The 86,119-nt window shown below is 44.0% G+C and carries 76 protein-coding genes and 1 other RNA gene; 8 read left to right on the top strand and 69 right to left on the bottom strand.

What is annotated here, in order from left to right; all coding sequences use genetic code 11:
- From G5B11_RS07265 to pckA, 15 genes are all read right to left on the bottom strand, one after another.
- On the bottom strand, positions 1 to 133 hold a 133-nt coding region (locus tag G5B11_RS07265; protein ID WP_173727392.1), incomplete at its 3' end, for a formate--tetrahydrofolate ligase.
- Between the two features lie 89 nt (positions 134 to 222).
- A complete protein-coding gene (locus G5B11_RS07260; RefSeq protein ID WP_173727391.1) occupies positions 223 to 885 on the bottom strand; it encodes a DUF3786 domain-containing protein in 663 nt (220 codons plus the stop codon).
- A gap of 19 nt (positions 886 to 904) precedes the next feature.
- Positions 905 to 2,848: a corrinoid activation/regeneration protein AcsV gene (gene acsV / locus G5B11_RS07255; RefSeq protein ID WP_173727390.1), complete on the bottom strand. Its 1,944-nt coding sequence runs from the start codon at positions 2,846 to 2,848 to the stop codon at positions 905 to 907.
- Between the two features lie 84 nt (positions 2,849 to 2,932).
- A complete protein-coding gene (gene acsE / locus G5B11_RS07250) occupies positions 2,933 to 3,718 on the bottom strand; it encodes a carbon monoxide dehydrogenase/acetyl-CoA synthase methytransferase subunit (RefSeq protein WP_158420439.1) in 786 nt (261 codons plus the stop codon).
- A gap of 44 nt (positions 3,719 to 3,762) precedes the next feature.
- The gene (gene acsC / locus G5B11_RS07245; protein WP_173727389.1) at positions 3,763 to 5,109 is read right to left on the bottom strand and encodes an acetyl-CoA decarbonylase/synthase complex subunit gamma; all 1,347 of its coding nucleotides are present in this window, start codon (positions 5,107 to 5,109) and stop codon (positions 3,763 to 3,765) included.
- A gap of 21 nt (positions 5,110 to 5,130) precedes the next feature.
- Positions 5,131 to 6,072, bottom strand: a complete 942-nt coding sequence (gene acsD / locus G5B11_RS07240; RefSeq protein WP_173727388.1) for an acetyl-CoA decarbonylase/synthase complex subunit delta — start codon at positions 6,070 to 6,072, stop codon at positions 5,131 to 5,133.
- 39 nt (positions 6,073 to 6,111) lie between these two features.
- Positions 6,112 to 8,238: an acetyl-CoA decarbonylase/synthase complex subunit alpha/beta gene (gene acsB / locus G5B11_RS07235; RefSeq protein WP_173727387.1), complete on the bottom strand. Its 2,127-nt coding sequence runs from the start codon at positions 8,236 to 8,238 to the stop codon at positions 6,112 to 6,114.
- A gap of 258 nt (positions 8,239 to 8,496) precedes the next feature.
- On the bottom strand, positions 8,497 to 10,626 hold the full coding sequence (acsB, locus tag G5B11_RS07230) for an acetyl-CoA decarbonylase/synthase complex subunit alpha/beta (RefSeq protein ID WP_173727386.1): 2,130 nt from the start codon (positions 10,624 to 10,626) through the stop codon (positions 8,497 to 8,499).
- Between the two features lie 70 nt (positions 10,627 to 10,696).
- A complete protein-coding gene (locus tag G5B11_RS07225; RefSeq protein WP_158420445.1) occupies positions 10,697 to 11,464 on the bottom strand; it encodes an ATP-binding protein in 768 nt (255 codons plus the stop codon).
- Between the two features lie 24 nt (positions 11,465 to 11,488).
- Positions 11,489 to 13,381 (bottom strand): anaerobic carbon-monoxide dehydrogenase catalytic subunit, encoded by a 1,893-nt coding sequence (cooS, locus tag G5B11_RS07220; RefSeq protein ID WP_158420446.1) that lies wholly within the window; start codon positions 13,379 to 13,381, stop codon positions 11,489 to 11,491.
- Positions 13,382 to 13,519: 138 nt separating this feature from the next.
- The gene (locus G5B11_RS07215; RefSeq protein ID WP_173727385.1) at positions 13,520 to 14,290 is read right to left on the bottom strand and encodes an ATP-binding protein; all 771 of its coding nucleotides are present in this window, start codon (positions 14,288 to 14,290) and stop codon (positions 13,520 to 13,522) included.
- Positions 14,291 to 14,331: 41 nt separating this feature from the next.
- Positions 14,332 to 15,264, bottom strand: coding sequence for a methylenetetrahydrofolate reductase (locus tag G5B11_RS07210; protein ID WP_158420448.1), 933 nt, complete (start codon positions 15,262 to 15,264; stop codon positions 14,332 to 14,334).
- A 122-nt stretch (positions 15,265 to 15,386) separates the two neighbouring features.
- Positions 15,387 to 15,569, bottom strand: coding sequence for a CooT family nickel-binding protein (locus G5B11_RS07205; RefSeq protein WP_158420449.1), 183 nt, complete (start codon positions 15,567 to 15,569; stop codon positions 15,387 to 15,389).
- Positions 15,570 to 15,651: 82 nt separating this feature from the next.
- Complete coding sequence (locus tag G5B11_RS07200) at positions 15,652 to 16,050, bottom strand: cobalt transporter (protein WP_158420450.1); 399 nt, start codon at positions 16,048 to 16,050, stop codon at positions 15,652 to 15,654.
- Positions 16,051 to 16,391: 341 nt separating this feature from the next.
- Positions 16,392 to 17,996 carry a phosphoenolpyruvate carboxykinase (ATP) gene (gene pckA, locus G5B11_RS07195; RefSeq protein ID WP_173727384.1) on the bottom strand — a complete coding sequence of 535 codons (1,605 nt, stop codon included), beginning with the start codon at positions 17,994 to 17,996 and terminating at the stop codon, positions 16,392 to 16,394.
- 284 nt (positions 17,997 to 18,280) lie between these two features.
- Here pckA and G5B11_RS07190 point away from each other — a divergent pair, with 284 nt between their 5' ends.
- Positions 18,281 to 19,105, top strand: coding sequence for an aldo/keto reductase (locus G5B11_RS07190; protein ID WP_274603239.1), 825 nt, complete (start codon positions 18,281 to 18,283; stop codon positions 19,103 to 19,105).
- Positions 19,106 to 19,241: 136 nt separating this feature from the next.
- Here G5B11_RS07190 and G5B11_RS07185 read toward each other — a convergent pair whose 3' ends face one another.
- The 11 genes from G5B11_RS07185 to G5B11_RS07135 all read right to left on the bottom strand — a co-directional run bounded on the left by G5B11_RS07185 (position 19,242) and on the right by G5B11_RS07135 (position 42,720).
- Positions 19,242 to 20,255, bottom strand: coding sequence for an NAD(P)H-dependent glycerol-3-phosphate dehydrogenase (locus G5B11_RS07185; protein WP_173727383.1), 1,014 nt, complete (start codon positions 20,253 to 20,255; stop codon positions 19,242 to 19,244).
- Positions 20,256 to 20,314: 59 nt separating this feature from the next.
- Positions 20,315 to 20,965 (bottom strand): glycerol-3-phosphate 1-O-acyltransferase PlsY, encoded by a 651-nt coding sequence (plsY, locus tag G5B11_RS07180; RefSeq protein WP_173727382.1) that lies wholly within the window; start codon positions 20,963 to 20,965, stop codon positions 20,315 to 20,317.
- A 5-nt stretch (positions 20,966 to 20,970) separates the two neighbouring features.
- Positions 20,971 to 22,296: a ribosome biogenesis GTPase Der gene (der, locus tag G5B11_RS07175; protein WP_173727381.1), complete on the bottom strand. Its 1,326-nt coding sequence runs from the start codon at positions 22,294 to 22,296 to the stop codon at positions 20,971 to 20,973.
- The gene (locus G5B11_RS07170; RefSeq protein ID WP_173727380.1) at positions 22,259 to 23,644 is read right to left on the bottom strand and encodes a DUF512 domain-containing protein; all 1,386 of its coding nucleotides are present in this window, start codon (positions 23,642 to 23,644) and stop codon (positions 22,259 to 22,261) included. Before G5B11_RS07170 ends, der begins: the two co-directional genes overlap by 38 nt.
- A 246-nt stretch (positions 23,645 to 23,890) precedes the next feature.
- Positions 23,891 to 37,954 carry an InlB B-repeat-containing protein gene (locus G5B11_RS07165; RefSeq protein WP_173727379.1) on the bottom strand — a complete coding sequence of 4,688 codons (14,064 nt, stop codon included), beginning with the start codon at positions 37,952 to 37,954 and terminating at the stop codon, positions 23,891 to 23,893.
- 18 nt (positions 37,955 to 37,972) lie between these two features.
- Entirely contained in the window at positions 37,973 to 38,764 is a 792-nt protein-coding gene (locus tag G5B11_RS07160) for a hypothetical protein (protein WP_173727378.1), read from the bottom strand.
- Positions 38,765 to 38,786: 22 nt separating this feature from the next.
- Entirely contained in the window at positions 38,787 to 39,365 is a 579-nt protein-coding gene (locus G5B11_RS07155) for a hypothetical protein (RefSeq protein WP_173727377.1), read from the bottom strand.
- Positions 39,340 to 39,984, bottom strand: coding sequence for a signal peptidase I (locus G5B11_RS07150; protein ID WP_173727376.1), 645 nt, complete (start codon positions 39,982 to 39,984; stop codon positions 39,340 to 39,342). Before G5B11_RS07150 ends, G5B11_RS07155 begins: the two co-directional genes overlap by 26 nt.
- Positions 39,981 to 40,988 (bottom strand): hypothetical protein, encoded by a 1,008-nt coding sequence (locus tag G5B11_RS07145; RefSeq protein ID WP_173727375.1) that lies wholly within the window; start codon positions 40,986 to 40,988, stop codon positions 39,981 to 39,983. Before G5B11_RS07145 ends, G5B11_RS07150 begins: the two co-directional genes overlap by 4 nt.
- Positions 40,989 to 41,252: 264 nt before the next feature.
- Entirely contained in the window at positions 41,253 to 41,897 is a 645-nt protein-coding gene (locus tag G5B11_RS07140) for a hypothetical protein (RefSeq protein WP_173727374.1), read from the bottom strand.
- A 169-nt stretch (positions 41,898 to 42,066) separates the two neighbouring features.
- A complete protein-coding gene (locus G5B11_RS07135; protein ID WP_173727373.1) occupies positions 42,067 to 42,720 on the bottom strand; it encodes a signal peptidase I in 654 nt (217 codons plus the stop codon).
- Between the two features lie 384 nt (positions 42,721 to 43,104).
- Between G5B11_RS07135 and G5B11_RS07130 the strand changes: the two genes are divergently transcribed.
- Entirely contained in the window at positions 43,105 to 44,274 is a 1,170-nt protein-coding gene (locus G5B11_RS07130; protein WP_158420457.1) for a ribose-phosphate pyrophosphokinase, read from the top strand.
- Between the two features lie 140 nt (positions 44,275 to 44,414).
- Here G5B11_RS07130 and G5B11_RS07125 read toward each other — a convergent pair whose 3' ends face one another.
- The 8 genes from G5B11_RS07125 to G5B11_RS07090 all read right to left on the bottom strand — a co-directional run bounded on the left by G5B11_RS07125 (position 44,415) and on the right by G5B11_RS07090 (position 50,990).
- Positions 44,415 to 45,836: an alanine/glycine:cation symporter family protein gene (locus G5B11_RS07125; protein ID WP_173727372.1), complete on the bottom strand. Its 1,422-nt coding sequence runs from the start codon at positions 45,834 to 45,836 to the stop codon at positions 44,415 to 44,417.
- Between the two features lie 14 nt (positions 45,837 to 45,850).
- Complete coding sequence (pgeF, locus tag G5B11_RS07120; RefSeq protein WP_173727371.1) at positions 45,851 to 46,708, bottom strand: peptidoglycan editing factor PgeF; 858 nt, start codon at positions 46,706 to 46,708, stop codon at positions 45,851 to 45,853.
- Positions 46,709 to 46,738: 30 nt separating this feature from the next.
- Complete coding sequence (locus G5B11_RS07115; protein ID WP_158420460.1) at positions 46,739 to 47,098, bottom strand: YraN family protein; 360 nt, start codon at positions 47,096 to 47,098, stop codon at positions 46,739 to 46,741.
- A 103-nt stretch (positions 47,099 to 47,201) separates the two neighbouring features.
- Entirely contained in the window at positions 47,202 to 47,957 is a 756-nt protein-coding gene (locus tag G5B11_RS07110) for a ribonuclease HII (protein WP_158420461.1), read from the bottom strand.
- The gene (gene ylqF / locus G5B11_RS07105; protein ID WP_173727395.1) at positions 47,954 to 48,814 is read right to left on the bottom strand and encodes a ribosome biogenesis GTPase YlqF; all 861 of its coding nucleotides are present in this window, start codon (positions 48,812 to 48,814) and stop codon (positions 47,954 to 47,956) included. The genes G5B11_RS07110 and ylqF overlap by 4 nt, the downstream gene beginning before the upstream one ends.
- Before the next feature lie 120 nt (positions 48,815 to 48,934).
- The gene (gene lepB, locus G5B11_RS07100) at positions 48,935 to 49,570 is read right to left on the bottom strand and encodes a signal peptidase I (RefSeq protein ID WP_158420462.1); all 636 of its coding nucleotides are present in this window, start codon (positions 49,568 to 49,570) and stop codon (positions 48,935 to 48,937) included.
- Between the two features lie 182 nt (positions 49,571 to 49,752).
- Positions 49,753 to 50,100: a 50S ribosomal protein L19 gene (gene rplS / locus G5B11_RS07095; RefSeq protein WP_158420463.1), complete on the bottom strand. Its 348-nt coding sequence runs from the start codon at positions 50,098 to 50,100 to the stop codon at positions 49,753 to 49,755.
- A gap of 203 nt (positions 50,101 to 50,303) precedes the next feature.
- The gene (locus G5B11_RS07090; RefSeq protein ID WP_173727369.1) at positions 50,304 to 50,990 is read right to left on the bottom strand and encodes an energy-coupled thiamine transporter ThiT; all 687 of its coding nucleotides are present in this window, start codon (positions 50,988 to 50,990) and stop codon (positions 50,304 to 50,306) included.
- Positions 50,991 to 51,490: 500 nt separating this feature from the next.
- On the opposite strand from G5B11_RS07090, the gene G5B11_RS07085 reads away from it, so the two are divergent.
- Together G5B11_RS07085 and G5B11_RS07080 are read left to right on the top strand one after the other, a co-directional pair.
- Positions 51,491 to 52,366: a methionyl aminopeptidase gene (locus tag G5B11_RS07085; RefSeq protein ID WP_173727368.1), complete on the top strand. Its 876-nt coding sequence runs from the start codon at positions 51,491 to 51,493 to the stop codon at positions 52,364 to 52,366.
- Complete coding sequence (locus G5B11_RS07080; protein ID WP_173727367.1) at positions 52,366 to 53,082, top strand: 4'-phosphopantetheinyl transferase family protein; 717 nt, start codon at positions 52,366 to 52,368, stop codon at positions 53,080 to 53,082. Before G5B11_RS07085 ends, G5B11_RS07080 begins: the two co-directional genes overlap by 1 nt.
- Here G5B11_RS07080 and G5B11_RS07075 read toward each other — a convergent pair.
- The 13 genes from G5B11_RS07075 to G5B11_RS07015 all read right to left on the bottom strand — a co-directional run bounded on the left by G5B11_RS07075 (position 53,062) and on the right by G5B11_RS07015 (position 70,803).
- Positions 53,062 to 54,009 (bottom strand): OmpA family protein, encoded by a 948-nt coding sequence (locus G5B11_RS07075; protein ID WP_158420467.1) that lies wholly within the window; start codon positions 54,007 to 54,009, stop codon positions 53,062 to 53,064. The two genes, G5B11_RS07080 and G5B11_RS07075, sit on opposite strands and share 21 nt — an antisense overlap.
- Before the next feature lie 11 nt (positions 54,010 to 54,020).
- On the bottom strand, positions 54,021 to 55,646 hold the full coding sequence (locus G5B11_RS07070; RefSeq protein WP_173727366.1) for a MotA/TolQ/ExbB proton channel family protein: 1,626 nt from the start codon (positions 55,644 to 55,646) through the stop codon (positions 54,021 to 54,023).
- Between the two features lie 189 nt (positions 55,647 to 55,835).
- Complete coding sequence (locus G5B11_RS07065; protein WP_173727365.1) at positions 55,836 to 56,444, bottom strand: histidine phosphatase family protein; 609 nt, start codon at positions 56,442 to 56,444, stop codon at positions 55,836 to 55,838.
- Positions 56,444 to 58,861 carry a phenylalanine--tRNA ligase subunit beta gene (gene pheT / locus G5B11_RS07060; protein ID WP_173727364.1) on the bottom strand — a complete coding sequence of 806 codons (2,418 nt, stop codon included), beginning with the start codon at positions 58,859 to 58,861 and terminating at the stop codon, positions 56,444 to 56,446. Before pheT ends, G5B11_RS07065 begins: the two co-directional genes overlap by 1 nt.
- Positions 58,862 to 58,897: 36 nt before the next feature.
- Complete coding sequence (gene pheS, locus G5B11_RS07055; protein ID WP_173727394.1) at positions 58,898 to 59,917, bottom strand: phenylalanine--tRNA ligase subunit alpha; 1,020 nt, start codon at positions 59,915 to 59,917, stop codon at positions 58,898 to 58,900.
- Positions 59,918 to 60,355: 438 nt separating this feature from the next.
- A complete protein-coding gene (locus G5B11_RS07050) occupies positions 60,356 to 61,318 on the bottom strand; it encodes a YihY/virulence factor BrkB family protein (protein ID WP_173727363.1) in 963 nt (320 codons plus the stop codon).
- 64 nt (positions 61,319 to 61,382) lie between these two features.
- Positions 61,383 to 62,663 carry a SpoIID/LytB domain-containing protein gene (locus G5B11_RS07045; protein ID WP_244092940.1) on the bottom strand — a complete coding sequence of 427 codons (1,281 nt, stop codon included), beginning with the start codon at positions 62,661 to 62,663 and terminating at the stop codon, positions 61,383 to 61,385.
- A 70-nt stretch (positions 62,664 to 62,733) separates the two neighbouring features.
- A complete protein-coding gene (locus tag G5B11_RS07040; protein WP_173727362.1) occupies positions 62,734 to 63,792 on the bottom strand; it encodes an aldose epimerase family protein in 1,059 nt (352 codons plus the stop codon).
- Positions 63,793 to 63,887: 95 nt separating this feature from the next.
- A non-coding RNA gene (ssrS, locus tag G5B11_RS07035) (6S RNA) lies at positions 63,888 to 64,065 on the bottom strand.
- A 107-nt stretch (positions 64,066 to 64,172) separates the two neighbouring features.
- A complete protein-coding gene (locus G5B11_RS07030; RefSeq protein WP_173727361.1) occupies positions 64,173 to 65,615 on the bottom strand; it encodes a deoxyguanosinetriphosphate triphosphohydrolase in 1,443 nt (480 codons plus the stop codon).
- A gap of 1 nt (position 65,616) precedes the next feature.
- Positions 65,617 to 67,107: a threonine synthase gene (thrC, locus tag G5B11_RS07025; RefSeq protein ID WP_158420474.1), complete on the bottom strand. Its 1,491-nt coding sequence runs from the start codon at positions 67,105 to 67,107 to the stop codon at positions 65,617 to 65,619.
- A gap of 173 nt (positions 67,108 to 67,280) precedes the next feature.
- Positions 67,281 to 68,255, bottom strand: a complete 975-nt coding sequence (locus tag G5B11_RS07020; RefSeq protein WP_244092939.1) for a cell wall hydrolase — start codon at positions 68,253 to 68,255, stop codon at positions 67,281 to 67,283.
- 460 nt (positions 68,256 to 68,715) lie between these two features.
- Positions 68,716 to 70,803, bottom strand: a complete 2,088-nt coding sequence (locus G5B11_RS07015; RefSeq protein ID WP_173727359.1) for an elongation factor G — start codon at positions 70,801 to 70,803, stop codon at positions 68,716 to 68,718.
- Positions 70,804 to 71,010: 207 nt separating this feature from the next.
- Between G5B11_RS07015 and G5B11_RS07010 the strand changes: the two genes are divergently transcribed.
- The 3 genes from G5B11_RS07010 to G5B11_RS07000 all read left to right on the top strand — a co-directional run bounded on the left by G5B11_RS07010 (position 71,011) and on the right by G5B11_RS07000 (position 74,769).
- A complete protein-coding gene (locus G5B11_RS07010; protein WP_173727358.1) occupies positions 71,011 to 72,102 on the top strand; it encodes a prephenate dehydrogenase in 1,092 nt (363 codons plus the stop codon).
- 15 nt (positions 72,103 to 72,117) lie between these two features.
- Positions 72,118 to 73,389, top strand: a complete 1,272-nt coding sequence (gene aroA / locus G5B11_RS07005) for a 3-phosphoshikimate 1-carboxyvinyltransferase (protein WP_173727357.1) — start codon at positions 72,118 to 72,120, stop codon at positions 73,387 to 73,389.
- A 390-nt stretch (positions 73,390 to 73,779) separates the two neighbouring features.
- On the top strand, positions 73,780 to 74,769 hold the full coding sequence (locus tag G5B11_RS07000; protein ID WP_158420479.1) for a 2-hydroxyacid dehydrogenase: 990 nt from the start codon (positions 73,780 to 73,782) through the stop codon (positions 74,767 to 74,769).
- Between the two features lie 210 nt (positions 74,770 to 74,979).
- On the opposite strand, the gene G5B11_RS06995 is transcribed toward G5B11_RS07000, so the two are convergent.
- On the bottom strand, positions 74,980 to 75,318 hold the full coding sequence (locus tag G5B11_RS06995) for a hypothetical protein (RefSeq protein ID WP_173727356.1): 339 nt from the start codon (positions 75,316 to 75,318) through the stop codon (positions 74,980 to 74,982).
- A 105-nt stretch (positions 75,319 to 75,423) separates the two neighbouring features.
- A complete protein-coding gene (locus tag G5B11_RS06990; RefSeq protein WP_173727355.1) occupies positions 75,424 to 76,269 on the bottom strand; it encodes a deoxyribonuclease IV in 846 nt (281 codons plus the stop codon).
- Positions 76,270 to 76,501: 232 nt separating this feature from the next.
- On the opposite strand from G5B11_RS06990, the gene G5B11_RS06985 reads away from it, so the two are divergent.
- Positions 76,502 to 77,746, top strand: a complete 1,245-nt coding sequence (locus G5B11_RS06985) for a CapA family protein (protein ID WP_173727354.1) — start codon at positions 76,502 to 76,504, stop codon at positions 77,744 to 77,746.
- 258 nt (positions 77,747 to 78,004) lie between these two features.
- Here G5B11_RS06985 and G5B11_RS06980 read toward each other — a convergent pair whose 3' ends face one another.
- The 20 genes from G5B11_RS06980 to G5B11_RS06885 all read right to left on the bottom strand — a co-directional run bounded on the left by G5B11_RS06980 (position 78,005) and on the right by G5B11_RS06885 (position 86,019).
- The gene (locus G5B11_RS06980) at positions 78,005 to 78,178 is read right to left on the bottom strand and encodes a hypothetical protein (protein WP_173727353.1); all 174 of its coding nucleotides are present in this window, start codon (positions 78,176 to 78,178) and stop codon (positions 78,005 to 78,007) included.
- Positions 78,179 to 78,193: 15 nt separating this feature from the next.
- Positions 78,194 to 78,637 (bottom strand): single-stranded DNA-binding protein, encoded by a 444-nt coding sequence (locus G5B11_RS06975; protein WP_173727352.1) that lies wholly within the window; start codon positions 78,635 to 78,637, stop codon positions 78,194 to 78,196.
- Between the two features lie 18 nt (positions 78,638 to 78,655).
- Positions 78,656 to 79,492, bottom strand: a complete 837-nt coding sequence (locus G5B11_RS06970; RefSeq protein WP_173727351.1) for a DNA-methyltransferase — start codon at positions 79,490 to 79,492, stop codon at positions 78,656 to 78,658.
- Positions 79,471 to 79,887, bottom strand: a complete 417-nt coding sequence (locus tag G5B11_RS06965) for a hypothetical protein (RefSeq protein ID WP_173727350.1) — start codon at positions 79,885 to 79,887, stop codon at positions 79,471 to 79,473. The genes G5B11_RS06970 and G5B11_RS06965 overlap by 22 nt, the downstream gene beginning before the upstream one ends.
- Positions 79,884 to 80,219: a hypothetical protein gene (locus G5B11_RS06960; RefSeq protein WP_173727349.1), complete on the bottom strand. Its 336-nt coding sequence runs from the start codon at positions 80,217 to 80,219 to the stop codon at positions 79,884 to 79,886. The genes G5B11_RS06965 and G5B11_RS06960 overlap by 4 nt, the downstream gene beginning before the upstream one ends.
- Positions 80,220 to 80,309: 90 nt before the next feature.
- Positions 80,310 to 80,591 carry a hypothetical protein gene (locus tag G5B11_RS06955; protein WP_173727348.1) on the bottom strand — a complete coding sequence of 94 codons (282 nt, stop codon included), beginning with the start codon at positions 80,589 to 80,591 and terminating at the stop codon, positions 80,310 to 80,312.
- A gap of 426 nt (positions 80,592 to 81,017) precedes the next feature.
- The gene (locus tag G5B11_RS06950; protein ID WP_173727347.1) at positions 81,018 to 81,617 is read right to left on the bottom strand and encodes a hypothetical protein; all 600 of its coding nucleotides are present in this window, start codon (positions 81,615 to 81,617) and stop codon (positions 81,018 to 81,020) included.
- Complete coding sequence (locus G5B11_RS06945) at positions 81,577 to 81,885, bottom strand: hypothetical protein (protein ID WP_173727346.1); 309 nt, start codon at positions 81,883 to 81,885, stop codon at positions 81,577 to 81,579. The genes G5B11_RS06950 and G5B11_RS06945 overlap by 41 nt, the downstream gene beginning before the upstream one ends.
- Positions 81,886 to 81,887: 2 nt before the next feature.
- Positions 81,888 to 82,091, bottom strand: a complete 204-nt coding sequence (locus tag G5B11_RS06940) for a hypothetical protein (protein WP_173727345.1) — start codon at positions 82,089 to 82,091, stop codon at positions 81,888 to 81,890.
- Positions 82,088 to 82,279, bottom strand: a complete 192-nt coding sequence (locus G5B11_RS06935; protein ID WP_173727344.1) for a hypothetical protein — start codon at positions 82,277 to 82,279, stop codon at positions 82,088 to 82,090. Before G5B11_RS06935 ends, G5B11_RS06940 begins: the two co-directional genes overlap by 4 nt.
- Complete coding sequence (locus G5B11_RS06930) at positions 82,276 to 83,190, bottom strand: hypothetical protein (RefSeq protein ID WP_173727343.1); 915 nt, start codon at positions 83,188 to 83,190, stop codon at positions 82,276 to 82,278. The genes G5B11_RS06935 and G5B11_RS06930 overlap by 4 nt, the downstream gene beginning before the upstream one ends.
- A gap of 16 nt (positions 83,191 to 83,206) precedes the next feature.
- Positions 83,207 to 83,434 (bottom strand): hypothetical protein, encoded by a 228-nt coding sequence (locus tag G5B11_RS06925; protein WP_173727342.1) that lies wholly within the window; start codon positions 83,432 to 83,434, stop codon positions 83,207 to 83,209.
- 132 nt (positions 83,435 to 83,566) lie between these two features.
- Positions 83,567 to 83,722: a hypothetical protein gene (locus G5B11_RS06920; protein ID WP_022389492.1), complete on the bottom strand. Its 156-nt coding sequence runs from the start codon at positions 83,720 to 83,722 to the stop codon at positions 83,567 to 83,569.
- Between the two features lie 67 nt (positions 83,723 to 83,789).
- Positions 83,790 to 84,173: a helix-turn-helix domain-containing protein gene (locus G5B11_RS06915; RefSeq protein WP_173727341.1), complete on the bottom strand. Its 384-nt coding sequence runs from the start codon at positions 84,171 to 84,173 to the stop codon at positions 83,790 to 83,792.
- Positions 84,174 to 84,184: 11 nt separating this feature from the next.
- Complete coding sequence (locus G5B11_RS06910) at positions 84,185 to 84,463, bottom strand: hypothetical protein (protein ID WP_173727340.1); 279 nt, start codon at positions 84,461 to 84,463, stop codon at positions 84,185 to 84,187.
- A 20-nt stretch (positions 84,464 to 84,483) separates the two neighbouring features.
- Positions 84,484 to 84,645: a hypothetical protein gene (locus tag G5B11_RS06905; RefSeq protein ID WP_173727339.1), complete on the bottom strand. Its 162-nt coding sequence runs from the start codon at positions 84,643 to 84,645 to the stop codon at positions 84,484 to 84,486.
- Positions 84,638 to 85,081, bottom strand: a complete 444-nt coding sequence (locus tag G5B11_RS18950; RefSeq protein WP_202188985.1) for a hypothetical protein — start codon at positions 85,079 to 85,081, stop codon at positions 84,638 to 84,640. Before G5B11_RS18950 ends, G5B11_RS06905 begins: the two co-directional genes overlap by 8 nt.
- 59 nt (positions 85,082 to 85,140) lie before the next feature.
- Complete coding sequence (locus G5B11_RS06895; protein ID WP_173727338.1) at positions 85,141 to 85,641, bottom strand: hypothetical protein; 501 nt, start codon at positions 85,639 to 85,641, stop codon at positions 85,141 to 85,143.
- Positions 85,642 to 85,660: 19 nt separating this feature from the next.
- Positions 85,661 to 85,801 (bottom strand): hypothetical protein, encoded by a 141-nt coding sequence (locus tag G5B11_RS06890; protein WP_173727337.1) that lies wholly within the window; start codon positions 85,799 to 85,801, stop codon positions 85,661 to 85,663.
- 11 nt (positions 85,802 to 85,812) lie between these two features.
- The gene (locus G5B11_RS06885) at positions 85,813 to 86,019 is read right to left on the bottom strand and encodes a hypothetical protein (RefSeq protein ID WP_173727336.1); all 207 of its coding nucleotides are present in this window, start codon (positions 86,017 to 86,019) and stop codon (positions 85,813 to 85,815) included.
- Positions 86,020 to 86,119: the final 100 nt, after the last annotated feature.

The raw sequence follows: 86,119 nt of genomic DNA, 5'->3' as shown, positions 1-86,119 counted from the left end.
TGTAATCGATTTTTGCTTTGTACTTTCCGTACTGCTCCAGGTATTTGTCATCAATCCCTGCTTTTTCTGCGATCTCAGTGATCGGCTTCATTTCGCATTCCTGTGCGATTTCAATGTCAGTTTTGAACCCCATTGAATTACCTCCTTTTTATACGCTCCGCTTTTCATCGGAACGCCTCCGCATAAATATCTAATTTATTAAAACAGGATTTCCCGTCTTAATCAAGCAACTTTCAAAAACGCTTTCAGAGAACCAATGATCACATCACCCATCACTGCCATATCCTCTGCTGCAAAAGAAACTGGGAAATTATCTGAAAACAGGATCTGTGAAGAAGGCGGAAACTCCTCATCCCCTTCCCACAGGATCATACGGATCTGATAGCCTGGGTAAATAGCCACTTCATAGGCAATATCCCCATATTTCACAGGTTCTGCATGGATATGCTCCATGATTTTCTTAAAATCACCGATTCTGTTCCCGTAAGTAAAAGCAAGCCTTTTGATACATCTGCCGTCAAACTGGCGGAGATATACCTCCCCCCAGGGCATTTCCCTGTAGGTTTTGAAATTACCGGATCCACAGGACTTCATACCGTTCAAAAGGAAACGGATGGTAAGGATCTTGGCATAGATCATCTCCTCCAGCGGATAAAAGCCTTTGTCATCCTCCTCGTGGCTTACCTGAAAATCCGGATAAGTAATATGATAGACAGTGCCAAGGAATGTAAGTGTAAAGCATCTGTTCTCCTGATCATAAAGAATCCCCAGATTCTCCCCTAGTACCTGAGGATCTGCCTGTCCATACTGTTCCAGATAGTGCTCCCAGGGCATCCGCTCCTTGCTGTCCTTTTCGTAATTTAAATCTTCAATGGTAAATGGCATTTTGTCCTCCATCTAACTCTTACTTTCTGTTCTGCTGATCCTTCATAACGTCCGGAAACATTCCTGTATCTGTATGAGGGATAAAGCAGGCTCCTACAAATTCATCCATATAAGTGGGAACTGTAGAAAGCTCCATATATGTCATGTTGGAAGCCAGTTCATATGTCTTTTTCTCAGCTGCAGTGGAAAGCAACATCAAATAAGCACCTGTCAGTGAAGAGTTACCGATGTAATGGAATTTATCCAGTGGAATATCCGGGAACATACCAATATTTACTGCATTTCGCATATTGATCCCGCTTCCGATGCCACCGGCAACATATACATCATCAATCATGGATACATCAAAATCAAGGGAACTGAGCATGGTGCGGATAGCTGAGAAAATAGCACCTTTGGCACGGATAAAGTTGTCAATATCCACCTCTGTGATCTCCACATCCTTAACAGATCCGGCCTCTTCTTCAAAGGCGATCACATAGCTGCCCATTCCATATTTGTCATGTCTGATCCTCTTACCTTCACGGACAAACTTGCCCTTAGGATTGATGATCCCGCACATAAACAGTTCACTGATCACATCAATAATACCAGAACCGCAAAGTCCTACAGGTTTTGTGCCCGGTTCTCCTACCACACTGTAAGAAGGCTCCATGGTCTCCTTGTCAATGGTGCAGGCTTCAATAGCCCCGTCAGTGGCACGCATACCGCAGCTGATATCACCGCCCTCAAAGGCAGGTCCTGCAGAACAAGCACAGCTCATCATAAAGTCAGAGTTTCCAAATACTAGCTCTCCATTAGTACCCAAGTCAATAAACAGGGAAAATTCCGGTCTGTTCCAGATCATGCTTACCAATGTACCGGCTGTAATATCTCCTCCAACATAGCTTCCGATATTTGGCGCAATAATAATATGTGCGTCTTTATTAACTGCAATCCCCAGATCAGAAGCAAACAGGGAATTGGTTTTGTAAAATGCAGGAATATAAGGCTCCATACGGACAGGATCTGCATTCACTCCTGCAAAAAGATGATTCATAGTTGTATTGGATGCTACGCACATCCGATAGATCTGACTTGCACGAAGCCCGGAACTTTTACACATCTGGGCAATCATTGGATTAATGGTTTCCTTGATGATGGCATCCTGAAGCTTCTTCTTTCCACCCGGCTTCTGCTGCTCAATAATACGGTTGATCACATCCGCTCCAAAACGGATCTGTCCATTACCTGAGGATGCCTTTGCAAGGATCTCTCCTGTTTCCATATTGATCAGTACACCGGATACTGTGGTTGTACCTATATCAATGGCAAGTCCGCCGATGGTCACTTTTTCATCCATGCCATAAATATCATATACAAACAGATCACTTGGTGTTGTACGGACTACACATTTCACTTTGAAATGATTCTCTCTTAATACATCCGGAAGCTTTTTCAGCACCATATAAGGGATCCGTACCTGTTTCAGATTCATATATTTTTTTAATGCCCTGGTAAGTCTTTCATTGTCTGGCATGGTATCCTCAAGACTGGGCTCATCCATGGACACTTCGATCACATCCAGACTATTTCTCAATTCAATTCCTGTAAGTTCAACATCTTCTTTCGCTCTTTCAAAAATAGCGATTTCTTCCTTTGAGCTTAGGTCAGCAACCTTCATCCTGCTTTTATATGCAGATGCAATATCAGGCACCAGAACAGTTACATCCCCAATGATCTTACTAACGCAGGCAAGCCTCCATCCAAGATCATACTCTTCATCACTGATATGTAATGTCTTTTTACTGTCAAGCTCTCCCTCTTTTAACTGTACCCGGCATTTGCCGCAGGAGGCGTTTCCGGAACATGGTGCATCGATGGCCACATTGGAATCTCTTGCAATCTCAAGTAAATTATCCCCCGCATTGGCATACGTCTCTACCACACTGCCATCTTCAAATGCAAATGTTATCTTAAACATCAGCAACCACCTTTCTCGAAAAAAAGGGCTGAGGCCGAAGCCCCAGCCCATGTTATTTCTGTATATAGATCTTCGAACTGTAAATTACAGCTCAAGGTAAGAATCTGCATACAGGGTGTTGCCCTTGAATACGTCACAGGATTTAATTGTCTCCATCAGACGAAGGTCATTCGGGTTTACGATAGCGGAAGTTAATCCCTGCATCATAGCCATGGCTACCAGTGCAGAATCCATGATCGGACGGATGTTCTTCGGCATACCGTTACTGTTGTTGGACAGACCGCCTGTAGAATTCAATCCCATATCAGAGAACATCTTAATAGCTTCCAGAACTTCCATCTGTTTGTCCTGCATACCTTTTACTACCAGGAACAAAGGATCGAACCACAGATCTGTAGGCTCCATACCATGCTCCATACCTCTTTCAAGAAGCATCTGGCAATACATCATACGCTCATCATTGTCTTTTGCGATACCCTCGCCATTGCAAAGAGCGATAACGATAGCATCGTTAGCTGCTGCAAGGTCGATGTTCTCAATTCTTCCTGCTGCATCAGCAGAGTTTACGATCGGTTTTCCTTTACTTCTGTTGTATACGGAAATACCAGCCTCGATAGCCTTCTTATTGGAAGTATCAAGAGCAAGCGGAACATTGTCGAAATTCTCCTGAAGAAGCTTTACAGCCCATTTCATCAGGTCTTCGCCATCATTCTCAGCAGGTCCGATGTTTACATCAAGATATACAGCACCTGCATCCAGCTGCTGTTTTGCTCTTTTTAAGATCGGCTCAGGATCTCTTTCTGTAAATGCTTTATTTACGATGGGAGCTGTGGTGGAAAGTCTCTCACCAATAGTAACAAATTTTGCCATTGTATTGTTCTCCTTTACATTATTAATTTCTACAGTACACAGCCTTAAGCTTCAAGGTCTTTTAAGAACTTAACAAGCTGAACAGCTTCTCTTGGTCCTACAATGATCTCCCATCCAGGAAGTTTGGACTCAAGATCTCCCTTAAGGACAGCTACCTTACCAGGGATAACAAGTTTTCTGCATTTAACCTTTGGCTCAACATTCTCTTTGATAAACTGAGAAATGCTGTTACCGGAGAATTTACCGGCTGCCCAGGATGTAAGTACAGATAATCCACCTGCATCATTGATCACAAGGTTAAGGGGAACGCCTGAACGCTCCAACTCTCCGGATACAAGGAAGTATGTAAGAGCGAAGTCTACTGTTGTAACAACAATAGAATTCTCATCTCCGCCATTCATCGGATAAATGCCTGGCTCAACTTTCATTGGCTTCTGCGGGTCAGTGAATACGTTCTGACGCAGACCATACAGAGGAAGTGCTTCTGCATAAGTCATACGCTCCATAACGATGATGGAACCGTATTTCATAGTGAATACAGCTGCCAGCGCTGCCTGCAGATGGAAATCTCCGCTTGCGATCTTTGCAAGATTAACGATAGACGGATAGCCAAAGGTTCTGTCCTGGTCTTTCAGTGCTGCACGACGAACCTGTACAGCGTTTCCGAAAGTCTCTTTTAAATCAGCACCTGTTACGTCCAGTACAAGATTCTTGTTGCCAAGCTTCTCGATAGCTGCTGTTGTATCATATAACTCATTAAGGTCTTTGCCTGAAACTCCAAGTACAACGCCAGCAGCTGTTGCAACTGCATTCATTGCCTCGTAGTTGGAAGCATTTGCACCGTTTAATACCGGTTTGCTGTCCTTGCATACTTCAAGGGCTGCTTTAGCGATCTCAGGATCTGTACATCCCAGAACCAGAGTTCTTCCAAGACCTGCTGCTTTCTGAACCAGTGCAGTATAGGCTGCTGCATCTGCGCCTTCGTGGCAGTTCACATATACAACCTCAGCATACATTCTCTCACCGATACGGTCATAATCAACCTTCGGGATCTCAGCCAGTTTGGCTTCTACAGTGGCATCATCCATGCCTGTGCAAAGCTCAACAGCATATCTGGTCTTGTTAACAAATGTTTTCTCATGTCTGAATAAAACAGTCTCACCGCCAAGGGTAAGCTCTTCTGCGCCTGTACCGATCTTAATGGTTTTCATTGGCGGAGCGGTAGCCTCAGACAGAGATGCCAGTGCTTCCTCAGACATATGAGGACACTGCTCTATTTTCATTGCGCCCTGTGCAACTTTCATGGAGAAAGCCATACATGTCGGGCATCCACATTCCTTACAGTTTTTCTTTGGTGTTAATTTAAAGATCTGAATACCATTCAGTGCCATATCTTTTCTTCCTCCTAACTATTACACAAGTGCTTTGATCATTTTGGCGATGGTAGCCACAGACTGAGGATGTCTCAGTATTACTGCATCAGAACCTGCTGCCAGGTCTGCTGCTGCTGTCATAACTTCCATATCAATTCCACGCTCGTCCTCAGATCCCCACTCAGGCATATCTGCCTCGGAAGCAACGGATTCTTTTACGCCCCATGTCTCAGAAGCTACCGGTGTAATAATCGGCATCTGCAGCATATTATCATTCTGGGAAAGTGCTGCACCTTTGATACGATCCATAGTGGAAACAACATACTCATAACCATATCCTACAGTAGCTGTTCCAACATTCATAACGATCTTCTTTGCATCAACACCTAACTGTGTTGTTACAACGTTCAGCTGTTTAGCAAGGTTGATATCATCAGCAGACTCTGCGCCAACGATCTGGCCGTAAGCAAGACCTGCTGCTGCACCGATTGCCTTGTAGTTCTCTTCCTTCTCAGACAGAACAATGATGTTCCGGCCCTGAAGAGCCTCTGCAACCTTAGGAAGAAGTTCCGCATCCTTCTCCACATTCTTGCAGCCCTCTACAACCAGTGGACAGTCAATAGCCTCTGCAACATCTTTTACAACTGCGATCAGTTCCTCTGTAGATTTGTTAGCTCCGTTAGGATCTCCGCCATCCAGATTGAGCACAACAAAATCTCCACCTTCCATAGCAGCTGCCTTCTTGGCAATCTCAGCCATGGTGGTGCAGCCTTCATAATATGCCCTGATTCCAGGAGCAAAATCATCAAGGCCCATATCGGTGATCTCAACACCGATCTTCGGAGCGTTCTCGGTCGGATTATCAAATGTATAGAAAGGGAATGTGGAATTGCCTCCTATAACAACTGCTTTATCGCCAGTTCCAACCGTAACCGCATTGATCTTTGCATTAAATTTTTGTGGTTTCTGATTAAATGGCATTTCTAATAAGCCTCCTTAGATTATTCAAAAATAATTATACTACATCATCGGGTCCATTGACAATGCCGGATGATTATGTTCTGTTAAAAATGCAACAAGCACTTCCGGATCTGTTGCAACGGTTTCATCCCCGATCATATCCGTAAAATTGTCAATCCCATAAAGCTCTTTTGCAGTCTTATTCAAGCGTTCTGCAACTGTGTCCTTTAATTCCTTGGGCATCCATACAATACGTTCAATACCGCCTTCTGCCTTCATGAATTTCTTAGATGAAATAAAATGTTTTCCATGTCCCATAAATCCAGGTGTCTGAACACCGCCGCCAGTCATGGATGCCATCTCGGAGAACGTCATTCCAAGAGGAGTCATACCGGCATACTCACGGTTTGCGATCACCACGCCATTGGAAAATGGCTCAATACCGCAGATACATTCAAAGCATCCGCAGGAAGTCATAGGATCCTGCATAATGGAATACAAGGTAACATGCTCAAGAGCTCCCTGTGAGAACTTCTGAACTGCCTCATCCACATCTTCATAAGACCCCAGGTTCTCATCAATAGGACGTTCCTTTGTGATCACCTGACATGGTCCGTTTGGATCAAGCTCATTCGTAGCTTTTGCATCAAGCCAGGAAACAGCACCGCAAAGCCCCAGTCTTTCAGGTGTGACTACACACACATGGGACGGAGAAAATGCCTGACACAGGATACAGCTGTAATACACATCTACTGACTCATCTGTAAGAGTCTCCAGACGGGCATCACGTTTGTCAAAGGTAGGAATACCTACTTCATGACGCATCCTGGTACATTCTGCCGGATCTGTAAAGATCGTTACCTGACATTTGTCTACAACTGCTTCAAATTCATTCTTCACCTGGGTATACAGCACTTCTCCGAAATGTTTCGCACGGAAGCCTGCTTCATAAGCTTCATTACTGATACGGATACGGAACATATCCCTCTGGCCTGTATGATAAACACCCTCGATGCAGTTTATATAATTGTGGAATTTACGCTCGATAACCGGTTCAAAATCCGGCTGCATCTTCTTTCCTGCTACTTCTACCAGGTAGGCAAGACTATGTTTGCTGCCAGGTTCGAAGGTATCGATTTCCGGGCCTACGACCGTGATCTTGTGATCCTCAACCTCGTCCATGGCCTTGGTCTGTACAAGCTCTACGCAGTCCACACGGGAACCGTCAAATTCCACACGCATATCCTTACGACGGATGATCTCCCCCTCAAATGCAGAGGCAAATGCAACCGGGATATCTACTTTTGTGATCTTGATCTTAATATTTCTGGCTTCCAAAGAAACCTTATTGAAATCTGCTACATTGGGGCATGCGATCAGTGCGCCTGGTACTTCTTCAATATTCTCAGTCTCATTGGAGATTACCGGGAATCCAAGCTTGATCGCACCGGCTCCTGCAGCCAGTACAACGTCATCTACCGGCTTAAAGGCATTTACAAATGCAGGTACCCTCTCAGCGGTATAAGAAATCAGTGATGCTGCATCCCCTGGTGTTACATTACCAAAGATCAGTGCTGCACGAAGTGCAACAGATACCACATGGATCACAGAGGTAACGTCCTTACCAAGAGGAACGATACGGAGATTGTATCCCATCTTAAGCCCCAGTTCCTGTGCCTGGTCAATAATACCGCCTACCAAAGTTACAAGAATACCCTGTGCCTGGTAGCTTTTGATCAGATCTACGCCTTCCTGGGCTGTAGGTGCTGATCCAAGGATCACGGCTACGCCTGGAATGTCGCCGGTAACAAGGGGTACACCAAGCTCACGGATGATTGAATCCGCAAGATGGCCATAGCATGGCTCCTGATAAGGTTCTGCACCATCCAGGTATTTCAGTGCTTCAATAAACTCTGCGCACAGAGCTGTAGCAACACCGGACATCAGAGCATTGTCAAGGGTCTCTTCCCTGTTCATCAGGGATTTTACTACACCAAGAGCTTCCTTAAGCTCTCCCAGTGTTTTGATCTTAACACCGGTAACAGCATAGTAACACGGCAGACAGTATGCTGTATGTGGAAATCCTACAGCCTTGTCTGCGCCATTGGCTTGTACGGCATCGTTTACAGCCTTCTCTGTAAGGCCGTAAACAGCGTCATTTCCGCTGAAAATTCTGTTGATTAACATTGTTTCCATCTCCTTTTTGTATGTTAATCCAAACCTGAATCAAGAATGCCTCGGCATTCTTGCTGCGAGGTGCGCGTCATGCAATTGCATGACATACTTCTCCTGCGCACCTCTGCAATCCTGCCGGAGGCTATATCGTAAACCGGGGCAGGGGAAAATATCCCCTGTCCCGGATTGCCGATCACAAGACCAAAACTTTACCCTCCGCTGCAAAGCTTTACGTCATGTCCTGTTAAAACAGGTAAGACAAATCCGCAATTACATCATTGGATCCAGTGCAAGTGCAGGATGACCTTTCTCTGTAAGGAAGCCTACCAGAGTCTCCGGATCAGTTGCTACTGTCTCATCACCGATCATATCAGTGAAGTTGTCGATTCCGTAAAGGTCTTTTGCAGTTGCATTTAATTTGTCTGCGATAAACTCTTTTAATTCTTTTGGCATCCAGACGATACGCTCGATACCGCCCTCAGCTTTCATAAATTTCTTGGAAGCAATAAAATGCTTACCATGTCCCATGAAACCAGGTGTCTGAACACCGCCGCCTGTCATGGATGCCATCTCTGAGAAGGTCATTCCAAGAGGTGTCATGCCTGCATACTCACGGTTTGCGATAACAACACCGTTGGAGAATGGCTCGATACCACAGATACACTCGAAGCATCCGCAGGAAGTCATAGGATCCTGCATAATGGAGTACAGTGTAACATGCTCCAGAGCACCCTGGGATAATTTCTGAACTGCTTCATCAACATCCTCATAAGCACCAAGTTCTTCGTTGATCGGACGCTCTTTTGTAATTACCTGGCAAGGTCCATTCGGATCCAGCTCGTAGGTAGCCTTAGCATCCAGCCATGAAACTGCACCGCAAAGTCCAAGTCTCTCTGGTGTTACCACACATACATGGGACGGGGAGAATGCCTGGCAGAGGATACAGCTGTAATATACGTCAACAGACTCATCTGTAAGATTTGCAAGACGGTCATCACGTTTCTCAAAGATCGGGATAGCAACTTCATGACGAACTCTTGTACACTCAGCAGGATCTGTATAGATCACAACCTCACACTTATCTACAACAGCATCAAACTCATTCTTAACCTGTGTATACAGAACCTCACCAATATGTTTGATACGGAATCCTGCATCAAATGCTGCATGGCTGATACGGATACGCTGCATGTCTCTCTGGCCTGTATGGTATACACCCTCGATACAGTTGATGTAGTTGTGGAATTTACGCTCGATAACCGGCTCAAAGTCTGGCTGCATGTTCTTACCGGAAACTTTAACAACATAAGCAATGCTGTTCTTGCTTCCATCTTCCATCTCGTCTACTTCCGGTCCAACAACTGTGATCTTGTGGTCCTCAACCTCTGAAGCGTCACAGGTATGTACAAGCTCTGCACAGTCTACACGGGAACCGTCAAACTCAACACGCATGTCTTTACGACGGATGATCTCACCCTCGAATGCAGATGCAAATGCAACCGGGATATCAATATTTGTGATCTTGATCTTAATGTCACGTGCCTCAAGGGAAGTAGCATTAAATTTGCTAACATCCTCCTGAACGATCAGGCTCTTAGGTACACGGAAAATGTTCTCTGTTTCGTTTGTGATAACAGGGAAACCAAGTGCGATGGCACCAGCACCACATGCAACAACAACATCATCCAGAGGTCCGAAAGCATTAACAAATGCCGGAACACGATCCATGGTATATTTCATAAGAGTGCCTGCATCACCAGGTGTTACATTACCGAAGATCAGGGCTGCACGAAGTGCTACAGATACTACATGGATCACTGCTGTAACATCCTTGCCAAGCGGGATAACACGTACATTTGCGCCAGTATTCATACCAGCTTCTTTTACCTGGTCAATGATGCCGCCAACCAGTGTTACAAGGATACCCTGTGACTGATAGCTCTTTACAAGAGCAACACCCTCTTCTACAGAAGGAGCTGTGCCAAGGATAACTGCAACGCCTGGGATATCTCCTGTTACAAGGGGAACACCCAGCTCACGGATCACTGCATCAGCAAGATGGCCATAACATGGCTCTTCGTATGGTACAGCACCGTCAATATATTTCAGGACTTCGATGAACTCAGCGCAAAGTGCGGTAGCAACACCGGACATAAATGCATCATTCAGTCTTTTTTCTCTTGTCATCAGTGTTTTTACAACACCAAGGGCTTCTTTTAATTCTTTTAAGGTAGTAACCTTAGAACCGGTTACTGAATAGTAGCATGGAAGGCTGTAAGCTGTGTCAGGGAAGCTTACTGCTTTGTCTTCGCCATACTGAGCAATTGCAGCATCAATCGCACCTTCTGTTAAACCATATACAGCGTCATTTCCGCTGAATACTCTATCAAATAATGTCACTGTCATACCTCCTATTATTTACAGACTTGAATCATTATTTACAGGAAACCCTCCGATCGCTCATCTGTTATCAGATGGTCCCATCTATTTTATTCTTGATCTTTCTGATCTCATCCGTCACAGACTGGCTGAAATCATAGGGGGATTTCCCCTGGCGGTCTGCGTCCATTACTTCAGTATTGTAATGGATCATCCCAAGGAGATCTTCTGCCGGGATCCTGGAGCGGATAAACTCCTCATCCTCAGAGTTTCTCACTTTGTTAGCCACCACTTTCACCTGGGATACACCCAGATCTTTTGCAAGACGCTTAACATTCTTGTAAGTCTGTACGCTTCTTGCACCCGGCTCGATCACCACGATAAACTCATCCATGCTTTCTGTGGTACCCCGGCCCAGATGCTCCAGGCCGGCTTCCATGTCCATGATCACCACATCATCTCTGTGAACCACAAGATTGCTGATGATCCTTTTAAGCATTACATGCTCAGGGCAGACACATCCGCCTCCCCCTGTCTCCACAGTACCAAGGACAAGCAGTTTTACTCCGTTACAGGTCTTTCCGTAGGTATCCGGAATATCATCCACTTTAGGATTCAATGTATAGAACTGATTCCGGCTGTTTGCTCCTGTACGTTCCTCCACAAGCTTACGCATCTTTGATATCGGTACAATGGAATCCAGTGTATCCTCATCAAAACCAAGGGCAAGGCCAAGATTGGCATCCGGATCCACATCCGCTGCAAGAACCTTCTTCCCCTCATCTGCGTATAATCTGGCAAGTGTTGCCGCAAAAGTTGTCTTTCCTACTCCGCCTTTACCGGTTACTGCTATCTTCATAAGTTAATCGCGCCTTTCCTGCTATCAGATTCCGAGAGCGTCACGTTTTGCTTCGATTCTCTCGATCATCAGATCGCCTAATTTATCAATGTCTTTTTCAACGGTATAAGCAGCCTCTACCCAGTCACGAACGCCGCTGGTAAGAAGCTCTGCCACCTCTGTAGATCCGGAAACATAAGGATCTACACCAAGGAAGGTATCAAGACCTGTAGCTACTACATAGTTACCGATAGATACAGCCTTCTCAGACATCCACTCCGGAGCACATCCTACAACAGGAAGCTGGGAAATGTTAAGTCCGGAATCCTTTGCAAGCTCAGCTGCAAGGATCATCATACGGCTGATATCAACACAGGAGCCCATATGTAATACTGGTGGGATATCTGCAAGCTCGCAAACACGTTTCAGACCTGCACCGCAAAGATCCTTTGCAGCTTTGTCCATAAGGCCTGCACGGGCTGCAGCCTGTGCGGAACATCCGGAAGCGATGATCACGATATCATTTGCGATCAGCTTCTTCATCAGTTCAATATGTGCTGTGTCCGGTCTTACTTTCGGGTTGTTGCAGCCAACCATAGCAACTGCTCCACGGATAACACCAGAAGTAATGCACTCAATAAGAGGTTTGGTTGTACCAGTCTCATCAACCTGAGAGTTGGTAACACCGTCAAGTGTCTTAACGATAGCTTCTACAGAATATCCAACTGTTGCTTTATGCTTCAGCTGAGGAATATGTACAAGCTCCGGTCTTCTGTTCTTGAAGTTCTCACATGCAAGCTTTACGATATTCTTAGCTGTCTCTCCTGCGTTGTCAGAATGGAACTCAATGAAATCAGAGTCTGGCATCTGGCAGATCGGAGAAGTTGTGATGAACTTGGTATGGAAGCATTTGGAAAGAGGCCCAAGAGCCGGGAAGATACACTGAACGTCAACAACGATAGCCTCACATGCACCTGTAAGCACTACGTTCTCCTGCTGCAGGAAGTTACCTGCCATCGGAATACCACGGCGCATAGCAACCTCATTGGAAGTACAGCATACACCGGATACAGTGATTCCCTTAGCGCCCATGGATTTTGCATAATCGATCATTTCCTTGCTGTCTGCATACTCACAGATCATCTCAGAAAGGCTTGGATCATGACCATGAACAACGATATTTACATTCTCTTCAACCATAACACCAAGATTTGCTTCTGTGTCAATTGGCTTTGGTGTTCCGAACAGAACGTCAGAGAACTCAGTTCCGCACATGGAACCGCCCCATCCATCAGAAAGTCCGTTACGAAGGGACTGACGGATCAGAGCCTCCGGCTTGCTGGTGTTACCCATATGGGTCATATGAAGAGCACAGGAAACCTCACGGTCGATCGCTCTTGGCTCAATGCCTGCTGCATGCCACAGATCCTGTGTATGCTGAGGAGCTCTTTTAAGCCATCTGGAATATCCTTTGATCTTTCCATATTCTTCCTGAGCAAGTTCAGACATCTCGTGAGCAAGATCGTAAATATCTCTTCCCTCTGTCTCAACGCCCCACTCTTTTGCAATACGGATCAGCTTCTCAGGATCCTTTACCTGATAATCGCCGCCCTCTTTTGCATGGCTCAGTGTGATACAGATCTCACGGCCGTGATCAGAATGGGTAGCAGCACCGCCAGCTACGAAACGAAGGAAGTTTCTTCCTACGATACCGTGTACGTCACATCCGCAGATACCTCTGGATGCCTTTGGTGTAATACGGCATGGTCCCATGGAACAGATACGGCAGCAAACACCCTGCTCACCAAATTTACAGTGAGGAGTCTGATTCTTTACACGCATCTGCCATGCATCAGCGCCTACCTTTGCCCCTGTCTCAAGAAGACGGGCTGTGGCAGCTTCAAACTCTTCCACTGTAGTCAATTTAAATTCGCTCATTATTAACCTCCTTAATGATCATACATCCATGCATGAACAATTTTCAAAAGAGAACCATGGATGTACTTCTTGGGTATATTAGATGATCCCAGGGCAGACATCCCATCCCCACCCATGGGATATTTTATTTAAAAAAAATCAAAGATTTAATTTGCCGGCAATTTCACGAAGTGCTTTCTTTACAGGATTATCCTCTGGAAGCTCTACCGTGGGACGTCCCTCACAGTCAAACTCATAAACAGACTCATCCTGCGGAACCACTCCCAGAAGTGTAAGACCCTGATTCCGGATCTCTTCCTGGATCCCCTCATTCAGCTTGCCCTGTGGCGCACGGTTCACGATCAGTCCTACTGTATCAGGATGCATGTTGCACTCCTGGATCAGCTTTGCAATACGTCCTACTGCCTGGATGCCCCTCCTGGAGCAGTCGCTCACCAGAATAGCCGTCTGCATGCTGGGCAGTACGCCTCTGCTGATATGTTCCATACCAGCTTCATTATCTACTACAAAGTAAGGATAATTGTTCTGGTATTTTGCCAGCTGTGTCTGCAGGAGGCCATTTACATAGCAATAGCAGCCTTTGCCCTGAGTCCTGCCCATAACCAGAAGGTCAAAATCATCATCCTCCACAAGTGCATCCTCAAAACGCATTTCAGCATAGTCAGCCTTGGACATACCGGTTGGAATCGGGCTAACCTTCGCCAGTTCTGCCTGTGCGATCTCTTCCCTTACATCGCCCAGTGTTGTCTCCACCTTTACGCCAAGAACCTCATTCAGATTGGAATTGGCATCTGCATCTACTGCCAGCACAGGACCTTTGCCCTGTTCGCAGAGATACTGGATCAGCATTCCGCATAATGTGGTCTTTCCAACGCCGCCTTTACCTGCAACTGCAATAACATGTGCCATAACTTTAAATGCCTCCTGTCAATTATCATAATGCTGCAATCTTATACAAGTGTGCGAAGTCCGGATCTGTCAATGATCTCAGAAACATCTTTCCATTTGTTAAGTGCATACAGATGGATACCGTCAACACCAAGTGCACGATACTCATCGATCTGTTTGATAGTATACTCAATACCCTCTTCTTTGAATGCTTTGATCTTATCATCATAGAACATATCAAATGGCTTGCCGTCTGCATCTTTTGCTGCAAATGGATTCGGGAACAGCCAATGTCTGGAGATCAGTCTGCAAAGCTCACGATCCATTACACAGCCGTTACGTGAAAGAGCCATATTAATGGTAGCAGACATATCAAGGATCGGCATTACTCCAACATCTACAGGCATTGTAACACCGGCTTTACGGATAGCATCCAGCCAGTATTTGAACTGCTCCATATCCCAGCAAAGCTGAGTCATGATATAATCAGCACCATTGTCCTGTTTCTGTCTGAGGACTGCAATGTCACTCTCAAGGCTGCGACATGCAATGTGTCCTTCCGGAGATCCTGCTACAGCGATCTCAAATTTATCGCCGTACTGGTCACGAACAAACTTAACAAGGTCTGTTGCATAATCAAAATCACCGCAGGTAGTAGTCTCGCCAAGTGGAATATCTCCACGAAGTGCAAGCATATGATCAACGCCCTCTTCCAGATACTGATCCAGCTGAGCTTTGATACCGTCTTTTGTATTCTTAATAACTGTAAAATGTGTTACAGGGATAGTACCTGCATTCTTGATCATCTGGCACACTTCTCTGTTGGCGCCTACATTTCCGCCGCCTGCACCATATGTACAGGAAATGTACTCCGGATGATATTTCATCAGGTGCTCAATCGTTCCAGGAAGATTTGCCATTCCTTTTTCCGTCTTCGGTGGGAAAAGTTCGAAGGACAGCAGCATCTTTTCTTTCATTGCTTCTGATAATTTCATTTTACATACCTCCACGTATATTATTTGCTTTATATAACTAAAGGCCAAAAAGCCCTTATTACCTGTTATTATGATTCGCATTCGTCCCAGCGATCCTGTAGGAATGCGGAAGCCATGACTGGCTAATCACATTTTACCTTAACAATACTGTTGGCAAGATCTACCATAAGGATACTGCCTTCTACAATACGCTCATCCCCCATGATATCACGAAGAACAAGCTTATCGCCATCTACATCAATACGGCTTACATTTTTGAAGATCACTGAATCATCACTCTGTTTGTAAACGGTTGCAAGACACATAGTCAAACGCCTCCTTAATATTCACAGCTGTAAAAACAGCCGCTTTGCAACAACCGTGCTTATGCACCCACTGTCATAATTGTTATTTGCTGATCTCTTCTTTTACAAGAGTAAGGGCAAGTCCAAGACGCATATTCCCTTTCTGAAAATCAGAAACTCCCTCGCGGATGGTCTTTGCAGCTGCAGCCATGCCCATCTTCTCTAAATTGTCTGCCATCTGATCCAGCTCTGCTGCATGGTGTTCATTATGCTGCAGCATATAAGTAAGAAGTGCTACTGTTTCATTCTTACAGTCGCCTCCCTGGCAGGATGTACAATGGTCACCGCACTGCTGACCCTCCCCGTGTGTATGGTCATGCTCTTCTCCGTGCTCATGTGTATGTGTATGGGAATGGCTCACTCCGTCCGCATGTGTATGCTCATGTGTATGTTCATGTCCATGCTGTACAAGATTGCCATTTTCGTCTTTAATCAAGTGCATGTGTATGCTCCTTTCTCTTTGCCCCACAAAAGGGCAGACTTATGACATAATTTTATCAATTATCATCATTATACAACCTTTTCAACCCGTTATCAAGGAATATTCACTGAATTTTAAACAAATATTGCATTTTTTAATGTGCATTTCTATTCTTTTTTACTTAATCACTTTACCTTGCTGATGTGTTCGTTTTCTTTTTAACAATCTTTTTCAAAAAAATATTCAAGAATGATTCGGCAGCATCATAAAAAAGCCTTCCCCCACTGGTATCCCGGATAAATATCCAGGACAGCCAGAGGAAGGAAGGCCTTTATCAATTCTGTGTCAATTCAGAAATCACATTATTTCTCAGGACCTGCAGATACAAGTGCTTTACCAGCTGCATTTCCTTCATATTTAGCAAAGTTCTTAACAAATCTGTCAGCCAGATCTTTTGCCTTTGTCTCCCACTCAGAAGCATCTGCATAGGTATCTCTTGGATCAAGGATAGCCGGATCAACTCCCGGAAGCTCTGTAGGAACCTCAAAGTTGAAGTATGGGATCTTCTTAGTAGGCGCATTCAGGATGTCACCGTTCAGGATCGCATCAATGATACCACGGGTATCTTTAATAGAGATACGTTTACCTGTTCCGTTCCAGCCTGTGTTAACAAGGTATGCTTTAGCGCCGCTCTTCTCCATCTTCTTAACAAGCTCTTCTGCATATTTGGTAGGATGCAGCTCCAGGAATGCCTGGCCGAAGCATGCGGAGAATGTAGGTGTAGGCTCTGTGATACCACGCTCTGTACCAGCAAGCTTAGCAGTAAATCCGGAAAGGAAGTAATACTGTGTCTGCTCTGGTGTAAGAACAGATACTGGCGGCAGTACACCAAATGCATCAGCAGAAAGGAAGATCACATTCTTAGCAGCCGGTGCAGAAGAAATCGGGCGAACAATATTCTTAATGTGGTTGATCGGATAAGATACACGGGTATTCTCTGTAACGCTCTTATCAGCAAAATCAATCTTTCCATCTTTATCAAGTGTTACGTTCTCAAGAAGAGCGTTACGTTTGATCGCATTGTAGATATCCGGCTCAGACTCTTTGTCAAGGTTGATAACCTTTGCATAGCAGCCACCCTCGAAGTTGAATACTCCGTTGTCATCCCAGCCATGCTCATCATCACCGATCAGAAGACGCTTAGGATCTGTGGAAAGTGTAGTCTTACCTGTTCCGGAAAGTCCGAAGAAGATAGCTGTATTCTCACCGTCCATATCTGTGTTTGCGGAGCAGTGCATGGAAGCAATGCCCTTCAGCGGCAGATAATAGTTCATCATGGAGAACATACCTTTCTTCATCTCTCCGCCGTACCATGTATTAACGATTACCTGCTCACGGCTTGTGATGTTGAACATAACAGCTGTCTCAGAGTTAAGACCCAGCTCTTTAAAGTTCTCAACCTTTGCCTTGGAAGCATTGTAAACAACAAAATCAGGCTCGAAATCTTTCAGTTCTTCTTCTGTTGGCTGAATGAACATATTTGTTACAAAGTGAGCCTGCCAAGCAACCTCAACGATAAAACGGATAGCCATACGTGTGTCTTTGTTTGCGCCGCAGAATGCATCTACAACATACAGTTTCTTATTGGAAAGCTCCTTCTTAGCGATCTCTTTAACTGCCTGCCATGCTTCCTGTGTTGCAGGATGGTTATCATTCTTATACTCGTCGGATGTCCACCATACAGTGTCCTTGGAATTCTCATCCATAACGATATACTTATCTTTAGGAGAACGTCCTGTATAAATACCGGTCATTACGTCCACTGCCCCAAGCTCGCTGACCTGACCTTTTTCAAAGCCTTCAAGTTCCGGCTTTGTTTCCTCTTCAAACAACATCTCATAAGAAGGGTTGTACACAATCTCAGTAGTTCCTGTAATGCCGTATTTTGTTAAATCGATTCCAGCCATCTTACATTTACCTCTTTCTTCAAATATTGTTTATTTACCTGTTGCGCAGGTATATGATATCTTTTTAACGATATCATTGCAAAGAAGTACCTTGTTCCTTCTTTGGTTATTATTATACATAATAAAAGAATAAAATCAACCAAAAAATACATTTTTTTCTTTCAACTATATTTGACTGTAGTAGTTTTTTAATAGAATTGAGTTAACTCTTTCACATTTCTATGTTATACTAGGACATGAATTTAGTGCAGCTTCCGCACATGTATTGAGGAGGATTGATTGATTTGAGAACAACTGTTTTTCTTAACAACGACAGAGAAATGCCCCTTCTTGGGCTTGGTGTTTATAAAACAGAAGATTCAGAAGCAGAAACTGCCATTAATGCTGCCGTAAAGGCAGGCTACCGGCTGATCGATACTGCTTCTGTATACAAGAATGAAGAAAGTGTTGGCAAGGCCATTGCCAAATGCGGCATCCCAAGAAAAGACCTTTTTATCACCAGCAAAGTCTGGAATACTGCCCAGCGCCTAGGTGATATTGACGGTGCCTTTTACAGAAGCCTGGAACGGCTGAAGCTGGATTATGTGGATCTTTATCTGATCCACTGGCCGGTACCCGGCTGCTATCTTGGCACCTGGCAGGCTTTGGAGAAGATCCTGGATTCCGGACGTGCCCTTTCTATTGGAGTAAGCAATTTCCAGATCCACCATCTGGAAGAGCTTAAGAAGGTTTCCGGCATCATCCCGGCAGTGAATCAGATCGAATGCCATCCATTATGTTATCCCAGGGAGCTGATCGAATACTGCGAATCCGAAGGCATACAGGTACAGGCCTATGCCCCGCTGGCCAGAGGAGCTTATTTTGACAATGATGTGATGTGTGTTCTTGCCACTAAATATGCCCGTACCCCAGCGCAGATCGGTCTTCGGTGGGCCATCCAGAAAGGCATCAGCGTGATTCCCAAGTCTGTTCATCCGGATCGGATTGCTTCCAATGGCAATATTTTTGATTTTACCATTGAAGATGAAGATATGGCTATCATTGACACATTAGACGAAGACTTCCACAGCTCCCACGTGCCGGAAGACCTGCGGGATGTGATCTTCTAAAACAAAAGAACCTAAAACAAAAGAACTGCTGTTTCCAGTAGCTGGTATAAGGCCTTTTATCCAGTACCTTATACTGTCGCAGGAAACAGCAGTTTTTATAATGATCAAACATTAAATATCACTTCTGGTTCAGTCTTTATTCATCCCAGGGCAGAGAGGAAATCTCTACCTTTTTATCACGGAGCATCAGATCGATCACTGCATCTGCTGCCGGCTTATCTTCAAAAAGGATCTTATTCACCTCATCTACAATAGGCATTTCCACTTCATACTTTTCTGCAAGTTCTTTGGCTGCCTTGGCAGAATACACACCCTCTACCACCATCTTCACTTCGTCCATAGCCTGTTTCATAGTGTAGCCCTTGCCCATCAGATAACCGGCTTTACGGTTACGGCTGTGCACACTGGCACAGGTAACGATCAGATCGCCGATCCCGGAAAGGCCGGCAAAGGTTTCTGCCTTTGCACCCATCCTTACGCCCAGACGTCCGATCTCAGCAATCCCTCTTGTAATGAGAGCAGCCTTTGTATTGTCACCATAACCAAGGCCATCTGCAGTACCTGCTGCAAGAGCGATCACATTTTTCAAAGCGCCGCCAAGCTCTACACCCAGAATATCCGGTGTGGTATACACACGGAACACAGGGCTCATAAAGATCTCCTGCAGATACTCTGCCGTCGCCCTTTTATGGGAGCTGACCACACAGGTGGTGGGAAGACCGCGGCTCACCTCTTCTGCATGGCTAGGCCCTGACAGCACACATACATCTGCACATGGGATCTCCTGCTCAATGATTTCACTTAAAGTCATAAGTGTTTTCTCTTCCACCCCTTTGGCAACATTCACAATGATCTGTCCCTGACGCACATAGGGAGCCAGACGTTTGGATGTGCTTCTTGTAAACGGTGAAGGAACTGCAAGGATCACCACATCCGGCTGATCCATTGCCAGTTTTTCATCCTTTGTGATCAGTATTCCTTCCGGGATCTTCACACCGGGAAGCTTTGCAGGATTTTCTCTTTTTTCGCAAAGAAGGGCAACCTCATCCCCAAGCGCAGACCACAGGATCACCTGATGTCCGTTATTGTTCAGAAGGATTGCGAGAGCAGTTCCCCAGCTGCCTGCGCCCATTACACTGATTTTTGCCATAGCATTCACCTCATTTATTTTCTAACCAAATTTTAATCAAAATAAACATTGTTTATTCTTTATTCTCTCTTACCGGCTTTTCCAAGATAAACCTTGCTTTCTTTGCCGGAAAGAAGTCTGGATATGTTGGATCTGTGTCGGTATACAGCCAGCACGGTCATCAGTCCCATTACCACATCCATCTCCACAGTATGGGGTAAATCCATGCCATAACATCCCATTGCTCCAAATACCACAAAACAGATCAATGCAGTTACATAGGCACTGATAGAGCCTACAGAGACATAATGAATCGTAAAGAACAAGATAAGAAAAACGCCAGCTGCGATCAGGAATACCTTCCAGTCAAGGGCAAGAAGCATCCCTGCAGAAGCAGCTACTCCCTTCCCTCCTTTAAAATGAAGATAAAATGGAAAATTGTGGCCAAGCACACAGCCTGCTGCTGTGTACATTCCCAACAGAGGAAGTATATCCTGATAATTGTTCTTAAACAGATGATCTACCAGAAGGATAGCCAGCACACACTTAAACATATCTCCCAGCAAAGTGATGGCTCCAGCCTTTTTGCCCAGTGTACGCAGGGCATTGGTGGTGCCAGCATTGCCGCTGCCGCACTGGCGAATATCAATATGATGGGATTTTCCTACCAGGTAGCCGGTCTGAAACATGCCGAATATATAGCCGATCCCCAGACAAATTAATCGTTCCATAATCTTTATTCCTTTTCTCCCCGTTCCCGTACAATAAATTTCAGCGGAGTCCCGCCAAAATCAAATGCATCCCGGATTTTATTTTCAATGTACCTGGTGTATGAAAAATGCATCAGTTCTTTGTCGTTTACAAAAATCACAAATGTAGGCGGTTTTACTGCCACCTGAGTCATGTAAAAGATCTTCAGCCTGCGGCCCCTGTCCGAAGGCGGCTGCTGCATAGCCACTGCCTCTGACAGGATCTCATTAAGCACACCTGTCTGGATACGCATATTCTGATTCTCGATCACTGCATCCAGTGTTTCAAACAGTCTGGAAATACGAAGTCCTGTCTTTGCAGAAATAAAAACGATCTCTGCATAAGGCATAAAGGAAAGCACCTCACGGATCTTGTTGGTATGCTTGTAAATAGTCTTGTCATCCTTTACAATAGCATCCCATTTATTCACTGCAATGATCACGCCTTTGCCGTTTTCATGGGCAACACCTGCGATCTTGGCATCCTGCTCTGTCACCCCTTCGGAAGCATCGATCATCACAACTACCACATCTGCCCGCTCTACAGCTGTAACTGTACGGATCACGCTGTAGCGCTCGATCTCCTCTTTGATATTCTTCTTTCGCCGAAGGCCTGCCGTATCAATAAATACATAATCCCTGCCTTCCCAGGTAACTTTTGTATCCACTGCATCCCTGGTGGTACCTGCAATATCCGATACGATCACACGGTCTTCTCCAAGAAGCTTGTTCACTAAAGAAGATTTGCCTACATTAGGCTTGCCTACAATGGCGATCTTGGGGATATCATCATCCTCACCATCTGTGCTGTCTTCTGGGAAATGCTTCACCACCTCATCCAGCATATCTCCCAGCCCCTGGCGGTTAGCTGCTGAAATGGCAAATGGCTCTCCGATACCCAGATTGTAAAACTCGTAAACATCCATCATGTACTTCTGGAAGCTGTCTACCTTATTTACCACAAGGACTACCGGCTTGTGACTCCGGCGCAGCATATCTGCCACCTTTGCATCCGCATCCACCAGTCCCTGACGTACATCTGTTATAAAAATGATCACATCTGCCGTATCAATGGCGATCTGAGCCTGCTCACGCATCTGTGCAAGGATCAGGTCACTGCTGTCAGGCTCTATACCACCTGTATCGATCATGGTAAATGTCCTGTCCAGCCAGGTAACATCTGCGTAGATCCTGTCTCGTGTTACACCGGGGGTATCCTGTACAATGGAAATCCTGCCCCCGGCAAGTACATTAAAAAGTGTGGATTTGCCTACATTAGGCCTTCCCACTATTGCAACTACCGGTTTGCTCATACATCTGTCTCCTTCTACGTTTTTTATGGTCAGGGGGTTGGATCATTGCAGATACAAGTTCTGCCCCTCCTTCATCAACAATTACGATCTCTACCTGTAAGCTTTGGGACAACTGCTCCACAGTCATATCATCCAGAAAAACGTCTGTCTCACTTCTAAGCATACTGCATGGAAGCAATAGCTTTTCTCCAAGCTCCACATCCTTAAGCTGCTTAAGCAGATCCTGTCCGGTGATCAAACCGGATACGGTGATCTTCTCCCCGAAAAATTCATTGGTGATCTTTCGTACCTGGATCTGTACTCCCGGATATTGCTGCCGTACAAGGTCTGCATATCCGGCAATAAAAGGCGCTGCAAGAGCACCGGTTGCAACTGTACCCGTAACCTTCCGGTCATCACCGGAAAGCTGGCCTAATGCCTGACGTACTTCCGTATCCAGAAGTCGTATCATGCCTACACCGTTCTCCAGCTGAAGGTATCCATCATAGGAATCCTCATTTGGAAGCTCTCTTTCTGCCAGGATGTACCATTCGTCAGAAGCATGGACAAAATGAATGTCATACTGTTCTTTCATCTTCTTCTGCCATTTTTCAATGATCGTAAGGGTTTCCAGCGCTTCCTTTTTGCCGAACAGTTCCAGGGGATAAAGTCCTTCCCTGTATTTGGTAAGTCCTACCGGTACAACAGAAACGCTTTGCAGTATCGGGGCATATTCTGCCAGCCTGGCTAAGCTATATTCCAATTCTGCACCGTCATTAAGGCCTTTGCAAAGTACGATCTGGCCGTTCATGGTGATCCCTGCCTCATACAGCCGCTTTACTTTCTTTAGTGCGTCTCCTGCAAAACGGTTATGGAGCATCTTGCAGCGAAGCTCTGGGTTCATGGTTTGAAAGGATATATTGATAGGCTCCAGATGATACTGGATGATCCTGTCAATGTCATGGTCGCTCATATTGGTAAGGGTCACATAGTTTCCCTGGAGAAAAGACAATCTGGAGTCATCATCTTTAAAATACAGTGTTTCCCTCATGCCTGGGGGCATCTGATCAATAAAACAGAAGACGCAGTGATTGGAACAGGATCTGTAATCATCCATCAGACCGTTTTCAAATTCCACTCCCAGATCTTCTTCATATTCTTTCTCTACTTCTAGTTCCCAGATCTCTCCGTCTGCTTTTTCTACCTGAAGGACTACGTATTCTTCATTCATCAGATATCGATAATCAAATACGTCTTCTACCTGCTGTCCATTAACCGATAACAGGATGTCTCCCGGAGCCAGCTCCAATTCCTGGGCAATGCTGCCGGGAAGTATACGGGAGATCACATGTCTTTTCTTTTTTTTCATTATTAACTCCGTTTATACCAGTTCCGGAATCAATTGCCGTCACTGATAATGATTTGTTGCCCACCACTTGCAGGTGGGTGGCATGTTACATCTGATATATCATACCAATTTTGGGGGCAAAAAACAACCTGAAATTTTCCTGGGTGGGTGTGGCATTCGGATTGCAGTAAAAAGGGGACGAAAACGCCGCACAGCTGTATACGTCTAGCTGTGCGGCATTTCGTTTGGTGTTTTAACATCAAAATCTTATTTTACAATAAATGTAAAGTATACATTGTCTTCTGTTGAGTCAGGATCCATGGAGAAGCAGATCCTGTAGGTTCCTGCTGCAACAGCTGATGTGAATGTAACAGCATCCTCTCTTATAGATGTAGTTGCCTGATGGGTAAGTGTACCTTCCCATACCACAAAGTCAGTGCTGTCTTTATCAACAGGTGTAAAGTTACACAGTGTACCCTGCTTTTCAATAGTGATTGAAACTACTTTGTCTGTCTCACTTTGATTGCAGGATGTTTCCAGGTGGAACTGAAGCTTCGTCTGGGTGCCTTGTGGGATCACGTAGGAGTCAACTTTAGGATTCAGTACTACATCCAGCAGTGGCCGGTCTGCGAGAACGGTGTTGGTGTATGTAATGCTTGCTGTGTTGCTGACTTTGTTTCCTGCGATGTTTCCTCTTGGGTCCTTGCCGTATACAAGACACCATTTTATGGTGTAGGTTCCGCCAGGCAGGTCTGTAAAGGTCACTGTCTGACTACTTGTGGCTTCTGATACAGGGAACAGCACTTTGTCTTTGCTGATCCATATGCCTTCCAGTTGGTTCCATTTGGCTTTTGTCCTGTAGGATACGGATACATCTCCTCCGCTTTCTGTTTTCAGTTCTGCCATCAGGTACAGGTTCTGTCCTGTCAGGTTTGCCGAATCAGCGGGCAACACACTAACACTTGCCTTAATCGTTGTCCGGCCGCCAGCACTGTCCACCCTAGCTGTTACAGTGCCTTGTGTTACAGAGGTGTAGCTGTAGCTTACCTTTGTTCCCATGTTGATGGATGATGTTCCTTCAGAGTCTGGAAGCAGGGTGAATGTTACGTTTCTGCTGCTGTTTTGCGTAATCTTTGTTCCGGCAAAGTCTGCGGACAGAAGGAATACTTCCTGTTCAGGTGCATTGTCAGTGTAAACCTTGGTCTGGAATTTTGTGGTTCCGCCCATCACAGTAAACTGTGAGAACTTTACGCTGGATATGCCGCCATCAGGAACTGTGTAGTAGTAATACTGTCCTGCACTGTCCGCTGTCTTTGGAACAGTGAGTGTCAGCTTTGTTCCTGCCGGAAGAGCCGAACTGAATGATGCCATGTAATCTCGTCCCTGGATGGATGTGCCTGTGCTTGTAAGACGCGTAGTCCAAGCCTGATTGGTCTGGATGTTTACAAATGCTTTCCCATCTGTAAAGTCTGCAAATACACGGCCTTCTTTTATGGATGTGGTTCCTGTTGCCAGTAGCCATACATGTACAGTCAGTGTTTTTGTGCCATCTGCATTATCAGAAACATCCTTTGTGTCCGCTTTGTTAATGGTTGTTCCTAAAAGAGTTGTGCTGTCAGTAAGTCCTGCCGGAAGTGGTTCCCCTTCTTTTACAAGGGCAGTACGCTTTCCATTCTGGTTGATATACCAGCCGGCAAAAATATTTGACTTATCATTTTCCGGTTTTCCAGGTACACCATCAACTGGTGTGATGGTGATTGCGCCTACAGCGCCACCTTCCGTATAATTCTGTTCCGTGCGGAGTACTTTTTCAAGTTTGTCTGTATTAAATCCTGTCCCCTTTACATCATAGGTGATCCTGTAATGATCCTGTACAAGAGTGCCGGACAAGCTGCTGTTTGTCTCTGTCACTTTAGTGAAGGTATCTCCATAAGCTCCAAGTGCACCGATCTTTGATGCGGTGACTGTAGTACCTGTCAGGGTTACTGTAGTCACCTGGCCGTGTGCTGGCTTGCTTCCAATACTGCCTGTGGAAGCTGCCACGCTGCCGCCCTGAATGGTCAGGTCATTTGCATACAGGTTCGTTACGGTTGTGGTTACACCTTTCAGGGTGATATCCATAGTTCCGTCACCAAAGTCTCCTGTTGCAGCAGGTGCACCACTTGCTTTTAATACACCGCCTTCCTGTGTATAAGAAGAACCATCTGCATTTGCAAATATGGTGTTCCCACCTGTAAAGGTGATGCCTGCATCAGCATCAGCGGTTGCTGTGATTGCAGTATTAGCTGACACTGTTGCTGTTTTGCTTACAGTGAGCATGCCTTTTAGCTGAAGCTGTGTATCTGTGTTAATTGCAAGATCCCCAACATCCACAGATGTGTTTGCTGTATTTTTCGGTGTCCGCACTTCCAGGGTACTGGTGATCTGCGAAACAGTAAGATCAGGTGCAGCAGTCTTTGTGCCTTCCTGGATCAGCAGATAATCTTTTCTTGCATTGTCGGCAGCATGAGAATTTTCTGCCTGAGTGTAGCTGTTTCCGTCTATCGTGACGGATCCGTTGGTCATTTCCAGGATCTGGGTACCATCCACATTTACGTCTGACACTGCATCCTTTATGTACAGGATGCCGGTATACAGATCAGAAATACCATTAATACCATGACCGGTGCAGATTGCTTTTACTTTTGAATCGGTCACTGTTACGCTGCCAGTACTGCTGCTTCCCACAGGTGCAGATATTTCTTTTCCTGAAATATTATCCTGAAGGTTCAGGTAGATCTCAGAATTTGTGATCGTCAGTATATCTTCTCCGTAAACCGGATCTGTCAGACTGCTGTCTGCGCTTCCAAGCTTACAGGAATCAATGGTAACATGCTTTCCTTTTGTAATGGATGGGCCTGCCATATGAGTGGTTTCAATCTTTGACAGTGTAACATTTTTCAGATCCACCATATGTACATCCTTGCCGCCGATCCATGCGCCGGAGTAAACATCCGTATCAGAGCCTTCCTTTACTTTCATGGTACAGTCAGTAATACTGATGTTTCCTGCACCTGTTCCATCAGAGGCTGCACCGATGCCGGAGGCAGAAGAGCCTGCTGGCATATTTAAGGATATATCCAGATCGGTCAAGGCAATCCTTCCGTTTGCCGGCTGTGCTGCTGTGCCTCCAATGGCCGCATCACCAACCCCTGGTGTTAATGTAATGGTTCCGTGAGCTGTACTACTTCCTTTCAGCTGTACAACAGAGCCACCAGGTACCAGAATATTCTTTCCTGTAAGGGCAGATGCCTGTCCATCATAGTCCAGTGTAAGGGCTGCTTTTGTATTTGTTTTCAGTTCCACAGAATTATTGGAGCTGATATTCAGGTTTCCAAGAGCAATCTCCCTGCCCTCCAGATTTCCATCAATGATCAGACGGTTTGCTGTTGCATTTGCTCCGCTGTTCTGCCTGTTCTGGAGAACCACATAAGTGCCCGGCCAGGTCTTTGTCACTGTGCCCTCGGCTCTTTCCTGGGTATATTTATCCGGTGCAAGGGTAATGGTTCCTTCTTCCAAATACATGGTCATCACGGTTACATAAGTGGCATCAAGGGCTGCTGCATTCATCTGCACCCCATAGCTGCTTCCATCTGCTGCTTTCTGTGCATAATCAGGAAGCTTATACTGCAAGCTGCCCTGGCCATCCGGTGTACGGGTAATCGTTACAAATTCCGGTGCGAAATCATAGCCAGTGCCCTTTGGTGTAAAGTGAATATCAGAGTGATATTTCACATCAGCGCCTGCACTGGTAAGTTCTGTCATAGCGTTGCTTCCTACACCGTCACCGTATGTAATGGTCCAGTATTTTAAGGTATCTGCATCTGCTGTCAAGCGCCAGGTCTTTGCCTGATAAGAAAGCGCTACATCGATCTGGCCGTTATTTGCTGCAGACACCTGCATATCTGCTTTTTTGTAAGCAGTCGTACCATTCCCATAGATCCACAGATCAGATGCAGGCTTATAGCCTTCGATCTGGATCAGATTGCTGATCAGGTCGCTTCCGTATGCCTGTTTCACCTGTCTGGTCACTTCCACTGCATCTGTATCATCCGGCTGTGTAAAGTCTCCCCAGCTTCCTATCGTAAGCAGTCCTGCTTTTTCCGGAAGCTGTACAGAATAATTCACCGTATAAATAGTTGGCTGAAGCCGTACAGATACATGGTTATTGATGAACTGATCCTTCAGCGTGTTTTCGCCGGATCCGCTGCTTGCAAAGTTCATCTTAAGATCAAAGATGTAGGTATGATCTGCAGATATCACCTTTGAGTGATATAGGGTCAGAGTAACCTGCCATCCTGCTTCGATTTCTTTTTCAAAGTCCAGGGTGCCATTTACTGCTTTTGACAGATCCAGAGTCTTTGTGTCTGTACCTTTACTAAGGGTCACAAGCAGTGCCGCTGTATTCTCTGCGCTGTACTGCTTGCCATCGGTTGTCCAGGTGCGGTCATAAGCATGGGCTTCCATCACTTCTTTGGATACCAGCTGAAGTGCAGCCGATCCCATGGTCAGGCTCATGGTAACTCTGCCATTTTGCATACTTGCAGGCAGTGTATAGGAATCCACTGTCAGATCTGAAGTAACCGGATCTGTTTTAGAATTCATGGTCACATTCCTGTTTACCTGTGCTGCATAGACAGTGTAAACCATAATGTCGTAGGTTCCAAGCTGCTTAGCTACTTGTTTAAAGGACTCACTTTTAGCATCGTACTCTTCTTTTGTGGAAGGATATATTTCTGCAGTTGTAGTAGGACCGTTTACATACCAACCAACAAGGGAGTATCCCTGTTTTGTCACTTGTGAATTTCCTGCAGTACCGTACTTTGTAGGATAATCAGACCATACATTCCAGGGACCGCTGTATTTGATGGTCTGCTGTTCCTGGCCGGCAGGATCAATATATCGTTCCACGAATACAAGGGATCTTTCCCTGTAAACTGCGTACATGGAAATAGTGGATCCGTCCGGATAATCCGGCACAGAATAACTGCTTCCATAATTTGCGGCAATGTCTTTGGAATAAGCATCATCCTCAGGCAGGAAGAACAAAGAACTTCCTGCCTGGTACAGGGTTCCGCTATTGGATATTGCAGTTACAGCCTCTGCATAATTCTGATAGGTTTTATACCCTGCAGCAATTGCCTGGTCTGTAGTTCCAGGATCCAGTGCGGCAAAGGTTCCTCCCAGGAAAAATCTTTTGGCGTTTTCCTCCGGTGTTCCTGTTGTGCTGCTGTTATATGCATACCAGTTTCCGTCCCTGCTGGGCCAGATACTAGAATCTATGGTCTGGCCAACGGTTACGGATATCCTTGTTACAGGATTCACCCGATTAAAGTAGGTGTAATGATAGGTTTTGCTGGTATCCTTGCTGTACAGATCCACCTGATAGGTATTGGCTTTCCATGCAGCATACAGATTCACATCTGTAAACCTTGGCGTTGTTCCTACAGAAGATACTTTGGAAGGGTTTGCCTCTGCTTTTGCAGCATCTTCCAGGCTGGTGTACCATCCAAGGAAGGTATAGCCCTTTCTGGAAAGCAGTGTTCTGTAGTCTGCAGCTGCATACTGCTTGTTAGTATTGTAATATGCTGCTGTAGTTCCAAGTACACGATAAGTAATCCCATTCTCACCGGTAGTACTTTCCAGCACCTGTGTAGTGTTATCTGCTGCTTCTGTATGATAACCGGCAAGAGGAGCTCCGTATGCCGGATTCTGGGTACTTGCCTGTGTATTGTCTGTCCAGTGTCCGCCATTCAGGTCATAGGTTACATTTACCGGCGTATATTCCGCTGTAACGCTTAGCGCTATCTGATCCGGGGTTCCGTCCGGAGAACCAAGAGTTACATCCAGAGTGCGGATCAGCAGTGCACTTAAGGCCTGGGCAGAAGAAATCTTTTCTTTTACAGTTGTTCCATTCTCTTTATACGAATAAAACCATCCGTTTTCATTATCAAAGGTGCTTCCTTCTTTCCATGCATAAGGAAGTTCTGTCATGTAACGATTTCCCTGTGCATCTTGATACCAGAAGCTGTTTGCCTCTGTTACCGGCGTATCATATACCCAGTAGCATTCCAGCGAAGTGATTGGTGGCTGACCTGCAGATGGTGCCTGCTGACCTGCAGTAACCCAGCTGCCCTCTCCTGCTAAAAACTGTACCTTATAGGTATTCACCTGCCAGATGGCATAGATGGTAGTATTGGCAGTGAAAATGCTGTCTTTATTTACCCATCCCTCAGCGCTGTCCTTTGTAGCATCTTTATCTGTATTCCAGCCAAAGAAGGTATAGCCTTTGGATGCTGCCTGTACCAGACCTTCACTGTTTCCTTGTGTTACACTTGCATCTGTAAACGCCGGAATTGTTCCAAGTGTTTTATCTACTCCAACATTTTCCCGGATAGCAGAAACCCCTGTAGTAAATGATGCATCCACAGGTCTGCCGTTTTTCTGATTCAGATCGAAGATCACCGTTGCATATCTCTTCTGTACCAAATGTACATGAAGAATGATCACTGCCGTGCCATCCCCGTTTGTATCCTTTGTTTTGTAATATTCTGCCAGTGCCTTTGTCACAGTGCTGATGGCACTAATGGACTTATCTCCTGTGTAGCCGTCCTCCTGGATCTTCACCTCCGTCACGCCAAGGGTATTGGTGGAATAATTAATCAGGTTTACACCGGAGGCGGTAAGGATCCTGTCCCCATATGTAACATAAGCCATTTCAGAAGACACATAGGAATTGCCGTCCTCTGCCTTTTGCCAATGACTGTTGCCTGCAAATTCTGCTTCATTATAATACCCGGCAGCACTGCTCTCATCCATCCTCAGCTGGAATTTCACCTTGACCTTTTCCCACTTTGCATACAGGGTAAAGTCATTTGCAACTGTAGTATTAACCTGGGTGGAAGGACTTCCTGTACACTCCGGATTGTTGTACCAGCCTCTGAAATAATAGCCTTCACAGAACCCGTCCTTAAGAGGAAGCTGCTGATCTGTTGCAGTGGATGTATAGTTCTCAGGATTTTCATTATTCACAAGCTTTTCATCAGCATCCAGAAGGATTCCCTGTGGATTCAGCACATATGTAATAGATACAAGATGGGTGCCAAATACGGTCTGATCCTTAGCACCGGATCTGTCATTGTACTGCTTGTCATCCTCAGCTCTAGAAATACCTTTTTCCCCATAAGCTGCAGAATAAAGGCCTGCCTCCTGAACCCTCAGCCGTCCCTGTCCATCTGTAATCTGAGCATAAGCATTTGGTGCATAGACCTGGGCTCCCTCTGTAATAGTCAGGTTCTGGGCTGACAGAGAATCTGTTACCCACACACCAATATAACTGCTTTTGTATCTACTTGGCTCATTGCCCTGATATGGATTATCAAATGCATTCTTAGCTTCTTTAATCTCAACAGTCCCATAGTCTGCACTGATCTTAGCGGTTTTAATGCTGGTGTCATTGCCTGAAATCTGGATCTGACCATAGGGCGCACATATACTGCCTGTGGCAGCAGCATCTGCCATAGCTACGCTGCCTCCTGCGATCTGGAGTTTGCTTGCAGGTACGTGATTTCTAATACTATCCCCTTTTGCTGAGTAATAATCGGAAAGAGCCTTTGTCTGCGACTGGTTCATACCAAGCACAGCATTTTCTCCCAGATTCACCTGTCCGCCAGAAAACTGAACCGTGGTATTGGCGCCGCCCAAATAGCCTCCATCTTCAATATTCACAGTGCCACCATTTATGGTTACTGCAGAAGACTGTTGATAATTGCTGTAATCATAGATGGGATACTTATATACGTAGTCCAGCTTGTTTGCAGGAAGCTGCTGTATAAAGCCGTACAAATAACCGGATGTACCTACTGCTGCCGTATTTAACGTTCCACCGGATACTGTAACCTTTCCGTTCCAGTCACCACCTGCAAATTTCCTGGCATTTACAGTACCAGACTTGATCACAAGGCCAGGGAAATCATTTCCATTGATTACGTTGGTCTGCTTACTGATTCTTTGATCCAGTACAGCCTTTGTGGAAGCACAGTAAGAAGAGCCGCTGCTTTGAGGCGAATAGAATCCACTGACAACTACATAATCTGCTTTAACGGTACCGCCATCCACCAGAATATCCTTGGAAAAGAAATAGCTTTCTTCACTTCCGAAAGACTTTACTGTTAAAACAGCATTCGTAAGAACCTGTACCTTGGTAAACCAAAGGCGACTGTCTGCCGTATACTTAGCGCCGTTTTTAAGAATCACTTCTTTGGCCTTACTTGTTTCGTAATCATTGATGGTATGGGTTCTTGTGTCAGCTGATGGCTCAAAATTCGTAACAATTTCCGAATCGTCAACCGTTAAGGTGCCGCTAATTCCATAATCAAAAGGATAACCTCCAGTACTTTCACTTCCAATGGATTTCCACTGAATCTTACTATTATCACTGACTGTCACATTCCCACAACCGGAAAACAATTCAGTGGTATAGGAATATCCGGTGGTAATATCAATGTTACTTCCCTGGATCTTTATGTCTTCAACCTTCCTTGCAAACCCGGTGCTGTCTCCCCATGCTTTACTGTAGAACGTACAGTCTTTTGTGGTAAGGGAACCGCCTTTTTGTGTTCCATACAGCAGATATCCACCATAACCGGATTTATAATTAAGCTTAAGATCCTCAAGTGTCAGATTTCCAGGTTTTCCTGCGATCGTCCCGGCATTGATCAAATAATCAGAAGGCGAATTGGTCTGTGCACGGTTAAAATACAGCACATCTTTACCTGTGCCATTCATCCCGGCAAGCGTAAGGGAAGAAGGATCTTTCAGCTTGAAACGGAAAAGAGCAATTTTCCCATCCAACTGAAGCTTTACATTTCCACCCTGGCTTCCATCTGATGAGCCTTCCACCAAAACTCCAAACTGATCGTCCTGACATTTTTGATAGATCCTGGACAATATGATCTGATTATCGGAAATGGTCTGATTATTAAAATCTGATGCAAAACGGATCCGATTGCCTGTCATATCTGCTGCATTTACACCCGTAAGAGCTGCCTTATCAGGATCTTTTATCTGGTCATTTTTCAGATTAGACTGCACGATCCTATAATTTCCGGAATAAGTAAATCTTTTATCCGCATCCGTGGCAGTCAGTTTTCCGGAACTGTCTACATCCACAAGCTGAGTTACAAATCCATTGCTGTCAAAGCTGTAGCTGCTGACCCATAGATCCAATGGTAGGGCATGTACATCATCCACCACATAGATATAGGTATTTCCCTTTGGCATATCAAAGGTGATACTGTTCCCCTGCCAGTTTTTTCCTGCAAGTGCATTGTGATACTGGCCATTTCCATCAATATACCACACCACAGTCCGTGTACGATATAGCTCAGACTGTACCGTAAGGGTGATCTCAGTGCCTCCGGATACTGATGCCGTCTTTACTTCAATCTGCTGCAGATTTGAAATATCCGTCATGGTATTAGATGTAAATACAGCATCATCACCTTTCGCCGTCAAAGTATACAGATCTGTACCATAAACCTTAGTCAGATTATACTTATCTTTTGCAGCATATAACAGAAGCTGATCTTTCTGACTAACATTAATATTAGTGCTTTCAGGAAGTAAAAATCCATCTGCATCAATGCCTGTTGTCTCTGGTCCGGAAAGAGAACCAAATTGCCAGGATCCTGTAGTTCCATCGGCTGCAACTGGCGGTTTAAAGCTGATCGGATCTGTGAGCCAGCTTTTTGTAGTTCCATCCGTATCCTGTGCAGCTAAACGAACATTATCCGGCATGGATGCAAATCTATTGGAAGCCTCTGGAAAATCTGTATTATCATAAATATAATTAATATATTCATCACTTTGAACAGTTGTTGTGCCCTGGGTTGTTTTACCCTGGATCGTGCCACCGGTGATTTCTACCAGGCTTCGCTGAATGCTTCCTTTCGTTCCATGGCTGGCTCTTGCTCCGATCTCATCTGCATTCACGGTACCGCCGGTAATAAGTGTTTTTTTCCAGCGCCTGGTGCCGTCTGCATAAACCGTATTCAGATGATACACATTTCCTACGGTTTTTGCCGTTACCTGTCCGCCTGAAACTGTAAGATCACTTTTTGTACCAAAGCTTCCGTCGCACCAGATCAAGCCATCAGATACTGTGGTTTCATTAAAGAATGTAAGATTGCCGGCTGCATAAACCTGTGCCCCGGAAAAAGCAACAAACCTTGGTGTGTTTGTGCCTGGTATATAAGTACTGTTTCCAAGCATCACACATTCATTGTTTGCATAACCGGAAGCTGCTTTTACCCCATTTTGCAAAGCCGTATCATCAAGTGAAACCTGAGATCTCAAATCCCCATTGTCATCCAGGCACTGAAGCACATACTCCCGAACCGGGTTCTCCTGATCCATAGATGTAATAGAGAGATTGTAATAATCCACTCCGCCTACAGCTGTGGTTTTATAATAACCGAACAGATAAATCCTGGTAGAGGCTCCTCCAAAACTATAGGTTCTTGTGGTAGCAACACTGGAAGAGAATACCCTGAAGGGATAATCATCCTCGTTCTGATTTGCCTGTGCAATAGAATAAATACGACTATCACTACTGTTTAGAGATGGATAATACCTGCTTGTCTCTTTATCATATCGGATGTTTGAATAGGTATTGGTGGTGATCAGGTTGGTGACCAGCCGTGCAGATCCATTTGTGGTAATATAAGAACCAACGATCAGTGTATTACAAATTACTGTTCCATTGGTGAATCTGGTATTGGATGCATCATACACGGTACCCTTTACGATCACATATCCACTGGTATTAATATCACCGGAAGCATACTGATCCTGATTTGTGGTCAATACGTTTCCATCAATAACCACAGAAGAAGAACCCTTAACAGACATGGAGTGACGGTTGGACAAAACATCCCCATAAATGTGAGCATAGCTGGCACCGCTTATGTTTATGCCATAATAATATCCACGTGCTTCTCTTACATATAACTGACTGTCTGCCACGTTCATATACATGCTGTAGGTGAATATAGTCCTGTCTTTTGCCTGAATACTGGATTGGTTGAAATTCACCGATCCAACCCGTGAGGTATAGGTAAGATAACGAAATGGATTTTCCTTCTCATAAGCAGTTACGTCCAGCTTCTGAATCGTGCAGCTAAAATCGCCGAAAATCGTTCCCAGTACAGCTTTACTGTTTCCAGTATCAATTCCCTGTACATAGACGGTTCCTCCGAATTTTGCCTCCGCATGAAATCCTGAAGTGGAAATATCAGCGATCACATTGTTATCGCCTTTCAGATTCAAATAAACCGTATACTGATTGGTTTTATCTGTATCCAGAACCACATTGGCATACTGGGTAAGATCTGTATTTGCAAGAGTCTGACTCATACTTTTTCCCTGATCGTCAGACAGATTCTCCAGTTCGATCCCGCCCAGCTTTGTTCCTGCTGCCTGATCCCTGTAAGCATCTGTGGCAATCATCTTACAGTCTTTCAGGGTAATGGTCATGGCTGATACAAGAGTCAGCTGATTCTGAGTTTCCTTATTTTTACTTGTAATACAGAATGAATCTGTATAATCCCAGACATAGAAATACTCGTCCTGATGGCCTGCATAAGAAGCGTCTGCCTGAAATGCAGGGCTTAAGGCATTTACTTTCATGCCATCATATTCAGAAGGGGTCATCACCTGCGTATACCAGAAGCCATCCACTGTACGGCCATTAGGCATCGTCACCTTCTCTTCAAAAGTGATCTTGCTTACAGACAGATCCACATATAAAGAGGAAAGATCAGACGTATAGCTTGCCTTAATATTTCTGTAAGGCATCACAGCCTTCCATGTGAGATAACTGGCACCTGAATCATAGGTGGTTTCCTCTGGCAAAAAGCCTTCCGTAAATGTCCACCTGCAGAAATTCAGCGGATTTGTCGCGCTGCATCTCCAAACCAGTTCACTGCCGGTTGTAACAGAAATGGTCATGGTCTTTTCAGAGCCATTAGGTGTCTGAACCTGACCATTCACCAGAAGCTCCCATCCATCAACCACATCCACAGTCAGCTTATACTGGCCGGTTCCCCATAAGCTTGTAAGCAGTATCGGGGTACTTATGATCTTGGCTTCATAGTGAGCAAGGGACTCCCCTTCTCCTTTATTATCCAGGATGCTTCCCGCAGAGAAGGTCATGTCTTCTAAAAGCATTGCTCCTGAAGGTGTAGACCAGCCTGCAAACTCCTGTTTCTCTGCTCCTTCCCTCTGATCCAATAATATCGGCAGCTGTGAAAGACCGATTCCCGCAAGATAATCGGACAGCTTTTCCCCATATACAAAATCGTCAAATTGCAGCAGATGATTGGCCTCATCCCAAATCACATATGAATTGGATTGTGCAAAAGCAGAAACCGAATCATAAATTGTAGTATCATCTGTCTGAACCTTCAGTTTGGTCAGATCTACATTACTGGAGATCAGGAATCTTATAGGAAAGTGATCTGCTGTCCATACGGCCGTAAGCGCTATAGAAAAAGTACCATCTTCCGATTCTGTAGCATCCTCCAAAGATACTGTATAACTGTCCTTAATAAGTGCACTGTTTTCATCACCAGGCAGGATCTTCCATCCCTGGAACTTGTATCCAAACCGATAAGGTGCAGGTAGTGCTAACACATCTCCCCAGACACGATTCTCATATGTAGTCACTTGATTCAGGGTCTGGTAGTCATCATTGCTGTTTTCATCCGGAATATAGCCCAGGTCTACACTTACTGTTACCGATGCTGGTTCCATCTTTGCATTTAAGGTAAGGTTGCTGGCATATCCGGCAGGTAGCACCGTATTAACTGTACTATCCTCTCCGCAGGTCCAGCCTTTGCAGGTATAGCCTTTCTGTACATATACAGGCAGCTGGATCTGATCTGCTGTCCCAACATAAGTACCGGATGCCTGGTGAAATCCGATCATCTCTCCTGTGCCGCTGATGGTTCCGGTATACTTTACACGATAGGTATCCGGCCATGTGTCTTCCTTTGTAAGCTCAGCCTTATCATGTAAATAAGTAATTCCATAATCACAGATAAAATTAGTATCAGAAGCATTGGAAATTGTCTCTGCACCTGTGATGGACACATTGGCTGTTCCATTTTCAGTAGTTCCAACAGCTCCTATATTATGAAGTGCATTTCCGCTTCCTGTAAAGGACACAGTCTTTGCACCGGTTACATCTTCTTCAAATCCAAGAAGAGAGGCGTTCTGCACTGTACTGCTATTTACAATCAGATGGTCTGTTGCTGCCACTTTGCAGTCTGAGGCATCCATTACTGCATTATCCAGTGTAATGGAGCCGGCATCCAGATCATGAAATACCAGGCTGCTTCCAAAAAGGGCAATGGATCCGCTGCCTGTGGTACTTCCTGTTACAGTAAATGAATAGCTGCCAGCCTGGATAGTCAGACTGCTGCCTGCTGCCAGTTCCATATTCCCGATCTCCAAAACATCAGAAAGGGTCAACACAGCCTGTGCATTTTCCATCAGTTTTAAAGTGCCGATCCTGGAGCTTTTACTTACTGAAAGCCTGACGGAGCCAAATCCCCCATCTCCTTTTGCAATGGGATTGATCTGCAAAACAGACAGTTCACTTCCTGTACCAGCAAGGTCCACGGAAATATCCTGCTGTCCGGAATAAGGATTTCCATTGTATGTGTTGTCACCCACATAAACGGTTCTTGTACCTGCATCCTGTCCGCTTCCGGTAAGGCGGTATCCGTTTCCAGTGCCTGTCAAAATGTCGCCTGCAGAAGTAGAAACAAACTGTGCATTGGTGAGAAGATAAACCTGTTCCACAGATACTGTACTTAAATTAATTTCTGTAAGTCCTTCCTCTGCAGCAGGCATCGGATCAGCCATTGGATGATCTGTAAAAATCTCCTCTGTCTGGCCTTCTTCTGCTATCTGTGTTTCCTGGGAAATCGGTGTTTTTCCAGATATTTCGGTTTCTCCAGATATCTCTGTTTCCCCGGATGCAGAAGCATCTGTCTCTTCTTTTGCAGACGCATCCTGCCCCTCAGTTTCCTGGGGCTGTTCTTCCTGAGGCAGCTGTACCTCCTCCGGTTCTTCTGTATCTTCCACATCCATGACCTGAGTACTTTCCAGGACTTCCGGCTGGGTATCATCAGCCAGTACAACCGTTCCTGAAACACTCTGCATGATCATTGCAAATGCGAGGAGGATACTTATTAATTTGTTCATTTTTCTGTCTTTTCTGTTCAAGCCTTTTCCCTCCTCGTTTTATTTTGTCAGATTGATCTCAGTCCCCATGCCGGATCGTTCTGTAAAGTTATCTGTAATATTCTTGAAAAACAGCAATTGATATGTAGTATTATCTTCTGCTTTAAGAATCCCCTGTCCGGATGCATCTGACCAATTTGCCATATCTTGGTTGGTGCTGTCAGGATCCAGCTGCCCGGTCTGCCATTTGACTGTAATATTTCCACTGTAGTCATTGGTCAAGATGGTAAGAAGTACAGATCCATCTGACTGATCCTTTACTGTATAAGATGGGATGCCCTCCGATACGACCTTAAAAGTAGCTGAAAGTGTTTTCTTATAAGGTGCTGTAACATTTACAGTAATGGTTACTTTATCACCCTTCTTTACATCTGTACCAGGAGTAAGATGAATGGTCTGGGATGTGCGGTCTTTACTCTTTTTGAAAACGCCTTTATTAGGATCACTACATACCCATTTTCCATCCACGTTTACTGTATAGCTGATGTCGTCCCCTGCAATAAGGGCAACATTCTCTTTTTCGTAATTATATAGAAGAATGTCAATTCCGGATCTCCAGTCTGTTACATCATAGAAGGCTCCTTCTTCTTCCAAAAGATCGGAGGTTATATGAAAATCGGATGACTTCATTTCTTCCTGTTTCTGATTATCTGCTCGGTATCTGGCCAGAACCCCTCCTGCCAGAATACCCACAAGAACCAATAGAAGGAACAGCCACAGCCATTTCTTCCCGAATCTGTTTCTTTTCTTATGATTGCCTGTCCGGCTTGTATTGATCTCTCTTTTCATCATTTTGAATCTTCACCGCTCTCTTCTAGTCTGTCTGCTTTGCATTCACATTTAATACAAGCAAGGATGTACCGCTTGTATTTGCGTATTTTGCATCTGCTTCTTTACTGGGCCAGCTTACACTTAACACATAATTCTTTTCCAACGCTTCTGCCGGTGCAAAGGTAACTGCAGCTGATTCCTGAACCAGAACTGCATGGTCCCCAAAACTTTTTACCTTGCACATTTCTTTGCTGATCCCGGATTCTTCAGGATCCACTTCTGTTACTTTGCATTCAAGGGGCATGCTGCCTGTCAGCTCCAGCCCGATGGTATATTCCGTAGTGACCTCATTCACTTTGCTGTCTTTCTCGTTACTTACTGTAAAATGGTATTCACAGGTATCTCCTGGCTTTTGCACTTTTTTCAGATCGATCATCTGGCTCCCATTGCCATCTGCAAGCTGAAACACAAAAGCCGCCACCCTGGCGGTATCGCCTCCGGAACTTTCCGTTGTATACCTGGCATATACATTTCCCAGCATCCAGAGAGAAAGCATGACCAGACACAAAAGTACTGCCACAGCCTGATAGATCCGGCTACTGATTCTGTTTTCCTTCTCCATCTTCTCTCTCCTTTCTGTTCTTGGATTCCTGTGTGTTCTCTGTCTTTATTGTTTCGCCCTGGTTCATCTCTTCTTTCAGCCTGCGGATCTCTTCCTTGATTCCTTCCAGCTGTCGGTCATCTGATACCTTCTGCTTTCTGAAAGAGCCTTCCATCAAGAGCACTGCACATATCAGCAGCAAAATGATCCCCACCGGTGTTTTCAAAAAACTGACCAAGCTTCCAAGAAAGGGGATCCAGCCCACCACCACTCCTTTGATCTGGCTTGCATCAAAAACCGGATCTGCAGCTTCATTGGCATCGCCCTTTGTAGTCACCAGATTTCCCTCGATCCGGATCACACGATGGACGATCAGCTCCTGACCTGACTGATATACAACGATCTGTCCTGGTTCTGTCTGTTTTTCTTCTTTTACTAAAAGCAAGGCTCCTTTGGAAAACGTAGGTTCCATACTGCCAGAAAGCACATTGGCGATCCCATAGCCAAAGGGCATTGGCAGATGATTGCCTCCGATCCCGGATGCATTTGCAAAATACACATTCACTCCCAGGATCAGACCAATCACCGCAAGCAGGATCCTTCTCAGAACCGGACTTGTCTTTCTTTTTGCATTTTTCATGATCTGTCCTGTTCTTTCTTCCTTTTATATATAAAGTACAATCCCATGCCAAACACTGCTGCAGCTGCCGTCAGGATCAGGATCCACCTTATAACCGGTGTATAGTCGCCTGTCTTAACTGAGTTTATGGCTGTGCCCTGGCTTCTGTCTGCTGCGCCGCTGTCTGTATCCATAGAAACCTGTGTGTGGATGGTAACTGTATAGGTAAGTTTCTGTCCATCATTAAGATTTCCAAGAGCTGTATCCCTTTCATCTTCCTCCTGCTCAAACGGCCACTGCCAGTAAATGGTGTAATCCTGGCTTTTCCCAGCTTCCATCTGTCCCTGGGCAGATACACCGTTCAGGTCTTCTGCATTTTCCCATGTATCATCACTTCCAAGAAGCCATCCGTCTGTATTCTTCATTTTTGTAAGCACCGGAAAATCTATATCTCCTGAGCTTGTACCTGCCTCTATCCAGACCTTATAGTCAGCTTCTTTGCTCCCTGTGTTTTTCAGGGAAAAGGTATATTGTCCATCTGTACCAGGTGCTACGATCTTATCACCGTTTTCCCCTTGCACAGAAATCTCTCCGTATCCATTGGTATATCGGATATGAAAAAGATCAATGGAGGTATCCGTGCTCCAGATCTGTTGGTCATCTGAAACCTGAAGACCAGCATTTGCATTGCCTGCTGTGCTGCCGGTAGAGTTATTGCCTGCAGATGTGCTCCCTGTAGTGGTATTTCCCACAGTCGTTCCTGCACCGCTGCCGGTCATACTGCCAGATGAAGTTCCGGTACTGCTGCCTGTGGTTGCTTTATTCTTTGACAGCTGCTGCTTTTCAGAATAAGTCTGTCCTTGGTACAGGCTGATCTCACAATCGCTCTTTCTGATAAAAGGAAATAGATAGGTGCCAACCAGAGCTGCTGTGGCGATCACCATCACTGCCAGTAAAATAACTGCAGGCCAGAGGATTCGCTCCTGATTATGTAATTTTATTCTCTGTAATTGTCTCTCCGGCATATTGTCCCTTCCTCCTGTTCCCGGATCATTCTATGTGGTTTCTGTTATTATTTCAGATTTATTGCTGCTTCTGTATGGTATCTGTTATTATCTGTTATGTGTTATCTGCTATGTTATCTATTCTCTTTCCTGTAGCTTTTGGCTTTTCAAAAAAGCAGATGTCTCTCCTTCTTTGAAAAACCAGAAGCCCCTCTTCCCTGCCACTGGGAAGAGGATTCTCTGGTAGGAATCACTTTCGCATTGTTACTAATGCAGGCAGATGGATTAGTCGATCTGGGTTGCAGTAACGGTGATCTTCAGGGTAACTTCATCAAGTTTAACCTTGTTGCCCATAGCGGTATCTTTTACATCCTGAGCATTCATGCCAGTTCCTTCTGTCTCAAACTTCCAATTCCATGTAATTGTATGTACATCATCAGCAGCTGTAAAACCAGTTGGCAGCTGTCCAGGCTGATATGTCTTTTCTCCAGTAGCATCACCTGACAAATTCTTAATATTGGCAAGCAATGTATCCCAATCTCCCTCTGGTCCATTGTCTAATTGCCATACAATATTGGGATTGTTCTTAATATCTTCAGCAATTGTACTTCCAGTGGTGTCTACTTTAAAAGTGTATGCAACTTCTGGAGCTGTTTCCTGTCCATCATATTTAAATGTAAATGTTGCTGAATTTGTTGTACCTGGTGCAATCACGTCAGCAGTACCCAGCACATTTTTATCATATGTTGTCTTGAACAAATCTGTAAGGCTAATGGACGTCTGAGTAAAGCCCCAAGTTGCAACCCTTGCTTTGTCACTACTGCTTACAGAAGTAGTATACTTCGCAAAAGTACCGGAGATTGCACATGTGCTCAGAAGAACTGCAACCAGAAGACCGGATGCAGCACGCATCATTTTGTTTTTTCTCATAGTTCTTTTTTCTCCCTTCTTTCTCGCGTTCCCGGTTGTCAGGAATGCTCCTCGCCGTTCCACAGAACAGGCGGTTCGCCATTCCGATAATGCCGGAACGGTCAAGACCATTCCTCACCTTCCGGAACAGGATTTAATTTATATCTAATTCCGATGTGGCATCCCGGAATCAAATATCCTTTGAATTGTTTTTCTCTTTTTCCGCACGAAGTGCTTCCAACTCAGCAAGAAGTGCGTCTGTATCCTTCTTCTTGGACTTTTCATATGCCCGGCGACGAATCACATCATAAGCCACCAGAAAGATGATCGGGCAGATCACACAAATGATCAGGCCCTGGGTAGTCTGCATGAACACGGCCACATTGCCAAGTCCTTTCAAGCGGGTCTTATATACACCGATCAGATTTTTTGCTGGAACGGTAGGCAGATCCTCTGTATTATTGGCATCACCCTTGGTGATCCATGCCAGATTGCCTTCATCATCTGTAACAACTTCCTGAACACGATGGGTAACTGTGGCAGTGCCATTTCCTGCCGGATCATAAAAACAGATCACATCACCGACCTTAATTTCCTCCGGCTCAGCTGTATTGCAAATGATCAGATCGACGGATTCAAACTCCGGATACATACTGTCAGTAAGTATTATCATAGGAAAAATCCCGCTGATACTGGGAACCTGATCTTTATTCGTATAACTTTTGATGATCAGTGTACAGTTGATCACCAATATAGGAATCAAGATCACGCATAATATAATGCCAATGCCTGTAAGTATCTTATGTCCAAGAGAATTTTTCTCTTTTTCCTGTGTCTGCTTCATTTCATTCCTCCCTGTTATGTGGCTCTGTAGCAAGCAGATCCATTTCTAAAAAAGCATAAACTGACCCACTTTTATTTGTATTTTACAATATAATGTGCCATTTTTTTATAATTATAACGCATATATTTATAAAATCATTGAATATAATCAATTATCTTTAATTCTTCGTCACAGCAAATGCAAAAAACATCATTTATTTACAGATTTGATTATTCTATTCGCATTTATTATATGTCTTTCGTTTTGTTCTTTTTTTAAAACAGTGCCCCGTTTTTTCTGCTTTCAGGTACAAAAATCAACAAATGCCTTGACCTTACCTGGCTCTGATGTTATAAATAAGAGATGAGCGTTCTTTTTGCATCTTAATACTTTAGGAGGAATATTATGCCCAATATTGAATTGCTTGAAAAATCTATACCTGTTGCCCCGATTCGGATCGCAGCACTGGCAGGATGCCGGGATCTGGCAGAGGAAGTAGACAAAAAGCTGGTAAAATTCCGTAAAGAACTGGTGGAAAATAAGAAATTAAGTATTATACCACAGGGTTACAGCGAAGAAACTTTTCTTGTAGACTGTGAATGTCCGCGTTTCGGTACTGGCGAAGGCAAAGGAATCATCAAAGAATCTGTCCGCGGTACAGACCTTTTTGTTATGGTAGATGTTACTAATTTCAGCCTTACCTACAGCGTATGCGGCCATGAGAATCACATGTCCCCGGATAATCATTTTCAGGATCTTAAAAGGATCATTTCCGCTGCCACAGGAAAAGCACATCGTATCAGTGTGATCATGCCCTTCCTTTATGAAGGACGTCAGCATCGCCGTTCCAAGAGAGAGTCTTTAGACTGTGCACTTGCACTTCGGGAGCTTGGCGAGATGGGTGTTTCCAATATTATTACCTTTGACGCACACGATCCCCGAGTACAGAATTCCATTCCTTTAAGTGGTTTTGATAATTTCTTCCCTACGTATCAGTTCCTGAAAGCACTTGTAAAAAGTGTTCCTGATTTCAAGGTTGATAATGATCATCTGATGATCATCAGCCCGGACGAGGGAGCTATGTCAAGAGCCGTATATTTCTCCAATATTCTGGGCGTTGACATGGGTATGTTCTATAAGCGCAGGGACTATTCTGTGATCGTAAACGGCAAGAATCCTATCGTAGCCCACGAATTTCTTGGTGATTCTGTAGAAGGCAAGGATGTTGTTATCATCGATGATATGATTTCCTCTGGCGAGAGTATGCTGGATGTGGCAAAGCAGATCAAGGAGCGTCATGCAAAACGTGTATTTGTATGCACCACTTATGGTCTTTTCACAGATGGACTTGCCAAATTTGATGAATACTACGAAAAGGGATGGATCGATAAAGTGATCACCACCAACCTGAATTACCGTATTCCAGAGCTTCTCACAAAGCCATACTATGTAGAAGCAAATATGAGCAAATACCTTGCAAGCATTATCGATATCATCAACCATGATGTATCCGTTGAGAAGGTACGTTCCAGCAATGAGAAGATCATGTCCCTGATGAAAAGAGTCAATGCATGATTCCATATAATGAATAAAACTAAAGGCACAGTCTGCGGTAACCAAATCCGTTGACTGTGCCTTTTTACATGTTCCTCTGCCACTAAAACCTAACAAATCAGGTGTTGGTTTAAAGAATCTGCTTGTACGCAGGTTCTTTGTTACTGCATCGCCTTATAAGCTCCAGATATTTTCTCCGTCTTTTTCTCTTTCTCGTATTTCTTCAATTCTGCCAATGCTTCCCCACCCAGCGGATAAAGCAATATAATATTGAAGATCGTCATCAAACCGATTCCCACATCTCCCAGATCCCACACAAAGGTATACGCTGCCAGACCGCCAATAAAAAGCATTACCAGTGCCAGTACCTTATAAGCAGTTTGCCAGCACCATTTGTCTCCGAAAATGTAGGCAACATTACTTCTTGCATAAAACAAAATCCCGAGAAAAGTGGAAAAGCTGAACAGGAACAGGGTTACTGCAATAAATATTACTCCAAACCTGCCAAGATGGTACTCCATGGCTTTCTGCATCAGATCCATCCCGGTAAGACCGGCAGTCAGGTCTTCAGGAGCAAGAAGCATGATGAATGCAGTACAGCTGCAGATCACAACTGTATCGATAAATACTCCCAGCGCCTGCACAAGACCTGCTTTTACAGGACTGCTGCACTCTACTGCGGCTGCTGCGCAAGGAGCAGAGCCGGATCCAGCTTCATTGGAAAAAAGCCCTCTTTTTACTCCATTCATAAGCACTGCCCCAAAGCCTCCGGCTGCCACCTGTCGGATCCCGAACGCCTCCTGAAAAATCCTTGAAAACACACCCGGAAGGTTTCCCAGATTCATCAGGATGATCACAACAGTAATGGCAAAATAACACACTGCCATAAAAGGAACCATCATATCCAAAACTTTTACTGTAGCATTTTTGCGAAGCACGATCACTGCCGCAAGGGCTACCAGAAGAATGGTTGTTACGATCGGCGGTACAGAAAAAGCATTTTTAAAAGAAGATACCACAGAATTACTGATCACCTGGCTGATCCCGCACCAGCAGATCAGGCCTGAGATAGCAAACAGTGTGGCAATTACCACATGCTTTCTCTTTTTCCCCTGTTTCCGTTCAATATAGCTGTGGATATAATAAGCCGGGCCGCCTCGGTATCCCCCATAAAGAGGATCTTTTTCTTTGTACAGTTGGGCCAGCGTTGCCTCTACAAAGGCAGTGGAAGAACCAATGATCGCTGTCACCCACATCCAGAATACAGCGCCGGCGCCTCCTGCTGAAATAGCCGCCACAACGCCTACCAGATTCCCCATTCCTACTCGGGTAGCAGTGGAAATCAACAATGACTGAAAGGATGACAGACTGCTTTTATGAGTCTTTTTCTCTGTTAGGGCTTTCACCATATCCGGAAACAGCCGAACAGGCAGAAGCCGTGTACGTACAGAAAAATAGATGCCTGCAGGTATCAGAAATAAGATGAGAAGGGAAATCCCAAGACTTCCTCCGCCTGGAAGCGGTATATATACCAGATCCCCCCATAAAAACTGGTATACCTTTTCGATCAATGTAATCAACATACGTAAATTCCCCTTTATTTGTTATTATATATTCCGAGAAAAGCTGCCAGATTTCCTCTTTTTCCGCCGGAAGCCCTGTGTGAAAAAAGGAAATCCGGATTACAGCAGGTGCAAAGATCAGGCATATGGATATTTTCCGGCAAAACTCCTGCTTCCATAAATATGATCCGGTTTGCCTCCCATAGATTCAGCTGATATTTGCCGTTTTCCTTCTTATAGAACAAACTTTGCCAGTGACGACTGTGAAAGGCCATTTTAAATTCTTCGATCACATCTTCACTGACCTCATAGCATTCCTGACAAATTGATGGTCCTATGGCAACGACCAGATCTTTCGGGTTTGTCCCATAAACTTCCCTCATTTTCCTAATCGTGGCCTGGCCCATCCTGCCTTTTGTCCCTCTCCACCCGGAATGGGATAATCCGATTGCCTTGTGTACAGGATCGATCAGATACAAGGGCACACAATCTGCATAAAATGTAGTAAGTACGATCCCAGGCTGATCCGTCACCAGACCGTCCACATCCTGATAATCCCTGGGATATAGCACACCCTTCCCCCTGTCCTTGTCAGTTACCACCCGCACATTGGTGGTATGGGTCTGATGCGACACCACAAGATCCTCCATACTGCATCCTATAGCCTTTGTGATCCTGTTATAATTCTCTAGTACATTCGCCTTTTCATCGCCTCTGGCAAAACTCAGATTCATGGAAGAGAAACATCCTTGGCTCACTCCCCCAAGCCGGGTACTAAAGCCATGGCAGATCCATGGCATCTTATCGATCACCGGCCAGGTAAGGTACGTAACCCCGTTATTTTCATTGATCTTCATTTTAGGCTGTTGTTCATTATGCCAACGGATCTTCATAAGCCATTTCCTCCACCATAGTCGTATATCTTATAGCTGAAACGCATCCCGGACCCACTGCACCTTTCCGTCCAGGATCCCGATCACGTCAAACCTGCAGGGCGTATTTACGGTACATTTATGGGTCAACAGGTAATACTCTGCCACTTTCCCCAAAGTCTGCTGCTTCTTAAGGTTTACAGCAGCCAGCGGATTTCCATAGCTGCCGTTTTTTCTGTATTTCACTTCTACAAACACCAGATATTTCCCATCCATGGCAATCAGATCTACTTCTCCTATCCGGCACCTGTAATTTCTTTCTCTTATGTGTAAGCCATGTTCTGTAAGAAAATCAGCTGCAAGATTTTCATAGCAGCTGCCTATTTTCCTTTGATTTACACATCTTTTCAAAACACTCTCTCCTGATGTCAGTAAAAATCCAGCCAACGTAAGCCGGCCTGGCACAGTGAACATTAAGTAGCCACCATATTGACTTGCCTTAATTTTCACTTTACTAGATAAAATTTTTAATAAAGGTAGCTCTGTGTATTGGGGATGGCCCATACTTTTCAAGAGCCTGAATATGTGCCTGGGAACCATATCCTTTATTGGAAGCAAAGCCATACTCCGGCATCACAGGATCATATTCCTCCATCATCCGGTCCCTGGTAACTTTTGCCACAATACTTGCAGCAGCAATGGATACACTTTTGGCATCTCCCTTGATAATAGATACCTGAGGAATCTCCACACCCGGGATCCTTACTGCATCATTCAGAAGGATCTGTGGCTTCACAGATAATTTGCTGATGGCCTGACGCATCGCTTCATAAGTAGCCTGTAAGATGTTGATCTCATCAATACGTGCAGGACCTACAATGCCAAGCCCCACTGCCACTGCCTGGTCAAGGATCTGCTGATACAAAGCTTCTCTTTTCTTTGCAGAAAGCTGCTTGGAATCATTCAGATACAGGATCTGACAATCTTTGGGAAGGATCACAGCACAGGCTACTACCGGACCGGCAAGCGGTCCCCGTCCCACTTCATCAATCCCACACACATATCCCAAATGTTCGTATTTATGCTCATATACCTTCAGGGACTCTGTACGCACAAGCTCTGCCTGGTAAGCAGCCTCTTTTTTATGGTATTGCTCCAGAAGCTTCTGCACACCACTGCGGCTGTCGCTGCCATATTTCTCATAAAGCGCTGGCCATTCCTGCCGGCTGGCATTTTCAAATTCTCCTTTGATCTCCCCGATAGAACTCATGCTTTTTCCTCTTTCACCGGCGGCCACTCTACTGTGATCCTGCCCAGCTTGCCGGAACGGAAATCATCAAAAAGGATGCCAGATGCTTTTCCATAATCCAGCTCTTCTCCTTTTTTCAAGCAGCCCCGCACTTTTGCAATAGCTTCCAGGATCTCCACATCCCTTCCTTCTTCCGGTACATCATATCTTTTATGAATAACTCCCGGATAATACTCTCTTAAAAAACCGATCAGTTCCAGGGAAAGCTCTTCCATATTCAGAATATCATCTTTAATAGATCCTACAAAAGCCAGTTTTTTTCCTGTATCCGGATCCTCAAATTTGGGCCAGAGGATCCCCGGCGTATCCAGTAGCTCTACACCTTTATTCAGACGGATCCACTGCTTCCCCTTTGTTACACCTGGCTTATTGCCGGTCTTTGCACAAGCTTTGCCAGCAAAGGTATTAATAAAGGTGGATTTGCCCACATTTGGGATGCCTGCTACCATGGCACGGATCGGGCGGTTCTTGATCCCGCGCCTTCTGTCCCTTTCGATCTTTTCCTTGCAGGCTTCCTGGATCACAGCCTGAATAGCCTTGATCCCTGCCCCATTTCTGGAATCCACCTTTACCACGTGAAAGCCTTTTTCCTGAAAATATTCCTTCCATCTTTCATTCTGCCTGTCGTCTGCCAGATCTGCTTTATTCAAAAGGATCAATCTTGCTTTGTTCATTCCCAACTGGTCAATATCCGGATTTCTGCTAGAAAGAGGCACTCTTGCATCCACCAGTTCAATGATCAGGTCGATCAGACGGATATCCTCCTGCATCTGCCTTTTTGCCTTGGTCATATGACCAGGATACCAGTTAATATTGATTCTGTTTTCACGATTATCCATTCTTGTCACTTCCATTCATTTTAGTCTTCAAAATCACTTAAATAAGTCCTCAAAATCATTCAAATACGCTTGCAAAATCACTTAAATAAGCTTGCAAAATCATTCAAAAAAGCCTATGGATTTCACAGGGAAAAGTTTAAACCACAGCTTGCCGGTAATATATTTCTTATTTACCTTCCCGATACTGCCATACCGGCTGTCCTCACTGTTATTCCTGTTATCACCAAGCACAAAATATTCTCCTGATTCCAGTGTTACCGGACTGGATGCCATCCCCGGATTACTGATCACAGGAAAATCCCTGCCCTCTTTGTAAGTCTCTCCATTGATCAGGATCTGTCCATCCACGATCTGCACAGTCTCTCCCGGAAGCCCGATCACCCTGCGGATATGCAATGCTGCATCATCACTGGCGTTTGTACGGAAAACAATCACATCTCCTCTTTTAGGGGAAGATACACGATAAATCACCCGGTTCATAAAATATCTGTCTCCTACAGAGATGGTGGGCTCCATGGAACTTTCCTGCATAGTCACAGACTGAAACATGGCGATCCCTACCAGTGCTGCAAAAGCCAGCGTTACAATAATTTCAAAAACCAGGCGCAATACACCCCGGACCTTCTTATCTTCCAGTTTTTCTTTCGCTTCTGCTATAGATTTATTCTCTCTCCAGGTAGCCCGCCAGTTCTCCCATTGCTCCCTGGATCGTTTCTTTCTTCTATTTTTTAACATATTATTCAAATGCTCCTGTTTTTCGATTAGCTGTTACAGTATAACACACTGTAAACTGTAAAAGCAAGGAATCCGCCAAAATATGTAAGCCCATAACATTACGGAGTAATTTCCTATAAAGTAAAAAATAACTGCCTCCGGAAATCAATCCGACGGCAGTCATTCTCATAATCAGGTATGGATTATTTAATGCGCTCTTTAACCTTAGCAGCCTTACCTACACGGTCTCTTAAGTAGTTAAGTTTTGCACGACGTACTTTACCGTGGCGAATAACTTCTACACTCTTTACGTGTGGGGAGTGAAGCGGCCATGTCTTCTCAACGCCAACACCATTGGAGCTCTTTCTTACTGTGAAAGTTGCTCTTGTGCTTCCGCCCTGTTTCTTTAATACTGTTCCCTCGAAAACCTGGATTCTCTCACGGTTTCCCTCTTTGATCAGTGCGTGTACTCTTACAGTATCACCTACATTGAACTGAGGAACATCTGCTTTTAACTGTTCTGCTTCGATGTTTTTAATAATGTCGTTCATGTTCTTTCTCCTATTCTTCTATTGGATGTTCTTAATACACATGAGGTAACAGAGGACCATCTTTTTTCACAACATGATTGATTATACTATAGAACTCCTGCCATTGCAAGAGTTTTTTCTATGGTTTCACTATTATAATAAGCCGCCGGACAAGGGTTCCGACGGCTGTTATGGATTTGGATAGATTCAATATCATTATTTATTTATGCGTTCTGCTCTCCCGGTACTGTCACCATCTTACGAACCTGAACCAGTGCTTTTGAAACAGCCGGAATAGAGATCAGGATCAGTGTTATAACTCCCTCAGCAAGAATGTAGCTATAGTTGTAAACGATAGGATATATAGCAGATAATGACTTAGGATAATTCTCAGGCATGTAGCTCATCCAGTACAGATATCCGCCCAGAACATGAAATACACCTCTGGCAAGAATCGCTGCCACATATGCTTTCTGCAAACCGTATTTCTTTGATTTTGAGAAAAAGCCTGCAATACCCATAGCGCCAAATGCCAGGATATAATCACAGCATACCTGGAAAAAGCTAAGTACATATGGCTCCTGCAAGAACTGGAAGATACCATAAACAAGACCTGTCAGAATACCGATCTTAGGTCCGTACCAATATCCGATGAGTACGATAAAAAGCATGCTGCATAAGGTCACAGAGCCACCAAATGGCAGAGAAAATACCTTAAGGTAAGATGTGGCATAAGCAAGGGCAAGTGCCACTGCACAGGTTACAAGCTGCTGTGTAGTCAGCTTTCCTGAAGAGCTTTTCTTATGGAAAAGCACAGCTGCGATCACCACCAGGATCACCATGGCAGCAATACTTGTTACATAGCCGGCAGTAGTCAGCCCACCATCAGCAGTTACTAGAAAATCCATCATTTGTTTTCCTCCTTACGTTGGCATTATCCAAATCAAGTTAAAAGGTCGAAGCCTCCGGTCACCGGAAGAATGTCCTCCCTGGTGATTGCTTCCTCTCAGCCTGCGCCTGCAAGCTCCCTTGGTTCGTTCTACAGTATAGCACACCCCTTCACTTCACACAACACAATTTTCATCCTCTATAAAAGACCGTAAACGATAAATTGTTACTGTTCACTCCGTTCACAGCAACTTGGTCAAAATCCATTCCATATCACCTTCGGTGATGGGATTTTGCCCCGTATGTCTCGGGATTTTGCCATATACATGGCAAAACACCTCGCGGAATATTACCTGTGAACAGTAGCGATAAATTTCCTCTCATATCATATATTTTTCTCTCATATCAGATTTTACTTTACCTCTGAATTGTGATATTCTATTTGCTGAAAAAACAATATATACAGTAACTGTAAGAATACTGAACAGTTACACCATATATCATCGGATAAGGAGCGAGTAAAATGTCTTTAAAAATAGGAAGAAATGATCCCTGCTGGTGCGGAAGCGGCAAAAAATACAAAAAGTGCCACGAAGCATTTGACGAAAAGCTGGAACAAATGAAACAAAAAGGCTATCCGGTACTTGACCACAACCTGATCAAAACCCCGGAGCAGATTGAGAAGATCAAAGAAAGTTGTAAGATCAATATTGCCGTGCTGGATTATGTGGCTGATCACATCCGTCCAGGCATTACTACCCAGGAGATCGATGACTGGGTACATGAAGAGACCATCCGCCATGGCGGGATCCCTGCCCCATTGAATTATGAAGGCTATCCAAAGAGTGTATGCACCTCCATTGACCAGGTGGTTTGCCACGGGATCCCATCCACAGATGTGGTTCTGAAAGAAGGAGATATTATCAATGTAGATGTTTCCACCATTTATAATGGATATTTTTCTGATTCCTCACGTATGTTCTGTATCGGAAATGTAAGCCCGGAAAAAGAAAAGCTGGTAAAGGTTGTAAAAGAATGTGTAGAGATCGGCATTTCACAGGTAAAGCCCTGGACACCGATTGGAAATATGGGGCACGCCGTTCACCAGCATGCGCTTGAAAATGGTTACTCAGTTGTAAAAGAAATCGGCGGCCATGGCATAGGGCTGGAATTCCATGAGGATCCATGGGTAAGTTACACTTCAGAAGAAGGAAGCGGTGTGCTGATGGTTCCAGGTATGATGTTTACCATTGAGCCAATGGTAAATATGGGATCTGATGAAGTTTATACCGATGAAATGGATGACTGGACAGTGCGTACCTGTGACGGACAGCCTTCTGCCCAGTGGGAAGTCACCGTGCTGGTAACAGAAAGCGGATGCGAGGTGATCTGCTGGTAATGAACCATAAGATTCAATGTTTGATCACATCTGTTGACGAATTTAAAGATCCAAAGTTATTTCAAAAAGGACTGGCACTGCTTCCTGATTTCGGTTCCTGGAAAGAACGGAAAGAATCCATTTCCAGGCTGCGCCGCCAGGAAAGCCGTCTGGAAAGCCTTGTGGCAGGGCTTATGCTCCGTACTCTTCTTCTGGAAAACAGTCTTCCACTGGAGGCTCTTTCTGTTTCCGAAAAGGGTAAGCCGTTCCTGAAAAATCATGATTTTCATTTTAATCTTTCCCACAGCAATGGGTATGTAGTCTGTGCTTTTGGCTCTGTCCCCTGTGGGATCGATATCCAGAAAGAAAAAGAAGACCGTTCCAATATCGCCCGTATTTTCTTTACTGAATCTGAATATGCCCTTGTACAGAAATATGGTGTTTCCATGTTTACACGGATCTGGGCACTAAAGGAAAGCTATGTAAAATATAAAGGGGAGGGTTTATCCCTCCCCCTGAAATCCTTTCAGGTTTATCCCGGTTCTTATGACATCCTTTCTGATGGTTCTGAATGGGGCCGGCTTTCCACTTGTATTTCTACTATATATTCTACGGACAGAACCTGCCAAGCCCGGGAATTTGCATTTAATGATTACCGGATCGCTGTATGCTCTGCACTTGCCACAAAGCCTAATATTTGCCGGCTTTCTACGGAATCACTCTTGCGCATTATCTGATGAAGCCTGATCTGTAGTCATAATGCTGCTCAGCTCATCGATCATCTCGTCGTCCTTCAGACGGAACTTAACTTCTACACGACGGGAAGCATCCTTATCTACATTGCCATCCGCATCCAGGATAGGATTCGCCATGGAATGACCGTTGACTGTAAGATAATCCTGCAGATCAATTGTCTGATCAGATGTAAGAAATTCTCCCTGGATTTCCAGCAGATACTGGGCAACTGCCAGGGATCTGCGCTGAGAAAGCTCCAGGTTATAAGCATAATCTCCATCTGTATCAGTATAACCATCAATAATGATCTCTGCCAGATAAGACTTGTAGCTGTCTTCCAGAAGCACCTTGCAGTAAATCGGCAGAACACTGCGAAGGGCTGTTTTTCCCTCTTCAGTAAGCTCTGCATCATCATAAGCAAAAAGAACGCTGGCATCCAGTGTCAATGCTCCTGTCTGGGAATCAATATTTACATTCAGGTTATTCTTGGCAAATTCCTGCTGCAGGGACTCAACAACCTCTGCCTTTACACCGATGATATTATCGATCTTGGCCTGCTGGGTGCTGATCAGCTGGGTTTTCTCATCCAGATCCACCTGCTGCTGTGCCAGGGCTGCTTCCTGTTCCTTAAGCTTCTGTGCCTGCTCTGCCAGCTGCTGTGCCAGGGCAGACAGCTTCTCATCCTGTGTCTTCAGCTTTGCATCCTGATCGTCCAGGGTATTCTGCTGTGCAGTGATCTCAGCAATATAATTGGCCTGCATCTCATTCTTCTCTTGCTGCTCTTTAATACTCTCGTCATAACTCTTCTGCGCCTGGAAAAGGGTTACGCACATAATCAGTACGAAGAGAAGCAATACACCACACATCATATCGGAATAGGAGCGCCAGATATTAAAGCTTCCATCCTCTGATTTTCTTTTCTTGTGCATGATTCTCTCCTTTATTTAAATAAACCAAATTTTCCTTTCTGTGCTCCTTTGGAAAGCTCTTTGATATTCCTGGAAATCTCCTCCAGAACTGCCTGCTGGTCTGCAGCCTGCTGCTCCATCAGCTTCTCCATTCTGTCCATGGACTCCTGGCTGCTGCCGCCGCTCATCAGGTAAACACTTCTGTCACCTACTGCCGAAAGCTCAGAAAGCAGTCTGCGTACCTGTTCCATAGTCTTATAGGACTGCTGCTGATATCTGGTAAACTCCTGAAGCTCTTGGCCCAGCTGCTCAACAAGCCTGCTGTTTGATGTCAGAAGATCTGTACCCGCCTGGTTGGATGCAGAAGCCTTCTCCATGCCGGCTGCTGCTGTCTCCACATATTTTTGCATTGCCTGGTTACATGCTACCCAGAACTTGGCTGCAGACTTCTCTGCATCCTTCATATAATCTACCACATGCTGATAATCCTGCTGCTGGATCTTCTGGATCTCCCTGTTCTCCTGGGTGATCCTTGTAGCTGTATCCAAATAGCGGCTGGAAATACCTCCAAGCTCTGTAACCATATCCCGCATAGCCTTTTCCTGCTTCTCATAGGACTGGCCCAGCTGCTGGCTCATGGTCTGATAAAGTGCAGTGGTATAGGCTGTATTCTCCTTCTGTGCCTGCTTCAGACTGGCAAGAGCCTCATTAAATCCAGAAAATTCCGTGTCAAAGGAACCTCGCATCTGCTTCAGGAACGCCTGAAGGATATCCCTTACAGCATCCTGCTGACATCTTGTCACAGATGCCACCAGCATATCCAGAGAATCGTTCATCTTCTGGAATGTAGGAGTGATCACTTTTTCAAAGCTGTCTGCCATCTGCACAGAAAACTGCTCTGCCATCTGGGCCATAGCCTTTGTCTGCATCTTCTGGCTGGAAAGGAGAAGATTCCTGGCTTCATTCTCAGCAGTGGGCATCACGTATGCATGGAACTTCTCAAGGAAATTCTGAAGATTCTGAGACATAAAGGAATATTCCCGCTTCATACCCCAGGAATAAATAATGGAAAATGCAATACCATAAATAGATGTAAGGAATGCTACCTTAATACCATCTACCAGTGAAGATACGGAAGTTGTCATAGCCTCATAATTGGTAGGCTGGAAATTCTTAAGTCCCCATACAAGGCCAATGAAAGTACCTAAAATACCAAGGCTGGTAAAAATATCCGGCACCATCTCCAGAAGTCTTTTATGTATATGGATATCCAGCTCATCATCATTGATATACTCTTCAATATCCCCAATGCCTTCCTTGCTCTGGCTGATGCTTTCGGAGAAATTCCCCATCTTCTTATCAAGGTAACGATCATCAAACAGCTCGTCCAGATATGCCAGATTCTTGGTGTCTGTCTTACCAGGGGTCTTAAAAATATTTGTCAGCTCATCTGCTGCCCTGTGAAAGGCTTCTCCCAGATTATCCATACGAAACATGCCGCCAAACAATGTGATCATATAGATCACGGACATTGTACCAAGAAAAATAAAGTTATAGATCAGTACGCTGGGTGTTCCCTTTGCAACGTAGACGGTCATCCCGGCTGCAGCTGCTAACACCAGCACAAATAGAAGTGTATTTGTTGTCTTTTTTGCCATGTTGTACCTCCTTTTGGCTGCTTTTTATGGTAAAGATGCTAAAAACCACATTTTTTATCATAATATCACAAATTCCAAAACAGGACAAGGTATAACAGCGAAAAAGGAATTTCTGCCTTTTCAGGCAAAAATCCCCTTTTCATAATTCTCAGGTTTTAATTCTTTATGCTTCATGAATCATTTCTGCCATCAGGCATAAACCTTGTCTTCTTCCAAAAAACGTGCTTTTTTGTCCTTTACTTCCACCAGATTGATACTGCAGTTCGGCGGCACACAGCCATGCCAGAAATGCTCCGGATCCTTGTATAAATTCTGTAAAAGAGCCCTTACTGCACATCCATGAGAAGAAACAAGGATGGTTTTATCGGAAAGCTGCGGATCACTTGTTTTTTCCAGCCAGAAATCCCTGGTTCTTGCAAGTACATCCTCCAGGCTTTCTCCTCCTTTTGGCTTCTGGAAATGAACAGGATCGTTAAAAAACACTTCCATCTCCTTGCTGATTGCATGGCCGTCTTTGTCCAGCCACACAACGCCTTCCAAAACACCGAAGTCAATCTCCTGAATCCTTTTATCCAGGATCATTGGAATCTTTCGTTCTCCAAGCACAGCCTCAGCCGTCTGTCTTGCACGAAGGAGGGGACTTGAAAAACAAAGATCAAATTTCACATCCTTCAGCGCTTCCCCGGTCCGCCTGGCCAGGGAAATCCCGGCTTCATCCAGGGAAATATCTGCGCTTCCCTGGATCTTATGAAGATGATTCCATGTTGTTTCCCCATGGCGGATAATATACATCAGCATCAGCTTCTCAGCTGGATTCCAAGATCCTCAAGTCCGTTCAGGATCTTCTTCATTGCTGCAGAGATCTCACTTTCCTCAAGAGTCTTGTCATTGGCCCTAAATACAAGAGAGTATGCCATGGACTTATACCCTGCTTGAATCTGGCTGCCCTCGTAAATATCAAACAGCTGATAGCTTTCCAGGATCTTTCCGCCTCTCTGGATCAGTACATTCTCGATCTGGCCTGCCAGAACCTGATGAGGCACTACAAGACTTAAATCACGGGATACTGCCGGATATTTGGCAATACCTGTATATTTGTGGTTAAATCCTGCAAATTCCAGTACACTTAAGATATCGATCACTGCAATATATGCTCTCTCTCCAATGCCATAGGCATCTGCTGTCAGTGGATGCACCTCACCCAGATATCCTACTTTCTTGCCTTCATAAAGCATATCTGCCTGACGTCCTGGATGAAGGTAAGGCTTTTTGTCTGCAGGATCGTACTCTACTCTTTTCTTCATGCCTGCTTTTTCAAAAAATTCCTCGCATACACCCTTCATATCGAAGAAGTCACCTTTGCCATACATTCCAAGCGTAAACAGTGTACGCTCATCCGGAAGTTCCGTAAGAGGAAGTGCTTTGGGAAGATAAACATTTCCCAGCTCATACAGTCTTACATCTTTATTTCGCCGGTTATAGTTGGTAGCCAGTGAAGACAGCATACCGTTTAAGGTGCTGGTACGCATAATACTGTAATCCTCCCCCAGCGGATTACTGATGGTAATAGCACTGCGAAGCATATGATCTTCTGGCAGACGTAATTTATCAAATACCTTAGGACTTTCAAAGGAATATGTCATTCCCTCTGAGAATCCACAGTACTCTGCAATATCCCTTGCAACGTTCTCAATGCGAAGCTTAAATGGAAGTCTTCCTGTAGTAGCTTCTCCGGTAGGGAGTGTAGTAGGGATCTTGTCATATCCAAAAAATCTTGCAACCTCCTCAGCCACATCTGCCATACAGTGGATATCCTGGCGGAAAGTAGGTGCTACAATCTCACCGGAAGCTTCATCATAGGTCAGTTCCACTTTTGCCAGATAGCCAAGCATTTCCTCTTTTGTAAGGCTGGTGCCCAGAAGTGCATTAATACGGTCAGGCTCAAATTTGACTCTGGAAGGAAGACGTACTTCATTACATACATCTACCATGCCACCTACAACCTCTCCTGCGCCCAGTTCTTCCATCAGCTGACATGCACGGTCGATAGCTGCCTGTGCATTGTTTGGATCCAGGCCTTTCTCGAATTTACCGGAAGCATCTGTACGAAGTCCGATCTTCTTAGAGGACAGACGGATATTGGTTCCGTTAAAGCAGGCTGCCTCAAAAAGAACGGTGTGAACATTGTCTGTGATCATGGAATTTTCGCCGCCCATGATACCTGCAATGCCAACAGGCTTTTTGCCGTCACAGATCATCAGAACAGAATCATCCATGGTGCGCTCTTGTCCATCCAAAGTAACAAACTTCTCGTCTTTTTCAGCTCTGCGTACAACGATCTCCCTGCCTTCAATGTGCTCAAGATCGTAAGCATGCATTGGCTGTCCATATTCTTCCATTACATAATTTGTAATATCTACCAGATTATTGATAGGACGGATTCCATTGGAAGCAAGACATCTCTGCATCCACTTTGGTGAAGGTCCGATCTTAACATTTTTTACCACTCTTGCACAGTATCTGGTGCAAAGATCCGGATCCTGTACCGTTACTTTTACATAATCAGAAGCTTTTTCATCATTCCCTGTAGCCTTCACTTTTGGAGGGCAGAATTTCTTATCAAAGGTAGCTGCTGCTTCTCTTGCGATCCCCAGTACTCCATAGCAGTCCACACGGTTGGATGTGATCTCATATTCAAAAACCACATCGTCAAGGCCAAGAGCATTGATGGCACTTTCCCCTACTTTTGCATCTTCAGGGAAAATATAGATACCATATTCCGGTGCTTCCGGATACATCTCACGGCTGCTGCCCAGTTCCTCGATAGAGCACATCATACCATAGGACTCTACCCCGCGAAGCTTGCCTTTTTTGATCTTAATACCACCAGGCGTCATCTTTCCATCATGACCTCCGGCCACTCTTCCTCCGTCCAATACAACCGGAACCTTGTCCCCTTCTTTTACATTAGGGGCACCGGTAACGATCTGTATGGTTTCATTACCAATATTCACCTGGCAGATGATCAGTTTATCTGCATCCGGGTGTCTGTCAATCTTTGTGATCTGTCCGATCACGATCTTATCCAAGTCAGCATCCAGCTCTTCAAAGCCTTCTACCTTTGTTCCTGAAAGAGTCATTGCATCTGTATATTCCTGTGCTGTCACATCCAGATCCGGCACATACATTTTTATCCAGGATAATGAAGTATTCATCTGTATATTAACCTCCGTTTACTATGGTTTCCCTTTTTAGAACTGTTTTAAGAATCGGATATCATTCTCATACAGCAGACGCATATCATCGATCTCATATTTCAGCAATGCAATACGTTCCAGACCTACCCCAAATGCAAAGCCTGTATATTCATCCGGATCAATGCCACACATACGCAGCACATTTGGATGAACTGTACCGCAGCCAAGGATCTCTATCCAGCCGGATCCTTTGCAGAAACGGCAGCCCTTTCCTCCGCACTTAAAGCAGGAAACATCTACCTCTGCACTTGGCTCTGTAAACGGGAAATGATGAGGACGGAATTTTGTCTTAGTTTCCGGCCCAAAAAGCTCCTTGGCAAATTCCTCCAGTGTTCCCTTAAGGTCTGCAAAAGTAATATTCTTATCCACAACAAGACCTTCGATCTGATGGAAGGAGGGTGAATGTGTAGCATCTACTTCATCAGAACGGAATACCCTTCCAGGTGCGATCATACGGATGGGCAGTTTACCTTTCTCCATGGTACGTGCCTGTACCGGAGAGGTCTGGGATCTGAGCAGAATGGAGTCTGTAATAAAAAATGTATCCTGTTCGTCTCTTGCCGGATGGTCTTCCGGGATATTCAGCTTTGTAAAGTTATAATCAGCATATTCCACTTCCGGGCCTTCTACTACCTCATAGCCCATTCCGATAAAGATACGCTCTACCTCTTCCAGGGCAATGGAATTAGGGTGACGATGTCCCAGCTTAGCTCTTTTTGCAGGAAGTGTCACATCGATCACTTCTGCTTTCATTTTCTCTTCACGAACAGCTTCTTCCAGTTTCTGCTTAGACTCTTCCAGAAGAGTCTCGATCTTGCTTCTTGTTTCATTTACAAGCTGTCCTACCTTTGGACGTTCCTCCGGGCTTACATCCTTCATGCCCTTTAAAATCGCTGTCAATTCACCTTTTTTACCAAGATATGCCACTCTGACTTCATTTAATTTGTCCAGGCCTTCTGAATCTTCGATTCTTTTCCTGGCATTCTCAGCCAGTTCCTGGAGTCTTTCTTTCATATCCATAAACTTATCTCCTTTTTTGGTTTTTAAGCACATATGGGAAACTTCTATGTAATAAGAACATTACGGAATTTATTACATAAAAAAAGCCCCATCCCCAAAGGGACGGAGCATACTTCCGCGGTACCACCCTGATTCCTGTTATAAACAGGCTCTCTGATCTGTTTAACGCACAGCTTACGTCACTTCCTACTGCCTGATCAACTAACCTCCAGTACCATCCTCAGACTGGGTCTTATCATGACGACCAGTATACTTCAGAAATGCGGCTCCAGTGGGAAACTGAGAAACAATCTGAACTTAAGGGGGCTTACAGCCGGTGGCTCCCTCTCTCTGTAAGAAAATCATTTCCTGAAACACTTTCTACGCCTTTTCATGTTACTGTCCACAGCAACTTTTCATCATTTCTTACTATGCCACACCACTTCTCATCTGTCAAGAGGGATCTTTCTCTTTCTCTATATCAGCAACCATCTCTTCTTGTCCTGCATCAGAAGAAGCTTTCTCTTTTCCATCATCATTTTCTGCTTTTTCTCTGTTAAGCATCTCCCGCATGGATGCCTGTGCCATCCTGAACTGCTTTTCAAAGTAAGCATTGATCTCTGCGCCACACAGTACAAGATACATACAGCTATACAGCCAAAGCATCAGCATGATCAATGCTGTCAGGCTTCCATACATATTGCTTATATTAGGAAAAATTTCAAAATACAAAGAAAAGAAAAATGAAAAAACAGACCATCCTACAGCGATCATAAGTGCTCCCGGCGCCTGGCTTTTCATGGTTGCCCGCCTGTTTGGAAGGACTTTATAAAGAAACAGGAACACAAGAAAAAGCACGCCAAAAACCAGAAGAGTCCTTGCCCCGATAATACTGCCGATCAGCTTTCCAAGTACTGGTATATATTTTGAAGATGCTGCCTGAATCTTATTGCCAAGTACAAGAAGCAGCAAAGAAACGATCAGCGCCACTCCGAAAAGCAAAGTATAAAGAACTGCATAAATCCTGTTCAGCAGCCAGTTACGTGTCTCCTTCACATGATAGATGGTATTCAATCCATTGGTAAGGGACTGCATGGCTTTTCCTGCGGACCATAAAGCCAGAAGTGCGGAAATCGGCACAACTGCAACGCTTCGATTATATACCTCTGCTACGATCAAAAGCACGAAATTCTGAAGACTGTCCGGCATAAATCCACGGATTGCATCACTGACCACATTGTAGGTCAATGGTGTATATTGTATCAAAGTTGTTAAAAAAAGCAGAAAGGGAATAAAGGACATAATCATAAAGTAAGCCGCCTGTGCAGCATAGGCTCCCACATGATCCCCATTGATCCGCTCCACAAACCCTAAAAGCAGCTTGGGAATATTCTGTTTTTCCTTTTTCTCATCCATACCTCTGCTCCTGAAAATTTTCTTGTATCATATCATGAATTAATTATTCTGACAAGAGAACAGCCTATCGGCTGGTAATCTGAATGTCATTAAAAAAATATTCCAGGATTTCCCTCCAGGTATAGCCTTCTGCTGCCATCTGATCTGCCCCGCACTGGCTCATTCCAACTCCATGTCCATATCCCTTTCCCTGGATGCATACTACACTGCCAGCCTTCTGTTCCATGGTAAAATAGGCACTTGGCAGTAAGTCACCGCCAACTGTTGTGCTGCCATCCTGCTCGGTAATCTGGCAGCCGGCCGTTGTGAGGAAACTTCGCACATCATATTCCCCTTCTACAAGAAAGCTTCCAAGATCTGTATTTACAGTTAATCCTGTAACAGCACCGCTTTCACTTTTCTTTGTGACAAGCAGACTCTGCAGCTTTCCCTTGTTGTACACGGCTGTACTGTCTTCAAGCTTTTCCCAGGGAATATCCACTTTCCAGCTGCCCCAGGGCTGATCCTGATCAAACCTGCAAGCAACGCTTTTCAGAAATGGAGCAGCACTGTCGGCTCCCCAGATCTGATCTGTACTGGTTGTCCCTGCAGAGGTTGAAAAATAATATGCCTGGATCAGTTCTCCATTGTGTGTCATGACCTGCCCTTTTGTACATGCCACTGCATCGTCCGTGATTTCTGCCTGCGCCTGATTCTGATAAACCTGAAAATTCACACTGTCATCTACATCCGCTCCATATTTCTCCAGGCAGCCATCTTCTATTTGTTTCCAAGCATAAGTTCTGGCACAGACTGCCTGAGCCTTCAGAGCCTCCTGATGATAGGAAGAAGGCATTTCACTTGGCACCACCCCCTCCAGATAAGTTTCCAGCGGCAGCTCATTGATCAGATACAATGCTTCCTGATTTTCGGTCTTCTTGATCTTCAACGCCCCCTTGTAGGTAGGATTCCCATAATTTCTCTGTATGGATGTGACAGTGATCCCTTCATCTCCTCCATCCAGCGTTATGATTTCCCCTGGTTTTTTCAGGTCTTTTGCTGTATAGGATACCGCTTTCCCCTGGATCAGTACAGATACTTTAGTATGCTGGTAGGTATCATATCCGGAATCCATAAGCAATACCCGGATCTTTGGCTCCATCTTTTTTGTTTCCCTGATTACAGACTGCTGTGTGACAGGGATCATTTTTTCCTTTGTGTTTGTCTTCATAGCTTCCTGTGCCTTGTCTTTCAGGCTTTGATCTTTCATATGGATCAAAAGTGCTTCGCCTGCAAGCATCAGACAGGCAAGAAAAGAAACTGCAAACATGATCTTTTTGTATGTTTTTCCTGATATTTTATGCATAAAAAAGGCTCCTCATATACCTAGTATATGAAAGAGCCTTAGAAAATAGAATGTGTCATGCACACTTAAATCATTTCACACGGAAAGCAAAAGTAGTTACAGAGGAATATAACTGCCCTTCCTCCAAGATGGGAGAATGGAAATTCTCTACATTTACAGCATTTGGTTCTACCTGCGTTTCCAGACAGAAGCCATTCCTCTTGGTATATGTATGACCACATTTGCCCTTGATCGGCGGCTGGATAAAGTTGCCTGCATAGAACTGAACACATGGACAGTCAGAAGCCACATCCATCACAATACCGCTTTCCTGGCAATAAGCGCTGGCAATCAGGCGGCAGTTCCCTTTGGCATAATTGTCTGTCACATAATTGTGGTCATATCCGCCGGTGAAGTGAAGCTGCTCAAAGTCCGCTTCAATGTCCTGTCCGATCCTCTTAGGATGATTAAAATCCATAGGAGTACCCTCTACAGGAGCGTATTCACCTGTAGGAATCGACTCCCGATCTACAGGCGTATAGAATTTGCTGTGGATGGTAAGGAACTGATCCAGCACATCTCCACTGCCTTCTCCGCCAAGATTGAAATAGGAATGATTGGTCATATTAGCTACTGTATCTCTGTCACAGATCCCTGCATAATGGATACGCAGTTCATTCGTATCTGTAAACTCGTATTTTACAGATACCTTAAATTCTCCTGGAAAACCATTCTCATTGTCCGGGCTTACCCTTGTAAAAGTAACCGACTGCTTCTCCTGGGAGATCTCTGTAGCCTTCCACATTTTCGTTTCAAACCCATCAGGGCCGCTGTGCAGGTTATTTCCGTTCTCATTGGCAGCAAGTCTGATCTCCTTACCAAAAAGATTGAACTTCGCACCACCGATACGGTTGCAGTTACGTCCTACCACAACACCGAAAAAAAACGGATTCTCCTCATACTGCTTCACATTATCAAAACCAAGAACAACATCTGTAAGCACACCCTCCCTGTCAGGCACGCATACTTTTACCAGAACTGCTCCCAGCTCTGTGACCTCCACATAAGCCCCGGATGAATTCTCAAGATGATAGATCAGCACATCCTGGCCTGTTGAAAGTTCTCCGAATTTTCGTTCTGTTACGCCCATCTTCTTTCCTCCCGTGAATCATAATAAAAAAAGAAGCCGCTGCACAGGCTCCACTTACTGTGTATGCCCATCATGCAACGGCCCTGTAATTTTCTGTTGGTCCCAGAATGCCGTTCCCTTCTTTTTGACGCCTAGCCTGCGGCCAGGTGGGTGTCCTCAACAGTCCTTCTGCCTACCACAGCGAGAGGTCTGACATCCAAACTGCGATCTTGGAGTCCCTTAATGTCAATGTAGGTTCAAAAATAAAAGGGTGCTCGCACATTCCAGGATACTGTTTTTTTCTAAAATTCATTATACTCTAGTATATGCCCTTTTTCAACAGAAAATACAAGTATTTTTATGTTTTTTATGACTTATTGCACAATTTACTGACAGATCGTTTAACTGATCCCGTTTAATTTCTGGTACAGATCCTTTGCATAGGTGTCTGTCATCCCTGAAATAAAATCTGTTACCAGAAGCAGCCGCAGATAAAGCTGATCTTCTTCGTTGGCAGTATGGCGTCTGTGCATAAGATAGATCTGCCTGTAATTCTCCGAAATCAGGGCAACCATCTTCTGATCCATCATGGATTGAGGCTGATCTGTATCATAATGTATCACTGCAGGCACAAACAAATCCATAAGAAAATTCAGGATCGTCCAGGCAGAAACCTCCATAGACAGGATCTGCTTTGAAAGAAAGGCTCTTCTGTAAGCTATATCACCAAGAAGCCGGATCACCCAGTCACCACAGGTGCCATAAAACAGATCCTTTTCATAAGTACCAGCCATGATCTGCTCATAATGGGAAACAAAGCCTGTGGCAGCACAGAAAAGAAGCTCGCTTTGCAGCCAGGAAAGGAAATTCTGAACAGCATAAAGTTCAGGACTTACTACTCCCTTTGTCTTTCCTGCCTGATACTGGTCAGCCAGCACCTTTAAAGGATCCATATGTTCCCTGTCTGCATACTTTCCTTCCCTGGCAGCCTTTTTCTGGCCCTTTTCCAGTTCCTCTGCAAGGATAGGATAAGTAATAAAGCCTTTTTTAAATGCATCCTCAATATCAGCGGTACGATAAGCTATATCATCGGCAGCTTCCAGAATAAAGGTAAGTGGATGCCGCACCCCAAGAGTACCCATGTCACCGGCGATCTGCTGATATAAAGACTGCTCCCCGTAAAAATAACCCATTTTCTTCCTGGAGATCCTATCCCCCTCCGGATCCATATCACAGGATGAAACCGGATACTTGATCATAGTATCAAGAAGGGCATAGGTAAGGTCCATGCCATTCTCATCAGAAAGGAAATGAAGCTTGGTCACCTGCCTGAGAGCCTGTGCATTTCCCTCAAAATAAAGGAAATCCTGAAGCATCTGACTGGTAAGCACCTGCATCAAAGGCTTACCTTTATAGAACAGACTTTCCAGCTTCCTGGCAAACCAATCCCGGATCGCTTCCTCCCCAAAATGTCCAAAGGGAGGATTTCCAATATCATGGATCAGGCCGGCACACTGAAGGATATCACAGATATCCCTTTGCATCTCTCTTGTGAAACCAGCATCCAAGCCCTGGTTCATAATACATTCTCCAATATTCTGTCCCAGAGATCTGGCAAAGGAAGACACCTCCAAAGAATGGGTCAGCCTTGTGCGGATGAAATCACTTTTGTCCAGGGCAAACACCTGGGTTTTATCTTGAAGCCTTCGAAAAGAAGAACTTCCAATGATCCTGTGATAGTCCTTTTCAAATTCACTTCTCAGATCCCTTAAATGAGCAGGCTGTGCCAGGTCACACATGGAGGTGCTGACTCTTTTTGTGGAAAGAAGCCGCTCCCATTTCATCTTAGCAAATACCCAGGATCTTCTTCACTGTAGCCGGCATATCCTGGGCATCAACTACACAATCGTGAAGAACAGGTGCTGTACGGATCTCCTCTACCGCTTTCGGCACGCTGGTACCGGACAGCTTTGCAAGGGCATCTGCAAGTGCAAAATCATCCATAGTTTCACTGTCACTGCTTATGGCTTCCATAACACTTCTGGTAAACTTATACGGGCTGGCTGTAGATGCGATCACAGTAGGTGTGTCATCCTTTGTATCAGCCTTATATTTCTTATATACGCCGGCAGCCACAGCTGTATGCGTATCAATCACATAATGATCCTTTTCAAATACCTGGTGAATGGCTTCGCTTGTTTCCTTTTCTGTACAGTAATTACCATAGAAATCAGAAAGTCCAGCTTTCATCTGGGGAGTGATGGTGTACTCTCCTCCCTTTGACAGTTCTTCCATCAGTTTTGCACAAGCAGCCGGATCCTCTCCTGTAAGACGGAAGATCAGCCTTTCCAGGTTGCTGGAAATCAGGATGTCCATAGACGGGGAAGTAGTCAGGATGAAATCCCTCTTCCTGTCATAAGTACCTGTGGCAAAGAAATCATAAAGTACTTTATTCTCATTAGAAGCACAGATCAGCTTATTCACTGGAAGTCCCATCTGTTTCGCATAGAAAGCAGCCAGGATATTACCAAAATTGCCGGTAGGCACAACAATATTGATCTTCTCTCCCTCTTTGATGCTGCCCTGGCGGATCAGGGTGCTGTACGCATATACATAATATACGATCTGCGGCACAAGACGTCCGATATTGATAGAATTGGCAGAAGAAAACTGGAATCCGGCACTGCCAAGTAAATTCTCCAGGTCTTTGTCATTAAACATCTTCTTTACTGCTGTCTGGGCATCATCAAAGTTGCCAGTAATCCCTACAACATATGTATTCTTGCCCTTCTGTGTTACCATCTGCTTTTCCTGGACCGGACTGACACCATGCTTCGGATAAAATACAATGATCCTGGTGCCCGGCACATCAGCAAAACCTGCCATTGCAGCCTTACCTGTATCTCCGGATGTAGCCGTAAGGATTACGATCTCGTTGGTAACTCCATTCTTCTTCGCTGCTGTAGTCATCAGATATGGAAGGATGGATAATGCCATATCTTTAAATGCAATGGTAGCACCATGGTACAATTCTAGGAAATATGCCCCGTCCGCCTGATGGATCGGTGCGATCTTATCTGTATCAAATTTCTCATCATATGCACTGCGAATACAATACTTCAGTTCATCTTCTGTAAAATCTGTAAGGAAACGGCTCATCACCTCATAGGCTGTCTCCTGGTAGGTCATTCTGGAAAGCTTCTCCATGGGAATATCCAGCCTTGGGATCTGTGTAGGTACAAATAAACCTCCGTCATCAGAAAGTCCTTTTAATATGGCCTGTGACGCAGTCACCAGATCACCTTTGCCTCTTGTACTCTGATACATTACCTCCATTATGTGTTCCTGCCTTTCTATGATAAGTGTTTTTCGACATTAAATCCAACAATGCCCTGTGGTTTCTGCCATTATAGCACATGCTTTTTTAAATTACCACATCAAAATGTTAAAAGAGGAGACAGCGCTTTTTCGCTGTCCCCTCTATAATTACTGCTGTTCAGTTTCTAATATCAGTTTTTAATATCATTTTTTACCATCTGTACCACAGTTTCCTGATCATTATTCTTATCGGATGAAGAATCGTCCTTAGGTGAAGAAGCATCCTTAGATGAAGCATCCTCCTTACCGCTGACTTCATCCGGATATTTATAAAATTCGTGAACCCCGTATTTAAAAAGTTTCTGTAAATCTTTTTCAAACCAGGCTACATTCTTTTTCTCTGCCGCTTCTTTCTCAACAAAGAATAATGCTCCCTGGGAATAATCCACACCCTCCAAAGCTTGCTTCACGGCCTCCCTGGTCTTATCTGTAACTGTGACCTGATAAATCCGGCCGTCATAAGTAGGTGAAAACTGAGGTACTCCATATCTGTAATCCCACACCACATCCGTTACCGTATCAGGGAATTCATCGTTCTTGACCCGGTTCAGAATCACGTTGGCAACAAGGATACGGCCCTTAAGATCCTCTGTGCCTGCCTCTGCCTCCACGATCCTTAAGAAGACATCATAATCCTCATCAGACATAATGGTTGGATTCTCAGCCATATGCGCAGCTGTCTGGTCAAGATTCTCCACGGTGTTCTCCATAGAGGAGCTTACGTTCAGTCTGGCTGCACCATCCTTTACCACCTTAACCCTCTGCCCTACCAGCACATTCTCGCAGGAAGTACCGATCCTTGTGATCCTGGTTCCTGCAGCGGGTGTCTCAGAAACTCCTGACACAACACCTGCGATCCCTGTAGGAAGCTCACTGCCGTCAAAAGTTCCTCTCTCCGACGAAGCAGAAACCATATTCTCTTCAGCTTCAGAAGCGGCATAAACCTGGCTGCGGTCACCATTATCAACAAATTTGGAACCAACCGCAATGCTGACAGATAACAGAGCGCATCCGGAAACAAGTGCGAAATTACGGAATGCGTCATTCCTGCTTTCCTGTCTCTTTTCTTTTTTTGTTACGCCTTGTAATTCTTTTTTAACTTTCATGCTTTTCATTCCTTGCTTCTTTGTTATGGTTTCTTTTCTTTCGTTATTTAATTTGTAACAACTTTGTAACGTATGAGAAAATTATATTTAATATACTTAGATATGTCAAGCTATTTTTGTATTTTTTTCCATTAAAAATACGGAAATCAAAAGTTAAAAAAAGCAAAAGAGGACACTCTCATAATGCTCTGATACTGTCAAAAACAGAAACCAGAAACATATGAAAGTGTCCCCTTATTTAACCGAATCAAACAGCGAAGCGGACTGGAATATCCACTTGCCCAATCGATCTGATACTTCTCCCCTGCCGTAACATACCCTTTTGTCTCCGGCTATGTATCAGATTATATATGGTCTGATACGATCCGTCAATCAGATTCGATTGACAGTTACTGACAGCCTTTGACAGATAAATCAGGCAGGATACAAAATATAACAATATCTCTGTCAGAGTGCAGGATCAATCTGCTGCATCCAGCTTGCTGGCACGCGCTTCAATCTCCTTCTGCTGTATATCAGAAGGAGCCTGCTCATAGCGGGCAAATTCAAACGAGAATTCTCCGCTTCCGCCAGTCATGGAACGCAGATCTGTAGAATATCCATAAATCTCCAACATAGGCACGTCTGCTTCAATAATGGTATTTCCATTATGGTCAGGATTCATTCCCAGTACACGGCCACGGCGTTTGTTCAGATCGCCCATTACATCGCCTGTGTATTTGTCCGGAACTGTAACCTTCATGGAAACGATCGGCTCCAGAAGAATCGGTGATGCATCCATAAAGCCTTTCTTAAATGCAAGGATAGTTGCCATCTTAAATGCCATCTCAGAGGAGTCTACCGGATGATAAGATCCATCATAAAGAGTAGCCTTCACACCAACTACCGGATAAGCAGCAAGAGGTCCCTTCTGAACGCACTCCTGCAGACCTTTCTCAACAGCCGGGAAGTAGTTCTTCGGTACAGCACCACCTACTACCACCTGCTCAAATACATACGGTGTTTCCAGATCGCCAGATGGCTCAAAGCGCATCTTAACGTGACCATACTGGCCATGTCCGCCAGACTGTTTCTTATGCTTTCCTTCCACATCGGAATTCTTGCGGATCGTCTCTCTAAACGGAACCTTAGGCTTGCAAAGTTCCACATCTACTTTATATCTCTCTTTCAGCATGCTGACAATAATGTCAAGATGCTGATCACCCATACCATAAATAAGGCTCTGACGGTTAGCGCCATCATTAACAACTCGAACGGTGCAATCTTCACTCATGATCTTGGAAAGAGCCTGGGAGATCTTATCCTCATCCCCTTTGTTCACTGCCTTAAATCTCTTATAGGTATAAGGAACAGAAAGAACAGCTTTTGGATAAAGGATCGGATTGGCCTTTGTAGCAAGACTGTCGCCTGTCTGTACGCTTACAAGCTTGGCAATGGCGCCAATATCTCCTGCATGAAGTTCAGGAACCTCGATGGGCTTGGAGCCCTGAAGCACATACAGCTTATTCAGACGTTCCTCAACACCCTTCTCTACGTTAAGAAGTGTGTCATCTGCCTTAATTACACCAGAGCATACCTTGATCAAGGAATATTTGCCAAGGAACGGATCTACAATAGACTTCCATACATAGGCAGATTTAGCCTTAGCAAAGTCATAATTAGCCTCAAAGATCTCATTGGTCTTCTGTGCAATACCATTGCAGGATCTTTTATCAGGGCTTGGGAAATATCCGCAGATATCATCCAGCAGGTTGGAAACGCCCCGCAGATTCACAGGGGAACCCATGCACACCGGCACAATACTTGCTTCCTGGATATTGGTAGCAAGTGCTGCAGAAACCTCTGTAACAGAGAACTCATCGCCTTCAAAATAACGATCCATAAATTCTTCGCTTGTTTCAGCTACAGACTCCATCAGGATATCATGGTATTTTTCAAGGTACTCTTCCAGGTAATCCGGAACCGGGCATTCTTCTTTCATGCCTTTGTCAATATATTTTCTGCCGGCCTGTTTCACAACATTTACATAGCCTACAAACTTACCATCCTCACGGATCGGGAAATGAAGAGGTGCGATCTTCTTGCCATATAATTCGGTAAGATCCTCAACTGCTTTCCTGTAACTTACATCATCTACGTCCATATCTGTAACAAAGATCATGCGGGGAAGCTTATACTTCTCACACAGATTCCAGGCCTTCTGTGTACCAACCTGAACGCCTGCCTTACCGGAAACAACGATGATCGCTGCATCAGCTGCACTAACTGCCTCTTCTACTTCACCAACAAAGTCAAAGTAGCCCGGTGTATCCAGAATATTGATCTTTATCTTCTGCCATGGAACCGGGATCACAGATGTAGAAATAGAAAAGTGCCGTTTGATTTCTTCTTTATCATAATCACTGACAGTGTTGCCATCTTCAACTCTGCCAAGTCGGTTCGTCAAACCTGCCAAGTAGGCCATAGCCTCTGCCAAAGTTGTCTTACCAGCCCCACCATGACCTAATAGGACTACATTTCTAATTCGGTCAGTTCTAAAAACGTCCATATGTAATACCTCCCTGTTTGTCTAATATGTTCATATTTTACTAAACTTTCTTTCAACTTTCAAGTATTTTATATAGTTTTAACAATATTTTTTTGTCGTTTTCAGATAAAATACTGTCATTTTTACAGGGAATTGACTTTTTTTCCTATATATCATAAAATAAACCTGTTGTTTTACTATAAACTATGCGGGAAGGATGTTTTTTTAATGAAAACCATTGGTTTTATAGGTCTGGGACTGATCGGCGGCTCCATTGCCAAGGCGATTCGCAAATATCACCCGGACTATCATATTCTGGCATTTGACCAGAACCGTGGCACTCTTGCAGCCGCTGTAAGCGACAATATTATAGATGGGGTTTGCGAAGAAAAGGATAACCGTTTTGGCAGCTGTGATTATGTTTTTCTTTGTGCCCCAGTAGAATATAACCTAAAGTATCTTGAATTTCTGAAAGAGATCCGTCAGCCAGGCTGTATCATCACAGATGTAGGCAGCGTAAAAGGCATCATCCATGAAAAGGTTGAAGCTCTTGGTATGACAGACTGTTTTGTAGGCGGTCATCCTATGGCAGGCTCTGAAAAATCAGGCTTTGAGCATTCCACCGACCGTCTTGTGGAAAATGCCTATTATATCCTGACCCCAGGCGGAGAGATCCCTCTTGAACGTCTTACCGATCTGACAGAGATGATTGCTTCCATTGGCGCTATTCCCATGGTGCTCACTGCTGATGAACATGATTTTATCACTGCCGGAGTTAGCCATCTTCCTCATATTATTGCTTCTGCCCTTGTGAATCTTGTAAAGACCCTGGATAATGATGCAGGATATATGAAGACCATTGCAGCCGGAGGATTCCGTGATATTACAAGGATCGCCTCTTCCTCTCCTGTGATGTGGCAGCAGATCTGCCTGGAAAACACCCAGAATATTTCCAATGTACTGGACGATTATATCCGTATGCTGATACAGATCCGGTGTGCCATTGACAACAAGGATCCAGATTACATTTATCAGATGTTTGCAAGTTCCAGAGATTATCGTGATTCCATTGACGTGGTAGACAACGGCCTGACCAGGAAGGCTTATGTCCTTTATCTTGACCTGGCAGACGAAGCCGGCGGCATTGCTACCATCACTACTATTCTGGCAATGGATAATATCAGTATCAAAAATATCGGCATCATCCACAACCGTGAGTTTGAAGAAGGTGTACTTAAGATCGAATTCTATGAAGAAGAAGCTATGGAGCGAGGCAAGGCTCTCCTTAAAAAACGTAACTATATTGTTTATGACCGATAGACTACAGGAGGCATCATGGAAATCCCAAAACTGAACAAGCTTCACGGGAAGCTTACCATTCCCGGAGACAAATCGATTTCCCACAGGGCTGTTATGTTTGGAGCCCTGGCACAGGGCACCACAAGGATCACCCATTTTCTGGAGGGCGCTGACTGTCTTTCCACAATTTCCTGTTTTCAGGCAATGGGGATTCATATCCAGAAAAACAAAGATGAAGTGCTGGTAGAAGGAAAAGGACTTCACGGGCTTCAGGCTCCCTTAGATATTCTTGATGTTGGCAACAGCGGTACTACTACCCGGCTGATCTCCGGCATCTTAGCCGGCCAGGATTTCACCAGCCGGCTTACCGGGGATGCCTCTATCTGCCAGCGTCCTATGGGACGGATCATTACTCCACTTTCCATGATGGGTGCTCAGATCACAAGCCAGAATCAGAATGGCTGCGCCCCTCTCACCATTCAGGGAGGACACCTCCACGGAATACATTATCAGTCACCTGTGGCATCTGCCCAGGTAAAATCCTGTGTGCTTCTAGCAGGTATGTATGCCGATGCACCAACCAGCGTTACTGAACCAGTTCTTTCCCGGAATCACACTGAGCTTATGCTGAATTACTTCGGTGCACAGGTTACTTCAAAAGGCACCACCGCTGCCATACTTCCACAGCCTGATCTTAAGGCCCGTGACATTACAGTCCCCGGCGATATCTCTTCTGCTGCATACTTTATTGCTGCAGGACTTCTAGTGCCAGGAAGTGAGATTCTGCTGTGCAATGTGGGTATCAATCCTACCAGGGACGGTCTGCTTCGTGTATGTCAGGCTATGGGCGGTGATATTACGTTACTGAATGTACGAAATGACGGGGAGCCTACTGCAGACCTTCTTATAAGAAGCAGTTCTCTTCATGGCACAGAGATAAAGGGTGAGATCATCCCTACCTTGATTGATGAGATCCCCATGATTGCTGTAATGGCAGCCTTTGCTGAGGGCACTACTGTGATCCGGGACGCTGCAGAGCTTAAAGTCAAGGAATCTGACCGCATCCAGGTTATGACGGATAATCTTACCCGGATGGGTGCAGATGTAGAGGCATTACCGGATGGAATGATCATACATGGAGGCAAGCCTTTACATGGAGCCACAATTGATTCCCATAAGGATCACCGTATTGCCATGTCCTTTGCAGTGGCAGGCGGTATCTGTGAAGGATCGCTTACTATTACTGACGGAGAATGTGTCAATATCTCTTATCCGGAATTTTATACAGATTTGTACAGCCTATTGTAACACAAGTTCAGGATTGTAAATAGATCATGCATGAAATATTTCCCATGTAGCACAATCTGAAGCTTTCATTGCCAAGTGTCTGATCTCATGTGAAACTGATAGATTTTTGAGAAAATGATGGAGTTTCTCTATAAGTCTTTATGATTTCTTTTTGAGATTCAGGCGCTTTTTTTCTTGTTCATATTTGACAATTTTTTCACATATTAATTCGTTAATTTTATAACAAAGTGAGATTTTCATTTTTTTGCTATTTTTTGGTTTTTTTCAGACAAAAAAGCGTGTATAATCCCCTTCGTAAGGAAATAATAAAATTGTGTAACTCTTCAGACACACTTGCTGCCAATGAAATAGTTACAAAATTGTTTATGACTGACCAGGAGGTATTCGCACATGAAAATTTTATTTTATGGTACTAAAAATTACGATGAAGAATTTTTCGAGAAGATCCTTCCGGATTACCCGGGGATTCAAATTAAATTTATTGAAGCCAATATCTACGAAGAAACTGCTTCTCTTTCCAAAGGTTATGATGCAATCTGTGCTTTTGTAAATGCAGATCTTAGTGCTCCTGTTATTGATGCTCTGGCAGAACAGGGTGTGAAGCTGATCCTGATGCGTTGTGCAGGATACAATAATGTAGATCTGACAGCCACACATAAACATGGAATCCATGTGCTGCGTGTTCCCGGTTATTCCCCAGAAGCTGTTGCAGAGCATGCCATGGCTTTGGCACTTACTGCCAACCGTCATACCCACAAAGCTTACATCAAATTACGTGAAAATAATTTTTCCTTAAATGGTCTGATGGGTGTGAACCTTTATCATAAAACAGCTGGTATCATCGGTACCGGTAAGATCGGTCAGGCTATGGCACGGATATGCAAGGGATTTGGCATGAAAGTTATCGCTTATGATCTTTATCCAAACAAAAACCTGGATTTTCTGGAGTATGTATCCCTTGATGAGCTTCTGGCAACCAGTGATCTGATCAGCCTTCACTGCCCGCTGACAGATGAAACAAAGCATCTGGTAAATGCTAAGACCATTGATAAAATGAAGGATGGAGTAATCCTTGTAAATACATCCAGAGGCGGTCTGATCAAAACAGAGGATCTGATCACAGGAATCCGTGAGCATAAATTCTTTGCTGTAGGTCTTGACGTATACGAAGAGGAAACAGACTATGTATACGAGGATATGTCTGAGGAGATCATGCAGACGTCCCTGATCCAGAGACTGCTTTCCTTCCCGAATGTTACCATGACTTCCCATCAGGGATTCTTTACAAAAGAAGCTCTATCCAATATCGCAGAGACTACCCTTCAGAATGCTGCTGATTTCATGAATCAGAAAGAGCTTAAAAACGAAGTATTATCATAACAGTTCAATACCCTAGTACAGTGAAAATGAAGTATCTGCTATATTGGCGCAGAATGATTTTCTCATATGCAAGGCAGAGGATAGTTATGTATTTCCATCACCAAAAATACCTCCGGCGTTCTTACTGCCGGAGGCTCATCTAAAAGCCCATCACATGCTTTTGTCCTGACATCTTAAATCCTGCCGGAGACTGTATTTTCGGAATATGCTTTACTGCTGACTGTCAGTCAGCCCTGCTTCTTCCAGCTCCTGCTGTACTTCTTTGTCAATCTCATCCTCTGTAACGCCTTCGTCCTCAAATACGCCGCTTTCGGCTGCATTCTTCTCCAGTTCTTCTGCTGCCTGACGCTCCTCTTCTGATACCTGGCTGTCATCAACACTCTGAACATCATCATCTCCCATTACTTCCAGATCTGCCAGTTCATCGCTGTCCAATGGCTCCATATCATCTTCAAATGCATCTTCTTCGCTTTTATTTCCACAGCCTGTTATCGTAAATGTAAAAGCAAAAATAATTCCAATAAATAATAATAATTTATATCGCTTCATATGATACCTCCTGTGCTGATTCTCTATATTTGTAATACAGGATAATTCATTTTCCTGTATTATTTACAGATATCATAGTTGGTGGCTTTTGCCCCCAACATCTTCCTATATTAGTATTAGTGATTCATGTTTTTCCCGAAGCAGATGAATCTCCCTTGTCCATCCTTCATCATCATTCGGTGTCTCAAGGATAACCGGCAGCCCTTGAAGAGCCGGGTGGCAGATCACTCGGACCAGTGCTTCAAGACCGATCTTCCCTTCCCCGATCCTGGCATGCCTGTCCTTATGGCTGCCTAGCTCATTCATACTGTCATTCAGATGAATGGCCTTCAGCCTTTCCAGACCGATCTGCTCCTGAAACTCTTCCAGAACCTGATCCAAATGGTCTGCTATATCATAGCCTGCATCCCACACATGGCAGGTATCCAGACAGATCCCCAGCTTATCCTTCTGGTCTGTAAGATCAATGATCTGCCTCAGTTCCTGGAAACTCCTGCCCACTTCTGTCCCCTTACCTGCCATAGTCTCAAGAAGAACGGTTGTGGTCTGCTCATTTGTCAGCACATCATTCAAGATTCCTGCAATCTTCCGGATCCCTTCTTCTGTACCTTGTCCCACATGGCTGCCAGGATGAAAATTGTAGTAATTACCTGGTGTAAACTCCATACGTCTCAGATCATCTCTCATGGTATCTCTGGCAAAATCCCGAAGATTTTCTTTGGCAGCACAAGCATTCAGTGTATATGGTGCATGAGCTACAATCTTCCCGAAGTGATGTTCTGCAGCAAGCACCTGATACTTTGCCACATCCTGCGGATTGATCTCCTTTGCCTTGCCTCCTCTGGGATTCCTGGTAAAAAAGGCAAAGGTGTTGCCTCCATTGGCTATGGTCTGTCTTGCCATAGATGCATAACCTTTGGCAGATGATGTATGATTACCTATATATAACATTCTTATTCCTCTCTGGTGTAAAATAGTTTTATGGGAAATATTATACTCCTTTTTTCCTCGTTTTTGTATTCTGAAAATCCCTATACAGCTTAGGCAGTTCTGGTGCAGCGGACATATGCTTATTGACGAAAACAGGAAATATTTGTATACTAAAATTTGTGAAAGTATCTAATTATATTTCTGACTTTTACACCAAACATCTCAAATATATATTTACAAGGAGATTTTTACTATGGCCGAAAAGAGAAATACCCGCCCGAAGCGTTCTGCCAAACCTGGCGGGAAGAAAGCACAACCGTCCATACAGGGACACAGAAAAAATATATATCGTAAATCCAGATATTATCGGCAAAGACAGCGTCGCATCCATATTTGTCTAGGGGTCCTGGCTGTCCTGCTGGTTCTCATCGTAGGCATTTCCCTTCACTCCTGTTCTTCTTCAGCAAAGCCTGCTTCCAGCACAGGTACACAGGATGCACCAGTTTCAAATAAGCAAGAAATCCCAGACAGCAATACTGAGGATACTACTTCTGAGGCAGAATCAACTCCTACGCAGGCTCCTGTCACTTTAACCATCAGTGTTGTAGGCGACTGTACACTTGGTACAGATGAAACCTTTGATTACAGTACCAGTCTGAATGCCTACTACGAAAATTACGGGAAAGAATATTTCCTCCAGAATGTAAAAAGCATTTTCCAGGCAGATGACCTGACCATCGCCAATATGGAAGGAACCCTTACCGAATCCACTCAGAGAGCTGACAAAACCTTTGCATTTAAAGCCCCTGCTTCTTATGCCGGAATCCTTACCAGTGGTTCTGTGGAAGCAGTCAACACAGCCAATAACCACAGTCATGATTATGGAGAGCAAAGCTTTACGGATACATTATCTGCCCTGGATGATGCAGGGATTGTTCATTTTGGCTATGACGAAACAGCAGTTATGGATGTGAAAGGGATCAAGGTGGGACTGGTTGGTATTTACGAGTTAAATGACCATCTTGAACGGGAACAGCAGTTAAAAGACAATATAGCAAAAGTAAAATCCGAAGGTGCCCAGCTTACCATTGTGATCTTCCACTGGGGCAATGAAAAGGAAACTGTTCCTGATTCCAATCAGATAACATTAGGCAGATTGGCCATTGATCAGGGTGCTGACCTGGTATGCGGACATCATCCTCATGTACTTCAGGGCATTGAAACATACAAAGGTAAGAATATTGTATACAGTCTTGGAAATTTCTGCTTCGGAGGCAACAGTGCTCCAAGCGATATGGATTCCATGATCTTCCAGCAGTCCTTTACCTTCAGCAATGGCTCTCTTCAGAATGACAATGTTACCAATATCATCCCCTGCTCTATTTCTTCTGCACAAGGCTATAATAATTATCAGCCAACGCCTGCAGAGGGGGATGAAAAAACACGAATCATGGAAAAAATCCAGGAACGCAGTTCCATGATTGATACCCTATCCTGATGTTTAAATATAGCATCATCTCATTACCAACAATTTCTTACAGAATTATAATAGAATCTGCAAAAGCCAAGGGAACTGACCCTTGGCTTTTTCTATTAATTCATAACTGTTCAATACCCTCAAAGCTACTATCTGCTGAATAATTACAACAAATATTCATTATGGATTGCTGTCAATGAACATGGCATCCCCCATAATTATGTATTGTAATCAAAATCCAACATTTGTTAGGTTGTGCATTTAATAGGAAATTTCTCCCTAATCTTCCTGTGATTCTTCACTACAATAAGCCTCTGCATCAGGTCCTTCTCCATAAATCTCTGCACACTTCTTGCTATCAGGATAAAAAAACATGCATGAACCTTCTGTTATGCTACATCCATATCCGTGATATTCATCCGTACAATATGCTGCTGAACATTTCCCTGCCATCTTTTATATTCCCCCTTAGTTAAATGGTAGATCATCATCGTCTACGCTCATAAATTCATCCGGATCCGGCTGTGGCTTCTGCAATTGCGTACTGTTTGAGTTATCCTGAACACTTCCGGAATTGTTCTGCTGACTGGTTGCTTTACTCTCTGCAAAATCTTGTTCCTCGATCACTATATCAGTTGTATATACTTTCTGTCCATCTTTATTCGTATAGCTTCCCGTTTGAATCCTTCCGCAAATTACAATCTTTGTACCTTTCCGGAAATATTTTTCTGCAAATTCTGCCGATCTTCCAAACGATACACAGTTAATAAAATCAGCAGATGCTTCATTATCTCTCTTAATTCTCCGGTCTACAGCAAGGGTAAATCTTGCAACAGCTGTTGCATTATCACCCTGGGAATATCTTACTTCCGGATCCCTGGTCAGTCGCCCCATCAATATTACTTTATTCATAGCTTTTTATCTCCATTTCTATAAGGTCAGCACCATTTGAGTATTATCAAAATTCAGCATTTCATCTTTTGCCCTGTTATAAAAAATCCTGTCAATTTCAAACCCAAATGCATTGCGTCCCAATTCATGTGCTGCTCGTAATGTGCTTCCACTTCCGCAACACGGATCAATTACAACATCGCCAGGATCTGTAAATACTTTTATCAGATCTTTCAGAACTTCTACAGGCTTTTGAGCCGGATGAATTTTAGGGATTTCTTTTCCATCCTTCTTCCAGGTAAACCAGTTGAAAATCATATGTCCTGTTCCTCTGATTGTTTTTCCATCTTCATCGTACTTTGCTCCATTACGGAACTTTGGAAGACGATCCCTATACAAAATAAGAGCATATTCAGTAGCCCCCACAATTCGCATGTTTGCTTTTAACACTTGTGGGCTGTAATTTTTGCAAAATACAAGAGGTATGTAATGAATAAAACCGTGCTTTTCAGCTGCCTTAATTAAAGTCTGTATCTGTTCAAATGAACAGAACACGATCATGCATGGCGAATTACTACTACGCCCTCTTTGCACTGGCCTTTTATCTTCCTTTCTCAGCATTTTAGAGCAAAAATGGAAATACTCATACAAGTTAAAATTAAAATCAGAATTAAATGCAGCTTTCCCGGCAAATTTACTTTCTCCATTTTTATTATCGCCGCCCTTATACCACATTGGATTTGAGCCATAGAAATTATTCCCAACATTATAAGGAACATCAGCAATGATAAGCTGTGCAGGGGGAATCGCATATTTTTTGTAATTCTGCATAGAATCTCTATATATTTCACATTTCAGTTTAGATTCTCTTTCCATGTTGTTCTCCATTCCATTTTCTGTCCACATCTATCGCAATATACTTTCCGTTTTTGATCATGTACTCGACCTTGATACAAAATCTTTCTTTCCCCAACCACACCCCCACACCTTGGACAATGCCATAAGTGTTTGTACTGCATTCTGCTTTCTCCATGTCCATCAGCAAACTCAATGAATATCGGGCATTTCTCATTCATATAAAGTTTAGGCTCTACCGGAATTTGCTTTTGGATTGCTTCCTGTAACTTCATATTTTCCTTTTCATCCAGCTTCGTATCTTCAAGAAGCCAATCTACAACATTCATTAGGTTTTGCTTTGAAAAAAATGCTTCATCGCTTGAATCACTAAGCTCCTTTTTTAATATTTTCAATTTGTTCCTCACATGACTCATGCTTCTACCTCCAAATCTTCCGGCATCTGGAATACAACAGCCTTTTCTAAAACATTCTGGATTTTCATATACAATTCATTAACTTCATTTGTTGATTCTATAAAAAGTGACATTGTAGCAAGTCCAGTAGCTGATGTATGAATAGTTTCATATTTTGCATAAGCTTCCTGAATCATGTCCAACACTTTGAGGGCTTTTTCTTTGCTCGAATAATGTCCGACTGGGCACACACAATCCGTTATGTCAAAACCCTGTTCGCATTCCCAGAATCTTAATTCGTGTATGTTGTCAAAATTAATTAATCGGCTTTTATCCTGACTTCTGATTACCATTTTTCATGCTCCTTGCAATACCGCCTGATTGTTCGCATGGCTTCTATTGCCTCCTGATCTGTGATCTTTTGTTTCTCTGTACTGATGATCTCAATCATTCCGTTCTCCTTCTTCCTTTGACTTAAACACCCACTGCATAGCAAGCCTGTTTAACACGCCAATGAAATCAAAAACATCCAGTTCATCATCACCTGTTACTGACTGGTACCAGGTGTACATAGCTATCAAGATTGCCGTAAAATCTTCTGTCAATGTTTCAATTTTAAGTTCCAATTTGCCAGCAGCTCCCAATTCTCTATCGTCCTCATCTCTATATACGTCCTGCATTGCGATTCTGAATAAAAGAGCTTTTCTTTCAAACTCGTTAATCATTCTGCTGCTCCCTCCTAGTCGTCTCAGAAACGACCGCCATAATATCTCGCTCCTCTTCCAGTTCTGTAGTTGAACCGTGTTTCTTCCGGTTTTCTACAGTCCGATACATATGCTGTACCTCTTGTGTTGATCCTGATCTTTACATTTGAACCGCAATTAATGCATTTGCATGTAAATGAACTATCCGTCATATTTGTAAAGTATCTGAAATCCTTCCCACAGTCACATTTAACATACATTGGTCTAAGATTCTTCAACAGTATTCTTTCACCACAAGAGCAATTTTCCCCTGAAATAATTTTCTTGGTGCAAAATCCCTTTATTTTCCCACAAGACGGACATTTTACATACAGAAATCCTTTGTATCCATCCTCCTGTTCAGGGTCCTGTTTGTTAAAAGATTCTTTCCAATTTTCCCCAAATAAGCTATCGTTTCTTGTATGTTTCATATCCTGTTCCTCCTGTACTATAAACATCGAATAAATCAAATATTGATAACTGCCCTTCTGGTAATGGCTTTTCATTTTTTATAACAGGCATCATTTCTTTTAGTTCCTCTTTTGCCTGTTTCATCATTTCTGAAAAATCCCAATGAATAAATCTTCGCATTGCAACAAGATCATCATCTAAAATACTCTGACTATACCCAGAAACATAACGGATCATGGTAGTTGCCTTCTGACCTTTTTCACTTTTTCCAACCAATTCCATATAATCAGAATTTTCTTTAATTCTATGTATCATTCTAAATGCTTGCTTCCTGATTTCTTCGCTCTTAACCATAAAGTTTGGAGGCATTTCTTCTGGAAGTGGTATGTAATATTCGTCTGGATAATCCTCTTCCTGCAGCTCTTCTTCACATAATCTACGATCATAAATAATATGATTCCTCAACAGGTTCAGATTTACTCCATCCGGCCAGAATGGATCATTGCCCCCATTCTCCCGAAGTCTTATCCAATGTGCGTGAGATTTCCCAATACTCTTAGCAAGCTGTTCCCTCCTGCTCATCTGATTTTTCATCATTTCCTATACTCCCAAGCTTTGCTTCGATTGCATTTTTGATTTTGCCTTTTAATGCTGGGCCTACTCCCTTTACCTCTCCGATCACTTCCATAAGCTGTTCACCGTTAATCGCTTTGATAGGTTTTTCGACTACTGCCTTTTTGCCATCATTGAAACCATTGGTATAAATACGTGTGCAAAACTCATCAAACTGCTGATGATCATATTTCTTTACTGTCTTGTACACTTCTCTGGTAGTTGTATAACCTCCTGTGCATCTTTTTGCCATTGCTATTCCTCCTGTGCCTGTAGCCATTCTCTGACATTCTTTTCTCTCTTTTCTATCGGACATTCAAGAGCGCAGCCACTCTCGCAGTCCTCGCATCCTTCATCACAACTTGGTACTTTCAATCCCTCGTCATAGACTTCTCCCCACGCTAACAGATTAACAAGTTCCTCGTCAGATAAATTTCTGATCTTATCCGCATTTGTCATGCTGTTTCCTTTCCTAACCAATGTAATATATCTCCAAACGCATCATGGATTTCAGCAGCATTCCCTTTGTTATCAAGCACCGATAAGTACGGTTCCTCATCATACAATGATACAAATGCGCATATATTATGCAGCCATGTAGCCAGCTCCTCATTACTCATCGAACGAATCCACTCAGCATTTGTCATTTCAACGCCTCCAAATCCTTTTTCACTCTTTCCAGTGAATATCTGGCATTATCTGTAAGCTGTCTCTGCCAGCAATCATTTTTCGGACTCCATCTAAAACCATTCTTTTTCAAAATATCTCGTATATCTGATTCTGGTTTACTATCAAAGAACAGCTGTAAACGCATGATTTCCGTATTTTCTACGGTACGGAAATACTTATTTTCACTCTCGGTATTTCCTTCCGTTTTAGCCGCTCTGAGCTTCTTGAGTCTGCCTTCTATCCGGTGAATCTCTGCATTATTGTTTGAAAGCTGGTATGTAACAAAAGGCTTGTCCTCATAATGCCAGTCCTTCTGCATTTTCTCTTTCAGGCTATCAATCTGTTCCTGTGTCAATACAGGGCAGCCATCTAAGGTTTTATTCTTTCTATAGTAGGCATTTGCAGCTTTCATCTTCTCCTGTAATTCCTTTAATCCGTTAAGCTTCTTTTCCAAACGTTCTACTGCATCGGCATCACCGGACTTGATAATGCCCTTTCCGTTTCCAATACTCCGGATCCTGTTCAACATCTTCTGGATTTCCTTGAACTCCTGGTAGTTTCTATCGGATGCAGCATTCTGTTTTTCTTTCTTCCTTACCGGAAAATTTGCAGGTCCGCAAATCATAACTGACGGACACATACAACCGATACGGCTTCGATCGTTCAAATTGGCTGCCATCTTTTTAGAATATCTCTCTGCAATACCATATACCCGGTCAGCTTCCTCCGGTCTGTTCTCAGCAACCTTGTCTGCCAGATCATATGCCTCGTCAACATATCCTTTGTATTCTGCTGTCAGGCTGCCTTCTTTGTAATCCCGGAAAGACATCATCTCATGAGCAGACCTTGCGGACTGCTCATTGATTTCATAATAGATTCGTTCTCTCATTCTTCCTTTTCCTCCTCTATTTCAGTGTGATGCTTACGCTGTCATAATATCCGCAATAAACCATTTCAACACGTAATCCTCTGATGTCATTCAGCTTTGGATTGAAATCAATAACTTTTCCAGAATAAATTGTTACCTTTTCTGATTTCGTTTCTCCCGTTTCCTCATCTGTTTTTATAACATTTCTCTCTATTGAAATTGTCTGATATCCTTTTAAAGTATCCAGAATTTGTAATAATTCCATGGTACATCCTCCATTTTTCTTGCTTTCTTCCTGCCTTTATGTTAATATCAAACCGAAGCGGGGGCAGGTGAATACCGCCTCGGTTCTATTGGGTTTGGCTCCGGTTCTATTTCTTAGGTAGGCTCCGGAGCCTTATTCTTTTTTCTCTTTCTTCTCTGCTTCTTTTTCTGGAAGTTCATTTCCTGTCATATAAGTTGCTAAGTCGTATGCTTCTTCTGCTGTATGTCCATGTGCTAAAGCCCATCGCATTGCTCTCACAACCATGTCCCCAGTGTTTTTAGTTGGCATTTCAAAATCCTCCACTTTCTCACCTGCCTTTCAGAACTCATTGGAACTCGTTTTATTGAGTTCTTGATTATAATTTAACACGTAGGTTAGTAGTGTCAATACCCTTTTTTACATTTTCTTCAATTTTATGAGTTTTTAATTTCAAAGAATATCCCATTGTCGCAAACAGCTTTTGAACAAACTCATAGCTGACCTGTTCTTCGTCTGTGCTCTCAAAGAAATCCGCTATTTTCTTTTCTTCGGTATCCTGATCACACTCTTTTTTCTCAACTATAAGATCATAATCAAGAGCCGCAAGAATCTTTCTTACTGCCTCAAAATTAGGACTGGTATTTCTGTTTAATTTCATCCAAAGATTCTGTCGGCTTGTTCCTACCTTCTCTGCCAGCAAATCATATGTCATTCCTCTGTCCGACATTTCCTTTTTGATAAACTCTACAATATTCTGCATTTCTGCCTCCTTTACGCTACTCGGTATCTGTATTCAATACATTCGCAGTTACTATTCCATTCTGCCGAATCAGCTACAATCCCCTTTTGTTCTTCCACTATCTCAAGTAGATCGCCTTCGTACAATTCTTCCATCGAATAACCACGTTCTTTTTCGATCTCTTCAATTTCTTCATCCAGAAACAAGTTCCCATCTTCATATACCGGTTCGTTCTCATCCCATGCTTTTGGTTTTTCCCGTTCCTCCCGGCGGCGTTCCCAGTATTCATCTTCGCCAGATATTCCACACATAATGCCTCGCCTCCTTCAGATCATCTAGGTATATAGTCATATCTGGTATGCCAATGGTATTGATATAACTTTGTTACCGGGTTGATGCCCTCATACCGTTCTCGCCATTCTTTCAGCATTTCTTTGTATGTAAACAGTTCTCCGGTTTCTTTATTCCGGTATATCTTATCTGCATTATTCATCCTGCACCGCCTCATCAGGCAAATACACCACTTGAATATGTGTACCCATATGGCAATCGGGCTCTCCGTCAAATTCGTTTCCTGCTGATGAGTTGAGTGTATCTCCTCTTTCCTCGCAGCACTCTCTCGGACTGCAGCAATCTGTGTTCTTCCAGAGTTTTCCGTTCTCGTCCTCGTATACATATCTACCCCAGCTGTCTACGCCCTTGTATCTCAGGTGGAGTGTCTTCACTTTCACTGCAACCAGTTCATAATCAACAACTGCAAAATATCCCAGTGGTTTGTCGTATTCAATATATCCCCACGCTTCCTGCCCGATCTCCTGTACAAATTCTTTCTGATCGAAATTATGGATTTCCAGTACCTTCACGTATCTGTTTTTAGGGTAGCTTCCTGGCATAACCGGACGCTGTGTGCTGTAATAACGATATTTCATTGCTTTTGCTTCCTCCTCTTATTTTTTTCTGCCCCAGTTTTCTGAGGCAAATTGCTTTATTAATCAAGCAGGCATTCCTGCGAGATACTGTATTTTTCTTTCAGTTTTTCAAAAGCTCTGTTTGTTACCCGGTATTCATTCCAACCAACTCTATGGTCTTTTGAACAGAAGTCCTTTTCCTGATATTTCTTTATAAGCTCAATGCCTCTGCCTTTAAGTTCCAGTGGTGTATCAATGAACCAGTGCTTTCCGTAATATCCTCTGGATGCCTCCATCTGGCAATCTGGTTTCTGGCCTCCCATTTCTGGTGTATAGCAATATACTCCAGGAACTTCAACAGGATCTGTAGCTGACATTTCCAGGCGTTTCTTTTTTCCCTGTTCTTCTAGCTTCTGTGCCTCTCCATCCAGCAGGTTTCCAGCTTTCTCAAGTCGTTCCATGCTCTCAATATACCAATTAAGTGCCTCCGTTGTTTCTGCTCCAGAAATCAACCTGGACAGATTATTATATCCATTACTTACCACCTGTTCTTTTACAGGAAACTGAATGATCTGTGCCATGCCCTGCGTCCTCCCTTTCTCATTTAAGGTTGTTGATATATTTTCTGCATTCTGCATAGGAACCGGTATAAACAACCATTCCTTGATGCATTACAGTACAGGTATCACTCCATCTTGTGATCTCGTACACCTTACCATTCGCAAGTTCGTATCTTTCCATGCCCCTCCCTCCTATGCCATCACTTCATAAACACCTGTAAAGAAACACTCCTTATCGCCCCAGTCCCTAACCTTTACTTTCTTTGCTTCTCCTGCTCTTTCGTTTGCTCTACCAGCGTGCTGAATCAACTTGTATGTAACAGTTTTTGCTGTTCTTGCAACGATTTCAAACATCACTGCTCCGCTTGCATATCTTTTTCCGACCTCAAATTTTCTCATTTTTTCTCCTCACTGTGCTTCGTCATATTTTAACTCGTTTTATTGAGTTCTTGATTATAATTTAACACGTAGGTTAGTAGTGTCAATACCCTTTTTTACA

This window comes from Blautia glucerasea, assembly GCF_013304385.1.
Taxonomy (GTDB): Bacteria; Bacillota; Clostridia; order Lachnospirales; family Lachnospiraceae; genus Blautia_A; species Blautia_A ammoniilytica.
This window is presented reverse-complemented; position numbering and strand designations above follow the sequence as displayed.

Bases quoted from the DNA above. Each gene is read 5' to 3' on its own strand.
- G5B11_RS07260 (WP_173727391.1), bottom strand. From the start codon at position 885: ATGCCATTTACCATTGAAGATTTAAATTACGAAAAGGACAGCAAGGAG.
- acsV (WP_173727390.1), bottom strand. From the start codon at position 2,848: ATGTTTAAGATAACATTTGCATTTGAAGATGGCAGTGTGGTAGAGACG.
- acsE (WP_158420439.1), bottom strand. From the start codon at position 3,718: ATGGCAAAATTTGTTACTATTGGTGAGAGACTTTCCACCACAGCTCCC.
- acsC (WP_173727389.1), bottom strand. From the start codon at position 5,109: ATGGCACTGAATGGTATTCAGATCTTTAAATTAACACCAAAGAAAAAC.
- acsD (WP_173727388.1), bottom strand. From the start codon at position 6,072: ATGCCATTTAATCAGAAACCACAAAAATTTAATGCAAAGATCAATGCG.
- acsB (WP_173727387.1), bottom strand. From the start codon at position 8,238: ATGTTAATCAACAGAATTTTCAGCGGAAATGACGCTGTTTACGGCCTT.
- G5B11_RS07225 (WP_158420445.1), bottom strand. From the start codon at position 11,464: ATGAAGATAGCAGTAACCGGTAAAGGCGGAGTAGGAAAGACAACTTTT.
- cooS (WP_158420446.1), bottom strand. From the start codon at position 13,381: ATGAGCGAATTTAAATTGACTACAGTGGAAGAGTTTGAAGCTGCCACA.
- G5B11_RS07215 (WP_173727385.1), bottom strand. From the start codon at position 14,290: ATGGCACATGTTATTGCAGTTGCAGGTAAAGGCGGCGTTGGAAAGACC.
- G5B11_RS07210 (WP_158420448.1), bottom strand. From the start codon at position 15,264: ATGAAATTATCAGAAGCAATGAAAGAAAAGATGCTGCTGTCCTTCGAA.
- G5B11_RS07205 (WP_158420449.1), bottom strand. From the start codon at position 15,569: ATGTGTCTTGCAACCGTTTACAAACAGAGTGATGATTCAGTGATCTTC.
- G5B11_RS07200 (WP_158420450.1), bottom strand. From the start codon at position 16,050: ATGCACTTGATTAAAGACGAAAATGGCAATCTTGTACAGCATGGACAT.
- pckA (WP_173727384.1), bottom strand. From the start codon at position 17,996: ATGGCTGGAATCGATTTAACAAAATACGGCATTACAGGAACTACTGAG.
- G5B11_RS07185 (WP_173727383.1), bottom strand. From the start codon at position 20,255: ATGGCAAAAATCAGTGTAATGGGCGCAGGCAGCTGGGGAACTGCTCTC.
- plsY (WP_173727382.1), bottom strand. From the start codon at position 20,965: ATGGAACGATTAATTTGTCTGGGGATCGGCTATATATTCGGCATGTTT.
- der (WP_173727381.1), bottom strand. From the start codon at position 22,296: ATGAGCAAACCGGTAGTTGCAATAGTGGGAAGGCCTAATGTAGGCAAA.
- G5B11_RS07170 (WP_173727380.1), bottom strand. From the start codon at position 23,644: ATGAAAAAAAAGAAAAGACATGTGATCTCCCGTATACTTCCCGGCAGC.
- G5B11_RS07160 (WP_173727378.1), bottom strand. From the start codon at position 38,764: ATGATGAAAAGAGAGATCAATACAAGCCGGACAGGCAATCATAAGAAA.
- G5B11_RS07155 (WP_173727377.1), bottom strand. From the start codon at position 39,365: ATGGAGAAGGAAAACAGAATCAGTAGCCGGATCTATCAGGCTGTGGCA.
- G5B11_RS07150 (WP_173727376.1), bottom strand. From the start codon at position 39,984: ATGAAAAATGCAAAAAGAAAGACAAGTCCGGTTCTGAGAAGGATCCTG.
- G5B11_RS07145 (WP_173727375.1), bottom strand. From the start codon at position 40,988: ATGCCGGAGAGACAATTACAGAGAATAAAATTACATAATCAGGAGCGA.
- G5B11_RS07140 (WP_173727374.1), bottom strand. From the start codon at position 41,897: ATGAGAAAAAACAAAATGATGCGTGCTGCATCCGGTCTTCTGGTTGCA.
- G5B11_RS07135 (WP_173727373.1), bottom strand. From the start codon at position 42,720: ATGAAGCAGACACAGGAAAAAGAGAAAAATTCTCTTGGACATAAGATA.
- G5B11_RS07130 (WP_158420457.1), top strand. From the start codon at position 43,105: ATGCCCAATATTGAATTGCTTGAAAAATCTATACCTGTTGCCCCGATT.
- G5B11_RS07125 (WP_173727372.1), bottom strand. From the start codon at position 45,836: ATGTTGATTACATTGATCGAAAAGGTATACCAGTTTTTATGGGGGGAT.
- pgeF (WP_173727371.1), bottom strand. From the start codon at position 46,708: ATGAAGATCCGTTGGCATAATGAACAACAGCCTAAAATGAAGATCAAT.
- G5B11_RS07110 (WP_158420461.1), bottom strand. From the start codon at position 47,957: ATGAGTTCTATCGGGGAGATCAAAGGAGAATTTGAAAATGCCAGCCGG.
- lepB (WP_158420462.1), bottom strand. From the start codon at position 49,570: ATGTTAAAAAATAGAAGAAAGAAACGATCCAGGGAGCAATGGGAGAAC.
- rplS (WP_158420463.1), bottom strand. From the start codon at position 50,100: ATGAACGACATTATTAAAAACATCGAAGCAGAACAGTTAAAAGCAGAT.
- G5B11_RS07090 (WP_173727369.1), bottom strand. From the start codon at position 50,990: ATGATGGATTTTCTAGTAACTGCTGATGGTGGGCTGACTACTGCCGGC.
- G5B11_RS07085 (WP_173727368.1), top strand. From the start codon at position 51,491: ATGTCTTTAAAAATAGGAAGAAATGATCCCTGCTGGTGCGGAAGCGGC.
- G5B11_RS07080 (WP_173727367.1), top strand. From the start codon at position 52,366: ATGAACCATAAGATTCAATGTTTGATCACATCTGTTGACGAATTTAAA.
- G5B11_RS07075 (WP_158420467.1), bottom strand. From the start codon at position 54,009: ATGCACAAGAAAAGAAAATCAGAGGATGGAAGCTTTAATATCTGGCGC.
- G5B11_RS07070 (WP_173727366.1), bottom strand. From the start codon at position 55,646: ATGGCAAAAAAGACAACAAATACACTTCTATTTGTGCTGGTGTTAGCA.
- G5B11_RS07065 (WP_173727365.1), bottom strand. From the start codon at position 56,444: ATGCTGATGTATATTATCCGCCATGGGGAAACAACATGGAATCATCTT.
- pheT (WP_173727364.1), bottom strand. From the start codon at position 58,861: ATGAATACTTCATTATCCTGGATAAAAATGTATGTGCCGGATCTGGAT.
- pheS (WP_173727394.1), bottom strand. From the start codon at position 59,917: ATGAAAGAAAGACTCCAGGAACTGGCTGAGAATGCCAGGAAAAGAATC.
- G5B11_RS07050 (WP_173727363.1), bottom strand. From the start codon at position 61,318: ATGGATGAGAAAAAGGAAAAACAGAATATTCCCAAGCTGCTTTTAGGG.
- G5B11_RS07045 (WP_244092940.1), bottom strand. From the start codon at position 62,663: ATGCATAAAATATCAGGAAAAACATACAAAAAGATCATGTTTGCAGTT.
- G5B11_RS07040 (WP_173727362.1), bottom strand. From the start codon at position 63,792: ATGGGCGTAACAGAACGAAAATTCGGAGAACTTTCAACAGGCCAGGAT.
- G5B11_RS07030 (WP_173727361.1), bottom strand. From the start codon at position 65,615: ATGAAATGGGAGCGGCTTCTTTCCACAAAAAGAGTCAGCACCTCCATG.
- thrC (WP_158420474.1), bottom strand. From the start codon at position 67,107: ATGGAGGTAATGTATCAGAGTACAAGAGGCAAAGGTGATCTGGTGACT.
- G5B11_RS07020 (WP_244092939.1), bottom strand. From the start codon at position 68,255: ATGAAAGTTAAAAAAGAATTACAAGGCGTAACAAAAAAAGAAAAGAGA.
- G5B11_RS07015 (WP_173727359.1), bottom strand. From the start codon at position 70,803: ATGGACGTTTTTAGAACTGACCGAATTAGAAATGTAGTCCTATTAGGT.
- G5B11_RS07010 (WP_173727358.1), top strand. From the start codon at position 71,011: ATGAAAACCATTGGTTTTATAGGTCTGGGACTGATCGGCGGCTCCATT.
- aroA (WP_173727357.1), top strand. From the start codon at position 72,118: ATGGAAATCCCAAAACTGAACAAGCTTCACGGGAAGCTTACCATTCCC.
- G5B11_RS07000 (WP_158420479.1), top strand. From the start codon at position 73,780: ATGAAAATTTTATTTTATGGTACTAAAAATTACGATGAAGAATTTTTC.
- G5B11_RS06995 (WP_173727356.1), bottom strand. From the start codon at position 75,318: ATGAAGCGATATAAATTATTATTATTTATTGGAATTATTTTTGCTTTT.
- G5B11_RS06990 (WP_173727355.1), bottom strand. From the start codon at position 76,269: ATGTTATATATAGGTAATCATACATCATCTGCCAAAGGTTATGCATCT.
- G5B11_RS06985 (WP_173727354.1), top strand. From the start codon at position 76,502: ATGGCCGAAAAGAGAAATACCCGCCCGAAGCGTTCTGCCAAACCTGGC.
- G5B11_RS06980 (WP_173727353.1), bottom strand. From the start codon at position 78,178: ATGGCAGGGAAATGTTCAGCAGCATATTGTACGGATGAATATCACGGA.
- G5B11_RS06975 (WP_173727352.1), bottom strand. From the start codon at position 78,637: ATGAATAAAGTAATATTGATGGGGCGACTGACCAGGGATCCGGAAGTA.
- G5B11_RS06970 (WP_173727351.1), bottom strand. From the start codon at position 79,492: ATGGAAAGAGAATCTAAACTGAAATGTGAAATATATAGAGATTCTATG.
- G5B11_RS06965 (WP_173727350.1), bottom strand. From the start codon at position 79,887: ATGAGTCATGTGAGGAACAAATTGAAAATATTAAAAAAGGAGCTTAGT.
- G5B11_RS06960 (WP_173727349.1), bottom strand. From the start codon at position 80,219: ATGGTAATCAGAAGTCAGGATAAAAGCCGATTAATTAATTTTGACAAC.
- G5B11_RS06955 (WP_173727348.1), bottom strand. From the start codon at position 80,591: ATGATTAACGAGTTTGAAAGAAAAGCTCTTTTATTCAGAATCGCAATG.
- G5B11_RS06950 (WP_173727347.1), bottom strand. From the start codon at position 81,617: ATGATGAAAAATCAGATGAGCAGGAGGGAACAGCTTGCTAAGAGTATT.
- G5B11_RS06945 (WP_173727346.1), bottom strand. From the start codon at position 81,885: ATGGCAAAAAGATGCACAGGAGGTTATACAACTACCAGAGAAGTGTAC.
- G5B11_RS06940 (WP_173727345.1), bottom strand. From the start codon at position 82,091: ATGACAAATGCGGATAAGATCAGAAATTTATCTGACGAGGAACTTGTT.
- G5B11_RS06935 (WP_173727344.1), bottom strand. From the start codon at position 82,279: ATGACAAATGCTGAGTGGATTCGTTCGATGAGTAATGAGGAGCTGGCT.
- G5B11_RS06930 (WP_173727343.1), bottom strand. From the start codon at position 83,190: ATGAGAGAACGAATCTATTATGAAATCAATGAGCAGTCCGCAAGGTCT.
- G5B11_RS06925 (WP_173727342.1), bottom strand. From the start codon at position 83,434: ATGGAATTATTACAAATTCTGGATACTTTAAAAGGATATCAGACAATT.
- G5B11_RS06920 (WP_022389492.1), bottom strand. From the start codon at position 83,722: ATGCCAACTAAAAACACTGGGGACATGGTTGTGAGAGCAATGCGATGG.
- G5B11_RS06915 (WP_173727341.1), bottom strand. From the start codon at position 84,173: ATGCAGAATATTGTAGAGTTTATCAAAAAGGAAATGTCGGACAGAGGA.
- G5B11_RS06910 (WP_173727340.1), bottom strand. From the start codon at position 84,463: ATGTGTGGAATATCTGGCGAAGATGAATACTGGGAACGCCGCCGGGAG.
- G5B11_RS06905 (WP_173727339.1), bottom strand. From the start codon at position 84,645: ATGAATAATGCAGATAAGATATACCGGAATAAAGAAACCGGAGAACTG.
- G5B11_RS18950 (WP_202188985.1), bottom strand. From the start codon at position 85,081: ATGAAATATCGTTATTACAGCACACAGCGTCCGGTTATGCCAGGAAGC.
- G5B11_RS06895 (WP_173727338.1), bottom strand. From the start codon at position 85,641: ATGGCACAGATCATTCAGTTTCCTGTAAAAGAACAGGTGGTAAGTAAT.
- G5B11_RS06890 (WP_173727337.1), bottom strand. From the start codon at position 85,801: ATGGAAAGATACGAACTTGCGAATGGTAAGGTGTACGAGATCACAAGA.
- G5B11_RS06885 (WP_173727336.1), bottom strand. From the start codon at position 86,019: ATGAGAAAATTTGAGGTCGGAAAAAGATATGCAAGCGGAGCAGTGATG.